Source organism: Natrinema sp. HArc-T2 (assembly GCF_041821085.1).
Lineage (GTDB): Archaea > Halobacteriota > Halobacteria > Halobacteriales > Natrialbaceae > Natrinema.
Window position 1 is genome coordinate 167,147 of the sequence record NZ_JBGUAZ010000005.1, and the last position, 109,460, is coordinate 276,606.

Annotated in this window: 121 protein-coding genes and 3 tRNA genes (2 of these 124 running past the window's edge); 67 read left to right on the forward strand and 57 right to left on the reverse strand. The window is 63.5% G+C overall.

Translation table 11 applies throughout. The annotated features are described in order from the left end of the window. Window positions 1-50 carry the start of an alpha/beta fold hydrolase gene (locus ACERI1_RS13535; protein WP_373618790.1) on the reverse strand. The gene continues 844 nt to the left of window position 1, outside the view, so only the first 50 of its 894 coding nucleotides appear in the window; it begins with the start codon at window positions 48-50; the stop codon falls past the left edge of the window. A 194-nt stretch (window positions 51-244) separates the two neighbouring features. Between ACERI1_RS13535 and ACERI1_RS13540 the strand changes: the two genes are divergently transcribed. Beyond that, window positions 245-790, forward strand: coding sequence for a DUF1684 domain-containing protein (locus ACERI1_RS13540; protein ID WP_373618792.1), 546 nt, complete (start codon window positions 245-247; stop codon window positions 788-790). Between the two features lie 88 nt (window positions 791-878). Here ACERI1_RS13540 and ACERI1_RS13545 read toward each other — a convergent pair whose 3' ends face one another. Beyond that, window positions 879-1,448, reverse strand: coding sequence for a VIT1/CCC1 transporter family protein (locus tag ACERI1_RS13545; RefSeq protein ID WP_373618794.1), 570 nt, complete (start codon window positions 1,446-1,448; stop codon window positions 879-881). Between the two features lie 12 nt (window positions 1,449-1,460). Beyond that, a complete protein-coding gene (locus tag ACERI1_RS13550; RefSeq protein ID WP_373618796.1) occupies window positions 1,461-1,754 on the reverse strand; it encodes a DUF211 domain-containing protein in 294 nt (97 codons plus the stop codon). A gap of 188 nt (window positions 1,755-1,942) precedes the next feature. Here ACERI1_RS13550 and ACERI1_RS13555 point away from each other — a divergent pair, with 188 nt between their 5' ends. After that, window positions 1,943-2,524: an HdeD family acid-resistance protein gene (locus ACERI1_RS13555; protein ID WP_373618797.1), complete on the forward strand. Its 582-nt coding sequence runs from the start codon at window positions 1,943-1,945 to the stop codon at window positions 2,522-2,524. On the opposite strand, the gene ACERI1_RS13560 is transcribed toward ACERI1_RS13555, so the two are convergent. The 3 genes from ACERI1_RS13560 to ACERI1_RS13570 form a co-directional block, all read right to left on the reverse strand. Further along, the gene (locus tag ACERI1_RS13560) at window positions 2,496-3,935 is read right to left on the reverse strand and encodes a TIGR00341 family protein (RefSeq protein WP_373618799.1); all 1,440 of its coding nucleotides are present in this window, start codon (window positions 3,933-3,935) and stop codon (window positions 2,496-2,498) included. The two genes, ACERI1_RS13555 and ACERI1_RS13560, sit on opposite strands and share 29 nt — an antisense overlap. Window positions 3,936-4,123: 188 nt before the next feature. After that, complete coding sequence (locus ACERI1_RS13565) at window positions 4,124-4,768, reverse strand: TMEM175 family protein (RefSeq protein WP_373618801.1); 645 nt, start codon at window positions 4,766-4,768, stop codon at window positions 4,124-4,126. A 187-nt stretch (window positions 4,769-4,955) separates the two neighbouring features. Beyond that, window positions 4,956-7,523, reverse strand: coding sequence for a calcium-translocating P-type ATPase, PMCA-type (locus ACERI1_RS13570; RefSeq protein WP_373618802.1), 2,568 nt, complete (start codon window positions 7,521-7,523; stop codon window positions 4,956-4,958). 155 nt (window positions 7,524-7,678) lie between these two features. On the opposite strand from ACERI1_RS13570, the gene ACERI1_RS13575 reads away from it, so the two are divergent. Further along, window positions 7,679-8,734, forward strand: a complete 1,056-nt coding sequence (locus ACERI1_RS13575) for a CNNM domain-containing protein (protein ID WP_373618803.1) — start codon at window positions 7,679-7,681, stop codon at window positions 8,732-8,734. 126 nt (window positions 8,735-8,860) lie between these two features. On the opposite strand, the gene ACERI1_RS13580 is transcribed toward ACERI1_RS13575, so the two are convergent. Further along, entirely contained in the window at window positions 8,861-10,054 is a 1,194-nt protein-coding gene (locus ACERI1_RS13580; protein ID WP_373618805.1) for an MBL fold metallo-hydrolase, read from the reverse strand. A gap of 231 nt (window positions 10,055-10,285) precedes the next feature. Here ACERI1_RS13580 and ACERI1_RS13585 point away from each other — a divergent pair, with 231 nt between their 5' ends. The 5 genes from ACERI1_RS13585 to ACERI1_RS13605 all read left to right on the forward strand — a co-directional run bounded on the left by ACERI1_RS13585 (window position 10,286) and on the right by ACERI1_RS13605 (window position 14,088). Beyond that, a complete protein-coding gene (locus ACERI1_RS13585; RefSeq protein WP_373618806.1) occupies window positions 10,286-10,531 on the forward strand; it encodes a sulfurtransferase TusA family protein in 246 nt (81 codons plus the stop codon). A gap of 157 nt (window positions 10,532-10,688) precedes the next feature. Continuing rightward, window positions 10,689-11,108: a hypothetical protein gene (locus ACERI1_RS13590; protein ID WP_373618807.1), complete on the forward strand. Its 420-nt coding sequence runs from the start codon at window positions 10,689-10,691 to the stop codon at window positions 11,106-11,108. A 226-nt stretch (window positions 11,109-11,334) separates the two neighbouring features. Beyond that, on the forward strand, window positions 11,335-12,759 hold the full coding sequence (locus ACERI1_RS13595; protein WP_373618808.1) for a cytochrome ubiquinol oxidase subunit I: 1,425 nt from the start codon (window positions 11,335-11,337) through the stop codon (window positions 12,757-12,759). Next, complete coding sequence (gene cydB, locus ACERI1_RS13600) at window positions 12,752-13,753, forward strand: cytochrome d ubiquinol oxidase subunit II (protein ID WP_373618809.1); 1,002 nt, start codon at window positions 12,752-12,754, stop codon at window positions 13,751-13,753. The genes ACERI1_RS13595 and cydB overlap by 8 nt, the downstream gene beginning before the upstream one ends. Then, window positions 13,753-14,088 (forward strand): hypothetical protein, encoded by a 336-nt coding sequence (locus ACERI1_RS13605; protein ID WP_373618811.1) that lies wholly within the window; start codon window positions 13,753-13,755, stop codon window positions 14,086-14,088. Before cydB ends, ACERI1_RS13605 begins: the two co-directional genes overlap by 1 nt. Window positions 14,089-14,206: 118 nt before the next feature. Here the strand turns inward: ACERI1_RS13605 and ACERI1_RS13610 are convergent, their stop codons facing one another. After that, window positions 14,207-14,341, reverse strand: a complete 135-nt coding sequence (locus tag ACERI1_RS13610) for a rubrerythrin-like domain-containing protein (protein WP_373618812.1) — start codon at window positions 14,339-14,341, stop codon at window positions 14,207-14,209. A gap of 315 nt (window positions 14,342-14,656) precedes the next feature. On the opposite strand from ACERI1_RS13610, the gene ACERI1_RS13615 reads away from it, so the two are divergent. From ACERI1_RS13615 to ACERI1_RS13625, 3 genes are all read left to right on the forward strand, one after another. After that, complete coding sequence (locus ACERI1_RS13615; protein WP_373619015.1) at window positions 14,657-15,079, forward strand: CBS domain-containing protein; 423 nt, start codon at window positions 14,657-14,659, stop codon at window positions 15,077-15,079. Window positions 15,080-15,231: 152 nt separating this feature from the next. Then, a complete protein-coding gene (locus tag ACERI1_RS13620) occupies window positions 15,232-15,861 on the forward strand; it encodes a metal-dependent hydrolase (RefSeq protein ID WP_373618815.1) in 630 nt (209 codons plus the stop codon). Between the two features lie 86 nt (window positions 15,862-15,947). Continuing rightward, window positions 15,948-16,508, forward strand: coding sequence for a hypothetical protein (locus ACERI1_RS13625; protein WP_373618817.1), 561 nt, complete (start codon window positions 15,948-15,950; stop codon window positions 16,506-16,508). 27 nt (window positions 16,509-16,535) lie between these two features. Here the strand turns inward: ACERI1_RS13625 and ACERI1_RS13630 are convergent, their stop codons facing one another. Continuing rightward, window positions 16,536-18,485 carry an archaea-specific SMC-related protein gene (locus ACERI1_RS13630; RefSeq protein WP_373618818.1) on the reverse strand — a complete coding sequence of 650 codons (1,950 nt, stop codon included), beginning with the start codon at window positions 18,483-18,485 and terminating at the stop codon, window positions 16,536-16,538. Between the two features lie 106 nt (window positions 18,486-18,591). Next, a complete protein-coding gene (gene rdfA / locus ACERI1_RS13635; RefSeq protein ID WP_373618819.1) occupies window positions 18,592-19,218 on the reverse strand; it encodes a rod-determining factor RdfA in 627 nt (208 codons plus the stop codon). 377 nt (window positions 19,219-19,595) lie between these two features. Here rdfA and ACERI1_RS13640 point away from each other — a divergent pair, with 377 nt between their 5' ends. Both ACERI1_RS13640 and ACERI1_RS13645 read left to right on the forward strand, forming a co-directional pair. Beyond that, entirely contained in the window at window positions 19,596-21,851 is a 2,256-nt protein-coding gene (locus ACERI1_RS13640; protein ID WP_373618821.1) for an NADP-dependent malic enzyme, read from the forward strand. A 1,609-nt stretch (window positions 21,852-23,460) separates the two neighbouring features. Continuing rightward, window positions 23,461-23,676, forward strand: a complete 216-nt coding sequence (locus ACERI1_RS13645) for a hypothetical protein (protein WP_373618822.1) — start codon at window positions 23,461-23,463, stop codon at window positions 23,674-23,676. A 195-nt stretch (window positions 23,677-23,871) separates the two neighbouring features. On the opposite strand, the gene gvpM is transcribed toward ACERI1_RS13645, so the two are convergent. The 8 genes from gvpM to ACERI1_RS13685 all read right to left on the reverse strand — a co-directional run bounded on the left by gvpM (window position 23,872) and on the right by ACERI1_RS13685 (window position 28,308). Then, window positions 23,872-24,171 carry a gas vesicle protein GvpM gene (gene gvpM / locus ACERI1_RS13650; RefSeq protein ID WP_373618824.1) on the reverse strand — a complete coding sequence of 100 codons (300 nt, stop codon included), beginning with the start codon at window positions 24,169-24,171 and terminating at the stop codon, window positions 23,872-23,874. Beyond that, the gene (gene gvpL / locus ACERI1_RS13655; protein ID WP_373618826.1) at window positions 24,168-25,109 is read right to left on the reverse strand and encodes a gas vesicle protein GvpL; all 942 of its coding nucleotides are present in this window, start codon (window positions 25,107-25,109) and stop codon (window positions 24,168-24,170) included. The genes gvpM and gvpL overlap by 4 nt, the downstream gene beginning before the upstream one ends. Then, on the reverse strand, window positions 25,106-25,450 hold the full coding sequence (locus ACERI1_RS13660; RefSeq protein WP_373618828.1) for a gas vesicle protein K: 345 nt from the start codon (window positions 25,448-25,450) through the stop codon (window positions 25,106-25,108). Before ACERI1_RS13660 ends, gvpL begins: the two co-directional genes overlap by 4 nt. Further along, entirely contained in the window at window positions 25,447-25,875 is a 429-nt protein-coding gene (gene gvpJ / locus ACERI1_RS13665; RefSeq protein ID WP_373618830.1) for a gas vesicle protein GvpJ, read from the reverse strand. The genes ACERI1_RS13660 and gvpJ overlap by 4 nt, the downstream gene beginning before the upstream one ends. Before the next feature lie 77 nt (window positions 25,876-25,952). Beyond that, complete coding sequence (locus ACERI1_RS13670; protein ID WP_373618832.1) at window positions 25,953-26,867, reverse strand: hypothetical protein; 915 nt, start codon at window positions 26,865-26,867, stop codon at window positions 25,953-25,955. Further along, window positions 26,864-27,430, reverse strand: a complete 567-nt coding sequence (locus tag ACERI1_RS13675) for an Hsp20/alpha crystallin family protein (RefSeq protein WP_373618833.1) — start codon at window positions 27,428-27,430, stop codon at window positions 26,864-26,866. Before ACERI1_RS13675 ends, ACERI1_RS13670 begins: the two co-directional genes overlap by 4 nt. Next, the gene (gvpF, locus tag ACERI1_RS13680; protein WP_373618834.1) at window positions 27,430-27,684 is read right to left on the reverse strand and encodes a gas vesicle protein GvpF; all 255 of its coding nucleotides are present in this window, start codon (window positions 27,682-27,684) and stop codon (window positions 27,430-27,432) included. The genes ACERI1_RS13675 and gvpF overlap by 1 nt, the downstream gene beginning before the upstream one ends. Before the next feature lie 3 nt (window positions 27,685-27,687). Beyond that, a complete protein-coding gene (locus ACERI1_RS13685) occupies window positions 27,688-28,308 on the reverse strand; it encodes a GvpL/GvpF family gas vesicle protein (protein WP_373618836.1) in 621 nt (206 codons plus the stop codon). A 365-nt stretch (window positions 28,309-28,673) separates the two neighbouring features. Here ACERI1_RS13685 and gvpA point away from each other — a divergent pair, with 365 nt between their 5' ends. From gvpA to ACERI1_RS13705, 4 genes are all read left to right on the forward strand, one after another. After that, entirely contained in the window at window positions 28,674-28,961 is a 288-nt protein-coding gene (gene gvpA / locus ACERI1_RS13690; RefSeq protein ID WP_373618838.1) for a gas vesicle protein GvpA, read from the forward strand. 6 nt (window positions 28,962-28,967) lie between these two features. Beyond that, window positions 28,968-29,987: a gas vesicle protein GvpN gene (gene gvpN / locus ACERI1_RS13695; protein ID WP_373618839.1), complete on the forward strand. Its 1,020-nt coding sequence runs from the start codon at window positions 28,968-28,970 to the stop codon at window positions 29,985-29,987. 27 nt (window positions 29,988-30,014) lie between these two features. Further along, a complete protein-coding gene (gene gvpO / locus ACERI1_RS13700; protein ID WP_373618841.1) occupies window positions 30,015-30,557 on the forward strand; it encodes a gas vesicle protein GvpO, halophile-type in 543 nt (180 codons plus the stop codon). Window positions 30,558-30,759: 202 nt separating this feature from the next. Next, window positions 30,760-31,089: a CHY zinc finger protein gene (locus ACERI1_RS13705; RefSeq protein WP_373618843.1), complete on the forward strand. Its 330-nt coding sequence runs from the start codon at window positions 30,760-30,762 to the stop codon at window positions 31,087-31,089. On the opposite strand, the gene ACERI1_RS13710 is transcribed toward ACERI1_RS13705, so the two are convergent. After that, the gene (locus ACERI1_RS13710; protein ID WP_373618844.1) at window positions 31,090-32,382 is read right to left on the reverse strand and encodes a winged helix-turn-helix transcriptional regulator; all 1,293 of its coding nucleotides are present in this window, start codon (window positions 32,380-32,382) and stop codon (window positions 31,090-31,092) included. A gap of 131 nt (window positions 32,383-32,513) precedes the next feature. Between ACERI1_RS13710 and mutS the strand changes: the two genes are divergently transcribed. From mutS to ACERI1_RS13725, 3 genes are all read left to right on the forward strand, one after another. Further along, window positions 32,514-35,234: a DNA mismatch repair protein MutS gene (gene mutS / locus ACERI1_RS13715; protein WP_373618846.1), complete on the forward strand. Its 2,721-nt coding sequence runs from the start codon at window positions 32,514-32,516 to the stop codon at window positions 35,232-35,234. Window positions 35,235-35,348: 114 nt separating this feature from the next. Continuing rightward, window positions 35,349-35,492: a hypothetical protein gene (locus ACERI1_RS13720; protein WP_373618848.1), complete on the forward strand. Its 144-nt coding sequence runs from the start codon at window positions 35,349-35,351 to the stop codon at window positions 35,490-35,492. Between the two features lie 123 nt (window positions 35,493-35,615). Next, window positions 35,616-36,071 (forward strand): YbhB/YbcL family Raf kinase inhibitor-like protein, encoded by a 456-nt coding sequence (locus ACERI1_RS13725; RefSeq protein WP_373618850.1) that lies wholly within the window; start codon window positions 35,616-35,618, stop codon window positions 36,069-36,071. A gap of 12 nt (window positions 36,072-36,083) precedes the next feature. On the opposite strand, the gene nucS is transcribed toward ACERI1_RS13725, so the two are convergent. After that, window positions 36,084-36,827, reverse strand: coding sequence for an endonuclease NucS (gene nucS, locus ACERI1_RS13730; protein WP_373618851.1), 744 nt, complete (start codon window positions 36,825-36,827; stop codon window positions 36,084-36,086). A 124-nt stretch (window positions 36,828-36,951) separates the two neighbouring features. Between nucS and ACERI1_RS13735 the strand changes: the two genes are divergently transcribed. Beyond that, window positions 36,952-37,494, forward strand: a complete 543-nt coding sequence (locus tag ACERI1_RS13735) for a hypothetical protein (protein ID WP_373618853.1) — start codon at window positions 36,952-36,954, stop codon at window positions 37,492-37,494. 53 nt (window positions 37,495-37,547) lie between these two features. On the opposite strand, the gene ACERI1_RS13740 is transcribed toward ACERI1_RS13735, so the two are convergent. Continuing rightward, the gene (locus ACERI1_RS13740; RefSeq protein WP_373618854.1) at window positions 37,548-38,042 is read right to left on the reverse strand and encodes a hypothetical protein; all 495 of its coding nucleotides are present in this window, start codon (window positions 38,040-38,042) and stop codon (window positions 37,548-37,550) included. A gap of 435 nt (window positions 38,043-38,477) precedes the next feature. Between ACERI1_RS13740 and ACERI1_RS13745 the strand changes: the two genes are divergently transcribed. Then, window positions 38,478-40,412, forward strand: coding sequence for a beta-CASP ribonuclease aCPSF1 (locus ACERI1_RS13745; RefSeq protein WP_373618856.1), 1,935 nt, complete (start codon window positions 38,478-38,480; stop codon window positions 40,410-40,412). Between the two features lie 262 nt (window positions 40,413-40,674). Here ACERI1_RS13745 and bluB read toward each other — a convergent pair whose 3' ends face one another. The 6 genes from bluB to ACERI1_RS13775 all read right to left on the reverse strand — a co-directional run bounded on the left by bluB (window position 40,675) and on the right by ACERI1_RS13775 (window position 45,181). Then, window positions 40,675-41,376 carry a 5,6-dimethylbenzimidazole synthase gene (bluB, locus tag ACERI1_RS13750; RefSeq protein WP_373618857.1) on the reverse strand — a complete coding sequence of 234 codons (702 nt, stop codon included), beginning with the start codon at window positions 41,374-41,376 and terminating at the stop codon, window positions 40,675-40,677. A gap of 104 nt (window positions 41,377-41,480) precedes the next feature. After that, window positions 41,481-42,293 (reverse strand): endonuclease III, encoded by an 813-nt coding sequence (nth, locus tag ACERI1_RS13755; protein ID WP_373618858.1) that lies wholly within the window; start codon window positions 42,291-42,293, stop codon window positions 41,481-41,483. A gap of 69 nt (window positions 42,294-42,362) precedes the next feature. Continuing rightward, on the reverse strand, window positions 42,363-42,776 hold the full coding sequence (locus ACERI1_RS13760; protein WP_373618860.1) for a DUF371 domain-containing protein: 414 nt from the start codon (window positions 42,774-42,776) through the stop codon (window positions 42,363-42,365). Between the two features lie 66 nt (window positions 42,777-42,842). After that, window positions 42,843-44,186 (reverse strand): alkaline phosphatase family protein, encoded by a 1,344-nt coding sequence (locus ACERI1_RS13765; RefSeq protein ID WP_373618862.1) that lies wholly within the window; start codon window positions 44,184-44,186, stop codon window positions 42,843-42,845. A gap of 192 nt (window positions 44,187-44,378) precedes the next feature. Next, window positions 44,379-44,513, reverse strand: a complete 135-nt coding sequence (locus ACERI1_RS13770) for a hypothetical protein (protein ID WP_373618864.1) — start codon at window positions 44,511-44,513, stop codon at window positions 44,379-44,381. Window positions 44,514-44,647: 134 nt separating this feature from the next. Then, window positions 44,648-45,181, reverse strand: coding sequence for an inorganic diphosphatase (locus ACERI1_RS13775; protein ID WP_373618865.1), 534 nt, complete (start codon window positions 45,179-45,181; stop codon window positions 44,648-44,650). A 206-nt stretch (window positions 45,182-45,387) separates the two neighbouring features. Between ACERI1_RS13775 and ACERI1_RS13780 the strand changes: the two genes are divergently transcribed. Beyond that, complete coding sequence (locus ACERI1_RS13780) at window positions 45,388-45,747, forward strand: PadR family transcriptional regulator (protein ID WP_373618866.1); 360 nt, start codon at window positions 45,388-45,390, stop codon at window positions 45,745-45,747. An 8-nt stretch (window positions 45,748-45,755) separates the two neighbouring features. Here ACERI1_RS13780 and ACERI1_RS13785 read toward each other — a convergent pair whose 3' ends face one another. After that, window positions 45,756-46,361, reverse strand: coding sequence for a rnhA operon protein (locus ACERI1_RS13785; protein WP_373618867.1), 606 nt, complete (start codon window positions 46,359-46,361; stop codon window positions 45,756-45,758). Between the two features lie 80 nt (window positions 46,362-46,441). Further along, window positions 46,442-47,035: a ribonuclease HI gene (gene rnhA, locus ACERI1_RS13790; protein WP_373618869.1), complete on the reverse strand. Its 594-nt coding sequence runs from the start codon at window positions 47,033-47,035 to the stop codon at window positions 46,442-46,444. A gap of 162 nt (window positions 47,036-47,197) precedes the next feature. On the opposite strand from rnhA, the gene ACERI1_RS13795 reads away from it, so the two are divergent. Continuing rightward, window positions 47,198-48,160 carry a transcription initiation factor IIB family protein gene (locus ACERI1_RS13795; RefSeq protein ID WP_006184711.1) on the forward strand — a complete coding sequence of 321 codons (963 nt, stop codon included), beginning with the start codon at window positions 47,198-47,200 and terminating at the stop codon, window positions 48,158-48,160. Window positions 48,161-48,333: 173 nt separating this feature from the next. Here ACERI1_RS13795 and gfcR read toward each other — a convergent pair whose 3' ends face one another. Both gfcR and ACERI1_RS13805 read right to left on the reverse strand, forming a co-directional pair. Next, window positions 48,334-48,987: a transcriptional regulator GfcR gene (gfcR, locus tag ACERI1_RS13800; RefSeq protein WP_373618871.1), complete on the reverse strand. Its 654-nt coding sequence runs from the start codon at window positions 48,985-48,987 to the stop codon at window positions 48,334-48,336. Continuing rightward, entirely contained in the window at window positions 48,984-50,096 is a 1,113-nt protein-coding gene (locus ACERI1_RS13805; protein ID WP_373618873.1) for a glucose 1-dehydrogenase, read from the reverse strand. The genes gfcR and ACERI1_RS13805 overlap by 4 nt, the downstream gene beginning before the upstream one ends. 162 nt (window positions 50,097-50,258) lie before the next feature. On the opposite strand from ACERI1_RS13805, the gene ACERI1_RS13810 reads away from it, so the two are divergent. From ACERI1_RS13810 to ACERI1_RS13825, 4 genes are all read left to right on the forward strand, one after another. After that, a complete protein-coding gene (locus ACERI1_RS13810) occupies window positions 50,259-51,536 on the forward strand; it encodes an HAD family hydrolase (RefSeq protein ID WP_373618875.1) in 1,278 nt (425 codons plus the stop codon). 201 nt (window positions 51,537-51,737) lie between these two features. Next, on the forward strand, window positions 51,738-52,418 hold the full coding sequence (locus ACERI1_RS13815; protein WP_373618877.1) for a helix-turn-helix domain-containing protein: 681 nt from the start codon (window positions 51,738-51,740) through the stop codon (window positions 52,416-52,418). 56 nt (window positions 52,419-52,474) lie between these two features. Then, window positions 52,475-53,392, forward strand: a complete 918-nt coding sequence (locus tag ACERI1_RS13820; RefSeq protein ID WP_373618879.1) for a dihydrodipicolinate synthase family protein — start codon at window positions 52,475-52,477, stop codon at window positions 53,390-53,392. A 133-nt stretch (window positions 53,393-53,525) separates the two neighbouring features. Next, window positions 53,526-54,065, forward strand: coding sequence for an HAD family hydrolase (locus ACERI1_RS13825; protein ID WP_373618880.1), 540 nt, complete (start codon window positions 53,526-53,528; stop codon window positions 54,063-54,065). A 110-nt stretch (window positions 54,066-54,175) separates the two neighbouring features. Here the strand turns inward: ACERI1_RS13825 and ACERI1_RS13830 are convergent, their stop codons facing one another. Next, entirely contained in the window at window positions 54,176-54,409 is a 234-nt protein-coding gene (locus tag ACERI1_RS13830) for a DUF5822 domain-containing protein (protein ID WP_373618882.1), read from the reverse strand. A 103-nt stretch (window positions 54,410-54,512) separates the two neighbouring features. Between ACERI1_RS13830 and panB the strand changes: the two genes are divergently transcribed. Further along, window positions 54,513-55,325 carry a 3-methyl-2-oxobutanoate hydroxymethyltransferase gene (gene panB / locus ACERI1_RS13835; RefSeq protein ID WP_373618883.1) on the forward strand — a complete coding sequence of 271 codons (813 nt, stop codon included), beginning with the start codon at window positions 54,513-54,515 and terminating at the stop codon, window positions 55,323-55,325. Window positions 55,326-55,460: 135 nt separating this feature from the next. Then, on the forward strand, window positions 55,461-55,655 hold the full coding sequence (locus ACERI1_RS13840) for a hypothetical protein (protein WP_373618885.1): 195 nt from the start codon (window positions 55,461-55,463) through the stop codon (window positions 55,653-55,655). 93 nt (window positions 55,656-55,748) lie between these two features. Here the strand turns inward: ACERI1_RS13840 and ACERI1_RS13845 are convergent, their stop codons facing one another. Beyond that, on the reverse strand, window positions 55,749-56,525 hold the full coding sequence (locus ACERI1_RS13845; protein WP_373618887.1) for an alpha/beta fold hydrolase: 777 nt from the start codon (window positions 56,523-56,525) through the stop codon (window positions 55,749-55,751). 235 nt (window positions 56,526-56,760) lie between these two features. On the opposite strand from ACERI1_RS13845, the gene ACERI1_RS13850 reads away from it, so the two are divergent. Together ACERI1_RS13850 and ACERI1_RS13855 are read left to right on the forward strand one after the other, a co-directional pair. Next, a complete protein-coding gene (locus ACERI1_RS13850) occupies window positions 56,761-57,009 on the forward strand; it encodes an Hsp20/alpha crystallin family protein (protein WP_373618888.1) in 249 nt (82 codons plus the stop codon). Then, window positions 57,006-59,267 carry a CDC48 family AAA ATPase gene (locus ACERI1_RS13855; protein ID WP_373618889.1) on the forward strand — a complete coding sequence of 754 codons (2,262 nt, stop codon included), beginning with the start codon at window positions 57,006-57,008 and terminating at the stop codon, window positions 59,265-59,267. Before ACERI1_RS13850 ends, ACERI1_RS13855 begins: the two co-directional genes overlap by 4 nt. Before the next feature lie 262 nt (window positions 59,268-59,529). Here the strand turns inward: ACERI1_RS13855 and bcp are convergent, their stop codons facing one another. From bcp to ACERI1_RS13875, 4 genes are all read right to left on the reverse strand, one after another. Further along, entirely contained in the window at window positions 59,530-60,003 is a 474-nt protein-coding gene (gene bcp, locus ACERI1_RS13860; protein WP_373618891.1) for a thioredoxin-dependent thiol peroxidase, read from the reverse strand. Window positions 60,004-60,229: 226 nt separating this feature from the next. Further along, complete coding sequence (locus ACERI1_RS13865) at window positions 60,230-61,174, reverse strand: hypothetical protein (RefSeq protein ID WP_373618893.1); 945 nt, start codon at window positions 61,172-61,174, stop codon at window positions 60,230-60,232. Continuing rightward, window positions 61,171-62,346 (reverse strand): DNA primase small subunit PriS, encoded by a 1,176-nt coding sequence (gene priS / locus ACERI1_RS13870; protein ID WP_373618894.1) that lies wholly within the window; start codon window positions 62,344-62,346, stop codon window positions 61,171-61,173. Before priS ends, ACERI1_RS13865 begins: the two co-directional genes overlap by 4 nt. A gap of 75 nt (window positions 62,347-62,421) precedes the next feature. After that, complete coding sequence (locus ACERI1_RS13875; RefSeq protein WP_373618895.1) at window positions 62,422-62,898, reverse strand: GNAT family N-acetyltransferase; 477 nt, start codon at window positions 62,896-62,898, stop codon at window positions 62,422-62,424. A 186-nt stretch (window positions 62,899-63,084) separates the two neighbouring features. Between ACERI1_RS13875 and ACERI1_RS13880 the strand changes: the two genes are divergently transcribed. Beyond that, entirely contained in the window at window positions 63,085-63,516 is a 432-nt protein-coding gene (locus tag ACERI1_RS13880) for an archease (RefSeq protein ID WP_373618896.1), read from the forward strand. A 128-nt stretch (window positions 63,517-63,644) separates the two neighbouring features. Then, complete coding sequence (locus ACERI1_RS13885) at window positions 63,645-65,105, forward strand: RtcB family protein (RefSeq protein ID WP_373618897.1); 1,461 nt, start codon at window positions 63,645-63,647, stop codon at window positions 65,103-65,105. Here ACERI1_RS13885 and ACERI1_RS13890 read toward each other — a convergent pair. From ACERI1_RS13890 to ACERI1_RS13910, 5 genes are all read right to left on the reverse strand, one after another. Further along, window positions 65,102-66,106, reverse strand: a complete 1,005-nt coding sequence (locus tag ACERI1_RS13890) for a hypothetical protein (protein ID WP_373618899.1) — start codon at window positions 66,104-66,106, stop codon at window positions 65,102-65,104. The genes ACERI1_RS13885 and ACERI1_RS13890 overlap by 4 nt on opposite strands. 6 nt (window positions 66,107-66,112) lie before the next feature. Further along, window positions 66,113-67,312 carry a M20 family metallopeptidase gene (locus ACERI1_RS13895; RefSeq protein WP_373618901.1) on the reverse strand — a complete coding sequence of 400 codons (1,200 nt, stop codon included), beginning with the start codon at window positions 67,310-67,312 and terminating at the stop codon, window positions 66,113-66,115. Next, on the reverse strand, window positions 67,309-67,914 hold the full coding sequence (locus ACERI1_RS13900; RefSeq protein ID WP_373618903.1) for a flavin reductase: 606 nt from the start codon (window positions 67,912-67,914) through the stop codon (window positions 67,309-67,311). Before ACERI1_RS13900 ends, ACERI1_RS13895 begins: the two co-directional genes overlap by 4 nt. 158 nt (window positions 67,915-68,072) lie before the next feature. Beyond that, on the reverse strand, window positions 68,073-68,297 hold the full coding sequence (locus ACERI1_RS13905; protein WP_373618904.1) for a hypothetical protein: 225 nt from the start codon (window positions 68,295-68,297) through the stop codon (window positions 68,073-68,075). 57 nt (window positions 68,298-68,354) lie between these two features. Then, entirely contained in the window at window positions 68,355-69,014 is a 660-nt protein-coding gene (locus ACERI1_RS13910) for a helix-turn-helix domain-containing protein (protein ID WP_373618906.1), read from the reverse strand. Window positions 69,015-69,165: 151 nt separating this feature from the next. Here ACERI1_RS13910 and moaA point away from each other — a divergent pair, with 151 nt between their 5' ends. The 14 genes from moaA (at window position 69,166) to rpsB (ending at window position 76,585) form a co-directional block, all read left to right on the forward strand. After that, window positions 69,166-70,155 (forward strand): GTP 3',8-cyclase MoaA, encoded by a 990-nt coding sequence (moaA, locus tag ACERI1_RS13915; RefSeq protein WP_373618907.1) that lies wholly within the window; start codon window positions 69,166-69,168, stop codon window positions 70,153-70,155. Between the two features lie 187 nt (window positions 70,156-70,342). After that, window positions 70,343-70,425: transfer RNA gene (locus ACERI1_RS13920), tRNA-Ser, on the forward strand. Window positions 70,426-70,498: 73 nt separating this feature from the next. Then, complete coding sequence (locus ACERI1_RS13925) at window positions 70,499-71,023, forward strand: 30S ribosomal protein S13 (RefSeq protein ID WP_373618909.1); 525 nt, start codon at window positions 70,499-70,501, stop codon at window positions 71,021-71,023. Next, window positions 71,023-71,544 (forward strand): 30S ribosomal protein S4, encoded by a 522-nt coding sequence (locus tag ACERI1_RS13930; protein ID WP_373618911.1) that lies wholly within the window; start codon window positions 71,023-71,025, stop codon window positions 71,542-71,544. The genes ACERI1_RS13925 and ACERI1_RS13930 overlap by 1 nt, the downstream gene beginning before the upstream one ends. 3 nt (window positions 71,545-71,547) lie before the next feature. After that, window positions 71,548-71,937, forward strand: coding sequence for a 30S ribosomal protein S11 (locus tag ACERI1_RS13935; RefSeq protein WP_008012909.1), 390 nt, complete (start codon window positions 71,548-71,550; stop codon window positions 71,935-71,937). A gap of 3 nt (window positions 71,938-71,940) precedes the next feature. Further along, a complete protein-coding gene (locus ACERI1_RS13940; RefSeq protein WP_373618913.1) occupies window positions 71,941-72,690 on the forward strand; it encodes a DNA-directed RNA polymerase subunit D in 750 nt (249 codons plus the stop codon). Window positions 72,691-72,819: 129 nt separating this feature from the next. After that, a tRNA-Leu gene (locus ACERI1_RS13945) sits at window positions 72,820-72,904 on the forward strand. Between the two features lie 86 nt (window positions 72,905-72,990). Beyond that, window positions 72,991-73,344, forward strand: coding sequence for a 50S ribosomal protein L18e (locus tag ACERI1_RS13950; RefSeq protein ID WP_373618914.1), 354 nt, complete (start codon window positions 72,991-72,993; stop codon window positions 73,342-73,344). Next, window positions 73,341-73,790 carry a 50S ribosomal protein L13 gene (locus ACERI1_RS13955; protein WP_130501347.1) on the forward strand — a complete coding sequence of 150 codons (450 nt, stop codon included), beginning with the start codon at window positions 73,341-73,343 and terminating at the stop codon, window positions 73,788-73,790. The genes ACERI1_RS13950 and ACERI1_RS13955 overlap by 4 nt, the downstream gene beginning before the upstream one ends. Continuing rightward, on the forward strand, window positions 73,784-74,182 hold the full coding sequence (locus ACERI1_RS13960; protein ID WP_373618916.1) for a 30S ribosomal protein S9: 399 nt from the start codon (window positions 73,784-73,786) through the stop codon (window positions 74,180-74,182). The genes ACERI1_RS13955 and ACERI1_RS13960 overlap by 7 nt, the downstream gene beginning before the upstream one ends. A gap of 12 nt (window positions 74,183-74,194) precedes the next feature. After that, window positions 74,195-74,389 carry a DNA-directed RNA polymerase subunit N gene (locus ACERI1_RS13965; RefSeq protein WP_138780018.1) on the forward strand — a complete coding sequence of 65 codons (195 nt, stop codon included), beginning with the start codon at window positions 74,195-74,197 and terminating at the stop codon, window positions 74,387-74,389. Window positions 74,390-74,391: 2 nt separating this feature from the next. After that, on the forward strand, window positions 74,392-74,577 hold the full coding sequence (locus ACERI1_RS13970) for a DNA-directed RNA polymerase subunit K (protein WP_373618917.1): 186 nt from the start codon (window positions 74,392-74,394) through the stop codon (window positions 74,575-74,577). Beyond that, a complete protein-coding gene (gene eno, locus ACERI1_RS13975; protein WP_373618919.1) occupies window positions 74,574-75,779 on the forward strand; it encodes a phosphopyruvate hydratase in 1,206 nt (401 codons plus the stop codon). The genes ACERI1_RS13970 and eno overlap by 4 nt, the downstream gene beginning before the upstream one ends. Further along, the gene (gene rpsB, locus ACERI1_RS13980) at window positions 75,776-76,585 is read left to right on the forward strand and encodes a 30S ribosomal protein S2 (RefSeq protein ID WP_373618920.1); all 810 of its coding nucleotides are present in this window, start codon (window positions 75,776-75,778) and stop codon (window positions 76,583-76,585) included. Before eno ends, rpsB begins: the two co-directional genes overlap by 4 nt. Window positions 76,586-76,666: 81 nt before the next feature. On the opposite strand, the gene ACERI1_RS13985 is transcribed toward rpsB, so the two are convergent. Then, window positions 76,667-77,590: a thiamine-phosphate synthase family protein gene (locus ACERI1_RS13985; RefSeq protein WP_373618922.1), complete on the reverse strand. Its 924-nt coding sequence runs from the start codon at window positions 77,588-77,590 to the stop codon at window positions 76,667-76,669. Between the two features lie 116 nt (window positions 77,591-77,706). Between ACERI1_RS13985 and mvk the strand changes: the two genes are divergently transcribed. Beyond that, the gene (mvk, locus tag ACERI1_RS13990; RefSeq protein ID WP_373618923.1) at window positions 77,707-78,693 is read left to right on the forward strand and encodes a mevalonate kinase; all 987 of its coding nucleotides are present in this window, start codon (window positions 77,707-77,709) and stop codon (window positions 78,691-78,693) included. Then, window positions 78,690-79,430 (forward strand): isopentenyl phosphate kinase, encoded by a 741-nt coding sequence (locus tag ACERI1_RS13995; protein WP_373618924.1) that lies wholly within the window; start codon window positions 78,690-78,692, stop codon window positions 79,428-79,430. The genes mvk and ACERI1_RS13995 overlap by 4 nt, the downstream gene beginning before the upstream one ends. Before the next feature lie 29 nt (window positions 79,431-79,459). Here the strand turns inward: ACERI1_RS13995 and ACERI1_RS14000 are convergent, their stop codons facing one another. Both ACERI1_RS14000 and trkA read right to left on the reverse strand, forming a co-directional pair. Beyond that, window positions 79,460-80,998, reverse strand: coding sequence for a TrkH family potassium uptake protein (locus ACERI1_RS14000; protein WP_373618926.1), 1,539 nt, complete (start codon window positions 80,996-80,998; stop codon window positions 79,460-79,462). A gap of 123 nt (window positions 80,999-81,121) precedes the next feature. After that, window positions 81,122-82,453 carry a Trk system potassium transporter TrkA gene (gene trkA / locus ACERI1_RS14005; RefSeq protein ID WP_373618928.1) on the reverse strand — a complete coding sequence of 444 codons (1,332 nt, stop codon included), beginning with the start codon at window positions 82,451-82,453 and terminating at the stop codon, window positions 81,122-81,124. A gap of 375 nt (window positions 82,454-82,828) precedes the next feature. Here trkA and ACERI1_RS14010 point away from each other — a divergent pair, with 375 nt between their 5' ends. The 3 genes from ACERI1_RS14010 to ACERI1_RS14020 all read left to right on the forward strand — a co-directional run bounded on the left by ACERI1_RS14010 (window position 82,829) and on the right by ACERI1_RS14020 (window position 87,028). Next, window positions 82,829-84,181 (forward strand): RNase J family beta-CASP ribonuclease, encoded by a 1,353-nt coding sequence (locus tag ACERI1_RS14010; protein WP_373618929.1) that lies wholly within the window; start codon window positions 82,829-82,831, stop codon window positions 84,179-84,181. A 1-nt stretch (window position 84,182) separates the two neighbouring features. Next, window positions 84,183-85,235, forward strand: coding sequence for a geranylfarnesyl diphosphate synthase (gene idsA3, locus ACERI1_RS14015; RefSeq protein ID WP_373618931.1), 1,053 nt, complete (start codon window positions 84,183-84,185; stop codon window positions 85,233-85,235). 74 nt (window positions 85,236-85,309) lie between these two features. After that, complete coding sequence (locus ACERI1_RS14020) at window positions 85,310-87,028, forward strand: glutamate--tRNA ligase (RefSeq protein ID WP_373618932.1); 1,719 nt, start codon at window positions 85,310-85,312, stop codon at window positions 87,026-87,028. A gap of 4 nt (window positions 87,029-87,032) precedes the next feature. Here the strand turns inward: ACERI1_RS14020 and ACERI1_RS14025 are convergent, their stop codons facing one another. From ACERI1_RS14025 to tmcA, 3 genes are all read right to left on the reverse strand, one after another. Beyond that, complete coding sequence (locus tag ACERI1_RS14025; RefSeq protein ID WP_373618933.1) at window positions 87,033-87,203, reverse strand: hypothetical protein; 171 nt, start codon at window positions 87,201-87,203, stop codon at window positions 87,033-87,035. A 47-nt stretch (window positions 87,204-87,250) separates the two neighbouring features. Then, window positions 87,251-87,736, reverse strand: a complete 486-nt coding sequence (locus ACERI1_RS14030) for a DUF456 domain-containing protein (protein WP_373618934.1) — start codon at window positions 87,734-87,736, stop codon at window positions 87,251-87,253. A gap of 188 nt (window positions 87,737-87,924) precedes the next feature. After that, the gene (tmcA, locus tag ACERI1_RS14035) at window positions 87,925-90,177 is read right to left on the reverse strand and encodes a tRNA(Met) cytidine acetyltransferase TmcA (protein WP_373618935.1); all 2,253 of its coding nucleotides are present in this window, start codon (window positions 90,175-90,177) and stop codon (window positions 87,925-87,927) included. A gap of 345 nt (window positions 90,178-90,522) precedes the next feature. Here tmcA and rpl7ae point away from each other — a divergent pair, with 345 nt between their 5' ends. From rpl7ae to ACERI1_RS14075, 8 genes are all read left to right on the forward strand, one after another. Then, window positions 90,523-90,885, forward strand: coding sequence for a 50S ribosomal protein L7Ae (rpl7ae, locus tag ACERI1_RS14040; RefSeq protein ID WP_373618936.1), 363 nt, complete (start codon window positions 90,523-90,525; stop codon window positions 90,883-90,885). An 11-nt stretch (window positions 90,886-90,896) separates the two neighbouring features. Beyond that, window positions 90,897-91,121, forward strand: a complete 225-nt coding sequence (locus ACERI1_RS14045) for a 30S ribosomal protein S28e (RefSeq protein WP_006064297.1) — start codon at window positions 90,897-90,899, stop codon at window positions 91,119-91,121. Then, entirely contained in the window at window positions 91,121-91,420 is a 300-nt protein-coding gene (locus ACERI1_RS14050; RefSeq protein WP_373618937.1) for a 50S ribosomal protein L24e, read from the forward strand. Before ACERI1_RS14045 ends, ACERI1_RS14050 begins: the two co-directional genes overlap by 1 nt. Continuing rightward, a complete protein-coding gene (ndk, locus tag ACERI1_RS14055) occupies window positions 91,417-91,881 on the forward strand; it encodes a nucleoside-diphosphate kinase (RefSeq protein ID WP_008012982.1) in 465 nt (154 codons plus the stop codon). The genes ACERI1_RS14050 and ndk overlap by 4 nt, the downstream gene beginning before the upstream one ends. 288 nt (window positions 91,882-92,169) lie before the next feature. Continuing rightward, window positions 92,170-92,547 carry a hypothetical protein gene (locus tag ACERI1_RS14060; protein ID WP_373618939.1) on the forward strand — a complete coding sequence of 126 codons (378 nt, stop codon included), beginning with the start codon at window positions 92,170-92,172 and terminating at the stop codon, window positions 92,545-92,547. Window positions 92,548-92,761: 214 nt separating this feature from the next. Further along, complete coding sequence (gene sod / locus ACERI1_RS14065) at window positions 92,762-93,364, forward strand: superoxide dismutase (protein ID WP_373618942.1); 603 nt, start codon at window positions 92,762-92,764, stop codon at window positions 93,362-93,364. A gap of 172 nt (window positions 93,365-93,536) precedes the next feature. Further along, window positions 93,537-96,551, forward strand: a complete 3,015-nt coding sequence (locus tag ACERI1_RS14070; RefSeq protein WP_373618944.1) for an FAD-binding and (Fe-S)-binding domain-containing protein — start codon at window positions 93,537-93,539, stop codon at window positions 96,549-96,551. 85 nt (window positions 96,552-96,636) lie between these two features. After that, entirely contained in the window at window positions 96,637-97,740 is a 1,104-nt protein-coding gene (locus tag ACERI1_RS14075; RefSeq protein WP_373618946.1) for a M24 family metallopeptidase, read from the forward strand. Between the two features lie 24 nt (window positions 97,741-97,764). Here ACERI1_RS14075 and ACERI1_RS14080 read toward each other — a convergent pair whose 3' ends face one another. From ACERI1_RS14080 to ACERI1_RS14120, 9 genes are all read right to left on the reverse strand, one after another. Next, entirely contained in the window at window positions 97,765-98,409 is a 645-nt protein-coding gene (locus tag ACERI1_RS14080) for a helix-turn-helix domain-containing protein (protein ID WP_373618948.1), read from the reverse strand. 54 nt (window positions 98,410-98,463) lie between these two features. Beyond that, a complete protein-coding gene (locus ACERI1_RS14085) occupies window positions 98,464-99,546 on the reverse strand; it encodes a glutamate--cysteine ligase (protein WP_373618949.1) in 1,083 nt (360 codons plus the stop codon). 203 nt (window positions 99,547-99,749) lie between these two features. Beyond that, window positions 99,750-101,087 (reverse strand): hydroxylamine reductase, encoded by a 1,338-nt coding sequence (hcp, locus tag ACERI1_RS14090; protein WP_373618951.1) that lies wholly within the window; start codon window positions 101,085-101,087, stop codon window positions 99,750-99,752. A gap of 164 nt (window positions 101,088-101,251) precedes the next feature. Beyond that, on the reverse strand, window positions 101,252-101,884 hold the full coding sequence (locus ACERI1_RS14095) for a fibrillarin-like rRNA/tRNA 2'-O-methyltransferase (RefSeq protein WP_373618953.1): 633 nt from the start codon (window positions 101,882-101,884) through the stop codon (window positions 101,252-101,254). Beyond that, the gene (locus ACERI1_RS14100) at window positions 101,877-102,740 is read right to left on the reverse strand and encodes an NOP5/NOP56 family protein (RefSeq protein ID WP_373618954.1); all 864 of its coding nucleotides are present in this window, start codon (window positions 102,738-102,740) and stop codon (window positions 101,877-101,879) included. Before ACERI1_RS14100 ends, ACERI1_RS14095 begins: the two co-directional genes overlap by 8 nt. Before the next feature lie 102 nt (window positions 102,741-102,842). Next, complete coding sequence (locus ACERI1_RS14105) at window positions 102,843-103,976, reverse strand: DUF63 family protein (protein WP_373618956.1); 1,134 nt, start codon at window positions 103,974-103,976, stop codon at window positions 102,843-102,845. 88 nt (window positions 103,977-104,064) lie between these two features. After that, on the reverse strand, window positions 104,065-104,865 hold the full coding sequence (locus tag ACERI1_RS14110; RefSeq protein ID WP_373618959.1) for an inositol monophosphatase: 801 nt from the start codon (window positions 104,863-104,865) through the stop codon (window positions 104,065-104,067). Between the two features lie 172 nt (window positions 104,866-105,037). Then, window positions 105,038-105,120 (reverse strand) — tRNA-Leu (locus ACERI1_RS14115). Between the two features lie 127 nt (window positions 105,121-105,247). Continuing rightward, a complete protein-coding gene (locus ACERI1_RS14120; RefSeq protein ID WP_373618961.1) occupies window positions 105,248-105,376 on the reverse strand; it encodes a hypothetical protein in 129 nt (42 codons plus the stop codon). Between the two features lie 101 nt (window positions 105,377-105,477). On the opposite strand from ACERI1_RS14120, the gene ACERI1_RS14125 reads away from it, so the two are divergent. The 6 genes from ACERI1_RS14125 to ACERI1_RS14150 all read left to right on the forward strand — a co-directional run. Further along, complete coding sequence (locus tag ACERI1_RS14125) at window positions 105,478-105,963, forward strand: DUF309 domain-containing protein (RefSeq protein WP_373618962.1); 486 nt, start codon at window positions 105,478-105,480, stop codon at window positions 105,961-105,963. 50 nt (window positions 105,964-106,013) lie between these two features. Beyond that, window positions 106,014-106,811 carry a succinylglutamate desuccinylase/aspartoacylase family protein gene (locus tag ACERI1_RS14130; protein WP_373618963.1) on the forward strand — a complete coding sequence of 266 codons (798 nt, stop codon included), beginning with the start codon at window positions 106,014-106,016 and terminating at the stop codon, window positions 106,809-106,811. A gap of 56 nt (window positions 106,812-106,867) precedes the next feature. Further along, window positions 106,868-107,212: a glutaredoxin gene (locus tag ACERI1_RS14135; RefSeq protein WP_138779951.1), complete on the forward strand. Its 345-nt coding sequence runs from the start codon at window positions 106,868-106,870 to the stop codon at window positions 107,210-107,212. Window positions 107,213-107,332: 120 nt separating this feature from the next. Further along, entirely contained in the window at window positions 107,333-107,917 is a 585-nt protein-coding gene (locus ACERI1_RS14140; protein WP_373618964.1) for a hypothetical protein, read from the forward strand. A gap of 160 nt (window positions 107,918-108,077) precedes the next feature. Then, the gene (locus ACERI1_RS14145; protein ID WP_373618966.1) at window positions 108,078-109,328 is read left to right on the forward strand and encodes a hypothetical protein; all 1,251 of its coding nucleotides are present in this window, start codon (window positions 108,078-108,080) and stop codon (window positions 109,326-109,328) included. After that, window positions 109,325-109,460 carry the beginning of a hypothetical protein gene (locus tag ACERI1_RS14150; RefSeq protein WP_373618968.1) on the forward strand. It continues 1,235 nt past the right edge of the window, so 136 of the gene's 1,371 nt are visible here — the first part of the coding sequence; its start codon is at window positions 109,325-109,327; its stop codon lies off the right edge, out of view. Before ACERI1_RS14145 ends, ACERI1_RS14150 begins: the two co-directional genes overlap by 4 nt.

Here is a 109,460-nt window from a genome sequence, read left to right on the forward strand (position 1 = left end):
CTATCCCGGACTGGTTCCCGGTGAGACGGATCGGCGGCCAACTGTGACATTACCCGTCGGTACTCACCGCTATCGTGAGTGAGTGCTGCCGGATCAATGCGGGAATTTATATAAGAACAGTGGCGACCGGGGAGCGACGACCGACCACGTTCTCTGGCAGTCGCACCTGCAGAGCCAAGTCGAGAGCGATCGACTCCAGTCGCCCGATGAACCATATGTGTCGAACCCGTACCGAAGACTACAGATGGCATCCGACTGGCGCGACGCAATCGAGACCCAGCGCGAACAGAAGGACCAGTACTTCGGCGAGCATCCACACTCGCCACTCTCACCGGACGAACGCGAGTCGTTCGACGGCCTCGAGTACTATCCCATCGACGAGGACTACCGGTTCGAACTCTCCCTCGAGGAGTACGACGACCCAGAGCGGATCACCGTCGGGACGAGTACGGACGGCGAACAGGAGTACCTCGAGTGGGGTGAGTTCCAGTTTACTGTCGACGGCGAGGACGTGACGCTACAGGCCTACAAGTCCGAGCCCGATGATGACCGGCTGTGGGTGCCCTTCCGCGACGCGACCAGCGGCGACAAGACTTACGGGGCCGGTCGGTATCTCGATCTCGAGGTCGACAGCCACCGAACGAGCGACGGCGACTGGATTCTCGATTTCAACGAGGCATACAACCCGACGTGTGCGTACTCGGATCAGTACGAGTGTCCGCTCCCGCCGATGGAAAACTGGCTCGAAGTGCCGATCGAAGCCGGCGAGAAGAACTACGGGGACCACTGATACGGTCTGCTGTAACGATTGTCTGCCAACCTACACGGCGGGTCAGGGGCCGGGCTGACCGACAGCAACCTGTCGGGTCTGGTTATGGTTAGCCAGGCAGGAACAAGTTGAGAAACGCAACCACGATCCCTGCCAGCCCCATCCGGACGCCAGCGACGATCCAGTTCTGTTTCGAGATCGAGCCGAGATACGCCCCGAACGTAAACAGGACGGTCACGCCGATGCCGACCGACACCAGCGTCGCCTCGAGCAGCGAAAAGAAGACGTTGTGTGCGAGAAACGGCAATAACGGTAGGATAATGCCGATCAACGGGCCGATGCCGCTCGCGACCGCATTGACCTTTCTGGCCCCCGTTCGCCGTTGCTGCAGTTCCGTATCCGCGAGATCGGTCAGCATGGCCCGTTCGATCCGCAGTAGTTCGGCCTGTTTCTCGGCGCGTTCGATCTCCCAGACGCTCCAGACGCCGGAGGTTCCCAGTCCGACGGCCGCGCCGAGCCCGATGGTCACGACGGTAAGTCCGTCGTCGATCCCCGACAGGTACGCGCCGACGACGACCCCGATAGCCGTCAGCGTTCCGTCGAAGCCGTTCGAGATGAAGTACCGGCGCGAGATCGACCTGACATCTTCGTCCTCGAGCAGGGTGCGGAGAGAAGTCACGGATCGAAACTATCAGGGGTCCTGTGGTGTTTCGTGGTCGTCGACCATGCGCGTTCCGCAGACGACAGCGTCGATCGAGTGGACGGTGCCGCCGAGGTCGGCGATAGCATCTTCGACAGCGACTGCGTCGATGTCCTCACCCTCGAGCGTTACCTTGAGATTCTGAACGATGCGATCGGTTTCGATCAGCGCCACGTTGACGCCGGCGATTCCCTCCCGGTCAGCGACGGTCTGGGCAAACTCGAGAATGTCGGGGTCGTGTGGCTTCATCACGTCGAGAACGAGCCGTCGTATCGGGGCTGCCATGCTGTACCAGTCTCGCTCGATGCCCTTAGTGACGTGGGCCGAGGCGATCGGCGGCCAGCCGACGGAACCGGAACGGACTGCCCCAGCGACAGTGAAGGCGCATGACAGATCGCCTCGAGAGAGCTATTGTTCGGAGAGAAGTGGTGTTTACGGACGTCAGCGTCGTATTTTATACAGGGTGAATGATAATGGCAGACACTGTAGCGGACCATCCGACTGGTATCGATTCCGATCACGACTGGCGCGTCCCAGCCGGCGGTGGCGTCTTGCTGGTCGTCCTCGGCGTGCTCGCGATCCTGTTCCCGTTCGTCACCGGCGTGTCGGTATCGCTGCTCCTCGGTGCATTGCTCGTGATCGGCGGCTTCGCCCACGTGGCCCACGCGTTCTCGGTACCCGGTTGGACTGGCAGTCTGGTCCAGTTGCTCCTCGCGGTGATTTACGTCATCGCAGGGATCAGCCTGCTGGCGAATCCGGTGCTTGGACTGACGACGCTGACGCTGCTCGTGATCGCGTACCTGTTCGTCGCGGGGATCTTCGAGATCGTCGCCGGGCTGAGCATGCCACGTGAAGCCAACGGGCTGTGGATCGCCGTCAGCGGCGTGATCGGACTCCTGCTGGCCGGCTTGCTCTGGGCCGGCTGGCCGTCGACCGCACTGTGGGCGATCGGCGTGTTACTCGGCGTCAACCTGGTCGTCAGCGGCGTCGCGTTGCTGTCTGTCGGCTCAGCCGAGCGGCGCGTCATCAGCGACGAATCGGCCACTGCGGCGTGACTCGCTCGTCAACCGTTTTTGTGGCACCGCCCGACTCGTCCAGCTCGACCGGCGCGAACGACCGCTCCGCGCGGGGCGCACTGATCGCCACCGCACTCGTCGAGGTCCCTGTCGTCGGGGGAATCGGTTCGGACTCCAGGCCGATGACGAATCCGATCCGAACGGCAACGTTCTGACCGGTCGTTTCTTCGAGACGCCGATCGAGGCGGTCCGCGATATCCGGTGGAACAACTGCATCACTCGGCCGTCCGACGATGACCGAGACGGTCGGGTGGTCTCTGAGAAGGATATCTTGGGAGTCGTAGTCAACTTCGACGCTCTCGAGTTCGTACTCCGAGAGCTCGGGCTGGTCGAAGAACTGCTCCGTTTCGGCGGTCGCCTGGCGCTCGAACGTCGACGTCTGGTAGGACCCGTACGTGACCAGTCCGAGCACGACCGACAGCCCGACCAGCGCGACGACGAGCACCGCGACGCGCTTGAGTACCGAGGCGCGCACAGCGCCATGTTTATCCGTCACCTCGGGCCGGTACCCGCTGAACCAGAAGATCACCAGCGCAGAGAGGTTGATCGCCAGGAGATTGACCAACACCAACACTGAGGCGCTCCCGGTCACCCCGGGATGTTCCCACGCGATGCCGAGTCCTGCCGTCGCCGCGGGAGGGATGAGCGCGACCGCGATCGCGACGCCCACGAGCGTCGACCCGGAGCCACGCGAGACGCTGATCGCGCCGGCGATTCCTGAGCCGAACGCGATAAACAGCGAGAGGAAGCCGGGACTCGTCCGCTCTGCGACCTGTGGAATCGTCCGGATATCGGTTCCGGGCGGGACGATTACCGTCCCCTTGAGTAGCCATCCGAGCACAGCTGCGACGGCGATCGCAAGCAGGAGGCCGGTGACCTGCAGCGCGACGCCTCGGGCCGCCAGCTCGCGATCCGCCAGGACGCTGCCGGCGCTCGCGGTGATCGCCGGTCCCATCAGCGGTGCGACGACCATCGCGCCGATGATCGTCGCCGAGGAGTTGAGCAACAACCCTCCTGTGGCGATGACGGTACTGAGCACGATGAACGCGAAATACGTCGCGAGTTCCGGTGCGAGACCCTCTGCGTTCGCCTTCAATTCATCGCGCGAGAGTCGGTCCCCGGGATAGAGCGCCTGCAGCGCCTGTATTCGAGTCGAGACGACAGTCTCGGTCGGCAATACGATGGTGTACGCACTCTCGCTGACGCCGGCGGCACGCAGGTTGTCGAGGACTGGTTCGACGCCGGTCGGTGGCACCGGGAACTGCACCATTGCTTCGAATTCGCCTCGGCCCGTTTCCTCGAAGATAGCGTAGTCGAGTTCCTGTTCGTCCAATGCCGCTATGACCGAATCGCGGTTCCCCTCCGGAATCAACACCTGCACGAGCCGCATAGGGACGATACGACGAACGCACGTATAAAACATAATCGAGATAACACAACTCTCGACCGAGGGCGAGCAGAGCGACGCGTAGAAATCATTCCGTGTCGATTTCAGTACAAGAAACTCTCGCCCTTGTTTGCCAGTCGCCGATCCGGACACATCTCGGCGTCGAGTGTCCCAAACTCAGTGGAGAACACTCACTGGGGCTGTCGAGAGGCACGTTCCAGACTATCGACGAGCCGTGACTGTAACACGGCGTTGATCGGAATCAGGAGCACCCAGGTGAGAACGGCCAACATCGGATCGACGGCCGCAACGCCGATCGAGAGGATGAATACCAGTGGCGAGGCGAGAAACCGGGCTTCCTGAATGAGTGCGATCCGAGACGTGAGCCCTTCCTCTACGAGCTCTTTCCGTGACGCGTAGCCCCACAGGAGCGCGAGACTGAATCCGGTCAGTGCCAGCACGCCCGCGTAGACTGAGATCCCGAACTGATTCGGATAGGTGGTGAACAGACTCGTCCCGTACGGAACGAACGCAACCATCAGCAAAAATAAAAGATTGAGCCAGAGAAGGCCTCGATCGTGCTGTTCGATGTAGACGAAGACGTGACGGTGAAGCATCCAGTAGAGCCCGATAACCAGAAAGCTCAGCGCGTAGCCGACGAACTCGTCCCACTGCTCGAGCACGAGCTCCGGGAGGACCGACAGCGAACTGCCCGCCGGGACGGTCGGGACCGTAATTTCGAGCACTAACAGCGTGATCGCGATCGCGATCACACCGTCGCTCAGCGCAATGAGTCGATCCGTTTCGTCGGCGTCTCGGCGAAAGAGATGCTCCATAGCGGACAGTACGGCGTCGATCGACATAGCTACTGGATGCCACCGACTGCCCGGCATCTGACCGGCTCGATGCCGAGCCGCTCGAGTTCGACGACCGATGTCCGAACGACGTGATTCGAATCACGACTCGCGTGTTACAGCGCTGTGCTCCGGACAGCAGTGGTCGTCCAGCCGTTCTAAACCGTGCTCAGTCCTGCATGCGCTTGACGAGGACGGCAACCCCAAGATACCCCGGCAGACAAACAGCGAGGACAACGGCGATAAGACCCCAGTCAGCCACGTCGAGTGGCACCGTCCCGAAATACTCGGAGAGTGGGGTATACAGCACCGAGAGGTGCAGCAGAATCGAAACCACGACGGACGCCGTGAGCCACCCGTTCGACAGTATCGGCGTCTCGCGCAGCCATCGGATGACGTAGAGTCCGACGAGTTCGAGGAAGACGAAGCCGGTGAATACGAGCGTCATCGTGCGCGGAGTGACGGTGGGCGCTCCCTCGAGGGTGTAGAACATGAGCGCGAGGAGGACGATCGTGGTCACGGCACCCATGCCGCCGATCATGACGAACATCGGGCGACCGATGATCCCCTGCTCGCGGTCGCGTGGCGACCGGTCCATCACGTCTTCGCTTTTCGGATCCGACCCGAGCGCCAGCGCCGGCAGCCCGTCGGTCACTAGATTAATCCACAGCAACTGCACTGCAGGTAGGATGAGATAGCCGTACAGCGATGCGATGAAGACGAGCGCCACCTCGCCGACGTTCGCACTGAGGAGGTAGGCGACGAACTTCCAGATGTTGTCGAAGATCGTTCGCCCGCGCTCGATCGCGCGCTCGATCGTTGCGTAGTTGTCGTCGAGCAAGACCATATCCGAGGCCTGTCTGGCGACGTCCGTCCCGCGGATTCCCATCGCAACGCCGATATCGGCGTTTTTTAGCGCCGGCGCGTCGTTGACGCCGTCGCCGGTCATCGCCACGTTGTGGCCCCGGTCCTGCAGCGCCCGCAGGATTCGAACCTTGTGTTCCGGCGACGTGCGCGCGAACACATCGACAGCCTCGACGCGCTCGCGCAATCGGTCAGCATCTAGGTCCTCGATCTCCCGACCTTCGAGCACTTCAGAGCCGATCCCGAGTTCGCTGGCGATCGCACCGGCTGTGCGGACGTTGTCGCCGGTGACCATCTTCACGTCGATGCCGGCGTGTTCCGTCGCTGCGATCGCATCGGCAACCTCCGCTCGCGGTGGGTCGATCATGCCAGCCAGTCCGACGAACGTCAGCCCGTCCGCGAGGTCGTCGGGACCGGCTGGGTCCTCGCGGTAAGCCATCGCTAGCACGCGCAATGCGTCATCACCGAACTCGCGAACTGTCGTCTCGATCCGGTCGCGACGCTCATCGGTCAGCGCCACCGGACCATCGGCGGTCAGAATTCGGTCGCAGTGGTCGACAACGACCTCCGGCGCACCTTTGATGTAGCCGACGTCGTCGTGAACCGTCCCCATCCACTTTCGATCCGAGGAGAACGGCACCTCGCCGGTTCGGGGGTGCTCGGTTCGGAGCTCCTCGAGATCGAGCCCGCGACGGTCGGCCGCCTCGAGCAAGGCCTGTTCGGTCGGGTCGCCTTCCTCGAGCGTCGCGTCGTTACAGAGCGCGCCGATTCGCAAGAGCAGGGCTTTGCGGTCGGCGAGTTGCTCGTCCTCTGTCTCGCCGTCGACGTCGAGGACCGCGTCGTTGACCCAGAGCCTGCTGACAGTCATCTGCCCTTTCGTGAGCGTCCCGGTCTTGTCCGTACAGACGACGTCGACAGCACCCAGCGCTTCCACTGCCGGGAGTCGACGGACGAGCGCGTTCTCGTCGGACATCCGCCGGACACCGAGTGCGAGCGCGAGCGTGACCACCGCTGGCAATCCCTCCGGAATGGCGGCGACAGCAAGCGAGACGGCTGTGAGCGCAGCCTGAACGGGGTCAGTTCCGCGCAGGAGCAACAGCGGGGCGACCAGCGCGGAGAGAGCGAGGACGCCGACACCGAGCGTGCGACCCAGCCGATCGAGTTCGGTCTGTAACGGCGTCTCCGTCTCCTCGGTCGTGGCGAGTTCGCGGGCGATCGCACCGACCGCCGTCTCCATCCCCGTCTCGGTAATGACGGCCACACCCTTGCCGCGAGTGACGTTCGTCCCCTTGTAGACCATACTCGTCCGCTCCGCGATCGGCGTCCCCGACTCGACCGGCGCGGTCGACTTCGAGACCGGCACGCTTTCGCCGGTCAGTGCCGCTTCGTCGACCTGGAGGTCGGTCTCCTCGAGCAACCGACCGTCGGCAGGGACGACATCGCCGCCGCGCAAGACGACGATGTCGCCGGGAACGATCTCCTGAGCATCGATATCGACCACCTCGCCGTCTCGGCGGACGGTAGCCGTCGGCGCGGCCATCTCGCGCAGCGACTCGAGGCTCCGCTCAGCCCGGTAATCCTGAACGAAACCGAAGATGCCGTTCGCGATGACGATAATCCCAATCAGAACCGCGTCGACAGTGTGACCCGCCCAGACCGAGAGCACAGCCGCCACGATCAGCACCCAGATCAGGACGCTGTCGAACTGGGCGACGAAAATGTCGACCGGCGTCCGCCCCCCGCCTTCGACGATATCGTTCGCGCCGTATTCCTCCCGTCGCCGGCGCACCTCGTCGCTCGTCAGCCCGTTGGGGTTCGACTCGAGAGTCTCGAGAACGCGCGACCACGGCTGCTCATGTGGCGGGTCAGCCATCGCCACGGTATTCCAGCGCGAACCCTATAGGCGTACCCCGGATCCCCGGGGCACCGGTTGAGACGGTCGAAGCGGGCACCCGCGACTCGATTCGCGTCCGATGGCAAAACCGATAGTGACAAGCGGGTGTTCCATCACTGACGAGCCACGAACGAATGGACGCCCTCGAGATCAGTCTCCGCCTGGTTGCCGGCATCGGGCTCATTCTCGCGAACGCCTTCTTCGTCGCGATCGAATTCGCACTCACGCGCGTCCGACAGTACCCCGAATCGACGTTCGACGAGCCAGGCCTTCGCCGCGCATGGGAAATGACCGACGACCTCGAGATCTATCTCACGAGCTGTCAGGTCGGGATCAGCGCGACGAGCATCGCCGTCGGTATCGTCGCCGAACCGGCGCTCGCGACGATCATCGGGTCGGTCTTCGCGAACACCGCACTCGCATCTGCAGGTGCCGGTGCGATCCTCGCGTTCGTCATCATCAACCTCCTCCATCTCACGCACGGCGAACAGACGCCGACCTACCTCGGCGTCGAGCGAACGAAGTTCGTCGCCAGATACGGGGCGACGCCGCTATACTGGTTCGCGTGGCTGCTCTCGCCCGTGATCTGGTTCGGCGACGCCGTCGCGAAGTGGACGCTCCGACGCTTCGACATCGAGATGACCGGCGCCTGGCTCGAGACCGAAACCGAGATTATCGAAACGCGTGCGGATCTCCGCAACCGACTCACGTCGGTCCTCGAGCGGGGCGACCTTCCCGAAGACCGCCGAGAGGAAATCCTCAACGCGTTTACCGTCGGCGACCGCCCGGTCGAAGCCGAGATGACCCCCGTCGAGGACGTGGTGTTCCTCTCGACTGACGCATCGGTCGAGGAAAACATCGACCGGATCGGCTCGAGCCCGCACACGCGGTTTCCGCTGATCGACGGCACGCCCGAAGCGTTCGTCGGGATCGTCTACGCGCCGACGGTCGTCGACCGGATCGACGAGCTTCGGGCCGGCGACGTGACGTTCGAGGACCTCGCGACGCCGCCGATGACGCTTCCTGCCGAGACACACGTCAGCGACGCGATCGACGACCTCCAGGCTGCGAATCAGGAACTCGCACTCGTCGAAGCCGACGGCGACATCGTCGGGCTACTGACGGCGACGGACGCTCTCGAGGCGCTGGTCGGCGCGTTTGAGGATCCGCTCGACGTCAACGATATTTAAAACAGGTCGTGAGAACGGATCGACCACGAACCGACCGCGTCTCGTCGGTCAGTCACCTATGCTCGAGACGAGTCACACCAGCGAGCGACACTGCGAACCGACCGGCGATCGAGTTACCGACCTCGATCAGTCGCCAGCGAGCGATTCCTGGCTGGCGGCACAGTTGTTCGGGCCGAGCTCGAGTTCGAAGGCTTCGTCGTCGTCAGCCTCCTGCTGGCCGAGGTTCGTCGGAATGATGTCCTCGTAGTTGGCCGGTCGCGGGGGCATATCCGAGAGGATGAGCTCGACGAAGTCGTCTTCGTCCATCGTGAGCGCGTCCATCTCGTCGACGAGCTGGCCGATCGGCGCGGTGTAGGTGCCGTCGGCGGCGGGTTCAGCGGCGTCGCTGAAGTGGGCGCCACCGATCAGCGTCTCGTCGGACAGGGAGAGCACGCGCTCCTGCAGGCTCTCGTAAAGTTGGGACGCGGCCTCGGGTGCGCCGTCGTCACCCTCTTCCAAGTCGGGCCGAGCGACGCTCTCGATGAACAGGCCGTCACCGGTCGCCAGCAGCGAGTCGTCGACCAGGTACGAGGTCATCCCGGAGGTGTGCCCGGGCGTGTAAACAGTCTCGATCGTGGCGTCGCCGACCGGGAACTCGTCGCCGTCCTCGGCCAGGGTTACGTCGTCGGCGTAGGTGACGCCACGCTGGACCGACGCTTCGGGGATGACACCCTCGACACCGACGGCATCGAGTGCACGCACGCCGGAGATGTGGTCGGCGTGGATGTGCGTATCGATCGCGTACTGCAGGTCGACACCGAGCTCGTCGGCGTCGTTGAGGTACCGGTCCGTGAACGCGCGTAGCGGATCGATGACTGCGGCCTCGTCGCCGTCGACGACGAGGTAGCCCAGACAGCCCGAGGAGGGGCGCTGGTACTGGTAGAGCGTGCCCGCGCCGTCGTACTCGGACACTTCGACGCGTTCGTAAATGCGTGCCCAGCCGTTCATTCCCTCCGCGAGCTGGTTTGCGTCGTAGCCACGGTCTTTGAGCGTGGCCGCGACGAACTCGCTCGAGCCACCTTTCGCACAGAGGACCGTCACTTCACGGTCGTCGGGAATCTGTGCAAGAACGTCCTCGTCGAGCTCGTCCTCGAGGAACTCGAAGTACGGGATGTTGATCGACTCGACGCTGTCGCCGTCGATGTGCCACTCCTCGTACTCCGATTCCGCACGCACGTCGAGGAGCGTCACGTCCTCGCCTGCGTCGATGCTTGCTTTGAGTTCGCTGGGAGAGACCGATTCGACCTCGACATCTGGGGTTGGGAAGTCCATGTCGTCCATTGTGTACACCGACGAGTACTGGCCCGTTTCACATAAAGCTTTGCATAGTCGTTCGGTTATCGCACAATACAGCTGCGCCAGTAAGGCCACCAAACCCAGGTTAAGGACACATAGATTGGTTGCGGCGCGCACGTGGTGTTACAGTTGTTTGCATACTCTGCAAGAACCGATGGGCTTTTCAAACCGTAACCAATATTGTGGGATAGCTCCAAGATAGAGCACAGCAAAACCATGAGTTCGGAATATCAGATCGCGGAGACGCTCGACGTGAAAGGTGCATCGTGTCCCATGCCGGTTGTCCAAACGAAGTCCGCCATTGACGACCTCGCTGAGGGCGAGATCCTCGAAGTAGTCGCGACGGACTCGGGCAGCATGAGCGACCTCGACGGTTGGGCAACCGGTACAGACGGCGTCGAGCTGCTCGAGCAGGTCGAGGACGGCGACGTCTACAAACACTACGTGGAAAAGACGGCCTAAGCGGCGCGACGGGGATGTCACTGCTGTCGATGCCGCCGGTGTCGCGATGCCGTCGGTGCCGTACCGAACAGTTCCGCGTGCGCCTGCGCGAGACGGACACTCGGACACCCGTCTCGAAGGCGACGTTTGATGGGCCTCGGCACAGAACCCAGATGTGATGACCGCCGACGATCGGTACAAGCTGTTCGGTGTCTACGTCTCAGAGGACGTCTTTGACGCACTCGCCGACTACCTGTACGAGGCAGCCGGCGTCGTCGACTACGAGAGCTACTTCGATCCGTCTGAGTCGACAATCCCCGTGGGTGATCCGGGTGCGGACGCGACCGACAGGCTCGTCTCGGACCTCGTCACCGAGTTCGCCGACCTCTACGACGAGGCGGCTTTCGAGACCGCTCGCGAGGTTGATTCCGACGCGTTCGTCCTCGCAGATCTCGCTGCCGATCCACAGACGGTCGCAAACGCCCGCGAACGCTTTCAGGCGGCTGCAACGATTCAGGAGGCCGACCTGCGGACGGTCCAGACCGCGATCCTGTCGGCGTACCTCTCACGGACGAACGCACGCGAAGGTGGGTACTAACACTCCAAAACCCCGATCGTCACCGGTCGCAGGGTCGTGAACGAGACAGGCAGCCGCGCCTTGAGTATCGGGTCGTCGTCTGTGAAGACGATGCCGAGCGGTAGACAACCACTGTCGTTCGACAATCGCACCCAAAGGACTACTTCTGTCCGGCCCCTCTGTTCGACCGAACACGAGCCACCAGTCGGTACGGTATCGCGTCCAGATAGTCCTCGAGCGTTCCGACATGATCGACCCAGTTACCGGCAGTCGGCTACAGTTCGCACTCACGACGATCGTCCACATTATCTTCCCCGTGATGAGTATGGGGCTCGCCCCGTTTCTCGTCTACTTCACGTGGAAGGAGCTTCGCACCGGGAAGGCCATCTACGAGCAGTTACGTCGGTTCTGGACCCGGATCTTCGCCGTCAGCTTCGTCGTCGGCACCGTGACGGGGATCGTCCTCGAGTTCGAGTTTGGCACCAACTTCGCGGCGTTTTCGACGACCGCCGGTGAGCTGTTCGGCGGCCCGCTCGCGCTCGAGGGGATGATGGCGTTCATGCTCGAGGCGACGTTTCTGGGGATTTTCGTCTTCGGCCGCGAGCGCGTCGGGAACGCCCTCTACATGATTTCTGCGGTCGCCGTCGCCCTCGGAACCTGGCTGTCGGCGGTCTGGATCCTGATCGCCAACTCCTGGATGCAGACCCCACGCGGCTACGAACTGGCCTCTGAGAACGGCCAACCGATCGTCCAGCTGGTCGATCCGATCGCGGCCTACGCGAATCCCCGGTTCCCGTGGATGTTCGTCCACATGCAAAACGCCGCCGTCGAATCCGTCGCGTTGTTTATGGCTGGCCTCGGAGCCTACTTCGTCTTCAGACACCACGTCTGGGGGTATCCGGTCGAGAACGTCGACTTCTGGGAGACGACGCTCAAGTTCGGCCTCATCGCGCTGTTGATCACCGCGCCGTTGCAGGTGTTCCACGGCGACCTGTACGCACGCCACGTCTTCGAGACCCAGCCACAGAAGTTCGCCGCGATGGAGGCCGTCTGGGAAACCGACTCCTACGTCCCCGAGTACATCGTCGCGTTCCCGACGAGTATCCAAGATCTGCTCGATCCGCGGGCCAAGGAGATCTTCGGTATCGGCATCCCCGGCGGGGCATCGTGGCTCGCCAGCGGCGGCGACCCACAGGCGACGATTCAGGGCCTCGAGCAGTTCCCCGGTCCCCAGCCGCCCGTCGCGCTCGTCTTCTGGTCGTTCCGGATCATGGTCGCACTCGGCTTCTGGTTTATTCTGCTCGCCGTCTGGGGCGGCTACCGCTGGTGGCGAGGTGAGTTGCTCGAGGACGATCTCCTTCACAAGGCGCTGATGGCCTCGGCGCCGCTTGGCATCCTCGCAGTCGAGTTGGGCTGGGTCGTCACGGAAGTCGGTCGCCAGCCGTGGGTGATTCAGGGCGTCTTGCAGACGAACGACGCCGTTTCCCCAGGGCTGACGGGTGGCGAGGCGACGATAACGCTCGTCGGGTTCGCAGTCGTCTATCTCGGACTACTCGCGCTCTATACATACGTCATCGCTCGTCTCATCCGGGCCGGTCCGCCCGACGGGGAAGACCTCGCGGTGCGAGAGAAACCGGAGACGCCCACCTCGGAGGTAAGCGTCGATGACTGACACCGGGACGCTCGCGAGCGGGCCGCTGTTCGGGCTGCCGCTGGCAGACCTGTGGTTCGGTCTGGTGTTTTTCATCTTCGCGATGTTTCTGTTTCTCGATGGGTTCGACTTTGGGGTCGGTGCACTGTTCGCAACGCGGGCTGCCAACGACGAACGCGAGCAGTTGCTGGCCGCGATCGGACCGTTCTGGGACGGCAACGAGGTGTGGCTCGTCGTCTTCGGCGGTGCCATGTTCGCGGCCTTTCCGCCCGTCTACGCCAATCTCTTTAGCCGGTACTACCTGCTAATGTTCGCGATTTTGGGCGCACTCATCATCCGAGGGCTTGCACCGGAGATGTACGAACAGCGCCACGACGACGCGTGGCAGCGCTGGTGGGGACGCGCGTTCGTCGTCGGTAGCCTCACCGCCCCGTTCTTTCTTGGGATGTTTACGGCGAACTGGCTCCTCGGTGCGACGGCGATCCTGACGTTGCCGGGTGTCGTCGTCGGACTGGCTGTCGTCGCACTGACCGTCGTCGACGGCGTAGCCTTCCTTCGATTGAAGACGCGGGGTGACCTGCGTGCCGACCTCCAAACGGACGGCTATCGCGCACTCGGTGCGTATCTCGTCCTGCTCGTGCTATCACTTGGCACTATCTACGCGACGGCGCCCGACCTGCGACCGGCGTTGCGTTCCATCCCGGTTGTCGGGCTCGTCGTCGTGACACTCGTCCTCGCCGGCGTCTACGCCGCGGCGACACGGGTGGATCGCTACTACGTCGCGTTTGCAAGCGCCGCCGGGCTCGTCTTCGCGCTGGTCAGCGTCGTCGCAGGGCTGATGTATCCCGAAATCGATCGCGCCAGCGGACTGACAGTCGAGACGGCCATCGTCTCGACGCTCCCGCTCAATCTCATGTCCATCGGAGCCGCGATCTTGCTCCCACTCGTCTTCGTCTACTTCGGCGTCCTTTACATCGCGTTCAGCGGGCCAATCGAAGCGGGTGAGTCGTACTGATGGTGCTCGAGGACGACGACCGCCGTCCCGACGACAGCGACCACCACGTTCGCGACGCGGACACAGCCGATCGATCCGAACGCCGGTCGCCGACCGACTCAGAAACGTCGCAGTCGTCACCGCCCCGGCTCGGATCTCGGATTTTGGTCACGTGGCTCGAGCTCACCGTCGTCGGCATCCTGGGCGGCATTCTCGGTGTGTCGATCGGCGGCCCGCCCGGCTTCGTGATCTATCTGCTGACGACCCTACTGACCGTCGCCATCGTCTTTCACAACGTCAACGAACTCGTCAAGGAATGGCTCCGGACGGAACGGCACGGTCGATCACTCGAATAGTTCGTCTGTTACGGCTGACGTAGCTGCACACAGCGTGGAGCGACAGAAAAAGTTCGACTGGGGAGAGCAAGAGCGGTACCTCGGACCGCATACCGGACGACGAGTGTCCGTCCCGGTCTCACTCCCGCGTATTACTGAGATTCCGCATCTCTCCCGAACAGTTCGCACAGACAGCTTGATGGTGTGCGTTCATTCGTGCTCCACACACCATACATTCGTACAGATTTTTCCGTATCTGTTTAGTTGATCCCATAGGAACCACAGTTATAGGACTACGTAAACACAGATAAAGGCTGCGTCAATTGTCCTGTCAGGTTACGTTGACCGCCAGCGGCCACAAGCGGGGTAGTTCGAGCCGACAGCAGGGCCAGACACGGTATGTCGTGATCTGGAGGGACGGCCCTGCGATCGGTCGCAAGGTGAAACCACGGAAGCCGCCGATCATATTGGAACGTTGATAGCTGCGAGGGATTATGCTACTGGTCGTGGGACCGACGAGTGACACGGTCTGCTGTCACGAGTTACCATGCAACCGCAGCTCACTGACAGCAGGCCGTACGAGCTACCCATGCCAGTGCAAAATCTCGCACGAAGCGACATCGTCACCGCCGCGCCAGACGAATCGATTCAGGAACTCGCAACGACGATGCAAGACGAAGGTGTCGGCTGTGTTGTGATTACCGACGACGGCACGCCGGTCGGGATCGTGACCGATCGCGATCTGGTGGTGCGACTTCTCGCGTCCGGAACCGATCCGAACGAGGTCCTCGCCGAAGACGTGATGTCGGAAGACCTGTGTACGATCGAAGATCGAGCGGGCTTCTACCACGCCACCGAACTGATGAGCGAACACGGCGTCCGACGGCTTCCCGTGACGGACTCGGACGGCACTCTGACGGGCATCATCACGATCGACGATCTCAACGAACTCCTCGCGGACGAACAACAGGAGCTCGCGGGTGTCATCCGGAAACAGCGACCGCCGTACTGAGTGTGTGTCGTGCTCAGTTGGCTGATTTACCCACCCCAATGACTCCTGCCATACCGGCACATCGGCAGTGATATCGACACCCGTATGGTTCGTGTCGACATATCATAGTGACCGATATACTCAAAGGGTTGTGTCGCCTGTAATGTAACACAATGATGCTGCCAACGCACGTGCTCGTCGGGCTGGCGCTTGCACTCCCCGTCGCGGTCGCCGCCCCTGAGCACGCCGACATCACGCTCACGGCAGGGCTACTCGGTGGCCTCATTCCGGATCTGGATATGTACATCGGCCACCGGAAGACGCTGCACTATCCGGTCTACTACTCGGCACTCGCCGCCGTGGCAGCACCGGTTGCCGTGATCGTCCCAACGACGCTGACGATCGCCGCAGCGATAGGGCTCCTCGGCGCGGCAGCTCACAGCGTGATGGATGTCTTCGGCGGCGGACTCGAGCTCCGGCCCTGGGAAGCGACCTCGAGCCGGGCCGTCTACAACCATTACCACGACCGATGGCTCGCGCCGCGGCGGTGGATCCGGTACGACGGCGCACCCGAGGATCTGGTCCTCTCGATCGCCGTCGCTGGCCCGCTGCTGTTCGCGCTCGAGGGCACGCTCCGCGTGATCGTCGGCGCGGCTGTGGTGGTCGCAATCGTCTATACCGCCGTGCGACGGCTGCTCCCGGCGATCGCCGAGGTGCTGATCGCGGGCTATCTGCTGCAGGCGATTCCGGACCACATGCTGGCGCGGCTGCCCGCACGGTACATCCCTGATCACATCGACTGATCGCCGGCGGCATCGATCGAACGATGCACGGACGTGATTTCTGTCGGAAGTCTTATCAGATCTGGCTGTAATCTGTGAGCAAACACATGCAGACGTCGGTAGCGACAGAGGCCGAACGTGGAATTCGATATTCGCTTCTCGCCGTGGTCGCCGTCGGGTACCGGCGGCGGGACCCGGGAGCGATCGTCAACGCACTCATCGCGCTTGTGGCGACGTATCTCCCCGGTCACTTCGAGCGTCGATACGACGTGACCTTTCGACCGTGGCAACGCGTGTATCTCAACAGCGCGATGCTCACCCACGCCATCGGTATGCTCGGTCCCTACGACGACGTCTGGTGGTGGGATCATATGACACACACCCACTCGGCGACGCTGCTCGGCGGTCTCACCTTCGCGGCGGCCCGTCGAAACGATCGGGAACCCCACACTCGAGTCATCGGCGTCGTCACCTGCGCCGGCGTCCTGTGGGAGATCGGCGAGTACGTCATCCACGCGACGGCGAACCAGCTTGGGTACGAACCGCTACTCGTCTCCTACGGAAAAGTCGACACCGCCCTCGATCTCGTATTCGACCTCGTCGGCGCAGTGTTGGTGGTCATCCTCGGTGATGCTTTCCTCGAGAACCTGACGGAGGCCGACGAGTAGCGCGTACGCCCCGCAGCGGCGTGATGTCTATATCTCCCGCACGTACGAATACGAATCCGAGAGCGCTTCGGCGTCCTCACGGAGCAAGGCGACGACGAGACAATCGGCATACTCTTCGAGATACTCGACGAGGGCGGCGATCCGATCCGAGTCGATCGCCTCGAGCGAATCGAGCAGCATGAACGGAACGACATCGTAGACATCGTGAACCAGATAGCCGGCGAGTGCAAAGACGAGACCCGTGACCTCGCGTTCGCTCTCGGAGAGGTGATCGATAGTGTCCTCGTAGCTCGTTCCGTCCGCGGTTGAGCGGACGATATGCAGATCGAACGTCGTTTTCGTGACCGTCCGACGACCCTCACGGACCGTCTTCTCGCGGCGGTCGATCCAGATGCGGTCGAGGTTCTCGTACTCGAGTAGCGAGAGAATCGAGTCCATGTGCTCGTTGAACGCGTCGACGGCGGTTTCCTCGAGCCGGTCGACGCGGGTCCGACACTCGGTGAGTTTTGCGTCGATCGTCTCGCGCCGCTCCTCGAGGTCGTTTTTGTCTGCGAGTGTGGCCTCGATCTCGTCGATTCGGGTCTGCACCTCGTCACGTTTGGCCTCGAGAGTCTCGCGTTCGAGTTCGAGGCGATTCAGTTCGCGGTGGGTCTCGATGACGTCGCTATACTTGGCGTTCTCGAACGTTTCGGCGTCTGATTCGAGGTCGTCGATACGAGCTCGCTGCTCGTCGCGTTCGGCTTCGAGGTCCTCGATGCGTTGCTGTCGGCGCTCGAGATCGTCCTCGATTGCCGAGAGCCGCGTTTCGAGCTCGCCCCGTCGTTGCGACCGCTCGCGAAGCTCCTTCCGGCGTGTCGTGAGGTCATCGATCTGCGTCTGTAAGTCGCGTCGCTCGTCGAGTTTGTGCTGCCGCAGCGACCGGAGGCGCTCGAGCGTCGACTCGATTCGGCCGCGGTCGACGCGCGAACCACACGTCCAGCAGACGACGTCGTCGGCGAGCAGTTGCTCGGTGATGTCGCCGTCAGTTTCGGCCTCCGAGTCGGCTGCTTCCTCGAGAGCGAGGTCGACGCCGTCGTCCCCGAGTCGAGCCTCATTGAATCGGATCACACTCTGGAGTTCGCTGACGGTCGTATCGAGCGACCGCTTGCGAGTTCGAAGCTCCTGAATCCGTCCCTCGAGTCGGTCCGGCGAGTCGTGCTCGTCGTCGAGGGCGGCCAGTTCCGCCTGCAGGTCGTCGCGTTCGGCCTCGAGTTCGGCGTAGCTCTCTCGCTCGGTCTCGAGGTCGTACTCGATGGACTCGAGTTCAGTTCGTGCCGCCTGCAGGTCGGCAAACGCCGACTCGATTGCGTCTTTCCGAGCGTGGCTCGCCTCGATGTCGAGTTCGAACTCGTCGAGGTCGGTTTCGAGGGCGGTGATCCGGTCGGTTATCGACTCGATCTCGTCGTCGAGGGCGGTTCGTTCTTCTTCGAGCCCGGGGAGTTCAGTTTCGAGCTGTGCGAGTTGCTCGAGCCGGTCGTCGAGGTCGCGTTTTTCGGCCTCGAGGGATTCGATTTCGGCCTCGATCTCGTCCGTATCGATCGGTCGCATGATGAGCTCGCGGAGGTCGTCGCCGTTTCTGACGGCGCGGCGTGCTTCGTTGGACTCGAGTTGGAAGGCAAAGAGATCAGCCAGTTCCGGATCGTCGAGGTAGGGCTCGCCGTCGAAAACGACCTCGCCGTTTCGCCGCTCGAGCACGCGCGTGTACTGCTGGCCGTCGAGTGTCAGTTCGACTCGACCAGCGTCTGCGTCACCTTTTAGCGAGGGGTGGCGGCTTCCCAGCGCTGCCATGATCGTCTGGAGAAACGACGTTCGGTTCGTCGCGTTCCGGCCAGTCAGCACGTTGACGCCAGGAGTGAGTATTACCGATGTACTGTCGATACCGCCGATATTCTCCGCCAGAACGGTAATCGAGGAGGAGACTGACGCTGGAGATGACACGATCGTTGGTTCTCGCCGGCCAATATAAATGTTATTTGGTTACAGGTACCGCTTGCCGTCTCGGACGGATGTCTAGCAGCGAGTTCCGGGAGGAGACCGTCTCATGCTACGAGCCGTCGGCACCCTCACAGTCACAGCCACCCTGCTCGAGGAGTGACGCGATCGGGTAATCGGCCCCACAGTTGCCACAGATCGTCCGGACGTCGACGAACACCTCGTAGTCTCGCTCCGCGATCTCTCCTGCCTTCCCTAGTTCCTCGAGCGTGGATTCGGTGACGACTTGCGTTCGACCGGCGAGTCGCTGGACGGTCTCGGTCTTTCGCTCGAGTCGGTCGTCGGTGTCCGCTTCGGGAAGCGATGCATCGCGGACGTCCGTCAGGTACGTATAGATCGTTTGATGCGTGACGAAGTCCGACCTGACCGCATCGATATCGACGCCCGTTCGTTCCAGTTCACGGCGCTTTCTGACCGCGTCGGACCGAGACACGTCGTCGTCTGTCAACGTCCGATAGAGTGTTTCGATGTCGGACTCGACCATCGAGCCGCCAGCATCACGGACGGCTGCTCGAAGGACGGCCCTGTTGAGTTCGGCTGCGAGATCGCGAAGACTCGTTCGCTCCGTCCCGTCGCCGACCCACTTCGCCTCGAGACGGGCCCCCCACGACTCGAGGTCGTACTCGTCTATCACGCGCTCGACTTTGGTTCGACGGCGGCTACTCGAGTCGTCAGCCATACCGAATGCCAGTGATGCCCATCGTACAAATGTTGTGGTTATAGTAACAACTGAAACTGTTTACGCACTGATCGCATCGTCCGCGGTTCTCGCTCGCGGTGCTCGCTCCGAACCGCGCTTCCCTCGTGCGATCAGGTGTGCACTGACGTTCAGTGGCTCCTATAGGTGCCCGTCACAGCCGTTCCGAGCCGGCAAAGCCGAACGAACGGTCGCTGGCCGATGACCCGGTCGAACGGCGAGACACGCGACGAGCCCCGGTCCAGTCACAGGGCGGTATCGACGCGATCGGAGTTTTGCTGACGCATTTTTCGGTTAGCGGAACATTCGACTACAACCGTACACTTTTGTCGGTGCAGTGGCGACACACGGGCATACAAATGGACGACGACGCGCTCGAGTACCATGAAAGCGACCCGCCGGGGAAGATCGAAATCGCGACGACGAAGCCGACGAACACGCAGCGTGACCTCTCGCTTGCGTACTCGCCGGGCGTTGCCGCACCGTGTCTCGAGATCGACGACGACGAGTCCGCCGCCTATCAGTACACGACGAAGGGCAATCTCGTCGGCGTCATCTCGAACGGCTCAGCCGTGCTCGGCCTCGGCGATATCGGTGCACAGGCGTCGAAACCCGTCATGGAAGGCAAAGGCGTCCTGTTCAAGCGCTTCGCCGACATCGACGTCTTCGACATCGAACTCGCCCACGACGACACCGACGCGTTCGTCGAGTCGGTCGCCGCGATGGAGCCGACATTCGGCGGGATCAATCTCGAGGACATCGCAGCGCCCGAGTGTTTCGCCATCGAGGAGCGACTCCGCGAGCGCCTGTCGATCCCCGTCTTCCACGACGACCAGCACGGCACCGCCATCATCAGCGGGGCTGCGCTACTCAACGCCGTCGAAATCTCGGGGAAAGACCTCGCTGACCTCGAGGTGACGTTCGCGGGGGCGGGCGCGGCTGCAGTCGCGACAGCGCGATTCTACGTCTCACTGGGCGTCAGACAGGAGAACATCACGATGTGCGATATCGACGGAATCTTGACGACCAAGCGGGCCGAAGCCGGTGATCTCAACCCGTACAATAGAGCGTTCACACAGGACCGTCCCGACGGCGACCTCGCGGACGCAATGGTCGGCGCGGACGCGTTCGTCGGCCTCTCGGCTGGCGGCATCGTCGATCAGGAGATGGTCCGGTCGATGGCCGACGACCCGATCATCTTCGCGATGGCCAACCCCGACCCAGAGATCGGCTACGAGGCAGCCAAAACGGCCCGCGACGACACAGTCATCATGGCCACCGGTCGGTCGGATTACCCCAATCAGGTCAACAACGTCCTCGGCTTCCCGTTCATTTTCCGTGGCGCACTCGACGTCCGCGCCACCGAGATCAACGAGGAAATGAAGGTCGCAGCGGCGAGAGCACTGGCCGATCTCGCGAAACAGGACGTGCCCGACGCAGTCGTCAAAGCCTACGGCGACGAGCCGCTGCAGTTCGGCCCCGACTACATCATCCCGAAGCCACTCGACGCGCGTGTCCTCTTCGAAGTTGCTCCCGCGGTCGCCCGCGCAGCGATCGAGTCAGGCGCGGCCCGCGTTGACCTCGACATCGACCAATACGTCGAACGACTCGAGGCCCGACTCGGGAAATCCCGCGAGATGATGCGTGTCGTCCTCAACAAAGCCAAATCCGATCCGAAACGGATCGCGCTGGCGGAGGGAACCGACGAGACGATCATCCGTGCGGCCTCGCAAATGATCGACCGCGGCATCGCAAAGCCAGTTCTGATCGGCGACGAAACCGCGATCTGCGAGACGATCGCAGATCTCGGGCTCGAGTTCGAGCCCGACGTGGTCGATCCAACGAGCGGCGAGTATACAGCCTACGCCGAGCATCTCTACGAGCGCCGGAAGCGAAACGGCATCACCCACCGCGAGGCTACGTCGCTGATCCGCGACGATACCAACTACTTCGGGAGCGTCATGGTCGATCGTGGCGACGCCGACGCGATGTTGACAGGGCTGACGAACCACTATCCATCGGCGCTGCGCCCACCGCTGCAGGTGATCGGCACTGCCGACGACGCCGACTACGCAGCCGGCGTCTACATGCTGACGTTCAAGAACCGGGTGGTCTTCGTCGCCGACGCGACGGTCAATCAGGCCCCCGACGAAGATGTCCTCGAGGAGGTCACCCGCCATACGGCCGAGTTGGCTCGCCGGTTCGACATCGAGCCACGCGCGGCGTTGCTCTCGTATTCGGATTTCGGCAGCGTCGACAACGAGGGAACCCGCAAACCCCGCGAAGCCGCTCGCCGACTGCGCGAGGACCCGTCAATCGAGTTCCCCGTCGACGGTGAGATGCAGGCCGACACCGCCGTCCTCGAGGAGATGCTGACCGGAACCTACGAGTTTGCCGACCTCGAAAAGCCGGCGAACGTGCTGGTCTTCCCGAACCTCGAGGCAGGGAACATCGGCTACAAGTTGCTTCAGCGGCTGGGTGGGGCCGACGCGACCGGCCCGATGCTCGTTGGCATGGACAAGCCGGTTCACGTCCTCCAGCGTGGCGACGAAGTCAAAGACATCGTGAACCTCGCAGCCGTCGCAACCGTCGATGCACAAAGCGACAGTTCCTGACCGACGAACCCACTCCGTCAGGTCGAAAGCCACTCGCGTGTCGATGTGAGCAGTCATCGTCGACGGATCCAACGGTGGTTGCCGCTCGACGCCTCGTTTCGGCGTGGTAGCGTCAGGCACGAGCTGTTCGGAAGGCAGCGGTCAATTACACGGATAGGGATGTAATTCTGCGCGGTGTATCCGAACACCATGCGGGACAGAACTGCGACAGCTGTGCTGATGGAGCCGACGGAGCCAAACCGCGATGTGGATGTCTGCTACTACGCGAGACAGAAGAGTTGTCTAGTTCCGATAATAGATAAAATACTGAGAAGTAGTAACTCATATTACTCAGGGTTTCGTTACGAAGCTGTCGGGTCAAGCAGGACGGATACTGAGGTTCGAACGAGCTACAGACGAGTGGACAGCCGTTTTCACCGGACCACCCGTTTCTACACAGCGTGTTAAACCATACACAGAACCATCATGACTGATCTGTCGATGTGCAGGGGTTCGGTTCTGAACCGGCTGTTAAACTCATATCCTTCAAGTTCGGACTGGAGAGGGCTGTAGTCTCTGCGCTGATTTCGGCTGTAAGGTATGTTTCTGTTCTAGTAGTTCGATAGCTATGTCAGTGGCCATCTGTTTCAGGACTGGCGCCGTACGGCACGTCTCGAGGGAGAGTCGATCGGAAGTAACGAAGCAGCGACTACAGGACACTCGATAGCACAGGACATAGTCACTGCCGTCTTTGCCCACCCCTGTCGCTCCTTCGGTCGTGAGCTGTCGCTTTCCGGTTCGTGTATCGGGGAACCCCGGGCGGAGCGGGGGGCCGCCCTGGGCGTGAGAGACATGAGCGTACTCGAAGCGGGGGCGAGTCCACGTCCGAGCGATCCGGGCACGAACGCACGCAATCGGCTGGTAGCGCGTCGCTTGGGCCGAGCGTGTACCCGGCGGGGGTTTGCAACCCCGCACGTCTGTCGATGGACGATTCACCAATAGTTATGCAGCCACTTGGTACGCCGTAGCGACTCCGAACCACACGCAGGCAGCGTGTACTGGTGTATAGCGTCCTGCTACTGGCCGTCTGTCACCGCTCCAGTCCCTTAGTCTCGAGGGGGAACTGACAGTTCGAGTCCGACCTCCGGCTGCCGATTTCGCTCCGATACCAGTACGTACTCGGTGGCGTCCGCTTGCCGACCCGCCTCGAGCGGCGATCCGTTCGTGAGTCCGTTCACATATAGCCGACGAGCGACCGTCGAACGGTGACGGTTGTTTGAAACAAGGTGTTGTCGATGGCTTTCGGTCCCACGGGGTACCGATCGGGACGGGATGTCGTGGGTGGTATCACTGGCTTCCGGCACCTCGAGCGAATGCTGCGCTTGTTTCGTCCCGAAAGATGGGTTTTCGAGAGCATAATCAGTGCCCGAATTGGTCGCACGATATCCGGTTTCGTCTTGCGATTATGATGGTATTACTCGCGTTCGGTTCGGCGCTGCTGGCTTCCTGTATCGGACGACCCTGTCTACATCTCCGACGACGGCCAGAACTCGGGTAAGAGCCCTATAGCCTCGGCTCCCTTTCGGTTACAAGCCGGATAACTACAACTGGTGGTGGCTATCGAACGGATATGATCACCTGCACTAACTGCGAGACCGCCCAGTTTCTGCAGATTACGCAAAGTCGCGTCTACTTCGAGGACGGCGAGATTATCAACGAAATTTCCGAAACGTACGAGTGTACCCTCTGTGGTGCGACCGGACAGTACGTCTACGACGAGGACAGCGACGAGGAAACCGTCATCGGCGACGTCGAGCACACGACGGAGCGTCCGAAGTACGCCTGACTGCCGGCCCCCGTCCGGGGGCACGGAGTGTCACGTCCTCGAGTAGCTCGTCCGATCATGGGCGCAGTGGCGGCTCTCGTTTCTCCATTCGTGTGACCCGTCTCGAACCACAGTCAGACGGACTCCTGTTAGTGGGTGCCGGTTGGACCGCGACCGCCCTGCGGGCCCACCGGGAACTCGTGACAGTAGACCGTATCAGTTGACGTCGTCTCCGTCGTCGACACCGAGTTCGTCGACTGTGGGACGGCCTCGGTTGGGCACCGACCGGTCGTACTGACGGCGGCTGACGGCCTCGGTCCGACGACTGGTATCCCACTCCTCGAAGAGACCGTACTCGGTCATCGTCTCCATGCCGGCGATGGCTGCTGTGAGTTTGATCCCGACCAGTGGAATCTCTGCGACTGAGACGATCACGTCGGCACGGAGGATCGCACCGTCTCTGAGGAGCACGTCGAGCACGTCGACGAACGCGTCGTCATCCTTTCGCGGCCTCATGACTGGTGATTTGGACGGTCAGTAGCGGTCGCGGTTCCGGCGTCGCCACCACCCAGTTCCGGTGCGAACGTATACGGCGGCCACGGCCCGGTAAACCTGACCTCGAGTCCGTCGGTCGCCGCCACGTCGTCGAGTATCGAACCGATCGCTTCCTCGTCGTCCTCGTGGGCCAACAGCGTGAGCCGACAGAGGGTCTCGCCGTCACTCGAGCCCGACTCGTCGCCGACCACGTCGGCAGCCAGTGACGCGCTCGGCGAGCGCTCGAGGGCGTGAACTTCCCGCGCCTCGGCGGCCAGTCGCTCCTTGAGGTCGGTAGTCAGTGACTCCCGTCGCGCGGCTCGGAGTTCCGCCAGCCGCTGGTCGAACTGTTTCTCGAGCAGGAACGCCGTCCCCTCCTCGGAGTCGCCGATCCGTTCGTCGAGTTCCTGCAGTCGCTCGTCGCGCTCGATTAGCGTCTCGTCGTCGATCGGATCGACTTCGACGACTTCGACGCGGTATTCCCAGTGGTCGGCCAGCCCGGTGAGGGCACGCTCGAGGGTCGTAGTCTCCTCGCGGAGCCACTCGCGGACGGCGGCATCATCACCTTTGAGGATCGTGTCGAACTGGAACGGGATCGGCGTTCCGAATGCCTGTCCCGCCTCGTCGACGACCGTCTGGTGGCGAACGAGCCAGCGCCGGATCTGGGCGAGATTCGCCGAGTCGTAGATACCGTCACAGGCGTGGACGACTGCGCCGATGCCGTCCTCGACGATGATCGAGACGGGTTCGCCGTCGACGCCGGTCGTCTCGAGGGAAGCGTCCGCGTCTGTCTGGACGAGACAGTACAGGTAGCGCCCCGTCTCGATATCCGGCAGGTTAGCGTGCTCGCCGGCTGGCTGGTCGTCGAGCGTCTCGAGGCGCTCGTCGGAGCCGGGACCGCCAGTGCGATCACGACTCACTCGCTCTCACCTCCGAACACGGAGTAGCCGGGTTGCTGGACGGTCGTCGGCTCGCCGTGTAACTGCTCGATCGCGTCAGAGACCAGCCCGTCCAGATCGCTCCGGAGGTCGTCGACGCCGTCGTCGATCCCCTCGTCGGCTTTGAGCTGGTCGATCTCGGCTTCGATCGTCGCGAGCTGGCTGCCGAGCCGTTCGATCTCCGCGTCCGAGAGATTCCCCGACTCCATCCGGCGGATCGCCTCTCGCTCGAGCGCGTCGATCAGGATCTCGACGACGGTGACGACCAGCGTCATCAGTCCGTCCCGGGCATCCTCACCGTCACCGACATCGATCGTCGTCACGTGTCATCATCCTCCGATTCCGTCTCCGGTGCGGCCTTCGATTCCGCGTCGGTCGATTCCGCATCGTCGTCACTCGCGCTGTGTTCGGCGGTTCGCGCATCGCTGTCCGTCTCTGCTTCGTCTGCGGTAACGTTGACGCCGCGAGTCGGGTCGAGTACCGGATTCGGTCGGTCCATCTCGGCGAGTTCGGGCTCGTCGACCGCCTCGGCGACCCGGCGCATGTCCGTCCCTTCGGGGAACTCGAGGCCGTACTTCGCCGCGGTCTCGAAGGAGGCGATCGCGGCCCGCACCTGCACGCCGAGCAGTTGCGTGTCGCCGATCGAGACGGCGATGTCGGCGTTGATGACGATCCCCTTGTCGAGCAGCATCTCGACGACTTCCGCGAGATCGGCCTTCTGGCGGCTGGGCTGGAAGTCATCGACCATCGTGATCACCGCCGGTGAGACCGGGCCGCAGGTTGGTCGGACGCCCCTCACAGCCGTTCAGTCGCCGCGTTGGTGGATCAGTCATGGTTGGTTCTCCGTCGTCGTTCCCGCTCGAGTTCGAACCGACGGCCGTAGATCCGTTTCCGGGAGGGTGCCGTCGAGAGCTTCACGTCCTGTGGCACCGTCGAATAGCGGGCCCCGCCGCCGAGATCCCGCCGGTCGGTGGGGATCGTCGACGACGCTGTCGGATTCCGCGGGTTCGTGCTCGTGTCCTGCCGGCGCATCTTCTCGCGGTTGAACTCGTAGAGTCGCTCGAATCGCTCGTGTGTCTCGAGCAGCGCCGTCCGGAAGGCGTCGATGCCGGCCATCGCCTGCTGCTGGATAGCGACCTGATAGGCTTCCGGGTCCTCGGCGACGTCGATATCGCCGAGCGCCGCCTTCGTCGCGGACGCCGCGTCCATGTCCGTCTCGATGAGAGCCTCGTCGTCACCGACTAACTGCCCGTCATCGTCGTCAGCGAGATCCGACACCGTGTCTTCGATCATTCCGGCGTCGTCGCCGTCCGCGAGGTCGTCGACAGCGTCGTCGAGTTCACGTTTCTCCTGCCAGATGCCGGTCAGATCCGTGGCGTTCCAGGCGTTCAGCAGATCGATCGCATCGAACACCTTCGTGAAATCGACGACATCGGACACTCCTTCGTCGTCGTTTGCCATCGCGTCTGGAAGCTCGCCGACTTCGATCGCATCCAGGAGTTCGTCCCCGTCGACCGCATCCGGCAACTCACTGAGGTCCATCTCGTTGATCAGCTCGACGAGCTCTTCGGCGACCCGGACGAGGTTGTCGACGTCGCCGATCACCGTCTCGACGGTCTCGCCCTCGAGTTCGTCGATCGCGTCGACGTCTCCGAGGGAGCCCTCAAGTCGCTCGAGGCTCGCTTCCGCCTCCTCGAGGAGAGCGTCGAACGGCTCGTCGACGGACTCGGCGTCACTCATCCGTCGTCCTCCATCGCTTCCGTTCCCTCGGTGTCCGTCGTCTCCGGCCTGATCAGGACGGTGAGCACTCCGTTTCTGATCGCCGCTTGAGAGTCCGTCTCCTGCCAGGGAACCTCGATGCGATCGAGTTCGCGCCCGTCGACGGCGATGACGAGCGTCGAGTCGTCGAAGCCGACCGTGACGTCGTCCGGATCGGCACCGGCGATGTCCGCCGTGACGAGCAGTTCGTCATCGTAGCTCCGGATCGCAACGTTGTGGTCGCTCGAGGGGCCCGCCGATCGAATCCGTCGCATCCGTGATCGATCCCTGTCGCCGCCCGGCTGTCGTCCAAGCGGCGAGTCGTCAGCTGAGAGGTCGTCGGCCGGTCGGATCGAGATGTCGTAATCGAAGACGGACCGATCGCTTCGTCGTCGCCCCGAGGCCGACGTCACGCCGCTCTCGAGCGACTCGAGCGCCGATAACAGGCTCGAGATCCAGTGGTCGTTCTCATCAGCGAACTGATCATCGGTGGTACGGTCGTCGTCCGATTCGTCGCGGTCGTCTGTCGGGGGCTGGTCGCTCATTATCGTTTCACCTCCACGCGGCCGCTCGAGAGCCGCTCGTGGACATCACGGGCGATCTCGAGTTCAGCCTCGAGTTCCTCCTTGCGGCGCTGGTATTCCGCCTCGGAGCGCTCGCCGAGTTCGTACAGCAACTGGTTTTCCTTGAGGTCGTCCTCGAGCGCCTCGACGTCGTAGAGTTCGTCGAGCGCGATGGTGTGGAGCGCGTTGATGACACCGACGAACGGTCGGAACAGAAGGTCGTCGAGGACGAACATCGGTTACTGGGCTCCGATTTTCACATCGACGAAGCTGTACGGCGCGAACGGACCCGTATATCGGACCATGAGGTCGTCGCGGTCGTCCTCGAAACCGGCGACCGCGTCGTCGAACGCCTCGCGCTCGTCACGATCGACGAGATACGAGCGATTGAGGACGAGCCGATCGCTGAACAGGTCGTTTTCGACCGACTGTGCGGCGACCGGCTCGAGGCGATCCGCGACATCCTCCTCGATCGCTTCGCGATCGATGTCAGCGTCGTCCTCGCGGACGAGTTTGAGGCCGAGTTCGAACCGACCCTCGATATCGCTCATCGCGCGTCGAAACGCCGGTCGCGCCCCGCGCAGGACGTTTTTCAGTTCCCGATCGCCCTCGAATGCCATGCCGAACTGCATGGGAACGACCGTCGTCCCGCCGTCGGAATCCATGATCTCCCGGAGAACGTCGTCATGGCGCTGTGCATCCTCGTCAGTTTCCTCGGGATCGGTCGTGTCGATATCGGAGACGACGGCACCGAGTCGCCGGTGGGAGATCGTGTAGACGCGCTCAGCACCGGCAACGGCCTCGGTCTCGAACTCGACCGTGTCGCCGTCGACGATTCCATAGACGTACCGGTTCGTCATTGGTGGCTCACCCGTTGAACGGACACGACGGACTCTCCGTCCAGTCTCGTGTCTGGTCGCCCGCGTCGAGCGTCACGGGGAGAGACAGACGATCGGGACACGCCGACTCCGTCGGTGGTAGGATAACTAACTGGCATAGGCGTGATAGCTGTGTGCCGTGCGGACACCGCAACGAGCACTCGAGTATCGTCATGAACGATTCGTTGTTCCGGTGGGTTACGGTAGTGCTTGCAGTTGCATCCCCCACCGTCTCGAGACTGGTCCACACGAAGGTGGCACTCTCCGGGAAATAGATGGGTTCGGGCCAGCGTGCTTGCAGCCGCAGTCCGAGTCGTGTTACGGAGGGCCGGTCAACATCAGGGAGTATGGCACAACCACAACGAAGACCCGACTCCTCGAGTCTCGCGGAGGTACTCGACCGCGTCCTCGACAAGGGCGTCGTCATCGACGTCTGGGCCCGTATCTCGGTCGTCGGGATCGAGTTGCTGACGATCGAAGCCCGTGTCGTCGTCGCCTCCGTCGACACCTTCCTGCACTACGCGGAGGAGATCGCGAAAATTGAGCAGGCCACGGCGGAGGGCGAACTCGAGGAGCTCGAAGAACTCGAGGTCGAGCCCCGTCCCGAATCGTCGCCGCAGTCCGCAACGGAGTAATCACTCGTGGGCGACGCCTCGCGCAAGCGCACGGTCCGCGGCCGGAAGATCAGGGCCAGTCGCGAACAGAAGGCAGGCCGCAAAGCGAAAAAGGAACTCGCGCGCAAGGCATCGAACGCCGGCGAACGAAACGGTGACAGCCCCCTCGCCGATCCCGAGGAGGTCCGACCCGCGACGTTCGTCGAGACGGACGCCGTGAAAGCCCTGCAAGAGCGCATCACGGGCTGGCTCGAGGCAGAGCAGCCAGTCCATCTGCTCGGGCCAACTGGCTGTGGGAAGACGGCGCTCGCGCTGTCGGTCGCCGCCGAACGCGACCGCCCGGTCGTCTGGATCAACGGCGACGATGCAGTCGACACCGCAGCGCTCGTCGGCGACCACGCCGGGGGCGAACGCTATACGGAGGACGACCGGTTCGTCAGCGGCGTCAGCAAACAGACCGAGATCGTCCGCGAACGCTGGGTCGATAACCCCCTCTCGGTTGCCGTTCGCGAGGGCGCGACGCTCGTCTACAACGAGTTCTCGCGCAGTGATCCCGCCGCCCACAACGTCCTGCTCTCGGTCTTCGAGGAGGGCGTCCTCGAGCGACCCGGCAAGCGTGGCGAGGACCGGACGATCGACGTCCACCCCGAGTTTCGGGCGATCCTCACGTCCAACGACACCGAATACGCCGGCGTCCACGAACAGCAGGACGCGCTGCTCGACCGATTCGTCGGCGTCCACGTCGACTACTACGACGCAGAGACCGAACGCGAGATCGTCCGCGCACACGTCGACCTGTCGGACGACGACATCGCGACCGTCGTCGAAACGACGCGAGCGCTGCGCGACGACCTCGAGATCGTCGTCGGCACGCGGGCGGCGATCACGGCCGCGAAAGGACTCGCCGTCTTCGACGGGCACGACGCCGACGCGTTCGCCGAGGAAACGCTGGCGAACGTCTTCACCGACGTGCTCGCACCGAAGGTCGCGGGCGATGACGGCGGCGATATCGACGACCTGCGAGCGCAGCTCAGCGAGACGATCTGACCCACAGAGTACATCGAATCCAGACCAATGGCCGAAGCCGATACCCACTCACAGAAGCAGTGTAAGGCCCACACCGAAGACGGCGAGCGCTGCTCGCGACCGGCACAGGACGACGGCTTTTGCTATCAACACGACGAGAGTGATCAAACAGTGAGCGACAGCCAGACAGCCGAGGCGGAGGAACAGGCCGACGAACAGACCGACGGTGACGACATCGAACAGTCCCGATCCCGCGGCACGACAGCCATGACCGCCGACGAGGTGACCGATCCCGAGACTGTCGAGACGGATGTCGACGCCGCCGAAGAGATCGCAGGCGTCCTCGCGGTTCGAAAGACGGTCGAGTCGACCGCCAGCCAGCTCATCGGCCACGAGTTCGACGGTGTCAGCGAGGTCTCGCCGACCGATGAGGGCTGGCGCGCCATCGTCGAAGTCGTCGAACGGCGAGCCGTGCCCGACACCCAGGACATCATCGGTCGCTACGAGATCGAACTCGATACCGACGCCACCGTCCACGGCTACCACCGACTCGACCGCTACCGTCGCGGCGACACCACGGAATTCGAATAGCGCCTCGACGCGCGACGTCTCGCTCGCGGGCGCTCGAGTTACGACACCGCGCCGTTGACACCGTCCGGCACGTCGCTCACGCTCACTCCACCGTCCGTTCTCGCCGCGTTCGTAGCTCCCGCTGACCGACATGTCCCCTCTCCGATGGAGTTCGATCACAACCGCGAAGTCACCCCCGCGCGTCGACTCGACCGAACACGACATGTCGAGCCCGCCCGTCCGCGGCGTCGACGTCGGTCCGGAAACCCGGTGTGCCCACTACCACACCGACCGCGACGTCGTCGCGTTCACGTTCGCGTGCTGTGAGGACTACTATCCTTGTTTTCGATGCCACGAGGAACGGACGGACCACGAGGCGGTGCCGTGGCCACGAGCGCGCTTCGACGAGCCGTCCGTCCTGTGTGGCGTCTGTGAGACCGAGCTGACCGTTCCAGAGTATCTCGAGGCCAACCATAGCTGTCCGGTCTGTGACGCAGCGTTCAATCCCGGCTGTTCGAAGCACGCGGACCGGTACTTCGAGACGAGTCCGTGATCAGTCGTCGGCCGGCACGGCACGTGCGTCGGCAGCCGGCGTCGTGTCGTCGGCCAGCGCCGCCGCGACGTGCGGTGGCAGTTCGTTGACGATCGAGCGACCGTCCCGTTCGCGGACGACCAGCCCGTCGTCCGCGAGCGCTCCGAGATGATGGGAGATCGTACTCGGATCGCGGTCGAGTTCGTCCGCGAGCTGGCCATTGTGGACCGGCCCGCAGTCGGCAATCGCCTCGAGTACGGCCCGTTTCGCGGAGTCTTCGAGGGCGGCCTGCAGTCCGGCGTCGTCGTTCTCGAGGACGTAGCGGCGCTTCCCGTTGACCGTGCGCGTGGCGATCAGGTCCTCGTCTGCGAGCACCCGGACGTGATGGCGGACCGTCGAGAGGGGGATATCGGTCCGGTCGCTGATCGCAGATAGGTAGATCCCGGGCTGGTCCCGGATCGCCTCGTAGATCGCGCGCCGGCGGTCGTGCTCGAGCGGGTCGGAGTCGTCGTAGCGACTGTAGCGGAAGATCGGCAGGGCCTTCCAGAGGTCCGCACCCGCGCGTCGCAGTTGGTCGATGCCCAGCAGCCGAAGCGGGGCCGTCTCGCGGAGGGTGCTCAGCCAGCCGGCGACCGCGGTACCTGCGCCCCCGACCGCGCCGGAGATCCCAGCCCCGGTCGAACCGCTCGCTGCGGTGCCGGTCGCGATCACACCCACCAGTCCGACCAGGACGGCGCTCGCTGCCGCTTCGCCCGTACTCGGCGGAGCGACGGGACCGCCCGCGTCGTCATCGGGGGTGGCCGTCTCGTTGGATCCCTGCTCTCTGGTATCGGGATCGTCGGTCTCGGTGCTCGAGCCCTGGGCCGCCTGCGTCGAGTCCGATCCCACCTCGAGAGAGGCGTTGACAGTCGCGTTGACGCCGTCGATCGCCTCCGTCGTTTCGTTGACGGTGCCGTCCACGGTTTCCACAGTGCCAGTGAGGGTGCCGTCTACTGTCTCCGTTGTTTCGTTGATGGTTCCGTCTACTGTCTCCGTCGTGTTCGAGACGGTGTCATTGAAGGACTGAGTCGTGTTTTCCACCGTCACAGTCGTCTCGCTGGTCGTGGTCTCGAGGCCGTCAGTGGTGGCTGCCGTCGCGGACTCGAGTTCGTCGGTCGTCTCGTTACGAACGGGCTCGAGCGCGTTCGTCGACCCGACGGTACCCACTCCGGCGGTCGACTCGCCGGCTGCAACGCCTGCCATCGCACCGCCGAGGACCACGGCGACGAGAATCACCGCGACGGCGCGACTCGCGATCGACGACACTCCTGTCATAGCTGTCGTCGGTCTGTCTGCGGTCGACGGTAATACGTGTTTCCCGTTTCGTGACAGTCACGTGAGCCGACTGACGGTCACGCCGCGTGGATCCAGCAAGCTATTTCCGCGTCGGACGGTCGACTCCGGGTATGGATCCGGCGCTTGGCCCGCCAGCGGCGATGGCCGAGAAACGTGACGAGCTGACGCCGATGATGGCGCAGTATCACGACCTCTGTGCGCGCTACGACGACGCGATCGTCCTCTTTCAGGTGGGCGATTTCTACGAGACCTTCTGTGGCGCGGCCGAACGCACCGCACGCCTGCTCGAGATCGCGCTGACAAGCCGCGAAGACTCCACCGGCGAGTATCCGATGGCCGGCATCCCGGTCGACAACGCCGAGTCGTACATCGAGGACCTGCTCGAGGCCGGCTACCGTGTCGCGGTCGCCGATCAGGTCGAAGAGCCCGGCGAGACCTCGGGCGTCGTCGAACGTGCGGTCACGCGCGTGATTACGCCCGGGACGCTTACCGAGGACGAACTGCTCGCGAGCGACGACAACAACTTCGTCGCGGCGCTCGCGCGTGAGGACGAGCGCCTCGGTCTGGCCTTCCTCGACGTCTCGACCGGCGACTTCTACGCGACGAGTGCGACCGCGAGCGAGTCGATCGCCGACGAACTGAGCCGGTTCGCCCCCTCGGAGGCAGTCGTCGGTCCCGACGCGCCGACCGAACCAGTCCCCGACGACTGTATGATGACGCCGTTCGACGCACGTGCGTTCGACCGCGAGCAGGCCGGCGAAACGCTCGCGGCGTACTTCCGGAACCCTGACGCCCTGCTGGCCACCGACGCCGAGATCCGGGCCTGCGGCGCGTTGCTTTCCTACGCCGAGTACGTCCGCGGCGGCGAACACGAGGGCGAGCGCGGCGACGACGAACGCGTCGACGCCGTCTTCGAAGGCGACGCGGAGCAGCGCCTCGAGTATATCACACAGCTCACCCGCTACGACCCCCGCGAGTACCTCTTACTCGACGCCGTCGCCCTGCGCAGCCTCGAGCTGTTCGAACCCCGGACGGTCCACGGTCGCGACGACGCGACGCTGATCGGCATGCTCGACGAGACCGCGAGCGCCCTCGGCGGTCGCCGGCTGCGTGACTGGCTTCGGCGACCGCTGCTCGAGCCTGCCCGGATCGAGGGTCGCCACGACGCGGTCGCGGAACTGAAAGCAGCCGTCCAGCGACGCGAGCAGCTTCATGAGCGCCTGCGGGAGGTCTACGACCTAGAACGGCTGATCGGACGAATCTCTCGCGAGCGGGCCAACGCGCGGGACCTGCGTTCGCTTCGGGATACGCTCGCGGTCGTCCCCGAGATCCGTGCCCAACTCGAGGACGCCGACTGCGAGCGGCTGCGGGAACTCCACGAGGCGCTCGACCCGCTGTCGGACGTCCGCGAATTGATCGAGGACGCGATCGTCGCCGAGCCACCGATCGAGATTACCGAGGGCGGGATCATCGCAGAGGGGTACGACGACGACCTCGACGCGGTGCGTGCGACCGCCCGGGACGGCAAACAGTGGATCGACGACCTCGAAGCGCGCGAACGCGAGCGCACCGGCATCGGCTCGCTGAAGGTCGGCCACAACTCGGTACACGGCTACTACATCGAGGTGACGAACCCGAATCTCGATGCCGTCCCCAACAACTATCAGCGCCGTCAGACGCTGAAAAACTCCGAGCGGTTCGTCACGCCGGAACTGAAATCGCGCGAAGACGAGATCGTCGGCGCCGAGCAACGAGCCGACGACCGCGAGTACGAACTGTTTTGCGAGGTTCGGCGCGAGATCGCCGCCGAAGTCGAACGCGTCCAGGCCCTGGCCGATGCGCTGGCGAATTTGGACGCGCTCGTCTCCCTTGCGACCGTCGCCGCCCAGTACGACTACTGCCGGCCCGACCTCCTTGAGCGCGAGGGGCGAGACGGGCTCGTGATCGACATCGAGGGCGGTCGTCATCCGGTCGTCGAGCGCACCCAGGAGTCGTTCGTCCCCAACGATGCCCACCTGACGAACGAGCGGCGGCTGGCAGTGATCACTGGCCCCAATATGTCCGGGAAGTCGACGTACATGCGCCAGGTGGCCCAGATCGTTCTGCTGGCCCAAGTCGGGAGCTTTGTCCCTGCTCGAGCCGCCAGACTCACGCCGGTCGAGCGGATCTTCACCCGCGTTGGGGCCAGCGACGACATCGCCGGCGGGCGCTCGACGTTCATGGTCGAGATGGATGAACTCGCGACGATCCTCCGAGACGCCGACGAAGGCTCGCTCGTCCTCCTCGACGAGGTCGGACGGGGAACCTCGACTGCCGACGGCATGGCCATCGCGCAGGCGATCACCGAACACCTCCACGACGCGGTCGGCGCGACGACACTCTTTGCGACGCATCACCACCCGCTGACCGAACTGGCCGACGACCTCGCAGCCGCCGTTCCACTCCACTTCGAGGTCGACCAGGACGACGGCGAGGTCGTGTTCCACCACGAGATCGCGCCCGGCGCGGCAACGGGCTCGTATGGCGTCGAGGTCGCGACCGCGGCCGGCGTCCCCAAAGACGTGGTCGATCGGGCACGAGAACTGGTCGCTGACGCAGCAGCCGCGGAAGCCGGCGCGGGCGACAGCGCCGACGAGGAGGCTGGCGACACCGACTCGAGCGATCGCCCGACTGTCGACGCCGACGGCGAGTCGACCGCGCCAGCGACCGCAGACGGCGGGGACGTGCCAGCGGACGTGGCAGCCGAACTCCGTGCGCTCGATCTCGCCCACCTCACCCCCGTCGAAGCGCTGACAGAACTCGATCGGCTCAAGCGACTGCTCGAGGAGTGACGCTCTCGAGCCGTCACCGGCGCTGAGCGACAGCGGGGTATATGAGTGTTTGGGGCCGCTGCGGCCTGTAATACCCGGCACAACACACAACTGTGCCGGTGGCGACATCGGTGTATGTCGTATCGAACGACGATCGGGTGGTCGCTCACCACATCGGGTATCGTTACCCTGTTGCTCGCGTATCTCCCGGGCGAATCGTGGTGGTGGGGATTCGGCCTGTTGATACTGGGCATCGCGGTCATCACGGTTCGTCGGTAGCCGACTGCTCGAAACGGAACTCGAGGCGCTCGTCCCCGTCGTTGGTCCGGTACAGTCCGCGAGTCGGCTGTAACCTTCTTCTATCACGACGGTGAACGGCAGACACGAGAGGTGGTACTCGAGATGGAAGCACTGACACTCACAAGTCCGGCGTTCGACGACGGGGAACGTATCCCCGCGAAGTACGGCTATACAAACGATAACGTCAATCCGCCACTCGAGATCGACGGCGTTCCTGACGACGCCGAAGCGCTCGCGCTGATCGTGGACGATCCCGACGCGAGAGCGCCTGCTGGGAAAATCTGGGACCACTGGGTCGTCTGGAACGTCCCGACGGCGACGGCGACGATTCCCGAGGACTGGCACCCGACCGAGGCGACCGAGGGAACGAACGACTACGGCGAACACGGCTACGGTGGCCCGAACCCGCCGGACAGGGAACACACCTACCGGTTTGAACTGTACGCGTTGGACGCGTCGCTAGACCTCGACTCCGACGCCGGCGCGGACGAGCTTCGGTCGGCAATGGAAGGCCACGTCTTCGAGCAAACGCGCCTCGAGGGGACGTATCCGGCCTGACGATCCGGCAACTCACTCCGCCGGCGGCTCGAGCGAGACGAACTCGAGGCCGTGATCGTCGAGCAGTCGCGCCGCGCGATCGGTCACCGACGGCGCGACGAGAATCCCGCGAACGGTCGCATCCGCATGGAGGTCTCGCCCGAGCGCGTCGACGTACCGCCGAAGCTGGCTCACCGCATCGGGACCGACCCGCCGACGTTTCAGTTCTACGACAACTGATCGGTCAGCCGCGTCCTCACCGTAGATGTCGACCGCACCTGCCGGCGTGTCGCGCTCGGTTGCAAGTGGGGTAAAGCCGGGCTCGAGCAGCTCTGGCTCCTCAAGGATCCGTTGGCGGAGGTCTTCTTCGGTGCCGACGAGGGCGAGATCGTTCTCGTCGGACCCGGCGAACGCAGAAACCTGCAGTACCTCCTGAAACCGGACCAGAAGACGTTCGTCTGGCGTCGATCGGCGGCTCTCGAGGACGAGCGCACCATCTTCGCAGAAAACATCGTGGTCACAGCCCGGCGGCTGCCAGTTGACCGGCTGCTGGCCTTCATCAGTGTGGACCAGCGCCGAGCCGTCGGGTTTGAGCATGACGTGGCGGTCGCCCGCCTCGAGATAGCTCGTCGCCCGACCGTCATAATCGACGGTACAGCGCCCGAAGACGGTCACGATTGCATCGCGCTCGAACCCGCGGGTAATCACGTCTCGGGCTGCCGCCATCACCGGCTCCTGAAGGGTTTCCGTTCGCTGGCCGTGCTCTGACTCCGTCACTGGCCGTGATAGTTTCGGGACGGATAAAAGCCCCCCGCTGTCGGGTGGTCCGTCTCGAGTCGTCGACTACACGCTGGGTCGACACGGAAGGTATATTTTCGTCCGAGCCCGCGCTCGAGGCACAATGTCGAACCTTTCGAGCCGCCGTGGCCTCCTTGCGCTTGCCGGAACCGGCCTCGCCGCGTCGCTCGCCGGCTGCTCCCAACTCGACTCGTTAGGGGGATCGGGCGACGGGACGACGGACGCCGTCACGCTCCAGATCAGACCGGACGAAGACGAAGTGTCGAGTCTGGGATCGGAAATCCAGGCAGAACTCGAAAACGGATCCATCAGCCAGCAGGAGGCGCAACTCGAGTATCAGGAACGACGACTCGAGTTGATCGAAGCGGCTGCAACCGATTTCGAGGAGTCGGCTGCGGACAGCGACATCACGATCGAGAACGCCGAAACGGCGTACGGAATCTTTCTCGTCACCGGCTCCGACGAGGCGATTCTGGATACGCTCCGCGATGGAACCGCCGGCGCGATCTATTCCGGTGAGCAGTACGACGCCCTCGTCCAGCAACAGCAACAGCGCGAGCAACAACGGGCGCTGCTCGAGCAACAGCAGCAAGCTGCCGGCAACGAGACGAACGAATCACCGACGGGGAACGAGACGGGCGGGTAACGCGAGTCAGGTGTCGTCTTCGGCCCCGACTTACCACGCTATTCTCATCGCTCTTATTGCTCTTGTCGCTCGAGCGCAAACGGACTCTCACGCTCGGTCCAGTCCCAGCCAGGCAGTCGTTCCTGAAAGCCGGCGGCCAGTGCGGCCTCGCAGTCGTCGACGCCGGCGTTTTCGTCTGTGTCGCCGTGGACGTGAACGTCGGCGTAGTGGAACGTCGCCTCGCCGAGCGTTCGGAGCGGCTGGTCGCCAGCGATCGTCCCGGCCAGTTCGCGACCGAGGAGTTCGTCGACGACGAACCCTGGATAGTCGCCCTCGACATCGAGATCTCTGAGGATGGCGACCAGGGCAGCGACGTTGACTGCCAGATCGCCGTCGGCGAAGACGTCGTCGACCGCCGCATGGTATTGTGTCGTCGTCACGGCGTCGACATCGGTCTCAAAGATGTCGCCGAGGTCATCGCGGACATCGTTGATGATCGGGACGACTCGATCGGCACGGGCCGCGATCCAGTCTCGTTCTTCTCTGACGCGAGCAGGCGTAACGTGCATGGAATATCGACGACGACCGCAGCTCCCAAAGCTCTGTACATCTATCGCACTCGAACCGTCGATACGGACGGTTGCAACGCTCCTGTTGGCCAACAGGAGACCGGCTACGGACCCTGTCTTGCGAAGGCTTTTATACTCCGCAAAGAATAGCCTCGAGTAAGCGGGTTCTCCCTGGAATCTTCCCGCACGAACCAGGATAACCGATCCGGGAGCGTCTTCGTCAGGCATGGAGTAGGATACGATGATCCACGAGACGAGACGGAGTGTGAGCTACGTTGTCCCATCCGGACGACACTCACCACCGATGTTGACACGGCCGCCAATCGGCGGTCGTCACGACACCGAGTTCCGTCAGTTGTCTCCGATCGCTTCCACCCGATCCGACGACGTCCCCGATCCCGGACGGCGAGTTCACGCAAGCCACATTGGCGACCTATGAGCACTGTAGAGCAGCAACTCGACGATCTCAAAGCACAGATCACGAGCGAGTTACCGAGCGATATCTCGGTCTCCTCGGTGAAATACGAAGGCCCCGAACTGGTGGTCTACACCCGCGACCCGAAGAAATTCGCCCAGCAGGGCGATCTCATTCGCCAGCTCGCGAGTAAGCTTCGCAAGCGGATCACCGTCCGGCCCGACCCAAGCGTTCTCTCGCGACCCGAACAGGCCCGCGAGGAGATTATGGACGTCATCCCCGACGAAGCAGGGGTGACCGACCTCGACTTTCACGCCGACACCGGCGAGGTCGTCATCGAGGCCGAAAAGCCCGGCATGGTGATCGGCCGTCACGGCTCGACGCTCCGTGAAATCACGAAAAACGTCGGCTGGACGCCCGAAGTCGTCCGCACGCCGCCGATCGAATCCTCGACCGTCTCGAACGTTCGGAGCTTCCTCAAACAGGAACGCGACGACCGACGGGACATCTTGGAGAAGGTCGGCCGACAGATCCACCGCGAAGAGATGTCCGACGACGAGTACGTCCGCATCTCCACGTTGGGCTGCTGTCGCGAGGTCGGTCGGGCATCTTTCATCCTTTCGACGCCCGAAACCCGGATTCTCATCGACTGCGGTGACAAACCCGGCGCAGAGGGAGAAGTCCCCTATCTCCACGCCCCGGAAGCGTTCGGTGCAGGCCCACAGTCGATCGACGCCGTCGTCCTCACCCACGCTCACCTCGACCACTCCGCGTTTATCCCGCTGTTGTTCAAATACGGCTACGACGGCCCGATCTACTGTACCGAACCCACGCGGGACCTGATGGGCCTGCTGACGCTCGACTATCTCGACGTTGCGGCCAAGGAAGGCCGAAGCCCACCCTACGAGAGCGAACAGGTCCGCGAAGCGATCAAACACACCATCCCGCTCGAGTACGGCGACGTCACCGACATCGCGCCCGACGTCAAACTCACCTTCCACAACGCCGGTCACATCCTCGGGTCGGCCGTCTCACACTTCCACATCGGCGACGGCCTCTACAACGTTGCCTTCTCCGGCGACATCCACTACGAGGACACCCGCCTGTTCAACGGCGCGGTCAACGACTTCCCGCGCGTCGAAACGCTCGTCCTCGAGTCGACCTACGGCGGTCGCAACGACTACCAGACTGACCAGCAAGACTCCGAAGAGAAACTCAAGGAAGTCATCAACGAGACCTACGAGAAGGGCGGCAAGATCGTCATTCCGGCGTTCGCGGTCGGTCGCTCCCAGGAAATCATGCTCGTCTTGGAAGAGGCGATGCGCAACGGCGACATCCCCTCGATGCCGGTCCACTTAGACGGCATGATCTGGGAGGCAACGGCGATCCACACCACCTACCCCGAGTACCTCCGTGACGACCTGCGCGACCGCATCTTCCACGAGGACGAAAACCCCTTCCTCGCCGAGGAGTTCAACCACATCGACAGCGGCGAGGAGGAACGCCAAGACGTCGCCGACGGCGACTCCTGTATCATCCTCTCGACCTCGGGGATGGTCACCGGCGGCCCGATCATGTCCTGGCTCTCGCATATCGGCCCTGACCCGGACTCGACGCTGCTCTTCGTCGGCTACCAGGCCCAGGGCACCCTCGGCCGACGTATTCAGAACGGCTGGGACGAGATCCCAACGAGCGAAGTCGGCGCCATGGGCAACGGCGGCGGCCGCGGCACCCTCTCGCTGAACATGAACGTCGAAACCGTCGACGGCTTCTCCGGCCACGCCGACCGCGCCGGCCTCGAGAACTTCGTCAAAACGATGAACCCACGCCCCGAGAAAGTCCTCTGTGTCCACGGCGACGAACGCTCCACGCAGGACCTCTCGTCGGCGCTCTACCATAACTACGATATGCGAACCTTCGCCCCGAAGAATCTGGAAACCTTCCGTTTCCTCTGAAAGCCCTCGCGAGCGCCTGGCGGCGCTCGCTCGCCCTTTCAATGTCTACCGGAGCGCCGCAGGCGCTCCGGTCGCCCGGAAATCTTCGATTTCCGCAGGCCGCCAGGGTCGCACCGCAGCGCGGCGCGCGAACCTGCGCTCCGCGCGATCGGCCTGCCCTCCCCCGTGACTCGAGCGCTCGCCTCCTGATCGAGGCGAGCGCTCGAGACGGCCACGTGGATGACCGATCAGTGCAGAATCGGTCGGAATCCCGAACGGGACGTCACTGACCGTCGTCCGATGAGATAGCCGCTTCGCCGTCGGCCACTGTCGACTCGTCACCCTCCCAGCGTTCCTCGTGGACGAGCGTCTCCATATCGAGTCGCTCACGCCATCCTTCCTGCTGAAGCACGGGTTCCTCGGGGAAGCCGTCTTCCGGATAGCCAAGACAGAGATACGCGACCGGCTTGACGTGTGGCGGAATGTCGAGTACCTCCTGGACCTCGTAGGGGTAGAGGACACTCACCCAACCGACGCCGACACCCTCCGCTCGAGCAGCCAGCCAGAGATTCTGCACCGCGAGACACGTCGAGTAGACGTCAGCACGCTTCATCGAACTGCGGCCCAACACGTGGGGCGCGCCGCGGGTCGGATCGCAGGTCACGCAGATGTTGATCGGTGACTCACGAATTCCCTCGAGTTTCAGCTCCGCGAACTCGCTTCGCCGCGGTTCCTCGTAGCCTTCACGGGCGGCCGCGATGGCGCGTTCTGCGATCGACGCGATTTCAGCTTTGGTCTCCCCGTCGCTGACGACGACGAGATCCCAGGGCTGTGAAAACCCGACGCTCGGCGCGTGGTGGGCGGCCTGCAGCAGTCGATCGAGGACCTCATCAGGAACCGGCTCGTCACGAAATCGCCGAATGTCGCGCCGGGCGTAGATCGTCTTGTACACCGCATCCCGCTCCGCGTCCGTGAATGCAACCATTGTTGCAGCTATGAAATTAGGGTTGTATAAAACCGATGACTAGCTGGCGACCGGCGGACTCGAGCGGGGCGAACTCCACTACTTGCCGCTCGCCCGCGGGCCGATCACTCGGGGGCGTCGGCTGGATCGACGACCTCGCCCGTCGCAGGATAGACGCCGACCTGGTCGCAGCTGTCGGCCATCGGACACGCCTCGGGATCGTCCAGACAGGCTGGTTTGCGCGCAGTACAGTACTCGCGGCCGAACTGGATCGTCGCCGTGTGGCCGAAGCCGCACTTCGCTGCGGGCACGTCGCGCTCGAGGACCTCACGAACCGTCTCGTGATCGGCATCCTGCGGCGCGATACCCAACCGCCGGTAGATCCGGTGAACGTGCGTGTCAACAGGGAAGACGCCGCCACGGCCACCCGAAAAGAGCAGGACGCAGTCGGCGGTCTTCGGGCCGACGCCACGAACCTCGAGCAGCGTCTCGCGAACCGCTGACGGCTCCTCGTCTTTGACGAACGTATCGAACGCGGCTGCGGAACCGAACGCCTCGAGCACCCACTCGGCAGTGTCGATGATGGTTTCGGACTTCTGATTATAGAGCCCCGCTGAACTGATCGTCTCGGCAAGCGTCGACTGCTCGGCGCTGGCGAGCGATTCGGCGAGGTCGACGTCATCGCCATCGTATCGCTCGAGCAGTGCATCGTGAGCCGGCTGGCTCGCCTTGTCGCTGGTGTTCTGGCTCAGGATCGTCCGGACGAGACAGGTGAAGGCGTCCTGACCGCCGTAGGTCTTCTGCCAGTATAGCTCACCCAGTCGGTCGACGATCGCCTCTGCACGGGTGTCGGCTGTCGCGGGATCGAACTCGGCGGCCGCACCGCCACCCGCCGTGCCGCCGCTGATGTTGACCGCAGGCTCCGGATCGTCGCTCATACCCGAACGGTGGGGCGGGCAGGACAAAACGGCGACGGAACCGGTGGGTCTCGAGCAGTTACAACCGTCTCACTCGACGCTGACCGTCACCGTCGCCTCGGCACCGTCGGCCAGCGCCGCGACGAGATCGTGGCCGAACCCTTCGGCTGCGAACTCGGCACCGACCATGATCGTCCGGTCGTCGACGTAGTCGCTCGTCCGCCCCACCGCGCTTCGCTCGTTCGTCAGCTCGAGATCGGGATGACCACATCCCGTGACCGATTCCGTGTGACCGTCAGCCTCGACAGTAACCGTGATCGTCGCATCAGCATCCTGGCAGGCCGCGACGAACTCGGGGTCGAAATCAGCTGGCGAACGGTCGGCCTCGATCGCGAGGATGCAGTCGCCCGCAGGAGTGAGATAGTCGTCAGTCGTCACTTCGAAGGTGCTCGCATGTTCGGCACTGACGTGCTCGTGGCCGCGAGCGTGGATGACTTCGTCCATGCGACGGAGTTCGGTGCCGGGCGGAAAACGGAATCGAATCGGGCCCGTCTCGAGCCCGTGTGTCGCTCAGACGAGGCTCGCGCCGTCGAAGTCACCGCGACTGTAGTCGATCTCCATCAGATCGAGGATCGTCGGCGTGATGTCGAAGAGGTCGGCGTCCTCGATCGACGCTTCCGGATCGTCGATGTAAAGCGACGTGTTGTCGAAGCTGTGCATCCCGTTGCGTGGCCCCGTGGTAAAGATCTCGGAGTTTGCTTTGAACCCGGACTTCAGATCGAAGCCCTTGTTCGGAATCGCGACCAGATCGGGCGCGATGTCGTCGTGGTCGCCACGGAAGGCCGCTTCCTTCTCGACGACACGGTCGACGACCTTGTTGCCGTCGGGACCCTCGAGGTCCTCGAGATCGGCTTTGAGCTGGTCGCGGACCTCGTCGTACTCGGATTCGGGGACGGAGCCGCGGGGTTCGCGTCCCTCGAGGTTGATGTAGAAACGACCAGGGATGAACGAGTAGGCTTTCGTATCAGTCGAGATATCGCCCAGTTCCTCGGGCTCGTCGGTCTGGAAGGAGAGCCAGCCCTCCTCTCGGAGCCACTCGTTGAAGTGGACTTCGTAGTCGAGACTGGTGAAGCCGTGGTCGGAGGCGACGATCATGGTAACGTCGTCGGGGAGTGTCTCGCGCAGCCGACCGATGTAGTCGTCGACCTTCTGGTAGAACTCGATGAAGTCGTCTTTGTACTCGCCGTCGCGCTCGTAGTCCTTGAAGAGGAAGTGATTGACCCGGTCGGTCGTCATGAAGACGCCAAAGAAGAGGTCCCAGTCGTCTTCCTCGATGTAGTGTTTGAACGCCTCGAAGCGCGCGTCGACGGTCGCGTGAGCGTCCTCGATGAACTCGGCCTTGTCGTCCTGATGCCCGAGTTTCGGGTTGACGTCGATCCGATAGTCGAGCGTCTCGAGGTAGTCACGAACGTCATCGGGGTAGGCTGCTTTCTCGAGGTCGGGCGAGAGAAAGCCCGAGACCATCCGCTGGACGTCGCGCTGTGGCGGGAACGTGACGGGGACGTTCAGTACTGTCGCCGTGCGACCGGCTTCCTGAACGCGGTCCCAGACACGGTTAGCCTGGACGTCACGGCCCATCGGGACATAGGTGTCGTAGGTGCCGACTTCCCGGTCCTGGAAGCCGTAGACGCCGGTCTCGCCGGGGTTCTTCCCAGTCGTCAGCGACGGCCAGCAGGCGCTGGATTCCGGCGGGACGATACTCGAGATTTCTGCCGCCGTGCCGTCGTCGGCGAGTGCTGCAAAGTTGGGAAACAGTTCCTCGTGCTCTGAAAGGAGACTATACGGTACGCCATCGACCCCAATAAACGCGACTCGGGGATCGCCGTCGCCCCGTAATCGGTCGAACAGACCCATGGCCGGACGTAGTTCGACCGGGTACAAGAAGGTTCGTTTCGGAACAGTGTTTTGCGAATACCTGCGACACCGGCTGCTGCAATGAGAGTCCCCCTCAGCTACCGATGAGAGAGGGGTCGAGACGAGGACGAGAGCGAACGACAGACGCCGTGACCGGTCCGTGAGTCGTCGTCTTCGAACACGCTCGTGGAGTTACTCGTCGCGGTCGCTCGAGTCCGCGGGCTCGAAGTTCGCTGGGACGACCGTGAGGTGGGCCATGCCAACGCCGGATTCGGCTGCGGTGTCGGCTGCCGATCCCGAACGTGGGGCGGAGTTGGATGCTGCCATACGGTGAGAACTACGGGAGAGACGGGGATAAAATTACCCATGCTCATAACGCATCCGGCGACAGGCCGGAGATAACTCTGGGGAATCGACCGGTGGAGCCGACGACAGAAAGGAAAAACGACCGGTCGCGGTCGTTACTCGAAGTGCTCTTCGTAGAGGTCCTGGGCGTGCTCGATCGCGTCGTAGGCAGCCTGCTTGTCCTCCCAGCCCTGTGTCTCGACTTCCTTGCCTTCCTCGAGGTTCTTGTAGGTCTCGAAGAACTCGTCGATCTCGTCGAGTTGCTGCTGTGGGATGTCGTCGAGGTCTTCGATGTGGTCGTAGCGTGGGTCCTCACTCGGGACGGCGATGACCTTGTCGTCCTGCTCGCCATCGTCGTCCATCTTCATCAGGGCGACGGGACGGGCTTCGATGACACAGCCGGGGAACGTCTGATCCTCGACGAGGACGAGCACGTCGAAGGGATCCTCGTCGTCGTAATAGGACTGCGGGATGAAACCGTAGTCGCTCGGATAGTGAACGTTGCTGTGGAGCACGCGGTCGAGGACGACGCCCGGCACGTCCTTGTCGTACTCGTACTTGTTTCGCTCGCCTTTGAGACATTCCACGACGGCGTAGATCTCTTCGGGTGCGTTCGGTCCAGTTTCGAGGTCTTCCCAGAGGTTGACCATGTACCGGAAGGTCCACCGTCGATCAAAAAGTACTTTCGTAATCGACTGTCAGTATTCGAGTGACGGTTGCCAGATATTCGACAGACACCACGAAGGCCCGTTACACCCGTCTCCGGCCTCGTATCGGTCGGTCGCCGGGTGTCCGACCGGCTGATACGAAGGGATAGTTGACAAGTCTTAAATAGTCTGGTGACAATTGCACAAGTATGTCAGAGGCACAATCAATCACCGGCGAACAGAGTATTGCACGCGAACTCACCGCCTTCCAAAACAACATCCTCGTCATCCTCGCGAAAGAGCCGATGTACGGCCTCGCGATCAAGCGTGAACTCGAGGACTACTACGGAACGGAAGTAAACCACGGACGTCTCTACCCCAACCTCGACGAACTCGTCGACCTGGGACTGGTCGAAAAGAGCGAACTCGACAAGCGAACCAACCAGTACTCGCTGACCGACGACGGCTACGAGGCCGTCCTCGACGGCATCGAGTGGACGCTCTCGAAGGTCGTCACGGGCGACGACCGCGCCGACGAGATCCGCGACATCGTCGAAAACAGCTACTAGAACTGGTGTTACGGGGCTCGCTCGTCAGCAGTCTCGAAGACCAGTTCGATCGATTCTTCGATCACTTCCTGTTGATTGTCCGATGGCCAGGCGTTCCTGACGAAGTAGTCCGTTCGAAACTCCGCAAGTTCGTCACCAGTCAGTGATTCGATCGGCTTCGCGTAGTGGTTGCCCGCGAAATCGGCCAGGATTGCCGCATTGTCGCCGTGAACGTCGCCGTGGGCGTCCCTGACCGTCGCGACGAGGTCGCGGTTGTGGGCGTCGACGTCGTCCCAGTCGTCCGGATCGCCCGCCCCCTCGAGTGGAATCTCGACCGCGCGGTCGATGTCATCGATGCGGTCGGTTCGGATGACGCCGTCCTCGTGCCACTCTTCGGGATGGAGCACGAGCACGTCGTCGCCGTCGTCGTCGCGGATGCGAGATGTAAAATCGTGTTCCTCGAGGAGGTCGTCACGACGGTCCTCGTAGGCCGTTGCCTCGTTGTCGTCGACCGCGGTGCGCTTCAGGCGGGTCAGTCGTTCGACTTCGTCGACGACATCCAGGGGGAGATCCGTCTCGTCGCTTGCAGCTCCGTCACCGTCCTCATCGCCGTCGATCGCGTTCGGATCGGTCATGAGAGCACGTACGCACGCGAGCGGTTTTCCGCTTGCCGATCCAGACCCAGACTTGGGCGTCGGCCCGCGTGGCGTCAGCGTCAGGCCTGATCAAGCGCCTCGTTGACGAGCCCGTCCGCGCGCTCGTTGACATCTCGCGGGACGTACTCGAGGGTCCACTCGTCGAACGCGGCCAGCAGTTCGTGGACGGTCACGCGCTTCTCGCGGAGTTCAGGGTTGTTGGTGTCGTACTCGCCACGAACCTGTTTGACGATGAGTTCGGAGTCGCCGCGGACGTGGATCTCGTCGTAGCCGTAGTCGCGGGCAGCCTCGAGTCCTGCGATCAGCGCGTCGTACTCGGCCTGATTGTTCGTCGCCGTCCCGATGGTCTCGCCGTCCTCGGCGACGATCCCATCGCCCGTGACGATCACCCAGCCGATCGCAGCGGGACCGGGATTACCTCGCGAGCCACCGTCGAAGTAGACGTGGGCGCGCCCACCGCTCTCGCGCAGCAGCGCCTCGAGGTCGCGTGGGTCCGACCCCTGAATCACGATCTTGTCGTCGTAGGCGACGGCCGTCGCCCCGCCCCGGCTGGCCCGCCAGCGCTCGTGGTCCGTGTTACCAGACTCGACTGAAACGCCCGCATCCTCGAGTCGCTCGCGGGCCGTCTCGACGTCACATTCGATAACCGGCATTCGTGTCCGGGATCGGCCAGAATCGGATAAAGGTTTTCCGGTTCCCGATCGTAAACTCCGGGTATAAACGCTTGTACTGGCTGTTTTCGGGCAATACGGATCGGGCCAGCAAAATCCTTACCAAACATTTATATACTGTGGTGATACTACTATAAAAGTGCGATGACACGGTCCACCCGCCAGCGGGAGCGAACGCGCGAGACGGACGAGACCGAGGATCAGGAAGGGGTACGTGCCTGCCCCGAGTGTGAATCGGATAATCTCGTTAAGGACTCCGACCGGGGAGAGCTCATCTGCGAAGACTGTGGGCTCGTCGTGGAGGAGGAACAGATCGACCCCGGCCCGGAGTGGCGGGCGTTCAATCACCAGGAACGGCAGGAAAAGTCCCGCGTCGGCGCGCCGACGACCCAGACGATGCACGACAAGGGGCTGACGACGACAATCGACTGGAAAGACAAGGACGCCTACGGTCGCTCGATTTCTTCGAAAAAGCGCAGTCAGATGCACCGGCTGCGAAAATGGCAGGAACGGATTCGAACCAAAGACGCCGGCGAACGCAATCTCCAGTTCGCACTCAGTGAGATCGACCGGATGGCCTCTGCACTGGGGGTGCCACGCTCGGTTCGTGAGGTCGCGTCGGTCATCTATCGACGCGCGCTCAAAGAAGACCTCATCCGCGGACGCTCGATCGAAGGCGTCGCGACGTCGGCGCTCTATGCCGCCTGTCGCAAGGAAGGAATTCCTCGAAGCCTCGAGGAAATCTCGGAAGTCTCCCGCGTCGAACGCAAAGAGATCGGTCGCACGTATCGATACATCTCGCAGGAACTCGGCCTCGAGATGCGTCCCGTCGACCCGAAAAAATACGTCCCGCGCTTCTGTTCTGAACTCGAACTGTCCGAGGAGGTCCAGACCAAGGCCAACGAGATCATCGAGAAGACGGCCGAGGAAGGGCTGCTGTCGGGCAAGTCACCAACGGGATACGCCGCGGCTGCGATCTACGCTGCCTCCCTTCTCTGCAACGAGAAGAAGACCCAGCGCGAGGTCGCCGACGTCGCACAGGTGACCGAGGTGACGATCCGGAATCGGTATCAAGAACAGATCGAAGCGATGGGCATTCACGGCTAGCCGAGCGTCTTCACTCCCGATTTTATCGCGCGAAAATCCAACGTAGCAGCCGCATCGTCGGCTGATACGGTTTACTGTCAGTCATTGCCGGTGCACCCGCGACCGTCCTGCGGGTGCACCGGTAAACAGTGACAATAATACGTATGAAACGAAATGACCGTCGAACCCAACAGCTAGTCGTCTTTCCCGACGCTGATGACCTGCAACAGCGAGTAAACGGGGACGCCCTCAAGTTCTTCGACGCCCTGTTTGTCGGCGAGGACGACACAGGCGAGCGGTTTCCCGCCTTCGGCGCGGATGGCTTCGATCGTTTCGCGCATGGTGGTGCCACTGGTGACGATGTCGTCGACGACGTAGCACTCGCGGTCGCGGATACCGGCGAAATTTCGGCTAAACGTGCCGCCGAGTTCCTCGATATCGCCTTCCTCCCACTGGTGTTTCGCCGGCGTGTAGGTTCCGAGATCGGTCTCGAGTTCGCGTGCGACCAGCGTCGCAATGGGGCCGCCGGCTTTTTCGATACCGATCGTCAGGTCCACGTCTTCGCCGTGTTTGGCGAGCATGTCGGCCATCGCCGAGGCGATATAGTTCATTCGCTTGCTGTCCCGGCCGATCGCCGACCAGTCGACGTGGATGTCCTGTGGGCCGCTCACGCCGTTGGCCGGCGGCTGGGCCGGTTCCTCGGTCTGCTGGGGTGTCGTGCCGCTGCGCTCGACGAGCCAGCTCGCGGTCTCCCGCGAGACGTTTAGCTCGTCTGCAATCTCGCCCTTGGAGAGCCCCCGGGACGCGAGCTCGGCCGCGCTCTCGATGAGGTCGTCGACGTTTTTCATATAGCTGTGAATTCGACCGCCGTTTTTATAGTCGTGTCGTCATCCGGGGTTCCTGCCGACTCGTCGTCGGCAGTCGCGGTGTGTGGGAACGCACGATCGACGGACTCGAGGCCGTAGATCCCGGTCACGATCGCCTCGAGCAGCCAGTCGGGAAGCTCTGCGAGCGTGTCGATCGCCGCCTCGAAGTGGCTTCGATTGGAGTTGACGCTGCCGATGACGGCCTTGTTGTGAAGGACGAGTTCGCGATGTAGATGGCCGCCGTCGACTTCGAATTCCCAGTCGCCGGGGACGCCAAGTAGGGCGGCGACGCCGTTGGGAGCGAGCGCGTCGATGGACTCGAAAGCGTGTTTGGCGTAGCCAGTGGCCTCGTAGACGAGGTCCATCGGCTCGTAGGCCGCCGGAATCTCGGGGACCGGCGTCTCTCGGGAGTCGATGTAGGTCGCGCCGAGTCGCTCGATGACATCAATTACCGGATGTGGCCGGTCTTTCCGGCCGAGGCAGTAGACCCGCTCGAAGTCGTCTGCCGCGGAAAACATTGCGGCGGTCAACAGGCCCAGCGAGCCGGTACCGAGGACGAGCGCGGAGTCAGGCTGCCAGTCAAAGGCCGACCGGCTCGCGCGGGCGTGCCGGAGCGCCTTCTCGGTAATACTGAGCGGTTCGACGAGAAAACCCCACGGAGCGAGGTCGGCAGGGATCGGAACCAGAAACTCAGCCGGGCTCGTAATATACTCGGCCATGAACCCGTGTGCGCCGACGATCCCGCGTTCGACGTACGCGCCCGCGGGTGCCATATCGGGCTCGCCGCGCTCGAAGAACTCGTTGGTCTCCGTCCCCGGCGGTGGTCGACGGACCGTCGGGACGACGGACTGGCCCGCCTCGAGTCCGGTGTCGTTCGGATCGTCGACGACGCCGACGGCCTCGTGGCCGAGGACGAGCCGGTCGTCGCCTTCGGGAGGGCCGCCGTGGCTGCCCTCGATGACCTCGTAATCGGTACCATCGACGCCCACGCGGTGGATCCGCACGAGCGCCTCGCCGGGGGCTGGTTCTGGAACGGGCCGCTCGACGACATCGGGGACGCCCGCTCCGGGCTGGACTGCGATGGCTTTCATACAGACACAGTAGGACCTGTGTTGATAAATATTTATTCCCGTTCGAGTTAATTGGTGCAGTATGAACGATCCAGACAGTCAGGCACGGCGAACCGTCGGGCCGGAGTCCCGACGCGACCACCAGCGGAAACGATTATCCGACTGCCCATGCCTGTAGCCTCCATGGAGCGATACGATCTCGTCTACCAGCTCTACGACGAGTACGACACGAAGACGCTACGAGAGTTCCAGGAGTTCGTTGACGTCTTCCCGGCCGTCGACTCCCGGGTCGCCCTCGAGCACTGGCAGGGAGCGACCGAAGAACTCGAGGAACGCAAAGACGAGATCCGGTCGTCGTTTGCGGCCGGCGAGACGTTCGCAGAGATCGCCGCCCGAGCGACCCGCGATCAGGCGTTTACCGCGCTCGACCTCGAGGCGAAGTACGGGCGGGCGGTCAACGTCCTCGTCCTCGACGTCGACGAGACGCTGCGCTCTGCGGGTGGGACCGACAACGAGATCCCCCGTGAGACGCTGCATCTCCTGACCGAGTTCCACGAGGCTGGTGTCCCGATCGTCATCTGTACGGGCCAGACCTTAGAGAACGTCAAGGGATTCGCGATCCAGGGACTGGGCAGCGAGATCGTTCACTCGGGGAACCTCTCGATCGTCTACGAGGCGGGGACCGGCGTGTTCACGCCGGGCCACGGCGCGGACACGAAGCAGTTGCTCTACGAGGACTTAGAGGAGGAGATCCGCACCGTCTTCGACGACGTGCGCTCGCGCGTGCTCCCGGAGGCACCCGAGGAGCTTCGGCGCGGCTGTCACCTGCAGGGCAACGAGTTCAACGTCACGATGAAGCCCAACTACGAGACCGGCTCCGCGGACGCCCGCGAGATCATCGACGAGGCGCTGGTCTATCTCATCGACCTGCTCGCTGACGCCGTCGGCGGGATCCTCGCGAACGGCGAACCCGAACACGAGGGCGACCGCACGGTCGACGACGAGACAATCACCGACTGGACCCGCGCCTTCTACGCCGCACAGGACCCCGAGATCAGGGCAGTCCTCGAGAGCGAGGGGTCCTACCCCGACCTCGCGGCCGACGCAGTGCCCGACACACTCACCGCGATCCTCGAGCGGATCGACGTCGCCTACTACGAGGCCGACGCGGCCGAAATCGGCAGCCTCGAGCTGAACAAGGTGGTCGGCGTCGAGCGCGCGCTGGACGTCCTCGGGGTCGACGACCCGTTCGCGCTCGTGATGGGCGACTCGAAGAGCGACCTCCGCGTGATGCAGTGGGTCGCCGCAAACGACGCCGGCATCGCAGCCGCCCCGGAACACGCTTCGCAGGACACCTTAGAGCACGTCCTCGAAACGGACGAACTCGTCTTCGATCGCGGGAAAAGCGTCGACGTGCTCCGGACGGTGTACGCGCTCAATCGGCTGGCCCGACTCAGCTAAGCAGCACCCTCAGACGACGACCGCTGGTATCCCCGTTCGACAACGGCTTTCAGACCGTCACGAGCCGTGACGTGCTCGGTTAAACGGCCGGCATACAAAGGCCCGCCCATCAATCCGATTCGAGCCCTCTAGTTTTTCAGTACGACCGCGACAGTAGCGTCGTTCGTCGACCGGATTCGATACCACACCGAGATAGTACTGATGACGACGATCGCAGAACTCTCGCTTTCGACGGCGGAGTTTGCACTCGCACAGACCGTCGAACACCGACCGGCCCTCGAGCTTCGCGTCGAAAGCGTCGTCGCGGAGGGACCGACCCGGACCGCCCCGCTCGTCTGGTTCTCGAACGTCGACTCCGGGGCGCTCGAGCCGACCCTCGAGTCGGACCCGACCGTCGCCGAGTATCGGCAGCTGCTCGAGCGCACCGCCGACGGCGATCTGTTCTACCGGCTCGAGTACGCCGAGACCGCCGAGTCGGTCTGTCGGTGTGTCTACAGCCACGACGGAACGGTCCTCGACGCACACGTCCGCGACGAGCAGTGGACGCTCCGGCTGCTCTTTCCCCATCGCGAGGAGTTGGCAGCGGCCGTCACAGCGATCGAAGACCACGGCGTCAGCATCGACATCAGGCGCATGGTCGAAGCCGGGCAGGACGAGCAGTTCGAGACGACAGCGGCGCTGACCGAACCCCAACAGGAAGCGATCGCCGAAGCCTACCGCCAGGGGTACTACGACGTGCCACGCGAAATCTCGCTCGAGGAGCTCGCGAACGAACTCGACATCTCCCATCAGGCGCTCTCCGAGCGGCTTCGGCGGGCGAACCGCGTCCTCGCGGGCGAACGGATAGACGAGTCGGCAAGCGAGATAGCGACCCCGGACTGACGGCGAGTGCGAGAGCCGGCGGGCGTTTTTTGGCCGTGCTCGACGGAGAAGGCGGTATGTCACACCACGATCCCGGCGCTGCCGATCCGCTGTCGCTGCACGGCGTCGTGCCACCGACCGTCACCGCGTTCGACGCCGACGAATCCGTCGACTACGAGGGGACGGCCGCCCACGCCCGGTTCGTCGTCGACCGCGGCGCTCACGGGGTCTTCCCGCTGGGGACCAACGGCGAATTCCCGCTGCTGTCGGGCACGGAACGCGACCGAGTCGTCGAGGCCGTCGTCGACGAAATCGGCGGCGAGGTGCCGGTCATCGCCGGCGTCGGCGCACCGAGTACCTATCGGACCGTCGCCCACGCCGAACACGCCGAATCCGTCGACGCGGACGGGATCGTCGTCGTCACGCCCTACTACTACCCGCTGGACCACGAGGGCGCGATCGAGCACTACCGGCGGGTCGCCGAGGCCGTCTCTGTCCCGGTCTACATCTATCACATCCCGAGCAAGACCGGCAACGAACTGTCCCTCGAGACACTGTCCGCCCTCGCAGAGATCGACACCATCGCCGGCGTCAAAGACTCGAGCAAGGACGTGCCGTGGCTCGCCCAGGCGATCGATGCCAATCCCGACCTGACCTTCCTCGCTGGGTCGGACTCGCTGGTCTTCACCGGACTCGAGGTGGGCTGTTCGGGCGCGGTCAGTGCCGTCGCGAACGTCTTCCCGGAGCTCGTCGTCGACTGCTACGAGGCCTACGATGCGGGCGACGAGGACCGCGCACGCGAACTCCAGAGTACGATCTTCCAGGTACGAAACGCGCTCAAGACCGGCGGCGCGTACATGTCTGGCGTCAAAACGGCGCTTCGCATGCGCGACTTCGACGCCGGCCCGTTGCGGAGTCCGCTGCGGCTGAAAGACGACGGGTCCGCGCAGGAAATGCGCGAGCAACTCGAGGAACTGGACCTCGCTGGGCTCTAATACGGTCTGCTGTCACGGTTTCTCGGTGCCCGCAGGGCGGTCGCGGGCCCGCTGGACATGACTGACAGGAGTCCGTATAACTCGGTCGGCTGTCGGCGAACAGTATATTCACGTCCCGCCCGTACCCACGTTCGTGACCGGATACGACGCCGTCGTCTACGATCTGGACGGAACGCTCGTGGAACTCGACGTCGACTGGGACGCCGTCGCCGTCGACGTTCGGGAGATCTATCACCGTGCGGACATCGAGCCGCCGGGTGACGGACTCTGGGGAATGCTCGAGACAGCCAGCGACGTCGGACTGGCAACGGACGTCGAGGCCGCCATCGCGACCCACGAACACGACGGGGCGCGAACGTCGGCCCGACTCGCCCACGCCGACGACCTTCTCGAGCGGTCGCTACCGGCAGGCGTCTGTTCGCTCAACTGCGAGCGGGCCTGTCGGATCGCACTCGAGGAACACGCGCTCACGTCGGCGGTCGATGCCGTGGTCGGCCGTGATACGGTCGAGACGTGGAAGCCGGATCCAGAACCGTTGCTCGCGACCGTCCGCCGACTCGACGCCGATCCTGACCGAGCGCTCTTCGTCGGTGACTCCGCGCGAGACCAGCAGACCGCAAAACGAGCAGGCGTCGACTTCGAATACGTCGGTGAGGGACCGTCAGGTGTGTGAGACGGTCTGCTGTCACGATGTACCGATGCAACCGCAGTGCGGGTCGCGGTTGCACCGGACATGACTGACAGTAGTCCGTATGACAGGAGTTCGTATGAGAGACGGGTCGACTACGTCTGGTTTCGTTTCGCGTAGGCAAACACGATGAGCGACGTGACCAGCCAGACCGGGGCCCCGACCCGGATCGCAAACTCGGCGCGGTCCATCCATGTCGGCAGGGTTGCGGTCGTCGACAGCGCAGCGACGATCGGCGCGCCGATCAAGATCGTGATGACGAAGGTCATCTGCATGACCCAGCCGTAGTCAACGCCGTCAGGTGAGGTCGTTTCGACGCGTTCAGGCACGCTCGAGTATGGCAACCCGGTCCTCTTAAGCGCCGCGGGTGTGTCGCGAGCGGCGTCGACGCGAGAACAACGACGTTTAATCATCGGACACGAACCTATGGGTATGCCTACCGTGCGGGATCTCAAAGCGAAGGCGGGCGACGAGCCGATCACGATGTTGACGGCCTACGACGCGCCGACGGCGTCGATCATCGATGAGGCCGGCACCGATATCATCCTCGTCGGCGACAGCCTCGGAAACACCAGTCTGGGCTATGAGACGACGCTACCGGTCACTGTCGACGACATGGTGCGCCACACCGCAGCGGTCGCGCGTGTAACCGACGACGCCCTCGTCGTCGCCGACATGCCGTTTCTCTCGATCGGCGTCGACGAGGCAGCCAGCGTCGAGAACGCCGGTCGAATGCTCAAAGAGGCCGACGCACAGGCGGTCAAGCTCGAGTGTGGTCCCCATACCGTCGAGCTGACCGAGAAGCTGGTCCAGCTTGGCATTCCCGTGATGGCCCACCTCGGACTGACGCCCCAGCACGTCAATCAGTACGGCGGCTATCCACGTCAGGGAACTGAACAGGAAGCCGCCGAACGCATTCTCGAGCTAGCCGAAGCCCACGCGGACGCCGGTGCGTTCTCGCTCGTTTTAGAACACGTCCCGGCGAACCTCGCAGCCGACATAACACGGGCACTCGAGATCCCGACGATCGGGATCGGTGCCGGTCCGGACTGTGACGGACAGGTGCTCGTCATCGACGACGTCGTCGGCCTGAGCGAGTGGGCGCCCTCGTTTTCGAAACAGTTCGGCAACGTCCGCGCGGAGATGGAGTCAGCCGTCGACGACTACGTGTCGGCCGTCGAAGACGGTGCGTTCCCTGCCGACGAACACAGCCACGAGGAAGGCGACCTCGAGGAGCTCTACTGAGCTCGTCGGACACCAGTCCGTGATCGCCCAACCAAATTATATGTGATAATATAGCATATAGAGTGCTGTCGGTATAGGGGCAGTATTTATATATCCGAACGGTGGAGACGAAACCATACCGCGAGGATCGCACCCATGAACGACTCATCGATGGGAATTACGCCCGAAACGACCACCAAACACACGTCGCAGCTCCAACACATTACTGTCGAACAAGACGACGTAGCAGTCTGTACGATGTTTCCACAGAGCGCTGACGAGAAGACGGCTGCGACGCAGTGGATCACCGCGACCGCCGATTCGTTCGTCTCCCTCGGGGAACGGCGGTAGCCCACGGAGCGGGCCGGAGCGGGCTGGACAGTGTTCCGGACTCCGTCGTCTGTGACGCGACGTGGCGCTTCCCCTGCGACCGTGTGCCGTCGACTAGTCGACGTGTGCGGTCAGAAACTCGTCGACCGTCTCGTTGAACGCTGCCGGCTGTTCGACCATCGCCAGATGTGCCGCGTCGTCGATCTCGGCCAGTTCGCATGCGTTGATCTCGTCAGCGAGAAACTCGTGGAACCACGGCGGTGTCAACTGGTCGTGCTCGCCATACACGGCGAGTGATGGGGTGTCGATCTCGCCGAGCCGATCGCGAACGTCGAACTCGTGGCTCGTCAAGAAATCCCGCTGTGTGACCGTCTGCCCAGTATCGTACATCTGCGCCATCGAGCGCTCGCGCAGTTTCTCGTCGGGATCGTGAAAGAGCCGATCCGGCCCGTGTAGGAACTCGACAGCCCGTTCGAAGTCCGAGTCGAGCCACGTCAGCAGATCCTCGAGCACACCGAGACGAGCACCCGTTCCCGTCAGGACAGCCGCTGCAGGATCGAACTCGCGCTCGAGCAAGATCTGTAACACGACAGCGCCGCCAAGCGAGTTCCCGACGAGGACCGCCGAATCGGTGTCGTCGACGACGGCAAGCACGTCGTCGGCGTAGGCTGACAGTGCCGTATACCCGGCGCTCGCATCGACGTCGTCCGACTGGCCGTGCCCACTGAGATCGAGCGTGACGATCGGATACCGGTCGGCGAGTGCGTGCTGGCCGTTCCAGACCTCGTGTGATCCGCCACCCCCATGGACGAAACAGATCGGCGGTCCGTCACCACCCTGGTCGACGACCTCGTATGCCGTCTCCCGATCGTTGTGTGATACCGTTTCCATATCCGACAAAACGGGCGGAGCGGGTATAAAGGCTCGAGCCACCGCTCACCGGCGACCGCCAGCAGCGGAGGTTTGCACAAACGGGGTGAATCAATGGACGGTACGAGTCGACCCAAAATCGTCGTGCCTCGCTGTGAACCACAAACAGAGGACTCTCTTGGTGGTTAGCTCCCGTCTTGCGATTGTCGGCGAAATATTTATATGTCTTTAGAGCTAACCTTGGGTTAGTTGAAGCATGACTCTCGAGCAATTCACCCGTGAAGAGGGGCAGTTAGCCCGTCGGTACGAGTACGACGATGCCACGGTGATGGCCGTCGACTTCGGCAGCGAGGCGACTGAGGCCTCGGTCGATGTCGTCGACGATACCGTCATCATCGTCGTCGCTGACGACCAGTACGAGATCGATCTTCCCGACAGCGTCGAAGACGCGCACACGTTTATGAAAAATGGCGTGCTCACTGTCGAACTGGAGGACGAACGATGAAACTCACCGTCAAACCACTCAAACAGAAAGACGCGGGCCGTGGACTGGCTGCGATCGACCGCGTCTCGATGAACGAACTCGGCCTCGAGAACGGCGACTACATCGTCATCTCGGGCAACGGTGACGGCCAAGCCGTCGCGCGCGTCTGGCCCGGCTATCCCGAGGACGAGGGACGCGGGATCGTCCGGATCGACGGTCGTCTCCGACAGGAGGCCAATGTCGGGATCGACGACAGCGTCACCGTCGAACCTGCCGACGTCAAACCCGCCAAGTCGGTCACCGTTGCGCTGCCACAGAACCTCCGCATTCGAGGGGACATCGGCCCGCTCGTCCGCGACAAGCTAAGCGGTCAGGCCGTCACCGAGGGCCAGACAGTACCGTTCTCGCTGTCGTTTGGCCCGATGGCCAGCTCCGGCCAGTCGGTCCCGCTGAAGATCGCAGGCACCTCGCCGTCGGGGACCGTCGTCATCACGGACTCGACCAGCATCGAGATCTCTGAGACGCCGGCCGAACAGGTCAGCGCCGGCGGCGCCCCGTCCGCCGAGGGCGTCCCGAACGTCACCTACGAGGACATCGGCGGCTTAGACGAGGAACTCGATCAGGTCCGCGAGATGATCGAGCTGCCGATGCGCCACCCCGAGCTGTTCCAACAGCTTGGCATCGAGCCGCCGAAAGGCGTCCTCCTGCACGGCCCGCCGGGCACCGGGAAGACGCTGATGGCGAAGGCCGTCGCCAACGAGATCGACGCCCACTTCGAGACGATCTCCGGCCCGGAGATCATGTCGAAGTACTACGGTGAAAGCGAGGAGCAACTCCGCGAGGTCTTCGAGGAGGCAGAAGAGAACGCCCCCGCGATCATCTTCATCGACGAACTCGACTCGATCGCCGCCAAGCGCGAGGAGGCCGGTGGCGACGTCGAACGGCGCGTGGTCGCCCAGCTCCTCTCGCTGATGGACGGCCTCGAGGAACGGGGCCGGGTCACCGTCATCGGCGCGACCAACCGCGTCGACGCGCTCGACCCCGCACTTCGGCGTGGCGGTCGTTTCGACCGCGAGATCGAGATCGGCGTCCCGGACAAGGAAGGCCGCAAGGAGATCCTGCAGGTCCACACCCGCGGGATGCCCTTGGACGAGTCCATCGACCTCGAACACTACGCCGAGAACACCCACGGCTTCGTCGGGGCCGACTTAGAGAGCCTGGCCCGTGAGAGCGCGATGAACGCGCTCCGGCGCATCCGGCCCGAACTCGACCTCGAGAGCGAGGAGATCGACGCCGATGTCCTCGAGTCGCTGGAGGTCGGCGAGGATGACTTCAAAGAGGCACTCAAGGGCATCCAGCCCTCCGCGATGCGCGAGGTCTTCGTCGAGGTCCCCGACGTCACGTGGAACGACGTCGGCGGCCTGAGCGATACCAAAGAGCGCCTGCGCGAGACGATCCAGTGGCCGCTCGACTACCCCGAAGTCTTCGAGCAGCTAGACATGGAGGCCGCCAAGGGCGTCCTCATGTACGGTCCACCGGGCACCGGGAAGACCCTGCTCGCGAAGGCCGTCGCCAACGAGGCCCAGTCGAATTTCATCTCGATCAAAGGCCCCGAACTGCTCAACAAGTACGTCGGCGAGTCCGAGAAGGGCGTCCGTGAGGTCTTCGAGAAGGCGCGGTCGAACGCCCCGACCGTGATCTTCTTCGACGAGATCGACTCGATCGCGGGCGAACGCGGCCAGCGCCAGGGTGACTCCGGCGTCGGCGAACGCGTCGTCTCCCAGCTGCTGACCGAACTCGACGGCCTCGAGGAACTCGAGGACGTCGTCGTCATCGCCACGACCAACCGCCCGGACCTGATCGACAGCGCCCTGCTGCGTCCCGGTCGACTGGATCGCCACGTCCACGTGCCGGTCCCCGACGAGGACGGTCGCAAGAAGATCTTCGAGGTCCACACCCGCGACAAACCACTGGCCGAATCGGTCGACCTCGAGTGGCTCGCCGCCGAGACGGAGGGCTACGTCGGTGCCGACATCGAGGCGGTCTGTCGCGAGGCCTCGATGGCCGCCAGCCGCGAGTTCATCAACTCGGTCGACCCCGACGAGATGGACGACACGATCGGGAACGTCCGCGTCGGCAAAGAGCACTTCGAGCACGCACTCGAGGAGGTCAGTCCGAGCGTGACCCCCGAGACGCGCGAGCAGTACGAGGAACTCGAAGAGGAGTTCCAGCAGGCCGAACCGACCCAGGACGAACAGCTCGGTCGGACCTTCCAGTAAGGGCAACCGCCGCGGCCCGTGACTCGCGTTTTTTGATGGCAGCACTCGACTGACCAGAGCGGTGTGACCGATGTAATCAGTGCATTGCTGTGACCGCTTCGCTCATACGGACTCCTCATACGTCTGCTGTCACGATGTCCCGGTGGGACAGCAGGACGAGCCGCGGGTGCACCGGCACTGACTAACAGGAGTCCGTCTCAGCAGTGTCGGCGAGTCCGTGACGGTCCTGTGGCCCCACGGCACATCGGGTCAGCAGACCGTCTCAGTGTGCAACGTCGACCGGCTCGAGCGCCGCCAGCACCTCGTCGGCGTGGCCCTCGGGCGAAACACCCTCGTAGACCGCCTCGATGCGGCCGTCAGGGCCGACAACGTAGGTGTTGCGGAAGACGCCATCGAAGGTCTTGCCGAACATTCGTTTCTCGCCGTAGGACTCGTACAACGTCGCGACCTCGCCGAGTTCGTCCGAGAGGAGATCGAACTCGAGGTCGTACTCGGCTGCGAAGTCGGCAAGATCGTCGACGGGATCGTCGCTGATGCCGACGACAGCAGCATCGCGGGCTGCAAATTCCGAGAGCGCGTCGTTGAACGCGCAGGCTTCAGTGGTACACCCGTCCGTGTTCGCGCGGGGATAGAAGTAGACGACGAGCCGTTGGCCCTCGAAATCCGAGCCGCTGATCGTCTCGCCGTGCTGGTTTGGCAGTTCGAACGGTGGTGCCTCGTCACCGACATCAAGCATGCCTCCGAGTTAGCGACAGCAGTTGTATGTGTTATGATTCACTATCGGCAAATATGTAGGAGACGGGTTGACAAGTAGTTCACTATCAGAAACTATGTAGTGTTAGTTGGACAAACAGAGTTATCCATTCAGCAGACGCAAACGATCGTTGTCAACGATGAGTCATCCCGAGCGATCGCGTCGCCACTGACTGGTTGGCAACAGTAGCTCTTGCGGTCGCAACTCGTTATTCGAGGCGTTCGGCCGCCTCCCGGTCGACGAGCGGCGCGGCGTTTTGCTCCGGTAGCGTGACAATGTCGTCGCTGGTCAGTGTGTACTCGCGGTCGTCGACGCCGAGGATCTCGCCGATATCGCGGGTAATCCGGACAGTCGTGCGATCGACGGCAGCACCCTCGCTGTCGGCAGACGAATCAGCGTCGGATTCCACAGCTCTCGAGTCGGCAGCATCAGCGTTCGAGTCCGCGCCGTCGATTGGATCCTCACGTCCGACCGACTGCTCCGGGTCGGTCGCTGCCGAATCGGATGTGGCGTCCCCGGCACCCCCGTCCGCACCACCGATCGGTGGACCGTCACCACCCATGACATCCGCAGGCGAGACGCCGCTCGAGGCATCTTCTGCTGATCCCTCGCCGGCGGGATCGATGTCTGCCGGCGGTTCTTCCGGCGGGATGGGTGGGGAATCATCCGCGGGCGGATGGTCGGGTGCTGGCTCGGTCAGGTGCGAGTCGCGTGTGGGCTCGTCAGCCGCGGTCGCGTCTGCTCCGGCATCGGTTGGCGGTTCCTCGACGCCCTCGAGGACATCCAGCACCCGACTTTTGTTCGCACTGATGCGCTCGACGAGATCGTCGAAAAGATCCGCCTCTTCGGCGGTCAGTCCCTCGTCATCGGCGGCCATGCCGGCCGCGGCGAGACTGGCCTGCTTGACGAGTTTACCCATGCGGCGTTCGTAGATCGCCTCGACGACGTCTTTAGCAGTCTCGATTTCGTCGGTCAGCCGACCGACTTCGGGCGAGGAAAAGGGATCGTCGGTCGCTTCGGCGACGCGGTCGCGTTCGTCTTCTAGATCGGCGATGTACTCGCCGACCTCCTGATAGAACGAGGGGCGCAGGTTCTGGAGGCTGTCTTTCTTTCGCTCCTTGCTCTGGACCGAACGCAACTCGTCTAGATTCATTCTTTCTCCTTCTCGGCGCGGCCGCGTGCCATCAGGAACACGGCGACGTACTCGGGTAGTGACTGGTCTCCCTCCTGGACCGTAAAGCTATCTCCACCGAGTTCGACCTCGCCGCCGTCGGTAACGTCGACGGCGATTTCGTGGCCGACGAAGGTCTCGGGGACGGCGTCGACCAGCGGGTCGAAATCGTCGATTTCGTCGCGTGCGAGACGGACCGTTTTCAGTCCGCTGCCGCCGTGGAGACTGCCCGGCAGCCGGATGAGTCGGTTCGTATCCGTCGTGACGGGTTCGTCGATGGGCGCGTTGTCCCGCTCGACGGCTTTGCTCGCGAACCGCTCGGCCAACTGTGCGATCGCAGTGTGGACGGTGACGTTACCCGCCTCGAGGCCCTCGCGGTTGTTGCGAGCCGCGTTCAGCGTCGCCGTCGCTTTCCCCTCGCCGATGCCGTCGAAGGTCTGGAGGCGCTCGAGGGCTGCGTCCTCTTCCATTGCGAGCAACTCGTCGATGAAGGCCATAAAGTGGTCGTGGATGCGAGCTCCCCAGCCGCCCTCGACCTGGAGGGTGCGCCGCTCGGTCGGGGTCTTTCGCCCCAGGCCGGCGACGGTCTCGGTCTCGATCAGTTCGTCGTACTCGAGGCCGATCCCCCGGACGTAGTCGACGATCTCGCGGCGGTGTTCCCGCTCTAGGTGCAAGACGTTCTCGTCGCGGACGTGGACGTGATAGCCCCGCCCGCCCGAGAAGACGATCTCGAGATCCTCGAAGGCGAAGTCATCCTCGAGGAACTCGAGGAGACGACCGAGGGCGTCCTTACATTTTGCGAGCATCTCGGCGTAGCTGTCCTCACCGAGCGTGACCGACGGCAGGTGGTCGGCGTCTAAGTCGAAGACGAGGTCGGCAGCCTGCCAGTCCTTTTCGTGCATCGAACTCGCGCCGGGATCGCGAAAGCGCCCCGCCGAAAAGTAGACGTGGCGCGGGCGCTTGCGGACGAGAAACTCCGAGAGATCGCCTAACTCGAGTAGCGAACGGTGGCGGACCATCGTCGTATCCGGGCCGTCCGTCCAGGGGATGTAGCCCCACTCGCGTTCGTTGGCCGCGGGCGGCGGCGTAATCTCCGTCCGTCGATAATGGTCACGAAATCGCCCGCGAAGGTAGGCCCTCGTTCGCTCTTCCATACGCTTCGCCTACTCATCGTGGGTCCGGTATAACTGTATTGAACTGGCCGTGCGAGAAGGGGCGTCGCCAGCGAGTCAGCGCCGAATGAGATCGGTGATTCGGTCGGCGATACCGACGTCAGAGCCGAGTTTCAGGTAGTAGGCGTCGCCGCCGTCTTCATAATAGTTGTCGATCCGCCGTTTGATCTCGAAACCGAGGTGTTCGTAGAACTGCAACGCGTTCTCGTTGCTCGTCCGGGCGTGACACGTGATCGTCTCGTGGTCGTCCGCGACGTGGGCGATGAGGCGTTTCCCGATGCCTTCTCCGCGATGGGCCGGGGACACTGCCAGAAAGAGAATGTAGCCGTCACGTCGAACGGCGGCAAACCCGATGAGGTCCTCGTCCTGTACGTAACAGTAGACTTTCGACCGTCGGTACGCGTCAGTAAAGAACCCGTACCGCTGCTTGAGCACATCTTCCTGACGGTTGATTTCCTCCTTTAGCTGCCAGGCTTCGTCGACGAAGTCGTCACTCCCCGGGGCGACGACGCGACTGTCGATGTTGACGCTCACTATCACACACTACCAGCGTCGTCAATATAATTCCACCGGCAGTCGGTGTGCGAGACCGTAGACACGACCGACAAATCAAGCGATAGCCTGTCTGAGATGGCGGTTCACATCCCACATAACCGAACGATCACTGCTCTCGATACGTCGAAACGACGAGCATAGAAGGTCGACCGACGAAACGGGGCTATGGGATTCGAACTGCGCGACCACACGGCCGACGTTGCGGTCTCGGCAACTGGTGACTCACTCGAGACGACCTTCGCGGCAGTGGCCGACGGCCTCGCGGCCGCCTCCTGTGACGAGATCCCGACCGGAAGCGGTGAGCGCTTTTCGCTGTCCGTGACAGCCGAAGGCCGCGAGGCGCTGTTGTTCGACTATCTCGACGAACTGATCTACCTGCGCGATGTCCGAGCGGAACTCCCCGTCGCCCACCGCGTCGACTCGATCGACGTCGAGTCAACCGACGGCACCGAGGAGTGGTCGCTCGAGGCCAGCGCTCGCGGCGTCCCACTTTCCGAAATCGACGCCCGCGAGGTGAAGGCCGTGACCTACTCCGAGATGTCTCTCGAGCGCGCTGACGACGGGGGCTGGGAGGCCTACGTCGTCTTCGATGTCTAGAAGGCCACACGCCGCAGTCCGCCGGTGGTCGTCTCGCCACGCTGACCCAGTACTCGAGTCACCGACCGACAGCCGCTATTCGACGCGAGAGACGAACATCTTTCTTCGCGGCAGTCGGACAGCAACGTATGACCACCTTCGACGCAAACGGCATCACGCTCGAGCGGGTACGCGAGCACGTCTGGGAGATCCCACAGGAAGGCAATATGCGCGCCCCCGCGCGGGTGCTTGCGAGCGAAGCGCTGCTCGAGGAGATCAAGGAAGACAAGACGCTCGAGCAGATCAAAAACACGACCCACCTGCCCGGCATCACGAACCACGCGATCTGTATGCCCGACGGACATCAGGGGTATGGCTTCCCGGTCGGTGGAGTCGGTGCGCTCGACGCCGAAAACGGTTGTATTTCGCCCGGAGCGGTCGGCTACGATATCAACTGTGGCGTCCGGATGATGCGGACGAACCTGACCTACGACGACCTCAAGGGCCACGAGGAAGAGCTCGTTGACTCTCTGTTTGCCAACATTCCGTCGGGGCTCGGCGGCGGCGGGGTCGTCGAGGCCGGCGTCGACACCGTCGACGAGATCCTCGCTCGCGGCGTCGACTGGGCGCTCGAGAACGGCTACGCGGTCGAAGACGACCTGCTGCACTGCGAGGACGAGGGGATGCGCGAGGGCGCAGCCCCAGAAAAGATCAGCCAGAAAGCCAAAGACCGCGGGAAGAACCAGATCGGCTCGCTGGGATCGGGGAATCACTTCCTCGAGGTCCAGCGCGTGACCGACATCTTCGACGATGAGGTCGGCGAGGCGTTCGGCCTCTCTGAAGACCAGATCGTCGTCCTGATCCACTGTGGCTCGCGCGGGCTGGGCCATCAGACCTGTAACGACTACCTGCGGAAGATCGAACAGCAACACCAGGGGCTGTTGAACCAGCTGCCGGACAAGGAACTCGCGGCCGCGCCCGCGGGCTCACAGCTGGCCGAGGACTACTACGGCGCGATGAACGCGGCGATCAACTTCGCGTGGGTCAACCGCCAGCTGATCATGCACCGCACGCGGCAGGTCTTCGAGCGCGTCTTCGACCGCTCGTGGGAGGACATGGAGATGGACCTGCTGTACGACGTGGCCCACAACATCGCGAAAAAGGAGACGCATACAGTCGACGGCGAAGAGCGCGAACTCTATGTCCACCGGAAGGGTGCGACGCGGGCGTTCCCCGCCGGCCATCCCGAGATCCCGAACGCCTACCGCAACGTTGGCCAGCCGGTGATCATCCCCGGCAGTATGGGTGCGGGCAGCTACGTCCTCCGTGGTGGCGAAAACTCGATGGATCTGACCTTTGGGTCGACTGCCCACGGCGCGGGGCGGCTAATGAGTCGGACCCAGGCCAAAAACGAGTACTGGGGTGGCGATGTCCAGCAGGAACTCGAGGAACAGGACCAAATCTACGTCAAGGCCCAATCAGGCGCGACGGTCGCCGAGGAAGCGCCAGGCGTCTACAAGGACGTCGACGAGGTCGTCCGCGTCTCGGACGAGCTGGGCATCGGCGACAAGGTCGCGCGGACGTTCCCCGTCTGTAACATCAAAGGCTAAGCGTCGGCGAGTGCCTCGAGCAACATCGCTTCGAGCGGTTCCTTGGCCGCCTCGTTCTGGACGTTGAGCGCCGAACAGTCGACGAGTTCCTCGACGAGGTCGACGCCCGCGGTCGTGTTCGTCGTGATCCCCGCGACGAGGTCGGGCGAGTGCCCGAACGCCTCCTCGATCCCGACGACTGCGTAGGGGTCGGACGCACAGAGGACGGTGAAGGCGACGTGGTCTGCGAGCATGTCGACCACGGCTTCCCCGTTGTACGGCTCGAGCGGGCTGGCACCGACCTCGGCGACGATGACGTCTGCCTCCTGGAGCCGGGCGAAGACCGGCTGGACGGCTTCCCGGAAGGTGTCTTCGGGGACGACCGTCGTCGGCAGGCCCGCGTCGACGAAGTCGTAGATGGGGTCTGCGCCCGCCACCTCCATCGACAACACGTCGCCGTAGGTGCCCGCGCCCGCCAGTTTACAGGCGGCGACGTCGTACCCGTTCTCGACGAGGACGCGGGTGATCACCCGACCAGTCATGGTCTTGCCGGCGGACATACTCGTCCCGAGGACGAGGACGACCGGGGTCTCAGGCGTCGTCGACGTCGCTGTCAGGCCGTAGTCGGACATTCGGGCGATGCCGTCGTCGACGACGTGGCCCTCGTATTCGACCTCGACCGGCGTCTTACTGAACGGCGAGGCCGAGGTGACGCGACCGAGAACGCCGCCGCCGGTCATGATATCCAACAGTCCGTCGTCGCCGACGTCTCGCCAGCTCCCGACCAGCTCGCGGGTCGCGCGACGGGTACCCAGCGCGCCGACGATCGTCTCACCCTCCATCAGTTCGACGCGTCTCCCACGCGGGTTCTCGACCCTGACGCCAGGATTAGGGCGTTTGGTCACCCGGGCGAACACGTAGTCACCCGTCTCCCACTGTGATGTGGGCTGGGATTCGATGTCGTACGAGCGCTGCTCGAGATCGGCGATTCGCGTGACTGAAGTGTGAACGTCTGCGTTCATGCGTAACTAATTGTGGTCGGTTGGAAGCGGTTCGTCGTGCAAACAGGCAGCAAGCAGCGCAACTCGGTCGACGAGTGCCTCGAGGTCGACGTACTCGTAGGTCTGGTGGGCGCCGTCGCCGACCGCGCCGAACCCGTCGATCGTCGGGGCGTGCTGGCTGGCGTCGTTCCCGTCGCTTGCGCCACCCGAGCGCGTCCCTTCCAGTGAGAGCCCAAGTCGCTCCCCGAGTGTCTGGACACGCTCCCAGAGCAAGCGATTGCCCGCCGTGGGTTCCATCGGCGGTCGCCCGAACCCACCGTCGATCGTCAGTTCGGTGCCCGGCGTCGTGGCCTCGAGCGAGCGGATCTCCGCCGAGACGGCCTCGGCTGCCTCGTCAGTCGGTGCGCGCACATCGACTTCGGCCCGTGCGTTCGGCGCGACGACGTTCGACCGCAGCCCTGCTTCCACCTGCCCGACGTTGACGGTGACGCCCGAGTCGATGTCGGTGAGTTCGTGGAGCCGATGGATGACGGTGCCGAGCTCCTCCGTCGCGCTGGCTCCCTCTTCGGGCTCGAGTCCGGCGTGGGCGGCCTTCCCCTCGATCGTGACCGTGAAGTGGCCGACCGCTTTCCGTGCGGTCTTGATTTTGCCCTCCGGACCGCTGGCGGGCTCGAGCACGAACACCCGGTTCGCTTGCTTGGCGAGCTCGATGATCCGGGACTTGGATTCGGGGCTGCCGATCTCTTCGTCGCTCGAGACGAGGACGCGAACCGGCAGCGACGGCTCGAGCGAAAGGTCGTCGAGGGCATGGAGCGCGAAAACGGCCTGTGTCAGGCCGCCTTTCATATCGAGCGACCCCGGGCCCTCGAGGACGTCGTCGCGGATTTCGGGCGGGTCCTCCTCGACGGTGCCCCGCGGCCAGACGGTGTCCGCATGCCCGATCATGAGCTGGATCTCGTCGGTGTCGTCCTGGCTCGGCGTCCACGCCTCGAGCTGGCCGCCGGTCTCCTCACCCGGAACGCGCTCGGTTTCCAGGCCTGCCTCGTGGAAGTCACCCGCCAGCCGATCGAAGAAGTCGTCGAACGTCTCTGGGTTCTCCGTGGGCGTCTCCAACTCGACCAGCTCGAGGAGGTACTTCGACAGGTCCTCGCGATGGGCGCGTGCCCACTCCTGAATCCGCTGTTCGGCGGTAGATTCCGGCCCCGGCTCCGGTTCCGAGGCGGTCATCGCTCGAAGCCCTCCGGGAACGGGAACGCCTGGCTTTCGTTGATCGAAGCGAACCGGTCGGGGTAGAGGTGTGCCAACACCGGGGCCTGCTCGAGCAGCGTCTCGGGCTCGACATCGTCGCTGCGGTAGGCGTCGGTATGGACGTGTTTGCCGACGACCGTACCGGCGACGAGTTCGCCGTCGTCGAACGCGACGATCCGGTCGAGTTCGCACTCGAGGACGCCGTAGGCACCAGCCACGGCGGGCGCGTCGACAGCGTCGGCGTCGACCGTGTCGATTTCGGTCAGCGAGGGTTTGTCGCCCTCAGCGGTCCGGGGTGCTGCGGCGAGGCTGGCGTCGAGGATGTCGTCGGGCCGGGGATAGCTAACGGTAAACGCTCCCGTCCGCTCGATGTTCCGGTAGGTTCCGTGCTCGGGCGTACAGATGAACCCGAACTGGTCCGCCCAGCCCAGCGGGATCGCCATGTGTTTCGGCGCCAGGTCGTCCGAGCCATCTTCGTCACGCGTCCCGACGATCACCAGCGGTGCCGCCGTATACAGCGTCTCGAAGAACAATTGATCCGGCTGCAGCGTGACGAGGTCGGGATCGTTCGAGAGAGTCATTCAGTTGTCTATGGGTCACATAGACACCCACACCCATACTGATTTTGTTAATTATATAAAATCAGGAATAACGCGTCGCGTTGAAGGGCGATCGATTCGGCTCGCACTGTCCGACCGTGAGTCCGCTCGAGCGTCCAGTAGCCACCGATCCCGGGCAGTTACTTCAGCCGGAACGGGTTCTCGCCATCGTCCTCGTCGTCCTCATCCCCAGTCGACTCTCCCTCGTAGGGTTTTCGCGCCGTAATCGTCACCGTCGCCTCGGGATCGTCCTCGTCGGCCCACGGGCTGTCGTACGCCGAGAGCTCGAGATCGGTGACGTCCCACCCCTCGGCTTCGATGAGTTCGACGAGCCGACGCTGGTCTGTGAGCATGTCCTCGTCCATACCTCGGCTTCGAACGTGGGCGAGGTATGTCTTCTGCCGATTCGGCTCCGAGTCGCGTCAGGACAGATCGTCGGTAGTGACGAGTTCCTTCGCGAGCGTCCGATGGGCGCGGCGCAGCCGCTCGGAGAGCGCCTGATGGGAGATGTCGAGTTCGTCCGAGAGTTCGTCCATGTCCATCTCGCGGGGGATCTCGTAGTAGCCGGCCTCGAGGGCCGCGACCAGCGATTCGTACTGGGCGTCGGTGAGCCCATATCGACCGTGGCGACGCTCCTCGAGCCGATGGATACGCAAGATTTCGATGGAGAGTCCCTGCTCGGTCGCGAACTCGTAGGTACGTGAGAGTGCCGCCCGGTCGGGGAAGAGCATGCGGAACTGCCACTGGGTGTTCTCGACGGCTGCGTCGAGCACCGTCGCGTGCGCGTCGGTCAACAGAGACACCGTGACAGCGACGTGGTCGACCCACTCGACCCGGTACAGTGACCTGTCGTCACGGGCGACAAGCCGGGTCGCGTCGTCGACGCTCGGATCGGCTGCTAATGCGTCGTCGACGGCTGCAAGCGTCGACGAATCGGTAGCAAACCAGACGTACGGCATAACGTGGCCCGGATCGGCAGCGACGACGCGTTCGATCGCCACGTCGACGTCGGGCACCGCCTCGAGCGTGTCACGAAGTGCGACCTCGGCGGCAGGGACGGCGAGTTCCGCGATGGTACTCATGGCGGCGACCACCACACGGAGCAACATGATACTGGGGTCGGGCATGCCACGCGACCGACTGGCCGTGCCCGCACGTTCCTGCAACCAAAATCGGTTACGAGACCCCGAACACGCCGGCGCACTTAAGCGGATTCGAATGTAACCGAGTAGCATGCTCACCGACGAGTTCGGGCGGGAGGTAACTGGCGTCCGCGTCTCTCTCACTGATCGGTGTAATTTCGACTGTGTCTACTGTCACAACGAAGGGTTAGGCGACACCCGTGGGCCGATGGATCCAGCGGACAACGAGATGACCGCCGACGACGTCGTCCGCTTTCTCGAGGTCGCCGCCGAGTTCGACGTCGACGCAGTCAAGTTCACCGGCGGCGAGCCGCTGCTCCGACAGGACTTAGAGGAGATCATCGCACGCACACCGGATCAAATGGAAGTCTCGCTGACCACGAACGGTTCTTTTCTCCCCGACCGGGCCGAGAGCCTCGTCGACGCAGGGTTAGAGCGGGTCAACGTCTCTCAGGACGCACTCGATCCGGCGGATTTCGCCGAGATCACGAAAAGCGGAGCCTACGAGAAGGTCATCGAGGGGGTCGAGGCAGCGCTCTCCGCGGGGCTCGACCCGGTCAAACTCAACATGGTCGTCTTCGAACACACCGCAGGCTACGTCCCGAAGATGGTCGACCACGTCGCCGAAAACGACGGGCTCCAGCTGCAGTTGATCGAGTACATGCCCGAACTGACGGGCAAGCCCGAGTGGAACATCGAGATCGAACGGGTCCACGGCTGGCTGGCCGAACAGGCAGACGAGATCGAACATCGGGAGATGCACGATCGAAAGCGCTACTGGGTGAGCAACGACGATGGCGAGGGCCGGGGGATGGTCGAGATCGTCGACCCCGTCGAGAACCCGACGTTCTGTGCGAACTGCCATCGGGTTCGGGTCACCCACGAGGGCTACTTGAAGGGCTGTCTGAATCGCAACGACGATCTCAAACCGATGGGAGAGATGACCAAACCCGAGATCCGCGAGGCGTTCCGCGAGGTCGTCACCAACCGGGTCCCCTACTACGGCGAGTACATGATCCGAAACGACGAGGGAGAGTGGGAGTTAAACGAGAAGTACCTCGAGGAGTACGCCGAGGCCTGATCGTCGACCACCGGTGGAGGCGTCTGGGCCACTAGGGTGGGACTCGAGCGCAACGGATTCTGTGACGGAGTTACACAACTGGCTGCCGTCTTTCGTTGCCCTTAAGTATTCGACGGGGGTAGGAGCGAGTGCAATACGTGTAGGGGAGCGATCCCCGAGTCCGAGAGGGCGATGATAGACCGACCGTGTTGTGGTAGCCAAGCGGCCCAAGGCGCATGGTTGCTAACCATGTGGCGTCAAGCCTCCGGGGTTCGAATCCCCGCCACAACGTCGGATCCTTCGCTGGCGTTTTCCCGCCAGTCGATTTGCACCGCACGCAGACTAGAGACAGATACACGACATCATGAGCGCGGAAGAACCTCAAGAACAAGAAGACGACGAAGATCTCCGTTACTTCGTCCGCATCGGGCAAACCGACCTCGATGGGACGAAGTCCGTCGAGCGCTCGCTCTCGGAGATGAACGGGATCGGTCGCCGGACCGCCCGACTCATCGCCGAGGAAGCGGGCGTCGACCGAACGGCGACGTTCGGCCGACTCGACGACGACATCATCGACGAGGTCGTCGAGGTCGTCGAAAACTACGCCAACGAAGTCCCGGACTGGCTCAACAACCGCCAGGCGGACTTCTACACCGGCGAGACGACCCACGAGATCGGCAACGATCTTCAGTTGACTCGACAGCACGACATCAACCGGATGAAGATGATCGACTCCTACAAGGGCACGCGCCACAAGCGCGGCCAGAAGGTCCGCGGGCAGCGAACCAAGTCCACCGGTCGGACGGAGGGCACCATCGGAGTCAACGTCGAAGAGATCCGCGAAGAACAGGCCGAAGAGGCTGCCGGCGAAGAGGGTGAGGGCGAATAATGCCACTCGGCACCGACACCAAGCAGTACGAGACGCCGAATCACCCCTACCAGGGTGAGCGCATCGCCTCCGAACACTCCCTTGTCGACCGCTACGGCCTCAAGAACAAGGAAGAACTCTGGCGTGCCCAGTCCGAGCTTCGCTCCTACCGGCGCGAGGCCCGTGACCTGCTCGGCCAGGCCCAGGACGACGACGTCGTCATCCGCCGCTCCGAGGAATTCCTCGGTCGGCTCAAGCGCGTCGGCATCCTCAACGAAACCGACGAACTCGGCGACGTCCTGAGCCTCGAGATCGAGGACGTCTTAGAGCGCCGACTGCAGACGGTCGTCTACCGATCCGGACTGGCGAACACGACCCAGCAGGCTCGGCAGTTCATCAGCCACGGCCACATCGTGGTCGACGGCCAGCGCCACAGCGTCCCGTCCTACGTCGTCGACATCGACGAGGAGGATCTGGTGGCCTTCGACGAGAACAGTCCGCTCGCGGACGAACTTCACCCCGAACGCGCGGAGGGTCAGTAAACCATGAGCCAGGACGACGACAAGTGGGGAATCGCCCACGTGCACGCATCGTTTAACAACACCGTCATGACCGTGACCGACCTCACGGGCGCGGAGACGATCGCCAAGTCCTCCGGTGGGACGGCGGTCAAACAGAACCGCGACGAGGCGTCGCCGTACGCGGCCATGCAGATGGCCGAGTCCATCGCCGAAGAGGTCAAAGCGGCCGGCATCACGGGTCTGCACGTTCGCGTGCGTGGCCCCGGCGGCAACCTCCAGAAGTCCCCCGGTCCCGGCGCGCAGGCGACGATCCGCGCGCTCGCACGCTCGGGTATCGAAATCGGGCGCATCGAGGACGTCACGCCGATCCCCCACGACGGATCGCGCGCACCCAAAGGCAAGGGCGGCTACTAGATCATGACAGAGGAGTACGACGTCGAGTTCGTCGAACGCGAGGATCGTGAGGCACGGTTCCTCGTTCGCGGCGTGACACCCGCGTTCGCCAACGGCATCCGTCGCGCGATGGTCGCCGACGTGCCGACCATGGCCATCGACACCGTCCGGTTCGTCGAGAACTCGTCGGTCATGTTCGACGAGCAACTCGCGCTCCGACTCGGGCTCGTCCCACTGACGACGCCACCGGTCGGCGAGTTCGCCGAGGACGACACCGTCACGCTCTCGATCGACGTCGAAGGGCCGGCCACTGCCTACTCCGGCGACCTCGTCTCGAGCGACGAGCTCGTCCAACCCGCGGACGAGAACGTTCCGATCATCGAACTCAAAGACGACCAGCGCCTCGAAGCCGAGGCCGACGCCATCATCGACCGCGGGAAAGACCACGCCAAACATCAGGGCGGGGTTGCGGTCGGCTATCGTCACCTCCAGCGTGTGGAGGTCGACGGTGATCTCCCCGAGTTCGAAGAGCAAGAGAGCCGGATCATCCGCGGTGTGATCGAAGACGACGGCGAACTCGTCTCGACAAGCGAGTTCGACCACGACCTCTCGAACCGATACCCTGGCAAGCAGGTCCGGGTCGAGGACGTGCCCAACGCATTCGTCTTCCACGTGGAGACGGACGGCTCCTTTACCGTCGAAGAGCTGGTCACGCGAGCCGCAGAGACGATCGCGGCGCGCGCGACCGAACTCGAAGACGCAGTACAGCTATAGATATGAACCGACGCCCCCGACCCGAACAGGACGCGCCGTTCGCCGACGCCGTGAGCGACGAGATCGGCGATCGCTCGTCCACTGGAATCGAAAGGGGTTTGAAGGGGCGACGGATATGTGGAAGTGCGAGCAGGGATAGCCAAGTCAGGCCAACGGCGCAGCGTTCAGGGCGCTGTCTCGTAGGAGTCCGCAGGTTCAAATCCTGCTCCCTGCATCACTTCTCACGAATCGATTCCACCGTCGACGGCACGGGAGACTGCGTCGTCGACGTACTAACAGTTGCAGATTTGGAGGAAACCAATGAGTAGCAAGACCAATCCGAGGCTCACCGATCTCATCGCCGAGCTGAAGTCGACGTCCCGCGAAGAGGACGCCGACATCTGGCGAGACGTTGCGGATCGACTCGAGAAGCCCCGGCGCACCCACGCTGAGGTGAACCTGGGCCGCATCGAGCGGTACGCACGCGAAGAAGAGACTGTCGTCGTTCCCGGCAAAGTGCTGGGATCCGGCGCACTACAGAAAAACGTCACCGTCGCCGCCGTCAAGTTCTCTTCGTCCGCAGAGACGAAGATCGAACAGGTCGGCGAACCGGTATCGCTCGAGCAAGCGCTCGAAGAGAACCCAGAAGGCTCCGACGTCCGGGTGATTCGATGAGTCTCGCAGAGTTCGACGCCGATACCGTCGTCGACGCCAGTGACTGCATTCTCGGTCGCGTCGCCAGCGAAGTCGCCCAGCGCGCGCTGGACGGCGAACGCGTCGCGATCGTTAACGCCGAGGACGCTGTCATCACCGGCGACAAAGAAGACATCTTCGAGACGTACCGCACGCGACTGCAGCTTGGCTCGGACAGCGGGCCATACTATCCGCGACGGCCGGACACGATCTTCAAGCGGTCCGTCCGCGGTATGCTGCCGTACAAGAAACCACGCGGTCGCGAAGCGCTCGACAGCGTCCGCGTCTACGTCGGCAATCCATACGAGGACGACGACGAGCGCGACTCGGAAGTGCTCGAGGGAACGTCGCTGGATCGCCTGTCGAACATCCGCTTCGTCCACCTACACGAAGTGTCCGAACAGTTAGGTGCTAACGTCACATGGTAACCAACACGAGTGGCAAGAAAAAGACGGCCGTCGCGCGAGCGACGGTCCACGAGGGCGAGGGTCGCGTTCGAATCAACTCCCAGCCCGTCGAACTGGTCGAACCCGAGATGTCCCGGCTCAAGATGCTCGAGCCGTTCCGCATCGTCGGCGAGGACCTGCGCGGCGAGATGGACATCGACGTTCGCGTCGAGGGTGGCGGCATTAGCGGTCAGGCAGACGCCGTCCGCACTGCCATCGCACGCGGCATCGTCCAGCACACGAACGACGCCGAACTCCGTGACGCGTTCATGGAGTTCGACCGGTCGCTGCTGGTCAACGACGTTCGCCAGTCCGAACCCAAGAAATGGGGCGGCCCGGGCGCTCGGGCGCGCTACCAGAAGTCCTACCGCTAAGGTGATTCAGGCATGATGGTACCGGTCCGGTGTTTCACCTGTGGTAACGTCGTCGGCGAACACTGGGAGGAGTTCGACGAACGAGCCAACGAGGGCGACGAAGATCCCGAAGAAGTCCTCGACGAGCTCGGCGTCGACCGCTACTGCTGCCGACGCATGCTCGTCAGTCACAAAGACCTGGTCGACATCGTCTCCCCGTACCAGTAACAATGCAACAACAACAGCACAACCGCTACGAGAAAGCACGCATCCTCGGCGCGCGAGCGCTGCAGGTCTCCTATGGCGCACCGGTGTTGATCGAGACCAACCAGACGCAACCGATCCTCATCGCCGCCGAGGAGTACGACGCTGGCGTGCTACCGTTTACCGTCAAGCGGGGGTACGATCGCAAATGACGCTCATCACGGACATCCGACTCCGTCGCATCCTCGACTCGCGAGGGAATCCGACGGTCGAAGCCGACGTCGTGACCGAAAGCGGCGGCTTCGGTCGTGCTGCAGCACCCAGCGGGGCCAGCACCGGCGAGTACGAAGCCGTCGAGCGACCGCCGAGTGAGGCGATCGCCGCGGCTCGAGAACACGCCGTCCCCCGACTCGTCGGCGAGGTCTACGCGGGCAACCAGCGTGACGTCGACGCCGCACTGCACGCTGCAGACGGCACCGACGACTTCTCGGAGATCGGTGCCAACAGCGCGGTCGCCATCTCGATGGCTGCCGCGAAGGCCGGTGCCGACGTGCTCGGTGCCCCACTGTTCCAGCACCTCGGTGGCACGTTCCGGGGCGAGACCTTCCCGATTCCGCTCGGCAACGTCGTCGGCGGTGGCGAACACGCTGCCGACGCGACCGACATCCAGGAGTTCCTGGCAGCACCCGTCGGTGCACCGAGCGTCGAAGACGCCGTCTTCGCCAACGCCGCCGTCCACGCCGCCGTCTCGGACCTGCTGTCCGAACGCGGTGTCCCCTGTGGTAAGGGTGACGAGGGCGCGTGGGCACCGTCGATCGACGACGGCGAGGCGTTCGAGATCGTCGACGAGGCGGTTTCGCTGGTCGAAGACGAGGTCGGCTTTGAGATCAAGTTCGGCCTCGACGTCGCCGGCGCGGAGCTGTACGACGCCGACTCGGGTACCTACGAGTACAGCGACCGGAGCCGCGACACCGACGAGCAGATCGAATACATCGCCGACCTCGTCGAGGAGTACGACCTCGTCTACGTCGAGGACCCGCTCGACGAGGACGACTACGACGCCTTCGCCGACCTCACGGACGAAGTCGGCGACCAGACGCTGATCTGCGGTGACGACCTGTTCGTCACGAACACCGACCGTCTCGTCGAGGGAATCGATCGCGACGCGGCCAACAGCATCCTGATCAAGCCGAACCAGATCGGGACGCTGACGGACGCCTTTGACGCGATCGAACTCGCGACCGAGAACGGCTACGACTCGGTCGTCTCCCACCGGTCGGGCGAGACCGAAGACGCGACGATCGCACACCTCGCCGTCGCAACCGACGCCCCCTATATCAAGACGGGTGCCGTCGGCGGCGAGCGAACCGCAAAGCTCAACGAGCTCATTCGAATCGCAGACGACGCGACATGACAGAAAACGACGCAACCCAGGAAGGGCTCGACGCCGCCGAGGAGGACATCGACGAGGAGCCAGCCGAAGGGGCTGGCCCCGCCGCCGAGGAGGACGTCGAGCCAGTAGACGAACAGCCCGCCGACGCCGAGGGAGCACCCGCGGCCGACGCCGAAGAAGCCGACGACGCCGCCGAGGAAGAAGACGCCGGTCCGACCCTCGACGACGACGTTATGTCCGACGAGGAAGCGGACCTGCTGATCCCCGTCGAGGACTACCTCGGCGCTGGTGTCCACATCGGGACCCAGCAGAAGACCGACGACATGGAGCGGTTCATCCACCGCGTCCGAACCGACGGTCTCTACGTGCTGGACGTCTCGAAGACCGACGGTCGTATCCGGACGGCCGCGGACTTCCTCGCCAACTACGACCCCGAACAGATCCTGGTCACGTCCTCGCGCCAGTACGGTCGCTTCCCGGCCGAGAAGTTCGCCGAAGCCGTGGGCGCACGCGCCCGCACCGGTCGCTTCATCCCGGGCACGCTGACGAACCCCAAGTACGACGGCTACATCGAGCCGGACGTGCTCGTCGTCACGGACCCGATCGGCGACGCCCAGGCCGTCAAGGAGGCCATCACGGTGGGTATCCCCGTCATCGCGATGTGTGACTCGAACAACCAGGTCAGTAACGTCGACCTCGTCGTCCCGACGAACAACAAGGGTCGCAAGGCCCTCTCGGTCGTCTACTGGCTGCTCGCAAACGAGGTCCTCGACCGCCGCGGTGCCGAGCCGTCCTACTCGCTCGAGGACTTCGAGAGCACGGTCTAAGGCGTTCGATCGGCGCTGTTCGTTTTCTCATCACAGCACACACGCGAGTGACAACCAGCGGCAGCGTTCGGACCCTCGTGGTTACGACGAGCCGTCCGCGAGCAACTGCGCGACCAGTTCGGCGGCGTCGGTTGCCGTCGTGCCGAAGACGTAGGTCGCGGGTTCGATCCCGAACGCGCCGCGGTGATAGACGACGCGGGGGACCGATCCACGCTCTTCGAAGCGGCGGCTGAGATGCTCGCCACGGTCCTCGTAGTCCGCGTCGAACTCGAGCGGGTCGATTCCCAACTCCGTCGCGGCCGCGAGCAGGTCGTCGTCGGTGGCGACGTTTGTCGCACCGCGGATGCTCGAGTCGACTTCGTTGGCGGCTAACACCGCCGTCGCAACGTGTTTCGAGGCACCGAACTCGGGGTTGGCTGGAATCTCGATTCGACCGCCCATGGCATAGATTCGGCCCGGAATCGCGGCGACGTCTGTCTCGTCGCTGGGATCGGGGAGACTCATGCCGACGTTCGTTCCGACGTTCGGGATCGAGTCGGCCATGCCGGGAATCGAAGCGAGCGTCCGCGCGGCGGTGCGGACGTTCGAGAGCACGTCACGTTCGGCGCGGACGTCAGGATCGAGCCCGCGAACGCAGAGATCACAGCCCAGTCCCCGAAGCTCGGGCATCGCTTCTTCGTGGAGTTCGCAGATCGGACCACGGTCCTCGAGACTGCGAATCAACGCGAGGAGTTCGGCGAGGGCGTCGTAGCCGTCCATCTCGTCGCTTGCCAGGCCATCGGCAATCCGGTCGACGGTCGCTACGGTTTCGGGATCGTCGCGAAAGCGGTCGTCACCGCCACCCTCGCCGCCGACGTACTTGCTGACCGCAGCTTGGGTGACGCCGAGTTCGGCGGCGATCTCTTTCTGGGTCAGCCCGTGGTCGGCGAGCCGTGTGGCAAGCATCGCTCGGACGGTCGGCAGGAACCGATCGACGACGAGTTCGCTCGGCAAGACGAGTGTCATACGACCGTCGTGCGGGCCCACCGTCATAAGTCCGCCTGCGTTCCGGTCGACACCGCGCCGACTGCGAGCGCCGAGACAAAGATAGCTATTAACCGTCGTCGTGCGAACCGCCGGGCATGACACTCTCGAGCGCTCCCGGCAAGGTATATTTGTTCGGGGAGCACGCGGTCGTTTACGGCGAGCCTGCCGTCCCGTGTGCGATCGAGCGGCGAGCGCGGGTCGAGGTACAGCAACGCGACGACGAAAAGCTCCGCGTTCACGCTGAGGACCTCAGTCTAAACGGCTTTACCGTCGAGTACGACGGCACGCCGGGGAACGGCCCGGACGTCGACGTCTCGGAATCGTTGATCAGCGCCGCGATGGGCTACGTCGACGAGGCAATCGCGCAGGTTCGCGACGTGACCGGCGAGGACGAGGTCGGCTTCGACGTGACGATCGAGAGCGACATCCCGCTGGGTGCGGGCCTTGGCTCTTCCGCGGCGGTCGTCGTCGCGGCGATCGACGCCGCGGCGCGCGAACTCGGCGTCACCTTATCGTCCGGCGAACTCGCCGAGCGAGCCTACCGAACCGAATATCAGGTGCAAGATGGGCAGGCCTCGCGGGCGGACACGTTCTGTTCGGCGACCGGCGGCGCGGTCCGCGTCGAGGGCGACGACTGTCGGTCGCTCGAGGCGCCCGACCTGCCGATCGTGATCGGCTTCGACGGCGGAGCCGGCGATACCGGCCAGCTAGTCGCCGGCGTGCGCGAACTCCGAGACGAATACGACTTCGCGGCTGACACGGTCGCGGCGATCGGCGATATCGTCCGGAACGGCGAACAGGCGCTCGCCGACGGCGACATTGAGGAGCTCGGTCGGCTCATGGACTTCAATCACGGCCTGCTGTCGGCACTGGGCGTTTCATCACGCTCGCTCGATACGATGGTCTGGGCTGCCCGCGACGCGGGCGCTCACGGCGCGAAGCTCACCGGTGCTGGCGGCGGTGGCTGTATCGTTGCGCTGGATCCGACGCCCGAAACCGAGACGGCGCTGTCCTTTACCCCGGGCTGTGAGGATGCGTTCCGGGCCGAACTCGCCGAGGAAGGGGTGAAGCGACTCGAATGATCGTCCTGAAACTCGGCGGCAGCGTCATCACCGAGAAAGACCGCCCGGAGACGCTCGATGGCGAGGCACTCGAGCGGGCTGCCGACGCGGTCGCAGCAGCACTCGAGGCGGGCCTCGAGGACCTCGTCATCGTCCACGGCGGCGGGAGCTTCGGTCATCACAACGCCAGCGAACACGGCGTCAGCACGACTGACGGAACGCACGATGCGGACGCGGCACTCGCAATCCACGGCGCGATGAAGACCTTGGATCAGTTCGTCCTGCGTCGGCTGCTCGAGCGCGACGTGCAAGCGGTGCCGGTCCATCCGTTCTCGGCGGGCCACCGCGAGCGCGATGGGGCGCTCGAATTCCCGACCGGCCAGATCGAGACGATGCTCGGCGAGGGGTTCGTCCCAGTACTCCACGGCGACGTGATCGCCCACGCGGGTGCGGGTGCGACGATCGTCAGCGGCGACGAACTCGTGGCCGAACTCGCTGCGGACCTCGGTGCCGACCGGATCGGACTCTGCTCGACGGTGCCCGGCGTGTTAGACGACTCGGACGCCGTCATCGACCGGATCGACGACTTCGACGCCGTCGCCGACGTCCTCGGGGCCAGCGACGCGACCGACGTGACCGGCGGGATGGCCGGCAAAGTGCGGACGTTGCTGGCGCTCGAGGCAGAGGCGTCTATCTTCGGACTCGAGGCGCTAGCTGCGTTCCTCGAGGGCGAGAATCCAGGGACGACGATCGACTGACAACGGCAGCGGAGCCGAGACGACTGTTTTCAGCGGGTCCAGAAGCCGCCAGTAAACAGCACGAGCACGGGGATGATCTCGAGCCGCCCGATCCACATGAGAAAGACCATCAGGAGCTTCGAGCTATCGGGGAACTGGAGGTAGCTCCCGAAGGGGCCGACCGAGCCGAATCCGGGGCCGATGTTGCCGATCGTCGCGAGACTGGCGCTGAACGCCTCGAGCGGCGTCAGCGTGTAGCCGATGCGACTGGCATCGAGCGCGATGAACAGCGTCGCGATGGCGAAAATAAAGAGGTACATGAACGTGAAGCCGAGCACGCCGCGGATCGCGTCTTCGTCGACGACGTTGCCGCCGAGGCGGATCGGTCGGACGACCTCGGGGTGAGAGGCCGTGAACAGTTCCCGTCGGAGGACCTTGAAAATGATCACCCAGCGAACCACCTTGACGCCACCGCCGGTCGAGCCGGCGGAGCCACCGACGAGCATGGCAAACAGAAGGACGATCTTCCCCGTCGAGGTCCACTCGACGAAGTCGCTGGTCGCGTAGCCGGTCGAGGTCAACAGCGACGCGATCTGGAAGGCGCTCTGTCGCAGCGAGTTCTCGAGGAGACCCTCAGTGACGCCGCCGAGACCCGACAGCGCCGGTGCAGCACCGGCGTAGAGCATCCCGGCGAGGAGAACGGTTAGCCCGGCGATCGCGGCGATGTAGGCGCGAAACTCGGTGTTTCGAACGAAGCGATGGCCCTCGCCGCTGAAGACGTGCCAGAACAGGGCGAAGTTCGTCCCGGCGATGATCATGAACGGAACCGCCGTCCACTGGACGATCGCGGAAAAGGCAGCGACGCTGTCGGCTTCGGGCGAAAACCCACCGGTCGGAAGGGTCGTGAACCCGTGGGCGATGGCATTGTATAGCCCCATGTTCGGTGCCATCCCCGCGAGATGGAAGCCATAGAGCAGCGCGATATAGATAGCAGTAAAAGCGAAGTAGACGAGCCAGAGGATGCGTGCCGTCTCGGCGATCCGCGGGGTCAGTTTCTGTAACTCCGGCCCCGGCGCCTCCGACTCGATGAGCTGGGCGCCGCTGACGGCGACCTCCGGCAAGATTGCAACCATCAACACGATGATCCCCATCCCGCCGAGCCACTGGGTGAGCTGTCGCCACATCATCACGGCGTGGGAGTGGCGCTCGAGCGAGATTTCTCCGAGGACGGTGGCCCCGGTCGTCGTGAAGCCGGACATCGACTCGAACAGCGCGTTGACGGGATCAGCGAGCGTCGACTCGGTCCCCCAGCCCGCGAGCACGTACGGGACCGCGCCCACGGCAGCGACGGCGAGCCACGAGATCGCGACGAACAGCATCGCTTCTCTGATCTGCAGGTCTGGTTCGGGACTGAGTTGCTCGAGGCCGTGGCCGACGGCGATCGTCAGTGCGATCGTCGCGACAAACGGCAACAGCGACTCGCCGTAGATGAGCGCCACGATGACCGGGATCACCAGTGGGACGGAGAGATACTTGATGACGGTCCCGACGAGCGCGACGCTGGCACGCCAATCAGTGCGTAGTCGCATAGAACACCCCGCTCGCGTAATGACGCCTGTACACGATATTTAACGGCATTTCAGCTAGCATTTATGAATCCATCGTTACCTGCCTTCGAGCGTGTTCCAGCGGAGTGACGAGGCGACGGCGCGCTATATCAGGTCGACGACCTCGTCGAGGACGGTCGCGTCGACGAACACGATGACGTGATCACCGGGCTTGACGGCCGTCGAGCCACGCGGTGTAATGTGCTCGCCGCCACGGGAGATCGCACCGATAACGACGCCGTCTGGAAGGTCGTTTGTCGCCTTCGCGATGTCCTGTCCGACGAGGACGCTGTCGGGACCGACTTCGATCTCGATGACTTCGGCACGGTCGTGCTCGAGCATCGCGATCTTCTCGGTGTGGTCGGTCCGGGTAAAGCGGATGATCTCCTCGGCGGTTTCCTCACGGGGGTTGACTGCGACGTCGACGCCGACGGTCTCGAAGAGGTCGGCGTACTCGGGCGTCTCGATGATGGCGACAGTCCGATCGACGCCGAGTCTGTCGGCCAGCAGCGAGACGAGCAGGTTCTTCTCGTCGCTGTCTAGGGCCGCGACGACGACATCGGCCTCGCCGACGTGTTCGCGGGCGAGGAACTCGGAGTTGGTCGCGTCGCTTTCCATGACCATCGTGTTCGGCAACGCCTCGGCGACCTCGCGGGCTCGCTCGTGGTCCTGTTCGATCAATCGTGGCCGGAAGCCGTGGTCTTCGAACTCGCGGGCGGCCTGAAAGCCGATCTCGCTCGCGCCGACGATGACGACTTCCTCGGTGTCGTCCGGCGTCGTCGCGACCTCGTCGGCGAAGTCGTTCATCGAATCTGGACTCCCGATGACGACGACCCGATCACACGCCCGGATGACGGTGTCGCCGCGCGTGACGATCATCTCGTCGTCCCGGAAGATCGCTGCGAAGGTCAGCGAGTCATAGCAGTCCGCCTCGCTGACCGTCCGGTCGACGATCGGGCTGTCTTCTGGAATGTCGAACTCGGCCATGCGCACGAGTCCACCCGCGAACGTATCCACGTCGTGGGCGCTCGGGAGCCCGGATATCCGGAAGATCGTCTGTGCAGTCAACAGGTCGGTACAGACCATGAAATCGACGCCGAAGGCCCCCTGCGAGCCCTGCCAGGTCTCGAGGAGCGTCCGTCGGCGGACCCGGGCGATCGTGAAGACCTCGGATGTGGCTTTCGCCGCGCCACAGACGACCGCGTTGGTCTCGTCGTTGTCGGTACAGGCGATGACGAGCCCGGCTTGCTCGAGGCCGGCCTCGCGCAACACCTCGAGGTCGGTTCCGTCGCCACGGATCGTGAGGACGTCGAGCTCGTAGGTGAGTTGCTCGGTCACGTCACCGTCCTGGTCGACGACGACGACATCGTGGGTGTCCTCGAGGTTCGCGGCGATCGAGCGACCGACTTCACCGGCACCGACGATGATTACGTACACGACGATCCCTCCGAAAGCATGAGTACTGAACCCGTGTTTCGGGGCGACCGGGAAATGGATTACGATGCGCGAAGACAGGCTGAGCGGCGCGGTGGGCCGTCGATGTTGGGCACTCGAGGACCCAGCATCGAAGCGGACACTGACTGACGGGCTAACCCATTGTGTTTTTAAGACCTGGGCGTGTACGAGCACATAGCGAAACCCGCGGGCAAGTGCGTTCGGGGCTCACGATGTCGTGAGCCGGCTGGAGACGGGTTGTCTCCGCGAGCGCATAGCGGGATGGCCGACGCGCTGTAAGACGCCGGGGCCGAACAACCGGGAGTCCGCGGACCGTTTCGATGAGAGTCCATCACGCGGCTTTCAGTGCTACGAACCATGGAAATCGAAATTGCAACGATTGGCGGCTACGAAGAAGTCGGACGGCAGATGACTGCCGTCCGCGCCGGCGACGACGTCGTCATCTTCGATATGGGTCTGAACCTCTCGCAGGTGCTGATCCACGACAACGTCGAAACCGAGCGGATGCACAGTCTCGACCTGATCGACATGGGTGCAATCCCCGACGACCGGGTCATGAGCGACTTGGAGGGCGACGTGCAAGCGATCGTCCCCACCCACGGTCACTTGGACCACATCGGTGCCATCTCCAAACTGGCACACCGATACGACGCGCCGATCGTCGCGACGCCGTTTACGATCGAACTCGTCAAACAGCAGATCGAGGGCGAACAGAAGTTCGGCGTCGAGAACGACCTGATCAAGATGGACGCCGGCGAGACGATGTCGATCGGCGACTCCGGCAAGGTCGACCTCGAGTTCGTCAACGTCACCCACTCGATCATCGACGCGATCAACCCTGTCCTCCACACGCCCGAAGGCGCGGTCGTCTACGGGCTGGACAAACGGATGGACCACACGCCCGTCATCGGCGATCCGATCGACATGGAGCGGTTCCGTGAGATCGGTCGCGAGGGAGAGGGCGTCCTCTGTTACATCGAGGACTGTACCAACGCCGGTCGGAAGGGCCGGACACCCTCCGAGAACGTCGCCCGTGAGCACCTCCGCGACGTCCTCTACAGTCTCGAGGACTACGACGGCGGGATCGTCGCTACCACCTTCTCGAGTCACATCGCTCGCGTGAAATCGCTCGTCGAGTTCGCCGACGACATCGGTCGTCAGCCCGTCCTGCTCGGTCGCTCGATGGAGAAGTACTCGGGCACCGCCGAACGGCTCGACTTCGTCGACTTCCCCACGGACCTGGGGATGTTCGGCCACCGAAAGTCCGTCGACCGCACGTTCAAGCGGATCATGAACGAGGGCAAGGAGGACTACCTGCCCGTCGTCACCGGCCACCAGGGCGAGCCCCGCGCGATGCTCACCCGGATGGCTCGCGGCGAGACGCCGTACGAACTGGACGAAGGCGACAAGGTCGTCTTCTCCGCTCGCGTCATCCCAGAGCCGACCAACGAGGGCCAGCGCTACCAGGCCGAGAAGCTACTGGGTATGCAGGGTGCCCGCATCTACGACGACATCCACGTCTCCGGCCACATGAACCAGGAAGGCCACTACGAGATGCTCGATGCGCTCCAGCCCCAGCACGTCATCCCGGCCCACCAGGACTTAGAGCACCTCTCTCGGTACATCGACCTCGCCGAGAACCAGGGGTACCAACTCGGGCGCGACATCCACGCCACGCGCAACGGGAACCTCATCCAGCTCGTCGACTGATATGACGAGTCCCGAGGCACGCGAAGAGGCGGTGCTCGAAGCGGTACGCAAGCGTCGTGAACTCGTCAACGACGCGATTCCCGAGGAGCTGCCGATCCAGCGACCCGAGCGGCTCTACGAAGCTTCTCGATACCTGCTGGACGCGGGCGGCAAGCGGCTGCGCCCGACCGTCTTCCTGACGACGGCGGAGGCGCTGGCAGATGTCGACTCGCTCTCGACGGAGTATCGGTCGTTTCCCCCACTCGACGACAGCGGCCCGGTCGACGTGATGGCTGGCGCCGTCAGCGTCGAGGTCATCCAGTCGTTTACCCTGATCCACGACGACATCATGGACGACGACGACCTCCGACGTGGCGTCCCCGCCGTCCACAAAGAGTACGACCTCGAGACGGCCATTCTGGCCGGCGACACGCTCTACTCGAAAGCGTTCGAGATCATGCTCGAGACGGGCGCGGAGTCCGATCGCATCGTCGACGCACTCGACGTGCTCGCGACGACCTGTACGGACATCTGTGAAGGCCAGTCGCTCGACGTTACCTTCGAGGAGCGAACGGACGTTACGCCCGACGAGTACCTCGAGATGGTCGAACAGAAGACCGCCGTCCTCTACGCAGCGTCGGCGTGTCTGCCGGCGATCTTGCTCGGCGCTGACGACGAGACGGTCGAGGAACTCTACGGCTACGGGCTCGACGTTGGCCGCGCGTTCCAGATTCAAGACGACGTGCTCGATCTGACGGTGCCAAGCGAGCAACTCGGCAAACAGCGGGGCAGCGACCTCGTCGAGAACAAGCAGACGCTGATCACCGTCCACGCCCGCAAACAGGGCGTCGATGTCGATAACCTGGTCGACACCGACGATGTCGACGCGGTCACCGAAGCCGAGATCGACGACGCGGTCGCCGAACTCGAGGCGGCGGGCTCGATCTCGTATGCGAACCAGACTGCCCGCGATCTGGTCGAGCGCGGCAAGAACAGACTCGAAGTCCTTCCGGACAACGAGGCGCGTGACCTCCTCCGCGAACTCGCGGATTACCTGATCGAACGCGGCTACTAACACCAGTCGCCGCACAGATCGAGCGACACCGCGAATCGCGAGGGTTTTTGACCGGGCGCGGATAGCACACGATAATGAACGACGAGTTACGCGAGCGCGTCGAGCGCGAGGTCGAAAAACACGCGCTATTGAATGCCGTCAAACACGAGAGCGACGCCGACGTCGGCGCGATTATGGGGCCACTGATGGGCGACAACCCCGAATTCCGCGAGCACGGCGACGAGATTCCGGGGATCGCCGGCGGCGTCGTCGGACGGGTCAACGACCTCGATTACGAGGCCAAACGCGCTCGCCTCGAGGAACTCGCACCCGAGGAACTCGCCGAGATCGAAGCCGAGGAGGAGGAAGACGAATACGATCTGCCGGACCTGCCCAACGCCGAGGAGTACGACGAGATCCGGATGCGGTGTGCGCCAAACCCCAACGGCCCGTGGCACGTCGGCCACGCCCGGATGCCCGCCGTCATCGGCACCTACCGCGACCGCTACGACGGCTGGTTCTGTGTGCGCTTCGACGACACCGACCCCGAGACCAAGCGCCCGGATCTCGCGGCCTACGACGACATCCTCGAGGATCTCGACTATCTCGGCTTCGAGCCCGACGAGACGTACAAAGCGAGCGACCGCCTCGAGACCTACTACGACCACGCCCGCGAGCTGATCGAACTGGGCGGAGCCTACACCTGCTCGTGTTCGGGCGAGGACTTCTCGGAACTGAAGAACTCGGGCGAGGCGTGTCCCCACCGCGAGAAGGACACTGAGATGGTACTCGAGGAATTCGAGGCCATGATCGACGGCGAGTACGAAAGCGGCGAGATGGTGCTGCGGGTCAAGACCGACATCGAACACAAGAACCCCGCGCTACGCGACTGGGTGGCCTTCCGGATGATCGATACGCCTCATCCCCGCGAGGAAGCCAGCGAATACCGATGCTGGCCGATGCTGGACTTTCAGTCGGGCGTCGACGACCACCTCATCGGGATCACGCACATCATCCGCGGAATCGACCTGCAGGACTCCGCGAAACGCCAGCAGTTCGTCTACGACTACTTCGACTGGGAGTATCCCGAAGTCATCCACTGGGGCCACGTCCAACTCGACGACTACGACGTCAAGGTGAGTACGTCGACCATTTCGGAACTGATCGAGCAGGGCGAACTCGACGGCTGGGACGACCCGCGTGCGCCGACGCTCAAGAGCCTGCGCCGACGCGGCATCCGCGGCGAGGCCATCGTCGAGGCGATGACCGGGCTGGGAACCTCGACTACAGACGTCGACCTCGCGATGAGTTCGATCTACGCGAACAACCGCGACCTGATCGACGACGAGACCGACCGCCGCTTTTTGGTCCGTGACGGCGTCCAGCTCCCTCTCGGCGGCAGCCCGCCCGAGGAAGCGAACCCGCCGCTGCACCCCAACCACGAGGAGCGTGGCGTTCGGGAGATTCCGGTCAGTGATGCCGTCTTGCTCGAGGAGGGCGACCTCCCCGACCGCGAGGAGCGGATCTGGCTCAAGGGCCTGGGCTGTTTCCAGTACACCCGTGACACCCTCCAGTATACCGGCGACGACATCGACGTCGTCCGCGAGGGAGACGTCGACGTCGTTCACTGGGTCCCCGCCGAGGAGAGCGTGCCTGTCCGGATGCGAACCATGGACGGCGACGTCTCCGGCCACGCCGAGCCGGGTGTCGCCGACCTCGAGCCCGACGAGGTCGTGCAGTTCGAGCGCGTCGGCTTCGCGCGGATCGACCGCCACGAGGACGAGGAGACGGTCGCGTACTACACCCACCCCTGAACCCCTACTCGAGCAAGTCGTCCGCCCGGTCCGGATCGGGATCGGCTACGACGCCGTCCTGTCGACCCAGCACGCGAGCGTGAGCGGCACAGACGAGTCGGTTCTCGTCCCAGGGGATGTGTAACTCGACTGTGGCGGGGCGCTCGCAGTCAGACTCGGAACACTCCGTGTCCATTCGTCCGTGGGAACGTTACCCACGAATTCAGTCTTTTCTCTTGTCGGTCAGAGAACGAACACGGCCACGACGAACCCAAAGAGGATTGACGCTGTCAGTAGGACCTGGACTGCCGTCGAGGCGAGCACGCCGATCGTCGTGTAGACCGCCGAGCGGGTGCTCCCCTCGAGTTCGCCCTCACGAACAAACTCGAGGGCAAAGACGGTCCCGAAGAGGCCAACGAGCAGGCCGAGCGGGCCGGTGACGACCATGAGGACGATGCCGACGACGGCGGCGGCCGCGGTCGTGAGCCACGACGCGCCGCCTGCTCGGGCGGCGATCGAGCCGCCGAAGAACTCGATGAGTGCCGTGATGAGGGCGAGAACGGCGAGGACGACGAACGTGAGGACGCTCACCTCGGCAAATCCGGCACCCCACAAGTAGACGCCGAGACCAGCCAGCGAGAGGAGCCCGCTCGGAACCATCGGCACGGCTGCGCCGACGATGGCACCGACGAGCAACGCGATCGCGACGAGCGTCACCGCATCGACCATACGTCACTCGAGGGACCCGAGCGTCAAAGCCGTACTGCCGGCTGTCTCGAGCCGCCTGCGTGTGATCGGTATGCAAACCGTGCATACGGACTCCTGTCAGTCAGTGCCGGTGCACCCGCGACCGTTCTGCGGGCTCACCGGGACATCGGTACAGCAGACCGTACCAGTCGTTACTGGACGCATCGAGCTCAGCGCTCGGCAAATCGCTCTCGAACCTCGAGTGCCGCGTCTTCCCCATACTGATCGACCAACGGACAGACGGCGTCGCCGAGCGCTCGCATACACTGTCCCGTCGAGTGATACCCGAGGCGGTCGGCAACGGCCTCCCAGTCCCGACTCTGGAGGGCGCGAAGGACCAGCAGCCGTTCCTCGCGACCGGTCAGGTCGACGGCATCGGGGTCGTCGACGAAGTACCGGACGACGAGGTCACGAAACGGCCCTGGATCGACGTCGAACAGTCCCGGCCCGTAGGCCGCCCCGGCGACGACGCGCCACTCGTGGTCGGTCACCGAAAGCGGCGGCCCGGCACCCTCAGCGACGCTGCGCAACACTGCGCGGGCGACGTCCGGCTCGAGGTCGTCGAGTGCGTCCGAACACAGCGCGGCGAACCGGCGGGCGAACCAGTCGGCGTGGCGGTCGTGGAGTTCCCGGCCCTCGTCGCTCGTCGGCGCGAGCATGAGCGCCGAATACTCGCCGCTGGCGTCGTTGCGCGTCGTCGAGATGTGGATTGCACGGTAGCCGTTCTCGCGCCAGAACGCCAGCAGGCCGGGCGTCGCGCCGAAGCCGGTGCCGAGCCAGTCGACCGACGGAGCGTACTCCTCGCGGACGCGCTCGAGCAGGCGCGAGCCAAGTCCCCGCGAGCGGGCGGCATGGTGGGTCGCAATGCGGACGACGCGCAAGCCAGCCGGCTCGGCTGCCGCTTCGTCCCGCAACTGGCTGGTCAGCACGTCCGGCAACATGTTGCCGCGAACCCGGCCACCTTCGTACATCATGGAACGGGTTTCCGGCGAGAGGTCCCCTTCGCGAGCGAGCAACGCCACGCTGACGACGTGACCGTCGTGGACGAGCGCGCGGGCCTCGAGATTGGGCGCGTCGAGCAACCGCGCGAGATCGGCGGGTTCGGTCCGGTAGTGGGCGAGCACGAGCAGACCGAAGGCTTCCCGGAGCAGGCGCTCGTCGGCCAGCAGCTCGTCGGGCTCGAGTCGCCGGTAGTCGACCGTCTCGGGTGTGGCGTCGGCCACGAGCGAGTCGACCGGTGGCCGGGCGTCGAGCAGCAGGGCGCGAAAAGCCCACACTTCGACGGGATCGCCCGCCGCATACCGAATCGGCTCGACGAGCTGACAGTCGGTCACGTCGTGATCGCTTTCGGCGAGTCGATCCCGAAAGCGGACCGAGAAGCCCCGTCCTGCACCCTCGTAGCCGTGGATCGTCGTCGCGAAGGCGACGCGGTCGGCAGCCAGCAGCGACTCGAGGGTGGCGACCGGCAGTGCGGCGGCCTCGTCGACGACAACAATATCGGCCGCCTCGAGGGCGTGGACAGCCGCGGCTGGTTCGCGAAAGCGGACGGAGCCGCCGGCGGTCGTCTCGATCCGGCGGGGCTCGACGGTCGCGTCGGTCCCGAGTGCCTCGACGAGTTCATTGGCACGCTCGAACAGCTCCGCCGCGTTCCGTGCGGCAGGGGCGGTCACGAGTACGTCCTCGCCAGCGGCGGCGTATGCGCCCGCGGCCAGCCCCGCCGCGCTCGATTTGCCCCGGCCCCGGTCGGCCTCGAGGACGACGGCCTGCTCGCACTCGGCGAGTGACTCGAAGGCGGCGACGGCGGCGACCTGGTCTGCCGTCAGGCAGGCCTCGTAGGTCGCAGCCGGAAACCGGTGGTCGGCTGGCGGCGTCGGTGGCTCCATCGGCATCCGTGGGGCCGGGTCGATCAACCCGTCAGCGTCGACGCTGTCGTTCTCGAGGTCGACGATCGCGATCCCGCGGTGGGTTTGCAGTGTCTCGACGAGTCGGCGTTTGAACCGACCGGTAACGTCGTCGACGACGAACGGCGGGACGGCAAGCGAGGTGGCGAACTCGTCGCGGCGGTCCGGCCAGGACGCAAGCGGTGGGGTGAGCAAAACGAGGAGACCGCCACCGTCGACCGCGCCGACGACTTTGCCGAGCGCGTTTGGCCGGAGTTCGTCGTGGGCGTCAACAGCGATGACGTCCCGCGTCGTCCCGAGGAGGTCGCTCGCGTTGGCCTGTCGGAGTTGTTCACAGCGGAGGCGGTCGTCGGGACCGACAAGGGTCGTCTCGGTGATCGGGACAGAGAGCGCATCGAGAATCGACTCGAGGGCATCGTATCCCCGCTTTCGAGCGCCGGCGAGCACGAGCAGTCGGCGCTCGTTGGTTCGGGTGGCTTCCTCGTGAAGCAACTCGGCAAGGCCGACGGCGTCGACGTCCATGTGTGTGGTGGCGTTGGCGTCTCGAGCGTAATATATTGCTGGACAACTGCAGTATCGCCACGGAACGTGACGGTTAACACCGGCTACCGGACGTGTTCCAACACGAGCAAGCAGGGAAGGCCCTAACCGGGCCAAGGGACTACTCGGCCTGTGCGGTGCCATCTCACGGCCTCGTTCGTTTGAACACGCTTTTAAGGAGGGCAGCGCTACTCAGGTGTACACCCTACGCGGGGTTGATGATGCTCCTAGCCCTACAGGACTTCCGCCGGAGTCGTTCCGGCACGGGTGCCCAGCGCCCGGACGGCAGGGGAGCGCGAGCCCACGTGTAGGAGAGGTGAACAACCAATGTCAGTCTACGTAACCACCGATATCCCAGCCGACCTCGCAGACGACGCCCTCGAGGCGCTCGAGGTCGCACGAGACACCGGACGCGTAAAGAAAGGAACCAACGAAACGACGAAGGCCATCGAGCGCGGTAACGCCGACCTCGTCTACGTCGCCGAAGACGTCTCCCCCGAGGAGATCGTCATGCACCTGCCGGAGCTCGCCGACGAGAAGGGCATCCCAGTCGTCTTCATCGAGACGCAGGACGACGTCGGTCACGCTGCCGGCCTCGAGGTCGGCTCGGCCGCTGCGGCGATCGTCGACGCTGGCGAGGCCGAGGGCGACGTCGAGGACATCGCCGGCAAGGTCGAGGACCTCGACTGAGGTGACCAGAGATGAGTGCTGAAGAGGAAGAAAGCGGCTCTACGCCCGCCGAGGTCATCGAGATCGTCGGCAAGACCGGCATGCACGGTGAAGCCATGCAGGTCAAATGCCGGATCAAGGAGGGCGAGAACCAGGGACGCATCATCACCCGTAACTGCCTCGGGCCGGTCCGCGAAGGGGACGTACTCCAGCTTCGCGAGACTGCCCGCGAGGCCGACTCCATCGGAGGACAATAATGGTCGAGAAACGAACCTGCGACTACACGGGCGAAGAGATCGAACCCGGCACGGGCATCATGTACGTCAAAACCGACGGCACCGTGCTCCACTTCGTCGACTCCAAAGCGGAGAAAAACTACAAGCTCGGGCGCGAGCCCCGAGATCTGGAGTGGACTGAGGAAGGTCGTCGCGCCAAAGGTCCAGTCCAGGACGAGACGCCTGCCGCCGAGGCCGACGAAAGCGAAGCCGAAGACGAAGACGAAGCTGACGCGTCCGCCGAGGACGAAAGCGAGGAAGTCGAGGCTGAAGAAGCATGAGCGATCACGAACGCACCTTCGTGATGGTCAAGCCCGACGCCTTCGCGCGTGGCCTCGTGGGCGAGGTCGTCTCCCGACTCGAGGACCGCGGGCTCAAGCTCGTCGGCATCAAAGTCGAGAACATGCCCCGCGAACGGGCAGAGGAACACTACAGCGAACACGAGGACAAGCCGTTCTACGACGACCTCGTGGACTTCATCACCTCGGGTCCGGTCGTGCCGATGGTCTGGGAGGGCCAGGACGCAACCCGGCAGGTCCGCCAGATGATCGGCGAGACCGACCCGCTCGAGGCCGCACCCGGAACGATCCGGGGCGACTACGCGCTCGATCTCGGTCGGAACGTCGTCCACGCCGCCGACCACGAGGACGAGGGCGCAAACGAACGCGAGATCGCGATCCACTTCGACGAGGACGAGCTGATCGACTACGATCAGCACGACGCCGAGTGGCTCTACGAGTAATCGATCTCGAGTCGACAGCTGTTTTCGTTTTTTGACGGGCGGACACACCTAGAGTGGCGACTAGGCGGCAATCAGAAAGGGCGTCACTCAGCACACAGTGGCACTCGACCGGCAGAGTGTGTCCGTATCGATGCAACACCTACCGGACCCTTCACAGGGTTATACAACTCGAAAATACTCTAGAGTAAAATATACGTATTCATCTAGAGAGACGTAACATCTAATGTCGCGGCTGAAGTAAAGGCAGGTGGTGGTTTCGAATGGTAATACACAGGAGGTGGGCCGTGAATGCGTGAAACGAACGGGGAGGTGACCGCATTGATGGCGGATGCGACGCCGTCGCTGGATGTCGTTTTCGATCTGCTTTCGAACAGTCGACGACGATACGCGCTGTACTATCTCAACGACCAACCGGACGGCGTCGCAACGCTGGAAGCGCTCACCGAGAACGTCATCGGCTTCGAACAGCAGACGGGCGCAAGAGACGGGGAACACACGACGGATCGGCATGCGAGCGTTCAAATGGAGCTCACGCATACCCACCTCCCGAAACTCGAAGACGCAGGCATTCTCGAACACGACCAGCGAAGCGAGACGGTGCGATACTGGCGCCAGCCGTCGCTCGAGGAGTGGCTCGAGCACGCCTACCACAAGGAGATTACGTAACACTGGCGAATTCACGGCAATCGACAGTGACGGCCAGCGGGTCGGGACGAGGCGTCACCGATCGCTGAAACTTTTAATAGCCAGCCAGTGGTGGATGTTCGTGAGTATCGGGAAATCGCATGACGGGACAGCCGTGAGTTTATTCGGGGTGATAACATCCCACTCCTCAAAACTTAACAGGCGAGGAACCGATACAGAACATGAGACGAATACTATGACTGATCACGAACTTCCACCACTTCCATACGATTACGACGCGCTCGAGCCATCGATTTCCGAACAGGTCCTGACCTGGCATCACGACACGCACCATCAGGGCTATGTCAACGGCCTCAACGCCGCCGAGGAGACCCTCGCGGAGAACCGCGAGGAGGGCGATTTCAGTTCGACGCCCGGCGCCCTCGGTAACGTCACCCACAACGGCTGTGGCCACTATCTCCACACGCTGTTCTGGGAGAACATGTCCCCCAACGGCGGCGGCGAACCCGAGGGCGACCTCGCCGACCGCATCGAGGAGGACTTCGGCTCCTACGAAGGCTGGAAGGGCGAATTCGAGGCCGCTGCCGGCGCTGCCGGTGGCTGGGCACTGCTGGTATACGACCCGGTCGCGAAGCAACTGCGCAACGTCGCAGTCGACAAGCACGACCAGGGCGCGCTCTGGGGCTCTCATCCCGTGCTCGCGCTGGACGTCTGGGAACACTCCTACTACTACGACTACGGTCCGGACCGCGGGAGCTTCATCGACGCCTTCTTCGACGTCGTCAACTGGGAGAAGGCCGAAGAAGAGTACCAGAAGTGCCTCGACCACTTCGAGTAAGCGACGAGCCCGTCACGATCCCTGTTTTTCTTGGCAGGAAGCGACCGACAGCCACGGCCATAGCTGCGGTTGTAACTGAGCGATCCGTCCGACCCAATTTGGTCCCCGATACCACGCGTCTCGTGAGTGACGCCCATAGTTTAACCTCATGCGGAACGATGTCTTACCGCATATGGCCGCCGAGGACAGCGTCGAGGCGACGGTCGACGAGCAGGATCGGCAGCGACACCAGCCACGGCTCGAGACGGACCAGAACGAGACGAGCGAGATGCTCGCAACCGCCCTTCGTGCCGCCTGCGATGGGGACGTGCGCTTCGACGAGTATACGCGCGTGCTCTACGCGACCGACGGCAGCATCTACAGCGCACAACCCGCCGGCGTCGTCTTCCCGCGGGATGTCGACGACGTCCGCACAGCGGTCCGCGTCGCAGCCGCCCACGACGCACCGGTGCTCCCGCGGGGGGCTGGCACGTCGCTTGCCGGCCAGACCGTCGGCCCGGGCTGTGTCGTTCTCGACCTCTCTCGGCATATGGACGAGATCCAAGCGATCGATCCGAACGAGCAGACCGCCGTGGTCCAGCCAGGCGTCGTGCAGGACCATCTCGACGATGCGCTCGAGCCGTACGGCCTCCGCTTTGCGCCGGATCCGGCCTCGTCGAACCGGGCGACGATCGGCGGCGGGATCGGTAACAATTCGACGGGCGCACACTCGGTTCGATACGGCATCACGGACGCCTACGTCGAGGAGTGCGAGGTCGTCCTCGCCGATGGCTCACTGATCCACACGCGAGATATCGTCCTCGACAGTCCGGAGTGGGATCGCATCGTTTCGAAAGACGACCGCGAAGCCGACCTCTACCGGACGGTTCGGGCGCTGGTCGAGGACAACGCCGACGAAATCGAGTCACGCTATCCCGAGCTCAAACGTAGCGTCAGCGGCTATAATCTACAAAAAGTGATCCGAACGGATAGCGAAGGGAATCGGATCATCAACCTCTCGAAACTGCTCGTCGGTGCCGAAGGCACGCTCGGCGTCGTCGTCGAGGCGACGCTCTCGCTCGTTACCCGCCCCGACGAGACTGCGCTCGCGGTCTGTTGTTACGACGACCTGCTCGAGGCGCTTGCTGCCGTCCCCGAGGCGCTCGCACGCGAGGCAAGCGCGGTCGAACTCATGGACGACGAGGTGTTCCGGCTGGCCGCTGACTCGGCGGAGTACGCCGAATACGCGGAGCCGATTCCCGAGGGGACTGAAGCGGCGCTGATGCTCGAGTTCGATTCGGAAGTCGTCGACGACCTGTCGGCGGCGGTCGACGCGGCGACGACAACCCTCGTAGACGAGGGCGCGGCGTTTGGATCGCTCGAGGCCTTCACCTCCGAGAAACAGGACCGACTCTGGAAGCTCCGGAAAGCTGCCATCCCGCTGTTGATGAGCATGGAAGGCGATCCGAAACCGTACCCCTTCGTCGAGGATGCCTCCGTCCCACCCGAAGAGCTCGCGGAGTACGTCGCGGGCTTCCAGAAGATCCTCGAGCGCCACGACACGACGGCGGCCTACTTCGCCCACGCGGGCGTCGGCACGCTGCACATTCGACCGGTTCTCAATCTGAAAGACGGCGACGATGTCGAGACGATGCGTGCCATCGCCGACGATGTCACCGACCTCGTCGCCGAACACAACGGCTCGTTTTCTGGCGAGCATGGCGACGGCCTCGCGCGGACGGCGTTCAATCCAAAGCTGTACGGTCCCCAACTCTGGGATGCGTTCAAGCAACTCAAATCGGCGTTCGACCCGGACTGGCGGCTGAATCCCGGGAAGGTCGTCTACCGTGATGAAAATCCGACCGACATCCGCGACAACCTCCGATACGGGCCGGACTACGCCACCCTCGAGCCGCGAACGACGCTCGACTTCGACGACGAGGGCGACTTCTCGCAGCTCGTCGAACTCTGTAACGGCTGTGGGACCTGCCGGCAGACCGGCAGCGACGTGATGTGTCCCACGTATCGAGCGACCGAAGAGGAGATCGCGACCACGCGGGGCCGTGCGAACCTGCTGCGGGCGGCGATCAGCGGCGAGATCGACCCCGACGAACTCTACGGCGAGCGGTTCCAATCGGAGGTGCTCGACCTCTGTATCGGCTGCAAGGGCTGTCAGAGCGACTGTCCCACCGGTGTCGATCTCGCGAAACTCAAAGCCGAAGTCAAACACCAGTACCACGACCGCGAGGGGACGAGCCTCCGGGAACGGCTGTTCGCGAACGTCGATCGGCTGGCGGCGCTTGGCAGTACGGTCGCGCCGCTTGCAAACCACGCAACGGACTTGCCGGGGGCACGGACCGCTCTCGAGAAAACAGTTGGAATCGCGGCCGATCGGACGCTGCCGACGTTCCAGCGGGAAACGCTGGTCGACTGGTACGGGGAGCGTGGACCCCAGATCGATGCGGAAACGGCAACCGCGGGGGTCGTTCTCTACCCGGACACGGACACCAACTATTCGAATCCGGCAGTCGGGAAGGCAGCCGTCGACGTGCTCGAGGCCGCGAACGTCCGCGTCGCCATCCCCGAGCTCGGCCCGACCGGTCGCGCAGCCTACTCCCAGGGACTGCTCGAGGTCGCTGCCGATCAGGGCCGGGCATTGCTCGACGACCTCGAGCCGTATCTCGAGCGCGGCTGGGCGGTCCTGTTCGTCGAACCCTCAGACGCGGCGATGGTCGTCGACGAGTACCGCTCGCTGCTCGACGACGAGCGCGTCGAGACGCTCGCCGCGAACGCCTTCGGCGTCTGTGAGTTCGTCGACGACCGCAGACTGGACGCAGAGGTGTCGTTCGACGAGGCCGTGACAGCGGAGGCCCCGCTCACGTTTCACGGCCACTGCCACCAGAAGGCCCGCGGCGCTGACCACCACGCCGTCGGCGTGCTCCGACGGGCGGGCTACGCCGTCGACCCCGTCGACTCGGGCTGCTGTGGCATGGCCGGCAGTTTCGGCTACGAAGCCGACCACTACGACCTCTCGCGGGCGATCGGCTCGATACTGCGAGACCAACTCGAGGAGCGCCAGCACCCGGACCACAGCGAGACGACGATCGTCGCCCCCGGCACCTCCTGTCGGACACAGATCGGCGATTTTGAAGGCTACGACCGGCCCACGCATCCCGTCGAATTGCTCGCACGCGCCCTCGAGGGGTAGCGATACCGATCGACCGTCGCGTCACGATCGAGCAGGGAGTCGTGCCGTCCGACAGTATCAAGGATCACCCTCGCCAGCACCCGACATGGACAAACGCGAGCGCCTCGAGGCCTACCTCGAGTCTCACGACCTCGATTCGGTCTGGTTCGCCCGGCCGAACTCGTTTGCATGGCTGACCGGCGGGACCAACGTCGTCGACCGCGAGGGCGACAGCGGCGTCGCTGCGGTCGGCTACGACGGGACCGACGTAACCCTCGTGGCGAACAACATCGAAGCCGATCGGATCGTGAGCGAGGAAGTGCCTGATCTAGACGTCGACGAACTCGTGGTCGAAGACTTCCCCTGGCACGCGTCGTCGCTGGACGAGGCCGTCGCCGAACACGTCGGCAGCGACGAGCGAGCAGCGATCGACATCGCTCTCTCCGGGTTCGAACGCGTCGATCCGACGCCGCTGCGCCAGCCGCTGACCGAGCGCGATCGCGAGCGATACCGCGAGCTTGGCAGGCAGACAGCCGCGGCCGTCGAAGCCGTCTGTCGCGAACTCCAGTCCGGTGACACGGAACACGAGGTAGCCTCGGCCCTGCGAGTCGCGCTGTCGGCCCGCGACATCGAGGCCCCGGTCGTCCTCGTCGGCGGCGCAACCCGGGCCCAGCAGTATCGCCACTACACGCCGACCGAGGCCGAACTGGGCGAGTACGCGCTCGTCTCCGTCACCGCCGAACGGGCCGGCCTCCACGCGAGCTGTACCCGTACCGTCGCGTTCGACCCGCCCGCGTGGCTCGAGGAACGCCACGAAGCCGCGGCCCGCGTGGAGGCGACGGCACTTGCGGCGACGCAGGACGCTGCAACTAGTAGTGACTCTGCTGGCGATGTCTTCACTGCGATCCAGCAGGCCTACGACGCGGTGGGCTACGAAGGCGAGTGGGAGCACCACCATCAGGGCGGGGCCGCCGGCTTCGCTGGCCGCGAGTGGATCGCCACGCCGGACCACGATGCGCCGGTCGAAGCGCCGATGGCGTATGCGTGGAATCCGACGGTGCAGGGCGCAAAAAGTGAGGGGACTGCGCTCGTTACCGACGACGATATCGAAGTGCTGACGGCGACAGGACGGTGGCCGACGACGTCCGTCTCGGCAGTCGATCGAGATCTCGAGCTGGAACGACCCGCCGTGCTCGAACTCGAGCCGTAACGGCTGTAGCGTCGATTCGGAAGACTAGCCGTCTTCTTCGGCGGTATCGTCCTCGTCAGTCTCCGTGTCGACGGATTCGACCTCCATCTCGTCATCGAACTCGAGCGCATCGGTTTCGGTCTCAGCGTCCGCGTCTCCCTCGCCGAGCGTCGGTGCGCTGTCATCGACGGTGATCGTCACCGGTTCCGTTTCCTCGAGGGCGTCCGGTTCGTGTTCGCTTTTCCGGTCGAGGACACGATCGAGCCTGAAGATGGTGTTTAATTCCTGTTGAACCTGATCGACGACATCGCCGACGAGGTCGCTTGGCTGGATCGCGGTGTACTCGTAGGGATTGTTCCCGGCCCCCTCGCTGGCGCGTTTTTCGCGGCTGACGCGGGCTTCTTCGTGGAGTTCCGCGAGTGCCTCGCGAACCGTACTCGGGTAGAGGCCAGTCCCCTTCGCGACCTCCTCGGAGGTACTGCCCGGATTGGCCAGCAGATAGACGTAGATTTTCGCCCGGGTTTCCGTGTCCAGAATCCACGAGAGCAGATCGACGATCCGCTGGTCGAGTTCCTCGACGGTCGGACTGCGGCCGAGTTCGGTCTCGACGACGTCGTCCGGTCCCTCGAGCGATTCCTCTCTCTCGTCAGCGTCGTCGACCGGATGGTCGTCTGCGTCGTCGGAACTCATGTGGCGTCTCGTACAGGATGAGGCCTCGCGCGGAGTTAAACCTTTGTGAGGGAGTCACTCGGTCTGCAGGAACAGCGACTCACACAGCGCGTCTGGCCCCTCCGCTTCGAACAGTCGTCGCTGTCGTTGCGCACCGCTTTCGCGCTCGTAGACCTGTTTGATCCCGTCGATACCGAGCCGTTCGCACTCGCGGTCGACGAGGTCGCCGAGGTCCACAGTGCCCTCGAGATCGCGGTCGATAAACGACGCGTCCTGGCCGTAGCGGATGGCCCGCCACTTGTTCTCGTCGAGCAGTTCCCGGCGGTGCTGGTGGCCGCTGGTTCCGTCCTCGTACTCCTCAGCGAGCGCCTCGACGAGCGCATGGGCGTACTCGACGAACGCCATGACGACGTCGGGGTCGGCCTGTCCATCCGGCGTCCGCAGTTCGACCGTGCCGTGTTCGGTGTGGGGCCGCACGTCGTACCAGAGTTCGCCCCGATCGTTGATCGAGTCGGTCTCGAGCATCAGCCGCTCGAAGCGATCGAAGTCCTCGAAATCCTCGAAGTAGGTCGGCATCCCCGTGTTCGGCAGCGCCTCGAAGATCTTCGCACGCGCGGACTGGAGCCCGGTGTCGAACCCGTTCCAGTAGGGTGAATTGGCAGAGAGCGCAAGCATGATCGGGACGTACCACCGCAGTTCGTTGGCGATCCAGACCGCCTTGTCGGCGTCGTCGACGCCGACGTGGACGTGGACGCCCGCGGTCGTGTTTCGATGTTGTGGGTACTGAATGCGGTCGAGTTGCGCCTGATAGCGGGGTTTCTCGGCGTGCTCGAGTTCCTGCCACTTCGCGAGCGGGTGGAGGCCCGCGGCGGCGATCCGGTAGCCGTGGGCCTCGGCGTGGTCGACTAACGCCTGGCGGATCGCGAGCAGCGACTCGCGGGCGTCGTCGAGATCCTCGATCAGCGGCGTCTGGGTTTCGATGACGAATTTAAAGAGTTCGTGATCGAGCCGCCCCTCGAGGATCTCGGGCGGGTCGTACTCGTAGACGAGGTCGTCGGTCCCGCTGGTGGGCCGGCCGGCCTCGTCGACGACGAAACACTCCTCTTCGATTCCCAGCGTTCCCATGCGCGTAAACGCGTCTCGCGACCCGCGTTCCATCGTCTCACGTTTTCGGGCGCGGTGGTAAATACCGTTTGGACTCGGGAGCGTCTCGCCGTTGGCACGGACGATGGCAGCCGCCGGAGCGGGCCAGCCGCGTCACTGCCGAGAGCGTGAGCGGGTCAGACAGACTTCTGCCAGCCAGTGCCAGCGCACCCGCATATGGTGTGGGGTGCGCCGGAACACGGTGACAGCAGCCCGTGTCAGTCGTCGGCCGGTCGCCCAGCCGCCGAGGATGCAGGCAGCGGCTCGTCGAGCATCTCCCGGAGGTCGGCTTCCGGTTCGCCGATCGGCTGGAGCCCGAACTCGGCGTTGAGTAACTCGACGAGTTCGGGGGTGAGGAAGTCGGGCACCGTCGGGCCGAGACGGATGTCCTCGACGCCGAGGCTGAGCAGGCCCAGCAGGACGGCGACGGCTTTCTGCTCGAACCACGAGAGGACGACCGACAGCGGCAGGTCGTTGACCCCACAGTCGAACGCGTCGGCGAGTTCGGCCGCGATCTTCACCGTCGAGATCGAGTTGTTACACTGCCCGAGATCGATGTAGCGCGGGATCTCGGTGCCGGGAACGGTCCCCAGCTCGAGGTCGTTGAACCGGAACTTGCCACAGGAGGTCGTGAGAACGACGCAGTCGTCGGGGATCATCTGGACGAGTTCGCGGTAGTAGTCGCGGCCGGGCGTCGGGCCGTCACAGCCAGCGACGACGAAGAACCGGCGGAGCTTCCCGGACTCGACGGCCTCGACGATCTCGTCGAGCTGGTCGAGGACCGGTTCGTGGTGATACCCCGTCGTCACGGTTCCGTCCTGTGCCCAGTCGGCCGCCGGTAGCGATTTGGCGGTCTCGATCACCGGCTCGAAATCGTAGCCGTCGACGGACTCGACGTCCTCGAGGCCGGCGAGGCCGGTCGTGAAGAACCGGTCGCGATACTCCTCTCGGGGCGGTTGGACGCAGTTCGTCGTACCGACGATCGCACCGGGGAAGTCCGCAAAGAGGATGCGCTGGTCGTGCCACGCCCCGCCGACGTTGCCTTTCAGGCTGTCGAACTTCGCGAGCGCGGGGTAGCCGTGGGCGGGTAACATCTCCGAGTGGGTGTAGACGTTGATCTGCTCGTCGTCGGCTTCGACCTGTTCCAAGAGCCGCTTCAGGCCGTAGAGGTCGTGTCCCGTGACGAGAATCGATTTCCCCTCGACGTTATTCTGTGGTACCGTCGTCGGTTCGGGGACGCCGAGTTCCTGCGTGTGGGCCTCGTCTAACAGTTCCATCACGTCGACGGCGGCGTCGCCGGCGCGCATCGCGAGGTCGGCGTGGTCGTCCATGCTGAAGTTGACGTTCGTCAGCGTCGAGTACAGCGCTTCGTGGACGAAGCCGTCGACATCGGGATCACGGTACCCCATATCCCGCGCATGGGTCGCGTACGCGGAGATCCCTTTGAGACCGTAGATGACCAGGTCCTGAAGGCCGTTGAGGTCGGGCTCTTTCCCGCAGACGCCAACGGTCGTACAGCCGCCCTCGGGGGTCTGCTCACACTGGTTGCAGTTCATACGCGACACGTCGATAGAGGACTGAATAAGTGGCGAGTGGAATTCCCGCCGTATCGAAACCCACGGGAAGACGTTCGCGCGATCTTTTATAAGTGTCTTCGTGGGGCGGCGACGACGGATCAATCACCTCCGAAACCGGAGCCAGCGAGGCGGGTTACAGTGGTCTATCGCGGTCGCGCGACGACTCCGAGGTGGTCCGCGTGATACGCCTCGAGTCGTTCAGTCTCTAGAATATCGTACCCCTCGGACAGTTCCTCGCGCACGTCTGCGAAGACAGCCGACGGCTCGCGGGTCACGTCCTCACTCCTCGCTTTCACCGCCAATAGCAGTCGGCCATCGTCGGCCAGGAAGCGCCGGTTCTCGAGTGCCACGCGAGCCTGCCCGCGCGTCGCCACGTCCTGTATGATGACATCGACGTCCGACTCGACGACGTGGGCGTAGGTCTCGGGTTTCCGGGCGTCTTTCAGCAGCGGAAAGAGTTGCGGACGGCTCTCGGCGGCCTCGAGTAAATCACGGGCCGGCCGCGCGGCGAACTCGACAGCGTAGGTCGGACCGGCGAAGTCAGCGACGTGGCTCACCGTCGTCCCGCTTGCCGCGCCGAGATAGAGGACGGTTTCACCGCCCGCGAGACCGGTGTCCATCTCGAGGTCGAGCATCGCGCCGAGTTTCGACCGATTGGGGTTCCAGGCTCGCCATTCCCCATCGGTGGGCTCGCCGTAGACCGGTTCGCCGCGGGTCGCGAGCCGGTCGGTGCCGTCGAACGTGTGGCGCTCGACGCCGGTTGGGAGGTCACTCATCGTCAGCACCTCCATCGTCGCCCGTCGTCCGCGCCTGAATCGTCTCGATTCGCTCCGCGAGTTCGGCCTCGAGTTCGGGCTTCAGCTCACCCGAGTAGTGGTCGACCCGGGCGGCGATGGCGAGTTTGCCGGCGACCGCACGCGCTGCAGAGCCCCGGTCGTCGGGATGGGTACCCCGGACCGCGTCGTGGGTGTAGATGATCCCGTGTTTGGGCGAGGGAGCGTGGCCCCGCAGGTGGGCGAACAGGGCGTCTTCCGCGCCGAGCACCTGAACCGTGCCGCTTGGTTTCTTCGCGAGTTGCTCGAGGCCGCCGGCCAGCGAGATCAGTCGTGCCGCGAGGACTGGATCGGCAAGTGCCGCGAGGTTCGGCGCGACGGCAGGTGTCTGGCGTTGGATGAACTCTCGGAGGTCGTCCGCCTCGTCGGCGAGGTCGGCGACGCGTCCGGCGAGCGAGCGAACTGCGGGTTCCTCGAGCGCGTCGTCTGGTTCACCGCGTGCCAGTTCGCGGGCGTACGCGACGCCGGTGCCCGCATCTGGGTCGACGGTGCCGGCCCACTCGGCCAGCCGTTCGGCGAGTTCGTTCGCCGTCCGGTTGCAGTCGTCCATCGCGCGCACCGCGTGGACGAGCTGACGGTCGTCGGCCCGCTCGCGTTCAGTCACTGCTGCCCGCGTGGCTGCCGTCGTCGCCTCGCGGACGGCGTCGTAGTAGTCGTCCTCGTCGTCCGCGAATCCGGCCTCGAGCGCGAGAGTCGGCCAGTCGCGGGGCTCGTCGGCGCGGCCCTCCCGGACCGCAGTCGCCATCGCGTCGGGATCGTCGCGGTCAACGTCCGCGAACCATCCGTCCGTCGTATTCATGCACGCCCGTTCCCGCCGCGGGCGATTAAAGGCCCCGTTCGTGGCGTTCGGATCGCGTGAGGAATGGCACGCTCGAGTAAGTTGGAACGAAAAAGAGGCGCGTCAGACGCCGAACGTCGCCCGCAGCATGTCGCGGGTGCCGGGCCCAAGCCCGACGGCGACGACGGTGATCATGAGCAAGACCGCATAGCGAGGGTTGTCATCGAAGACGGTCTCGTCGAAGATCCAGATGACGAAGACGGCGGCAGCGAGCTTGACGAACAGGAACGGCCAAGCCGACCCGGTCGCCGAGACGACGCTTTCGGGCAAGATGTCGGCCGTCGTGCTGGCGATCGCTGCGTTGATCGGATGTTTGGGGACGAGGTTCGCCGGCAGCCCCAGCGTGGTCGCCCAGTCGAGGCCGACGACGTTCGCGACGCCGTCGACCGCGTGTGCCCAGATGACGACGATCCCCATATATTGGGTGCCGCGGTTCAGTTCGGGGGCGAACCGCACGATTGCAACCCAGGTGATCGCTGTGGCAAGCGTCGCACCGACGAGGGTGACCAGCGGGATCAGCGGGTAAAACTCCGAGTACGGCTCCGTCGCCGCTATATAGCCGAGATAGGCGACCGCCACCGTCAGCAGCGTCGTCCCGATCCCGGCCAGCGGGTACTCATAGCCCGAGACGTAGTCATTGTGGTCGAGCCAGATGGAGCTCACGACCGCCCCGAGGGCGATAAAGAAGACCGTGAAGTAGATCAGCGGGCTGATGATGAAGCCGGACCAGGGCAACTGGATGGCCATCTCGCCAGTGTACTCGTAGGCTGCGGCGTTAGCGTCCTCGACGACGCGGAGGGCACCGCCGAAGAGCATGAACGGGAACAGCGCGAAAAAGCCCGCGCGGTAGCGCTCGATCTCGAGGCGGCGAATGATGAAGATGATCCCGATTAGCAGGAGGACGAGCGTCGGGATGTAGCCGGCATACGAGACGAACGTGTAGCCCGGTTCAGCGGTCGGACCGGCGTTCGCGCCGGCCTCGAGCTGGCTGCAGGCCACTTGCTGGCCGTCGGCCCACGCGACACAGGGCCAACTGTGGGCGTCGGCGACGACCGGCCCCCAGAAGTACTGCCAGATGAACTCGACGTACACTCGCTGGGGGAACAGGACCGCGCCGAGGACAACGATGGCGGCGAGACTCGCGACGGTCGCGGCCCAGACACGCTCGGGCCCGAACCGGTCGATGAAGTCGTCCATACCCGAACCCGGTAGTGGGGGCCGCTTACCGTTTCCGGTTTTCAACGAGCGAGACTGTCGGGCCAGTCGACTTCGAAGGCCAGTCGGTTTACGCCTCGACTTCGCGGGCTGCTGCGAGCAATTCGTCGTGAATCGCGCCGTTTGATGCGACCAGTCCGTCGCTGTCGTGTCGCCAGCGCTTACCCTCGAGATCGGTGACGACGCCGCCGGCCTCACGAATGAGCTGGACGCCAGCGACGGTGTCCCACGGGTTCGCCCGCAGGTTGGTCATCGTCCCCTCGAGTGCGCCAGAGGCGACCATCGCGAGCTCGAGTTGGGCACAGCCGAAGCGTCGCATGTCGCCGAAGCGTTCGACGAGCGCGCGAGTAGCCATGGCATACTGTTCGCGCTGATCGAAGTCCCACCAGAACGTCGGGCAGACGGTGGCCGCTTCGGGATCGGCGCAGTCGCTGACCGACAGCGGTTCGTCATTGCGATATGCCCCCTCTGGGCCGACGCGGTAGCGGTCCGCGAGGGCGGGACAGTCGAACGCGGCACCGACGGGTTCGCCGTCGACGACGGCTGCCACAGCAGTCCCGAACGCACGGATTCCGCCGACGTAGTTGTTGGTCCCGTCGATGGGATCGACGATCCACGCGGGCCCCGTTTCAGGGACCTGTTTCAAGGCGTCGGCCTCCTCGCCGACGATCGGATCGTCCGGAAACATCTCTCGGATGGTTTCGATGACGGTCTCCTGTGCGTCGTGGTCGGCCTGCGTGACGACATCGGTTTTTTCGCCTTTCTGCTCGACTGGGATATCCGTCCGAAACGAGTCGACCGCGACCGCAGCACCCTCGCCGGCTGCACGGACGGCGACGGCTGCACGACTGCCAGCATCGGCGTTGCTCATTGCCATCTCTCGGCGGCCCTCCCTCAAAAGTAGCCGTGATATTGGCTCGAGCGCCGTGCTGTAGCTAAACGACGGCGATTCCCTCGACGAACCAGTGGCTGGTCTTTGGTGGCAGCGACGTCCAGAAGTTTGCGAGGGCAAGACGCTCCGTCTTGCCGCGCACTATGGTGAGTGCGAGGGGAGGGGATCGAACCCACGAACTCCTACGAGAGCGGATCTTGAGTCCGCCGCCGTTGACCGCTTGGCTACCCTCGCACGCATCTCGCTCTGAGACGCTCGCAGGGGTTAAATCGTCCGATTGCCGCTCGAGCGCCACTCGATCACGAAACGCATCGCTCGCGGACCGACGAGACCCCGCGGCGCGTAGAGGCAGCGGACCCGCTCACGTCGCTCGGCTCTCGAACTCCGTCTCCGTGTACCGCTGATCGCAGTTCAGACACTGGTAGCCCCCCTCGATGTGGGCGTACAGGCGTTCCCCGCAGTGCTGGCAGCGACCGTATGGCTGAGCCATTAGGCCAATATGGTCCTCGTAACGGGATAAATACCGTGCTTACACACGCTACGGACTACCTAACCGACGGCGTTACCCGTCTATCGGTCCTCGAGTCGACCATGGACGACCACACCCGCGATCCAACCGTCGACCCACCAGCCGGGGCCCCGACGGGCTGGAACGAGTCCGCAGGTCGCTGGGAGCACGCGACGTTGCGCCGGGCGACCGTCCACGGCGTGCGGCTGTTCAACGACGGCGCGTTCCACGAGTCTCACGACTGCTTCGAGGCGGAGTGGTACAACTACGGGGCCGGCACCATCGAGAGCAAGTTCTGTCACGGGATGGTCCAGGTGGCTGCCGGTGTGTACAAACGCGTCGACTTCGAGAACGACAGCGGCATGCGGAGTCTCTTCGAGACGGCACTGGGGTATCTCACAGACGTGCCCCGCGACTACTACGGCGTCGACGTGCTCGCGGTCCGAACCACGCTGACGAACGCCCTCGCGGACCCGACGCGGATCGACGGCTGGCAGCTCACACTCGACGGCACACAGCCGATCGCTCACAGCGACGACTACGCGTACGCCGACGCGCTCGAGGACTGACCCCGTCAGAGACCGAATCGCCTTTCCCCTTTCAGGCGTACTAATAGGTAATGAGAGTTGCACAGCTCGGGTCGGGAACGCCGGAGATCGCAGTCGTCGCGGGCGTCCACGGGGACGAACCCTGTGGCGTCCGGGCCGTCGAGCGATTGCTCGACGATCGCCCGACCGTCAAACGCCCCGTCAAGCTCATCGTCGCCAACGAGAAAGCGCTCGAGCGACGGGTGCGGTTCGTCGACGAAGATCTCAATCGCACGTTCCCCGGCGATCCGAACGCCAAGACACACGAAGGCCAGCTCGCACACGACCTCGTCAGCGAACTCGAGGGCTGTCTGACCTTCTCGATGCACTCCACGCAGAGCCACGCCGATCCCTTCGCCATCGTCAACGGTGTGAGCGAGACGGCCAAGGCGATCGTCCCGCAGTTGCCCGTCACGGCGATGGTCGAGACGAGTAACTTCGCGGACGGACGGCTCTTCTCGACGGTCGACACCGTCGAGGTCGAGTGTGGGCTGCAGGGCTCGGAGACGGCCGCCGAAAACGCCGACCGGTTGACGCGCGCGTTTCTCACCGCCGTCGATGCGTTGCCCGGCGATACCGTCCGTCGTGATCTACCCGTCTATCGACTGACCGACGTCATCGACAAGGAACAGGCCGACACCTACGAGGTCTTCGTCGAGAACTTCACGGAAGTCGAAGCCGGCGCGCCGTTTGCCGCAGCCGACGGCAAAAAACAGGTCGCCGACGAGGCGTTCTACCCGGTGCTCATGTCGCCGAACGGCTACCGGAACGTCTTCGGCTACACCGCCGAAAAAGTCGACGTTCTCGAGTCACCGACGGCGGCCGACTGAGAATCTGAAATCGCGAGGACACAAGGCATATCCCCCTCTCCCCCATATGAACGTGTATGGAGTTCCCACCGAACCAAGGTCTCGATCAGGAGGAGGTCAACGAGCAGGTCGCCGAAACGCTCGAGGAAAACGAAATCGTCCTCTTCATGAAAGGGACCGAACTGATGCCCCAGTGTGGCTACTCCCGCAAAGCGCTTGGGCTGATCAGCCAGCATCGCGACGAGTTCGAAACCGTCGACGTCCTCGAGTCACTCGACGAGTATCGCGTCGCACTTAACGAGCAAAGCGGCTGGGAGACGATCCCTCAGACGTTCGTCGACGGCGAGTTCGTCGGCGGCTCCGACATCCTCGAGGAACTCGACGAACGCGGTGAACTTGCGGAGACGCTCAACGCGGCGTAGGGCGTCCGACCGTGAACGCAGATTTGTCACGAGTCATCTCTCACGGATTTAATAGCAGGTCATATAAGTCGCGGCCTCGTAGTAACAGACCACGACTGTCGCCGTAGACACCTTCCCACTATGTCAACAGAGGAATCCAGACACGTATATCGGCTGCACTCGACACTCGAACTGCCCCTCGAAGATCTCCATGACCACATCGACGACGCAACGTTCCCCGACGGAGTCGACGACGTCGAGATCACGCGGCGCAACAACACGCTGATCCTCAAAGCCGTCGCCGAGGATCAGTCCGTCAGCAAGTACACCCCGACGGCCCAGCTCAAAGCCAGCGTCACGGAAAACCGGGTCTACGAAGAGGACCCCGACGAGCGCCGGCAGAAGTCCTTTAGCTGGGACGAGGACGAAGAAGAGGAGATCGAATCCGAACTCGTCGAGTTCGCCGCGTTCAAAGGCGACCGCGAGACCGTCCTGCAGAACTCGCTGCTGCAGTACCAGATGTTCCTCGTGCTCTGTGGCATCGCCGAAGCTGCCGAGAAAGGAACGCTGACGGCGATCTCCGAACGCGACGGCGATCTCGAGGCGACCCGGATCGTCGACGGCGAACCGCGACCCGCCGACATCGAAGTCGTCGAAGGCCCCCGCGACCACGGCTCGGGCCAGGGCGGCGTCAACTGGCGGGACAACAAGTTCATTACGGACTGACGGTATGTAGCAGATACATACCTGTCGGCAGATCCCATTCCCTTCTTAGCGAAGCCGCTATCTTGAGGACCAGATATCATATAAGCCTATTTACTTCCATGCCATTGATGCTAGCTGGCCAATGTTAAGAAATTAGTAAGTGGGGTTCTGTTGAAATTATATGTCAACTCTCACTATTACCCCTCCTGGATTAGCTAAAGGAAAGGAGTACTGGGTAGATATTGAGGTCCCCTATAGCAAAATCGTGAAAAAATGGAAGAGGAAATATAAACCTCGTCTACATCAACATGTCAAAAATGGGCGTTTGCAAAAGCGAGTTCTATCTATCTATTTCAAATCTATGGGTAGAACAGATTTCCCTCATGAGCGAGATGATGCTATAGAGGTGCTAGAGAACGAAAGAAAAGAATGGGCAATTAATCTATGTTGCCAATTTGAATTTTCATCGGGGATCAGCACTGATACGATTCGACAGTTTGCTGAAAAGGGGGAAGAAGAAATCATAAATATCGGACTTGAAGACGAATATAATCAAAATATTGGAAACGGAGATTCAAATCCCAATAAAGACGGTCTGACTGCGCTGTGTCAACTGGCAAAGCCTGATCTCCTAAGGGAGATGCTTATCCACTCTAGAGTTTCTAGCCGCTACCCAAAATCTGTTTACAAGAGAGATTCCGGCGGTGTTCCTTCGATTAATAACTGGGACGACCTAATCGATACTTTATCAAAAAACAGTGTAGAGAACTATGCCGTATGGCATCAGTTTGAGCATGAAGGAAGTCGATATATTGCGATAGAACAGGAAGACCGAGATGGTGTTGAACGTCAGGTTGGCGGAAACATAGAGCAGGAACCGGCCAACCTCATAATCCTCCATTTCGAAGGGCCATATTTAGATATCTATACAGATAATCGGAGTTCAGCCAATCTCACACAATCAGGTGTGAATAGGGACATTTCCGGTGAAGAGTATGAAGAAGATAGGAATACAGTTACTCCTAGTGAAGTAGGCGACTTTGCTAAGAATATCTCAGAGAAGGATAAGGAACGGCAGGAAGATGATGCAAACCTTGATTATGTATTGACTGATCTTCATGTGTCAAGGACAACGCTAGCGAACAATCCTGAACTAAAGTTGTCTTCTGCGAGCGGTATTGGTAAGTCAGTTGAGGAACTGAGGAATTTAGGTTACGACCTTTTATCTGATCCAAAGCATATAGATAGGCTGAAGATCAAGTTTAATGGATATACGTTCACTGTAACGAACTCAAAGAGGAGGACTGGAACAGGAGACACATACAGAGAATTGGTGTATGGTTGCCATGCAGGATCATCTATACGGAAAGATTTTGAAAACTTGATGGAAAAAGAGTTCCAGATAGATATTAAGTATCAATCTTCGTCATGAGATCCAAAATAGATATTATATTATCGGATGGTAGAGAAGTTGAAGATAGCGAGATAAGAATTTTAGAACAAGAAATAGATTCAAGTTTGTATACCACAGGTACAAAGAAATTCTATAAATGTTCTCATCCTA

Bases quoted from the DNA above. Each gene is read 5' to 3' on its own strand.
- ACERI1_RS13540 (WP_373618792.1), top strand. From the start codon at position 245: ATGGCATCCGACTGGCGCGACGCAATCGAGACCCAGCGCGAACAGAAG.
- ACERI1_RS13550 (WP_373618796.1), bottom strand. From the start codon at position 1,754: ATGGCAGCCCCGATACGACGGCTCGTTCTCGACGTGATGAAGCCACAC.
- ACERI1_RS13555 (WP_373618797.1), top strand. From the start codon at position 1,943: ATGGCAGACACTGTAGCGGACCATCCGACTGGTATCGATTCCGATCAC.
- ACERI1_RS13560 (WP_373618799.1), bottom strand. From the start codon at position 3,935: ATGCGGCTCGTGCAGGTGTTGATTCCGGAGGGGAACCGCGATTCGGTC.
- ACERI1_RS13565 (WP_373618801.1), bottom strand. From the start codon at position 4,768: ATGGAGCATCTCTTTCGCCGAGACGCCGACGAAACGGATCGACTCATT.
- ACERI1_RS13570 (WP_373618802.1), bottom strand. From the start codon at position 7,523: ATGGCTGACCCGCCACATGAGCAGCCGTGGTCGCGCGTTCTCGAGACT.
- ACERI1_RS13575 (WP_373618803.1), top strand. From the start codon at position 7,679: ATGGACGCCCTCGAGATCAGTCTCCGCCTGGTTGCCGGCATCGGGCTC.
- ACERI1_RS13580 (WP_373618805.1), bottom strand. From the start codon at position 10,054: ATGGACGACATGGACTTCCCAACCCCAGATGTCGAGGTCGAATCGGTC.
- ACERI1_RS13585 (WP_373618806.1), top strand. From the start codon at position 10,286: ATGAGTTCGGAATATCAGATCGCGGAGACGCTCGACGTGAAAGGTGCA.
- ACERI1_RS13590 (WP_373618807.1), top strand. From the start codon at position 10,689: ATGACCGCCGACGATCGGTACAAGCTGTTCGGTGTCTACGTCTCAGAG.
- ACERI1_RS13595 (WP_373618808.1), top strand. From the start codon at position 11,335: ATGATCGACCCAGTTACCGGCAGTCGGCTACAGTTCGCACTCACGACG.
- cydB (WP_373618809.1), top strand. From the start codon at position 12,752: ATGACTGACACCGGGACGCTCGCGAGCGGGCCGCTGTTCGGGCTGCCG.
- ACERI1_RS13605 (WP_373618811.1), top strand. From the start codon at position 13,753: ATGGTGCTCGAGGACGACGACCGCCGTCCCGACGACAGCGACCACCAC.
- ACERI1_RS13610 (WP_373618812.1), bottom strand. From the start codon at position 14,341: ATGGGATCAACTAAACAGATACGGAAAAATCTGTACGAATGTATGGTG.
- ACERI1_RS13615 (WP_373619015.1), top strand. From the start codon at position 14,657: ATGCCAGTGCAAAATCTCGCACGAAGCGACATCGTCACCGCCGCGCCA.
- ACERI1_RS13620 (WP_373618815.1), top strand. From the start codon at position 15,232: ATGATGCTGCCAACGCACGTGCTCGTCGGGCTGGCGCTTGCACTCCCC.
- ACERI1_RS13625 (WP_373618817.1), top strand. From the start codon at position 15,948: ATGCAGACGTCGGTAGCGACAGAGGCCGAACGTGGAATTCGATATTCG.
- rdfA (WP_373618819.1), bottom strand. From the start codon at position 19,218: ATGGCTGACGACTCGAGTAGCCGCCGTCGAACCAAAGTCGAGCGCGTG.
- ACERI1_RS13640 (WP_373618821.1), top strand. From the start codon at position 19,596: ATGGACGACGACGCGCTCGAGTACCATGAAAGCGACCCGCCGGGGAAG.
- ACERI1_RS13645 (WP_373618822.1), top strand. From the start codon at position 23,461: ATGATCACCTGCACTAACTGCGAGACCGCCCAGTTTCTGCAGATTACG.
- gvpM (WP_373618824.1), bottom strand. From the start codon at position 24,171: ATGAGGCCGCGAAAGGATGACGACGCGTTCGTCGACGTGCTCGACGTG.
- gvpJ (WP_373618830.1), bottom strand. From the start codon at position 25,875: ATGGTCGATGACTTCCAGCCCAGCCGCCAGAAGGCCGATCTCGCGGAA.
- ACERI1_RS13670 (WP_373618832.1), bottom strand. From the start codon at position 26,867: ATGAGTGACGCCGAGTCCGTCGACGAGCCGTTCGACGCTCTCCTCGAG.
- ACERI1_RS13675 (WP_373618833.1), bottom strand. From the start codon at position 27,430: ATGAGCGACCAGCCCCCGACAGACGACCGCGACGAATCGGACGACGAC.
- gvpF (WP_373618834.1), bottom strand. From the start codon at position 27,684: ATGTTCGTCCTCGACGACCTTCTGTTCCGACCGTTCGTCGGTGTCATC.
- ACERI1_RS13685 (WP_373618836.1), bottom strand. From the start codon at position 28,308: ATGACGAACCGGTACGTCTATGGAATCGTCGACGGCGACACGGTCGAG.
- gvpA (WP_373618838.1), top strand. From the start codon at position 28,674: ATGGCACAACCACAACGAAGACCCGACTCCTCGAGTCTCGCGGAGGTA.
- gvpO (WP_373618841.1), top strand. From the start codon at position 30,015: ATGGCCGAAGCCGATACCCACTCACAGAAGCAGTGTAAGGCCCACACC.
- ACERI1_RS13705 (WP_373618843.1), top strand. From the start codon at position 30,760: ATGTCGAGCCCGCCCGTCCGCGGCGTCGACGTCGGTCCGGAAACCCGG.
- ACERI1_RS13710 (WP_373618844.1), bottom strand. From the start codon at position 32,382: ATGACAGGAGTGTCGTCGATCGCGAGTCGCGCCGTCGCGGTGATTCTC.
- mutS (WP_373618846.1), top strand. From the start codon at position 32,514: ATGGATCCGGCGCTTGGCCCGCCAGCGGCGATGGCCGAGAAACGTGAC.
- ACERI1_RS13720 (WP_373618848.1), top strand. From the start codon at position 35,349: ATGTCGTATCGAACGACGATCGGGTGGTCGCTCACCACATCGGGTATC.
- ACERI1_RS13725 (WP_373618850.1), top strand. From the start codon at position 35,616: ATGGAAGCACTGACACTCACAAGTCCGGCGTTCGACGACGGGGAACGT.
- ACERI1_RS13735 (WP_373618853.1), top strand. From the start codon at position 36,952: ATGTCGAACCTTTCGAGCCGCCGTGGCCTCCTTGCGCTTGCCGGAACC.
- ACERI1_RS13740 (WP_373618854.1), bottom strand. From the start codon at position 38,042: ATGCACGTTACGCCTGCTCGCGTCAGAGAAGAACGAGACTGGATCGCG.
- ACERI1_RS13745 (WP_373618856.1), top strand. From the start codon at position 38,478: ATGAGCACTGTAGAGCAGCAACTCGACGATCTCAAAGCACAGATCACG.
- bluB (WP_373618857.1), bottom strand. From the start codon at position 41,376: ATGGTTGCATTCACGGACGCGGAGCGGGATGCGGTGTACAAGACGATC.
- nth (WP_373618858.1), bottom strand. From the start codon at position 42,293: ATGAGCGACGATCCGGAGCCTGCGGTCAACATCAGCGGCGGCACGGCG.
- ACERI1_RS13760 (WP_373618860.1), bottom strand. From the start codon at position 42,776: ATGGACGAAGTCATCCACGCTCGCGGCCACGAGCACGTCAGTGCCGAA.
- ACERI1_RS13765 (WP_373618862.1), bottom strand. From the start codon at position 44,186: ATGGGTCTGTTCGACCGATTACGGGGCGACGGCGATCCCCGAGTCGCG.
- ACERI1_RS13770 (WP_373618864.1), bottom strand. From the start codon at position 44,513: ATGGCAGCATCCAACTCCGCCCCACGTTCGGGATCGGCAGCCGACACC.
- ACERI1_RS13775 (WP_373618865.1), bottom strand. From the start codon at position 45,181: ATGGTCAACCTCTGGGAAGACCTCGAAACTGGACCGAACGCACCCGAA.
- ACERI1_RS13780 (WP_373618866.1), top strand. From the start codon at position 45,388: ATGTCAGAGGCACAATCAATCACCGGCGAACAGAGTATTGCACGCGAA.
- ACERI1_RS13785 (WP_373618867.1), bottom strand. From the start codon at position 46,361: ATGACCGATCCGAACGCGATCGACGGCGATGAGGACGGTGACGGAGCT.
- rnhA (WP_373618869.1), bottom strand. From the start codon at position 47,035: ATGCCGGTTATCGAATGTGACGTCGAGACGGCCCGCGAGCGACTCGAG.
- ACERI1_RS13795 (WP_006184711.1), top strand. From the start codon at position 47,198: ATGACACGGTCCACCCGCCAGCGGGAGCGAACGCGCGAGACGGACGAG.
- gfcR (WP_373618871.1), bottom strand. From the start codon at position 48,987: ATGAAAAACGTCGACGACCTCATCGAGAGCGCGGCCGAGCTCGCGTCC.
- ACERI1_RS13805 (WP_373618873.1), bottom strand. From the start codon at position 50,096: ATGAAAGCCATCGCAGTCCAGCCCGGAGCGGGCGTCCCCGATGTCGTC.
- ACERI1_RS13810 (WP_373618875.1), top strand. From the start codon at position 50,259: ATGGAGCGATACGATCTCGTCTACCAGCTCTACGACGAGTACGACACG.
- ACERI1_RS13815 (WP_373618877.1), top strand. From the start codon at position 51,738: ATGACGACGATCGCAGAACTCTCGCTTTCGACGGCGGAGTTTGCACTC.
- ACERI1_RS13820 (WP_373618879.1), top strand. From the start codon at position 52,475: ATGTCACACCACGATCCCGGCGCTGCCGATCCGCTGTCGCTGCACGGC.
- panB (WP_373618883.1), top strand. From the start codon at position 54,513: ATGCCTACCGTGCGGGATCTCAAAGCGAAGGCGGGCGACGAGCCGATC.
- ACERI1_RS13840 (WP_373618885.1), top strand. From the start codon at position 55,461: ATGAACGACTCATCGATGGGAATTACGCCCGAAACGACCACCAAACAC.
- ACERI1_RS13845 (WP_373618887.1), bottom strand. From the start codon at position 56,525: ATGGAAACGGTATCACACAACGATCGGGAGACGGCATACGAGGTCGTC.
- ACERI1_RS13850 (WP_373618888.1), top strand. From the start codon at position 56,761: ATGACTCTCGAGCAATTCACCCGTGAAGAGGGGCAGTTAGCCCGTCGG.
- ACERI1_RS13855 (WP_373618889.1), top strand. From the start codon at position 57,006: ATGAAACTCACCGTCAAACCACTCAAACAGAAAGACGCGGGCCGTGGA.
- bcp (WP_373618891.1), bottom strand. From the start codon at position 60,003: ATGCTTGATGTCGGTGACGAGGCACCACCGTTCGAACTGCCAAACCAG.
- ACERI1_RS13865 (WP_373618893.1), bottom strand. From the start codon at position 61,174: ATGAATCTAGACGAGTTGCGTTCGGTCCAGAGCAAGGAGCGAAAGAAA.
- priS (WP_373618894.1), bottom strand. From the start codon at position 62,346: ATGGAAGAGCGAACGAGGGCCTACCTTCGCGGGCGATTTCGTGACCAT.
- ACERI1_RS13880 (WP_373618896.1), top strand. From the start codon at position 63,085: ATGGGATTCGAACTGCGCGACCACACGGCCGACGTTGCGGTCTCGGCA.
- ACERI1_RS13885 (WP_373618897.1), top strand. From the start codon at position 63,645: ATGACCACCTTCGACGCAAACGGCATCACGCTCGAGCGGGTACGCGAG.
- ACERI1_RS13890 (WP_373618899.1), bottom strand. From the start codon at position 66,106: ATGAACGCAGACGTTCACACTTCAGTCACGCGAATCGCCGATCTCGAG.
- ACERI1_RS13895 (WP_373618901.1), bottom strand. From the start codon at position 67,312: ATGACCGCCTCGGAACCGGAGCCGGGGCCGGAATCTACCGCCGAACAG.
- ACERI1_RS13900 (WP_373618903.1), bottom strand. From the start codon at position 67,914: ATGACTCTCTCGAACGATCCCGACCTCGTCACGCTGCAGCCGGATCAA.
- ACERI1_RS13905 (WP_373618904.1), bottom strand. From the start codon at position 68,297: ATGGACGAGGACATGCTCACAGACCAGCGTCGGCTCGTCGAACTCATC.
- ACERI1_RS13910 (WP_373618906.1), bottom strand. From the start codon at position 69,014: ATGAGTACCATCGCGGAACTCGCCGTCCCTGCCGCCGAGGTCGCACTT.
- moaA (WP_373618907.1), top strand. From the start codon at position 69,166: ATGCTCACCGACGAGTTCGGGCGGGAGGTAACTGGCGTCCGCGTCTCT.
- ACERI1_RS13925 (WP_373618909.1), top strand. From the start codon at position 70,499: ATGAGCGCGGAAGAACCTCAAGAACAAGAAGACGACGAAGATCTCCGT.
- ACERI1_RS13930 (WP_373618911.1), top strand. From the start codon at position 71,023: ATGCCACTCGGCACCGACACCAAGCAGTACGAGACGCCGAATCACCCC.
- ACERI1_RS13935 (WP_008012909.1), top strand. From the start codon at position 71,548: ATGAGCCAGGACGACGACAAGTGGGGAATCGCCCACGTGCACGCATCG.
- ACERI1_RS13940 (WP_373618913.1), top strand. From the start codon at position 71,941: ATGACAGAGGAGTACGACGTCGAGTTCGTCGAACGCGAGGATCGTGAG.
- ACERI1_RS13950 (WP_373618914.1), top strand. From the start codon at position 72,991: ATGAGTAGCAAGACCAATCCGAGGCTCACCGATCTCATCGCCGAGCTG.
- ACERI1_RS13955 (WP_130501347.1), top strand. From the start codon at position 73,341: ATGAGTCTCGCAGAGTTCGACGCCGATACCGTCGTCGACGCCAGTGAC.
- ACERI1_RS13960 (WP_373618916.1), top strand. From the start codon at position 73,784: ATGGTAACCAACACGAGTGGCAAGAAAAAGACGGCCGTCGCGCGAGCG.
- ACERI1_RS13965 (WP_138780018.1), top strand. From the start codon at position 74,195: ATGATGGTACCGGTCCGGTGTTTCACCTGTGGTAACGTCGTCGGCGAA.
- ACERI1_RS13970 (WP_373618917.1), top strand. From the start codon at position 74,392: ATGCAACAACAACAGCACAACCGCTACGAGAAAGCACGCATCCTCGGC.
- eno (WP_373618919.1), top strand. From the start codon at position 74,574: ATGACGCTCATCACGGACATCCGACTCCGTCGCATCCTCGACTCGCGA.
- rpsB (WP_373618920.1), top strand. From the start codon at position 75,776: ATGACAGAAAACGACGCAACCCAGGAAGGGCTCGACGCCGCCGAGGAG.
- ACERI1_RS13985 (WP_373618922.1), bottom strand. From the start codon at position 77,590: ATGACACTCGTCTTGCCGAGCGAACTCGTCGTCGATCGGTTCCTGCCG.
- mvk (WP_373618923.1), top strand. From the start codon at position 77,707: ATGACACTCTCGAGCGCTCCCGGCAAGGTATATTTGTTCGGGGAGCAC.
- ACERI1_RS13995 (WP_373618924.1), top strand. From the start codon at position 78,690: ATGATCGTCCTGAAACTCGGCGGCAGCGTCATCACCGAGAAAGACCGC.
- ACERI1_RS14000 (WP_373618926.1), bottom strand. From the start codon at position 80,998: ATGCGACTACGCACTGATTGGCGTGCCAGCGTCGCGCTCGTCGGGACC.
- ACERI1_RS14010 (WP_373618929.1), top strand. From the start codon at position 82,829: ATGGAAATCGAAATTGCAACGATTGGCGGCTACGAAGAAGTCGGACGG.
- idsA3 (WP_373618931.1), top strand. From the start codon at position 84,183: ATGACGAGTCCCGAGGCACGCGAAGAGGCGGTGCTCGAAGCGGTACGC.
- ACERI1_RS14020 (WP_373618932.1), top strand. From the start codon at position 85,310: ATGAACGACGAGTTACGCGAGCGCGTCGAGCGCGAGGTCGAAAAACAC.
- ACERI1_RS14025 (WP_373618933.1), bottom strand. From the start codon at position 87,203: ATGGACACGGAGTGTTCCGAGTCTGACTGCGAGCGCCCCGCCACAGTC.
- ACERI1_RS14030 (WP_373618934.1), bottom strand. From the start codon at position 87,736: ATGGTCGATGCGGTGACGCTCGTCGCGATCGCGTTGCTCGTCGGTGCC.
- tmcA (WP_373618935.1), bottom strand. From the start codon at position 90,177: ATGGACGTCGACGCCGTCGGCCTTGCCGAGTTGCTTCACGAGGAAGCC.
- rpl7ae (WP_373618936.1), top strand. From the start codon at position 90,523: ATGTCAGTCTACGTAACCACCGATATCCCAGCCGACCTCGCAGACGAC.
- ACERI1_RS14045 (WP_006064297.1), top strand. From the start codon at position 90,897: ATGAGTGCTGAAGAGGAAGAAAGCGGCTCTACGCCCGCCGAGGTCATC.
- ACERI1_RS14050 (WP_373618937.1), top strand. From the start codon at position 91,121: ATGGTCGAGAAACGAACCTGCGACTACACGGGCGAAGAGATCGAACCC.
- ndk (WP_008012982.1), top strand. From the start codon at position 91,417: ATGAGCGATCACGAACGCACCTTCGTGATGGTCAAGCCCGACGCCTTC.
- ACERI1_RS14060 (WP_373618939.1), top strand. From the start codon at position 92,170: ATGCGTGAAACGAACGGGGAGGTGACCGCATTGATGGCGGATGCGACG.
- sod (WP_373618942.1), top strand. From the start codon at position 92,762: ATGACTGATCACGAACTTCCACCACTTCCATACGATTACGACGCGCTC.
- ACERI1_RS14070 (WP_373618944.1), top strand. From the start codon at position 93,537: ATGGCCGCCGAGGACAGCGTCGAGGCGACGGTCGACGAGCAGGATCGG.
- ACERI1_RS14075 (WP_373618946.1), top strand. From the start codon at position 96,637: ATGGACAAACGCGAGCGCCTCGAGGCCTACCTCGAGTCTCACGACCTC.
- ACERI1_RS14080 (WP_373618948.1), bottom strand. From the start codon at position 98,409: ATGAGTTCCGACGACGCAGACGACCATCCGGTCGACGACGCTGACGAG.
- ACERI1_RS14085 (WP_373618949.1), bottom strand. From the start codon at position 99,546: ATGGAACGCGGGTCGCGAGACGCGTTTACGCGCATGGGAACGCTGGGA.
- hcp (WP_373618951.1), bottom strand. From the start codon at position 101,087: ATGAACTGCAACCAGTGTGAGCAGACCCCCGAGGGCGGCTGTACGACC.
- ACERI1_RS14095 (WP_373618953.1), bottom strand. From the start codon at position 101,884: ATGAGTGACCTCCCAACCGGCGTCGAGCGCCACACGTTCGACGGCACC.
- ACERI1_RS14100 (WP_373618954.1), bottom strand. From the start codon at position 102,740: ATGAATACGACGGACGGATGGTTCGCGGACGTTGACCGCGACGATCCC.
- ACERI1_RS14105 (WP_373618956.1), bottom strand. From the start codon at position 103,976: ATGGACGACTTCATCGACCGGTTCGGGCCCGAGCGTGTCTGGGCCGCG.
- ACERI1_RS14110 (WP_373618959.1), bottom strand. From the start codon at position 104,865: ATGAGCAACGCCGATGCTGGCAGTCGTGCAGCCGTCGCCGTCCGTGCA.
- ACERI1_RS14120 (WP_373618961.1), bottom strand. From the start codon at position 105,376: ATGGCTCAGCCATACGGTCGCTGCCAGCACTGCGGGGAACGCCTGTAC.
- ACERI1_RS14125 (WP_373618962.1), top strand. From the start codon at position 105,478: ATGGACGACCACACCCGCGATCCAACCGTCGACCCACCAGCCGGGGCC.
- ACERI1_RS14130 (WP_373618963.1), top strand. From the start codon at position 106,014: ATGAGAGTTGCACAGCTCGGGTCGGGAACGCCGGAGATCGCAGTCGTC.
- ACERI1_RS14135 (WP_138779951.1), top strand. From the start codon at position 106,868: ATGGAGTTCCCACCGAACCAAGGTCTCGATCAGGAGGAGGTCAACGAG.
- ACERI1_RS14140 (WP_373618964.1), top strand. From the start codon at position 107,333: ATGTCAACAGAGGAATCCAGACACGTATATCGGCTGCACTCGACACTC.
- ACERI1_RS14145 (WP_373618966.1), top strand. From the start codon at position 108,078: ATGTCAACTCTCACTATTACCCCTCCTGGATTAGCTAAAGGAAAGGAG.